This is a genomic window from Xanthomonas sp. JAI131, from assembly GCF_013410075.1.
Classification (GTDB): Bacteria; Pseudomonadota; Gammaproteobacteria; order Xanthomonadales; family Xanthomonadaceae; genus Xanthomonas_A; species Xanthomonas_A bonasiae.
The window spans coordinates 1-110,397 of sequence record NZ_JACCCN010000005.1; the positions used below are offsets into that span (position 1 = coordinate 1).

Below are 110,397 nucleotides of genomic sequence, written 5' to 3' on the forward strand. Positions count from 1 at the left end.
AAGTACGACTTCCCGGGCGACGACACCCCGATCATCCACGGTTCGGCGCGTCTGGCGCTGGAAGGCGACCAGAGCGAGATCGGCGTGCCGTCGATCCTGAAGCTGGTGGAAGCGCTGGATTCGTTCATCCCGGAGCCGCAGCGCGACGTGGACAAGCCGTTCCTGATGCCGGTGGAAGACGTGTTCTCGATCTCGGGCCGCGGCACCGTGGTGACCGGCCGTATCGAGCGCGGCGTGATCAAGGTGGGCGACGAAATCGAAATCGTCGGCATCCGCGCCACGCAGAAGACCACGGTCACCGGTGTGGAAATGTTCCGCAAGCTGCTTGACCAGGGCCAGGCGGGCGACAATGCCGGTCTGCTGCTGCGCGGCACCAAGCGTGACGACGTGGAGCGCGGCCAGGTGCTGTGCAAGCCGGGTTCGATCAAGCCGCACACCGAGTTCGAGGCCGAAGTCTACGTGCTGTCGAAGGACGAAGGCGGCCGTCACACCCCGTTCTTCAAGGGTTACCGTCCGCAGTTCTACTTCCGCACCACCGACATCACCGGCGCCTGCGAGCTGCCGGAAGGCGTGGAGATGGTGATGCCGGGCGACAACGTGAAGATGGTGGTCACGCTGATCAACCCGGTGGCGATGGACGAAGGCCTGCGTTTCGCGATCCGCGAAGGCGGCCGTACCGTCGGCGCCGGCGTGGTGGCCAAGATCATCAAGTAATGCCCGCCCATGTCGGCGGCCCTTTCAGGGGCTGTCCGACCGGTGGCGACCGCGGCTTCGGCTGGCGGTTCAACGAAGGGTCGGCGCAAGCCGGCCCTTCGTCGTTTTGTGGGAGGGAAGGGCGCCATGAAATTCTTGCCGCGACATGTTGCGGGCGGGTGAAACAGTCGCTATAATGCGCGGCTCGGCATTCCTGGGTAGGGTGCCGGATACACCGCGAAAAGAGAGGCAGGATGCCCCTCGTGTTCGCCAGACCGGGAAGGTCGCGCTGCATGAAGCAATCAACGGCCTTGCGCTGTTGACGTTGTTTTATCTGCGCATTATACTTTTCCGTCTGGGCAGGCCGGGTAACTGGTCTGCCTCAGTTTTTGGGCGGAGGAATGGCCCTCGCCAGCTGGATGCTCGGCGGTATACGACGTCAGGAAATAATCGGGGCAGGTATCCCAGAGGCCTTGCCCGTCGCTCTTTTAACGAAGGAACCCACCGCCATGGCGGAGCAAAAGACCGGTCAGAAAGCGGATCAGAAGATCCGGATTCGGCTGAAGGCGTTCGATCATCGTCTGATCGACCGTTCGGCCAGCGAGATCGTTGAGACGGCCAAGCGGACCGGCGCGCAAGTGCGCGGCCCGATCCCGCTGCCGACCAAGATCGAACGCTACACCATTCTCGTTTCTCCGCACGTCGACAAGGACGCGCGCGACCAGTACGAGACCCGCACGCACAAGCGCGTGCTCGACATCATCGGCCCTAACGACAAGACCGTGGACGCGCTGATGAAGCTCGAGCTCGCGGCGGGCGTCGATGTCCAGATCAAGTTGACCTGAGGACTACGACCATGACGAAGAAATATTCGTTGGGCTTCGTGGGCCGCAAGGCCGGCATGAGCCGCGTCTTCACCGAAGACGGCCGCTCCATCCCGGTCACCCTGATCGAAGCGACCCCGAACCGCATCACCCAGCTCAAGACCGTCGAAAGCGACGGCTACAGCGCCGTGCAGATCACCGTGGGCGCCCGTCGCGCCGCGCTGGTCAACAAGCCTGCCTCCGGCCACTACGCCAAGGCGAAGGTCGAAGCCGGTCGCGGCCTGTGGGAGTTCCGCGTTGAAGACGCGCAGCTGGGCGATTACGCCATCGGCGGCGAGATCAAGGCGGACATCTTCGAGGTCGGCCAGAAGGTCGACGTCCAGGGCGTCACCAAGGGCAAGGGTTTCCAGGGCACCATCAAGCGGTACAACTTCCGCATGGGCGATGCCACCCACGGTAACTCGCTGTCGCATCGCGCGCCGGGTTCGCTGGGTCAGCGCCAGACCCCGGGTCGCGTTTTCCCGGGCAAGAAGATGTCCGGCCACATGGGCGCGGTGCAGCAGAGCACGCAGAATCTGGAAGTGGTCAAGGTCGACGTCGAGCGTGGCCTCATCGCCATTCGCGGCGCTGTGCCTGGCGCTGCCGGTGGCGACGTGATCGTGCGTCCGGCTAGCAAGGCATAAGGAGAGATGACGATGGAACTCGTTATCACGGGTAGCAACAACAAGGTCTCGGTCTCCGACGCCGTGTTCGGTCGCGATTTCAGCGAGGATCTGGTTCACCAGGTCGTCGTCGCCTATCGCAACGCCGGCCGCGCCGGCACCAAGGCGCAGAAGACGCGTTCGGAAGTCAACGGTACCACCAAGAAGTCGAAGAAGCAGAAGGGCGGTGGCGCACGCCACGGCGCGCTGACCGCTCCGATCTTCGTTGGCGGCGGCGTGACCTTCGCGGCCAAGCCGCGCAGCTTCGAGCAGAAGGTGAACCGCAAGATGTATCGCGCCGCGATCTGCGCGATCCTTTCGGAGCTCAACCGCCAGGGTCGCTTGATGGTCGTCGACGCGTTCGACGTCGAGGCCAGCAAGACCAAGGATCTGATCGAGAAGCTGAAGGGTCTGGAAGTGGGCAAGCGCCCGCTGATCGTGACCGAAGAGGCGTCCGAGCATCTGTACCTGTCGGCGCGCAACCTTCCCTACGTGGAAGTGCGTGACGTGCAGGGCCTGGATCCGGTGTCGCTGGTCGGGGCCGATACGGTCGTGATCACCGCCGATGCGGTCAAGAAGGTCGAGGAGTGGCTGGCATGAGCAGCAACGAAAAAATCTTCAGCGTGCTGCGTGCCCCGCGTGTCTCCGAAAAGACCGCGCGCCTGCAGGAACTCTCCAATCAGTACGTCTTCGAGATCTCGAGCGAAGCCACCAAGGCCGATGTCAAGGCCGCGGTCGAGCAGCTGTTCGACGTCAAGGTCGAGTCGGTCAACGTGTTGAACGTCAAGGGCAAGAACAAGTCCTTCCGTTCGCGCAGCGGTCGTCGCGGCGATTGGCGCAAGGCGTACGTGCGTCTGGCCGAAGGCCAGTCCATCGACGTAACGGCCAAGGCCTGAGGTCCATCCCATGCCATTGATGAAATTCAAACCCACTTCTCCCGGCCGTCGTTCGGCCGTGCGCGTGGTCACGCCCGATCTGCACAAGGGCGCGCCGCATGCCGCGCTGCTGGAGCCGCAGAGCAAGTCCGGTGGTCGTAACCACCATGGCCGCATCACCACCCGTCACGTCGGCGGTGGCCACAAGCAGCACTACCGCCTGATCGACTTCAAGCGCAACAAGGAAGGCATTCCGGCGCGCGTGGAGCGGATCGAATACGATCCGAACCGCACCGCCCATATCGCCCTGCTGTGCTACGCCGACGGCGAGCGCCGCTACATCATTGCGCCGAAGGGCCTGAAGGCCGGCGACCAGGTGATCGCGGGTTCGGATGCGCCGATCAAGACCGGCAACACCCTGCCGCTGCGCAACATCCCGGTCGGTACGACGGTGCACGGCATCGAGCTGAAGCCGGGCAAGGGCGCGCAGATCGCGCGCGCTGCCGGCGCCGCGGTGCAGCTGGTCGCGCGTGAAGGCATCTACGCCACCCTGCGTCTTCGCTCCGGCGAAATGCGCAAGGTGCCGGTCGAGTGCCGCGCCACCATCGGCGAAGTCGGCAACGACGAGCACAACCTCGAGAAGCTGGGCAAGGCGGGCGCCAAGCGCTGGCGCGGCGTGCGTCCGACCGTTCGCGGTGCGGCCATGAACCCCGTCGATCACCCGCACGGTGGTGGTGAGGCAAAGGCCGGTCAGGGTAATCCGCATCCGGTCACCCCGTGGGGTGTGCCGACCAAGGGTTACAAGACGCGCCATAACAAGCGCACCGAACAATTCATCGTCCGCGATCGTAGGGGCTAATCGACCATGGCACGTTCACTCAAGAAAGGCCCGTTCGTCGATCACCACCTCGTCAAGAAGGTGGAGGCCGCGGCCGGCAGCAAGCGTCCGATCAAGACCTGGTCGCGTCGCTCGATGATCCTGCCGGAGATGGTGGGTTTCACCATCGCCGTGCATAACGGCAAGAACCACGTTCCGGTGCTGGTCAACGAGAACATGGTCGGCCACAAGCTCGGCGAATTTGCCGTCACCCGGACCTTCAAGGGTCACGGTGGCGACAAGAAGTCGAGCCGGTAAGGAGAGATGACGATGGAAGCGAAAGCAATCCTGCGCACTGCGCGCATCTCCCCGCAGAAGGCCCGCCTGGTCGCCGACCAGGTGCGCGGTCTTTCCGCCGAGCGGGCGGTCAACCTGCTGAAGTTCTCGGATAAGAAGGCTGCCCACCTGATCAAGAAGGTGGTGGAGTCGGCGATCGCCAATGCCGAGAACAACCAGGGCGCGGATGTCGACGAGCTGAAGGTCAAGACCATCATGGTTGATGAAGGTCCGACCCTGAAGCGTTTCATGGCGCGGGCGAAAGGCCGCGGTACCCGCATCCTCAAGCGCACCAGCCACATCACTGTGGTTGTGGGCGCCGCCAAGTAAGCGGAAAGGAAAAGACGATGGGTCATAAAGTTCATCCGATTGGAATCCGCCTGGGTGTCTCCAAGGACTGGAATTCCAAGTGGTACGCCAACAAGGGCGAGTTCGCCGGTTACCTGGCAGCCGACCTCAAGGTTCGCGAAATGCTGCGCAAGAAGTTGGCGCAGGCGGGCATCAGCAAGATCCTGATCGAGCGTCCGGCCAAGACCGCGCGCGTGACGATCCACACCGCCCGTCCGGGCGTGGTGATCGGCAAGCGCGGTGAGGACATCGAGAAGCTGCGCAAGGAAGTGAGCGAGATGATGGGCGTCCCCGCCCACATCAACGTCACCGAAGTGCGCAAGCCGGAGCTGGATGCGCAGCTGGTCGCCGAGTCGATCGCGCAGCAGCTGGAGCGTCGCATCATGTTCCGCCGCGCGATGAAGCGCTCGGTCGGCAACGCGATGCGCCTGGGTGCCCTGGGCATCAAGGTCAACGTCGCCGGCCGCTTGAACGGTGCGGAAATCGCCCGTTCCGAGTGGTACCGCGAGGGCCGCGTGCCGCTGCATACGCTGCGTGCCGACATCGACTATGGCTTCGCCGAAGCCAAGACGACCTACGGCATCATCGGCATCAAGGTGTGGATCTACAAGGGCGAGATCTTCGATTTCTCCCAGGTTGGCCAGGAAAAGCAGGACGATTCCCCGCGCAACGATCGTAACGATCGCGGCGACCGTGGTGACCGTCCGTCGCGTCCGGCTCGTGAAGCGAGGTAACGGCAATGTTGCAACCCAAGCGAACCAAATACCGCAAGATGCACAAGGGCCGTAACGACGGCCTGGCATGGAGCGGCAACGCCGTCAGCTTCGGCGAGTACGGGCTGAAGGCCACTGCGCACGGTCAGCTGACCGCGCGCCAGATCGAAGCGGCGCGCCGCTCGATCAGCCGCTACGTCAAGCGCGGCGGCAAGATGTGGATCCGCGTGTTCCCGGACAAGCCGATCACCAAGAAGCCGATCGAAGTGCGAATGGGCTCCGGTAAGGGTAACGTCGAGTACTGGGTCGCCCAGATCCAGCCCGGTCGCATGATCTATGAAATCGAAGGCGTCGGCGAAGATGTCGCGCGCGAGGCGTTCCGCCTGGCCGCTGCCAAGCTTTCGGTGACCACCACCTTCGTGACCCGGACGGTACGCTGATGGACATCAAACAACTCCGCGAGAAGTCGGCTGACGATCTGAAGGCCCACCTGACCGATCTGCGCAAGGAGCAGTTCGCCCTGCGCATGCAGCAGGTCACCGGGCAGCTGCCGAAGACCCACGAAACCCGCCGGGTGCGCCGCGAGATTGCTCGCGTGAAGTACTTGATCGGCAGCACGAAGTAAGGATGGCCGCCATGAGCGACACTAACGAAAGCAAGACGCTGCGCACGGTCGAAGGCCGCGTCGTCAGCAACAAGATGGACAAGACCGTCACCGTGCTGGTGGAGCGTCAGGTCAAGCATGCGTTGTACGGCAAGTACATCAAGCGCTCGACCAAGCTCCATGCACACGACGCCGACAACGCCTGCAACGAAGGTGATGTCGTGCGCGTGACCGAGATTGCGCCGATGTCCAAGACCAAGAACTGGCGGGTGGTGGAAATCGTCACCCGTTCGGCCGAATAAGGGAGATCTGAATCATGATCCAGATGCAGAGCTACCTCGACGTCGCCGACAACTCCGGTGCCAAGGAAGTGATGTGCATCAAGGTGCTCGGCGGCTCCAAGCGCCGCTACGCGCACATTGGCGACATCATCAAGGTCACCGTCAAGGACGCGATCCCGCGCGGCAAGGTCAAGAAGGGCGAAGTCTACGACGCCGTCGTGGTGCGTACCCGCAAGGGTGTGCGTCGTCCCGACGGTTCGCTGATCCGCTTCGACGGCAACGCTGCGGTGTTGCTCAACAACAAGCAGGAGCCGATCGGCACGCGCATCTTCGGGCCTGTTACCCGCGAGCTGCGTTCCGAGAAGTTCATGAAGATCGTCTCGCTCGCTCCTGAAGTGCTGTGAGCGGAGGACATACACATGGCTAACCGTATCAAGAAGGGCGACCAGGTTGTCGTCACTACCGGCAAGGACAAGGGCAAGCAGGGCGAAATCGTCCGCGTCGACGGCGATCGGGTGATCGTCTCCAACGCGAACATCGTCAAGCGCCACACCAAGCCGAACCCGCAGGCAGGCGTTGCCGGCGGCGTGGTCGAGCGTGAAGCGTCGATCCATATCTCCAACGTGGCGATCGTCAACCCGGCAACGGGCAAGGGCGAGCGCGTTGGCTTCAAGGTGCTGGAGGATGGACGCAAACTGCGTGTGTTCCGCTCCAGCGGTGAGGCGCTCGACGCCTGAGGAATGACACAATGAATTCCCGTCTCGAAAAGATCTACAAGGAAGAAGTGGTACCGGCTCTGATGAAGAAGTTCGGTTACACCAATCCGATGCAAGTGCCGAAGCTGGTCAAGGTCACCCTGAACATGGGCGTGGGCGAGGCGGCGACGAACAAGAAGATCCTGGAAAACGCCGTGGCCGACATGGCCAAGGTCTCCGGCCAGAAGCCGGTCGTCACCAAGTCGCGTATCTCGGTGGCGTCGTTCAAGATCCGCGATGGCTGGCCGATCGGCTGCAAGACCACGCTGCGTCGCGCCAAGATGTACGAGTTCCTGGATCGCCTGATCAACATCTCGCTGCCGCGCGTGCGCGACTTCCGCGGTGTTTCGGGCCGTTCGTTCGACGGTCGCGGCAACTTCAATATGGGCGTGAAGGAGCAGATCATCTTCCCGGAAATCGACTTCGACGCCGTCGATGCGATCCGCGGCATGGATATCGCCATCACCACCACCGCCAAGACCGACGCCGAAGCGAAGGCGCTGCTCGAAGCTTTCAAGTTCCCGTTCCGTAACTGATTGACAGCCGGGATTCGTGATTCGGATCCGGGATGGGAAGGGCGCTGCGCCCGCCACATCCCGGGTTCCGCAAATCTCCAATCCCCAATCTCGAATCCCGAGGATTTACAGATGGCAAAGACCTCCATGGTCAACCGCGACATCAAGCGGAAGAAGCTGGCGAAGAAGTTCGCCGACAAGCGCGACGCGCTGAAGAAGATCATCGCCGCCGACAGCTCGTCCTACGACGAGAAGGCCGACGCGGTGGTCAAGCTGCAGAAGCTGCCGCGCGATTCGTCGCCGAGCCGCCAGCGCACCCGTTGCGAGCTGTCCGGTCGTCCGCGCGCCGTGTACCGCAAGTTCGGCCTCGGCCGCAACATGCTGCGCAAGGCGACGATGAACGGCGACGTGCCGGGCCTGCGCAAGGCCAGCTGGTAACAACCGGCGGTCCCGGCTCCGTTCGCGGAGCCCGGGGCAGGGCGGTCGCCCGCCCGCTTGCTGTTCCGTCAACGAGTCCGACGCAAGTCGGACTTTTTGTCGTATAATCCCGCTCCTTGCCTGCGCCTGGCAGGGCGGGTTGCGGTAGGCCCTGGCCTTCTCCAGGACGTTTCACGCTGCATATCACTGCTTCATTCCACAGCTTCACATCACAAGATTTTCGCGAAAGCGGATATCGGTGCACTCAAAGGTAGACACCATGAGCATGACTGATCCCATCGCCGACCTGCTGGTCCGCATCAAGAATGCGGCCGCGGTTGGCAAGCCGACGGTGAAAATGCCGTCCTCCAAGATCAAGGTAGCGATCGCAGAAGTGCTGAAGGCCGAAGGCTATATCGGCGACCTGCGCGTCAACCCGATCGAGAACAACAAGTCCGAGCTGGAAATCGTGCTGAAGTACTTCGAGGGCCGTCCGGTCATCGATACGCTCAAGCGCGTGTCCCGTTCGGGTCTGCGTCAGTATCGCGGTAAGGCCGAACTGCCGAAGGTTCTCGGCGGCCTGGGCGTTGCCATCATTTCCACGTCCAAGGGCATCATGACCGATGCGCAGGCCCGTCAGGCCGGCGTCGGTGGCGAAGTCCTGTGCTTCGTGGCCTAAGGGAAGGAGCAAGTAAATGTCCCGCGTAGCCAAGAAGCCGATTTCCCTCCCGAAGGGCGTCGAACTGAATGTCCAGTCCGAGCTGGTGAGCGTCAAGGGCCCGAAGGGCACCCTGTCGCTGCCGAAGCCGGCTGGCGTCGAAATCAAGCAGGAAAACGGTGTCGCCACGCTGTCGGCGAACGACCCGTCGCAGATCGCCATCACCGGTACCGTCCGCGCGATCCTGGCGAACATGGTGCACGGCGTGTCCGAAGGCTTCGAGCGCAAGCTCGAGCTGGTCGGCGTCGGTTACCGCGCCACGATGCAGGGCAAGGACCTGAGCCTGGCGCTCGGTTTCTCGCACCCGGTCGTGTTCAAGGCGCCGGAAGGCATCACCCTGACCGCCCCGACTCAGACCGAGATCGTGGTGCAGGGCGCCGACAAGCAGCGCGTCGGCGAAGTCGCCGCCAAGATCCGCGGTTTCCGTCCGCCGGAGCCCTACAAGGGCAAGGGTGTGAAGTACGCCGGTGAAGCCATCATTCGCAAGGAAGCCAAGAAGGCGTAATCCAGGCCGCTTTGCTGGGAGCCCGGCCATCCATGGCCGGACCTCCCGGACGAAACGCCCGGATTCCTTCAGCTTCCGTAGGACACAGACATGACCATCAACAAGAACATCGCCCGCCTGCGTCGCGCCAAGTCGACCCGTGCGCACATCCGCGAACTCGGCGTCGCGCGCCTGTCGGTGCTGCGCACCGGCCAGCACCTGTACGCGCAGGTCTTCACTGCCGACGGCTCCAAGGTGATCGCTGCGGCGAACACCCTGCAGGCCGACGTCAAGGACGGCCTGAAGAGCGGCAAGAACAGCGAAGCGGCCGTCAAGGTCGGCAAGCTGATCGCCGAGCGCGCCAAGGCCGCGGGCATCGAGAAGGTCGCCTTCGACCGCTCGGGCTACCGCTACCACGGCCGCATCAAGGCGCTGGCCGACGCCGCGCGCGAAGGCGGCCTGCAGTTCTGATCCTTGCGGGCGCGGCGTCCACGCCGCGCCCGACCTGCCGATGCGGGCTGCATCGGACCCTGGCGCGCCTTGTGTGCGCGTCCGGGGAACACGGTTCCAGTCAACAACTACAAGCGGCATGCAAGCCGTAAATCTTTCAACTACCAAGGAATACACAATGGCTGAAGAACAGCGTGCACCGCGGGGTCGTGATCGCGACCGCAACCGCGAAGAGAAAGTCGACGACGGCATGATCGAGAAGCTGGTCGCGGTCAACCGCGTCAGCAAGACGGTCAAGGGCGGTCGCCAGTTCACCTTCACCGCGCTGACCGTGGTCGGCGACGGCAACGGCAAGATCGGTTTCGGTTACGGCAAGGCGCGCGAAGTGCCGGTCGCGATCCAGAAGTCGATGGAATATGCGCGCAAGGGGATGCTCAACATCGATCTGAACAACGGCACCCTGTGGCACCCGGTGAAGTCCGGCCACGGCGCGGCGCGCGTGTTCATGATGCCCGCCTCGGAAGGTACCGGCGTCATCGCCGGCGGCGCGATGCGCGCCGTGCTGGAAGCGGTCGGCGTCAAGAACGTGCTGGCCAAGGCGGTCGGTTCGCGCAACCCGATCAACCTGGTGCGCGCCACGCTGCGCGGCCTGGAAGACATGCAGTCGCCGTCGCGCATTGCGGCCAAGCGCGGCAAGAAGGTGGAGGAACTCAACCATGGCTAATGAGTCCAACAAGACGGTGAAGGTGCGCCTGGTGCGCGGCCTTCGTGGTACCCAGTCGCGTCACCGCCTGTCGGTGCGTGCGCTGGGCCTGAACAAGCTCAACGATGTGCGTGAACTGAAGGACAGCCCGCAGGTACGCGGCCTGATCAACAAGGTTCAGTACCTCGTCCAGGTTGAGGAGTAAGCGACCATGACTTTGCATCTGAATGATCTGAAGCCCGCCGAAGGCGCGCGCACCGAGCGCACCCGCGTCGGTCGCGGTATCGGTTCGGGCCTGGGCAAGACCTGCGGCCGCGGCCACAAGGGTTCGTTCGCGCGTAAGGGCGGCGGCAAGATCAAGGCCGGCTTCGAAGGCGGCCAGACCCCCATGCAGCGCCGTCTGCCGAAGATCGGCTTCCGTTCCAAGATGGCCAAGGACACCGCCGAAGTGCTGTCCTACCAGCTCGACAACCTGCCGGAAGGCGAGATCGATTTCGCCGCGCTGCGCGCTGCGAAGCTGGTCCCGAGCACTGCGAAGAAGGCCAAGGTCGTCCTCAAGGGCGAGCTGAGCAAGAAGTTCGTGCTCAAGGGCATCGCCGCGACCGCCGGTGCCAAGGCGGCAATCGAAGCTGCCGGCGGCAGCGTGCAGGAGTAACACGCAGATGGCGCAGGCTGGCATGGGTAACCTCGGCGGCGGGCTTGGCAAGTTCACGGAACTTCGCCAGCGCCTGTTGTTCGTTCTCGGCGCATTGATCGTCTACCGCATCGGCTGCTATGTGCCGGTGCCGGGCGTCAATCCCGAAGCCATGCTTGCGCTGATGCAGGCGCAGGGCGGCGGCATCGTGGACATGTTCAACATGTTCTCGGGCGGCGCCCTGCACCGTTTCAGCATTTTCGCGCTGAACGTGATGCCGTACATCTCGGCATCGATCGTGATCCAGTTGGCCACGCACATCTTCCCGTCGCTGAAGGCGATGCAGAAGGAAGGCGAATCGGGCCGACGCAAGATCACCCAGTATTCGCGCATCGGCGCGGTGCTTCTGGCGGTGGTGCAGGGCGGCAGTATCGCGCTGGCGCTGCAGAACCAGACCGCACCGGGCGGTGCGCCGGTGGTGTACGCGCCGGGCATGGGCTTCGTTCTCACCGCGGTGATCGCGCTGACTGCCGGCACCATCTTCCTGATGTGGGTCGGCGAGCAGGTCACCGAGCGCGGCATCGGCAATGGCGTGTCGCTGATCATCTTCGCCGGCATCGTCGCTGGCCTGCCGGCGGCGTCGATCCAGACCGTGGAAGCCTACCGCGACGGCAACATGAGCTTCATCTCGCTGTTGCTGATCGTGCTGACCATCCTCGCCTTCACCCTGTTCGTGGTGTTCGTCGAGCGCGGGCAGCGGCGGATCACGGTGAACTACGCGCGCCGCCAGGGCGGCCGCAACGCGTACATGAACCAGACCTCGTTCCTGCCGCTGAAGCTGAACATGGCCGGCGTGATTCCGCCGATCTTCGCCTCGAGCATCCTCGCCTTCCCGGCGACGCTGTCGATGTGGTCGGGCCAGGCCGCGTCCAACAGCACCTTCGGCAGCTGGCTGCAGCGCATCGCCAATGCGCTGGGCCCGGGCGAGCCGGTGCACATGATCGTGTTCGCCGCGCTGATCATCGGTTTCGCGTTCTTCTATACCGCGCTGGTGTTCAACTCGCAGGAAACCGCGGACAACCTGAAGAAGTCCGGCGCGCTGATCCCGGGTATCCGTCCGGGCAAGGCCACCGCCGACTACGTCGACGGCGTGTTGACCCGCTTGACCGCCGCCGGTTCGCTGTACCTGGTGATCGTGTGCCTGCTGCCGGAAATCATGCGCGCGCAGCTCGGCACCTCGTTCCACTTCGGCGGCACCTCGCTGCTGATCGCGGTCGTGGTGGTGATGGACTTCATCGCGCAGATCCAGGCGCACCTGATGTCGCACCAGTACGAAAGCCTGTTGAAGAAGGCCAACCTCAAGGGTGGCTCGCGCGGCGGCGGTTTCGCCCGCGGTTGATTGCTATAATTTGACTTCCTTCGGTGAAGACGCCCCGGTTCCCGGGCGCAGTCTTCCCACTTGAAGGGCGGCCCATGCAGCGGTCTCGTGCGTGGGTGAGACGTGGTGGTCCTGCGCTGGAGTAGCGCGGGCGGCCGAGGTGGATCCTCACCCTGGCCAACGACGTCCGGCGCCGGAGCATGGGCACACTCCCCATGCCGGGCTTGCGGAACCGAAAGGTTCCACGGGCTTCCATGTAACCCGAGACCTTGCTAGACTTACAAGTTCACTTTTTGATCCATCCTGCCGGATGGCGCCACAGTGCGCCGTCGGGCCATCACTCAGTTGGAGAACCGCGTCATGGCGCGTATTGCAGGCGTCAACCTGCCAGCCCAGAAGCACGTCTGGGTCGGGTTGCAAAGCATTTTCGGCATCGGCCGTACCCGTTCGAAGAAGGTCTGCGAAGCCGCAGGCGTGACCTCGACCACCAAGATCCGTGACCTGTCCGAGCCGGAAATCGAGCGCCTGCGCCTCGAAGTCGGCAAGTACATCGTCGAAGGCGACCTGCGTCGCGAAGTGGGCATCGCCATCAAGCGTCTGATGGACCTGGGCTGCTACCGCGGCCTGCGTCATCGTCGTGGCCTGCCGCTGCGTGGTCAGCGCACCCGCACCAACGCCCGCACCCGCAAGGGCCCGCGCAAGGCGATCAGGAAGTAAGGGACAGACATGGCTAAGCCCGCAGCATCAAAAACCAAGAAGAAGATCAAGCGCGTCGTCACCGACGGCGTCGCCCACGTCCACGCTTCGTTCAACAACACCATCGTGACCATCACCGACCGTCAGGGCAATGCATTGTCCTGGGCGACCTCCGGTGGCGCTGGTTTCCGCGGTTCGCGCAAGTCCACGCCGTTCGCGGCGCAGGTTGCCGCCGAGAAGGCCGGGCGCGCTGCGCTCGACTACGGCGTGAAGTCGCTGGAAGTGCGCATCAAGGGCCCGGGTCCGGGTCGCGAGTCCGCCGTCCGTTCGTTGAACAACGTCGGATACAAGATCACCAACATCATCGACGTGACGCCTATCCCGCACAACGGGTGCCGTCCGCCGAAGAAGCGTCGCGTCTAAAGGAGCGATAAGAAATGGCTCGTTATATCGGTCCTACCTGTAAGCTCGCGCGCCGTGAAGGCGCCGATCTTTCCCTCAAGAGCCCGGCGCGTGCGCTGGACTCCAAGTGCAAGCTGGAGCAGAAGCCCGGCCAGCACGGCGCGACCGCCCGCAAGGGCAAGCTGTCCGACTACGCCACCCAGCTGCGCGAAAAGCAGAAGGTCAAGCGTATCTACGGTCTGCTGGAGCGTCAGTTCCGCAACTACTACAAGAAGGCCTCGACCAAGAAGGGCAACACCGGCGAGAACCTGCTGCAGCTGCTGGAAACCCGCCTGGACAACGTCGTCTACCGCATGGGCTTCGCCGTCACCCGCCCGGCCGCGCGCCAGCTGGTGTCGCACCGTGGCGTGCTGGTCAACGGCAAGTCGGTGAACCTGGCCTCGTACCAGGTCAAGGCCGGCGACGCGATCGCCCTGTCGGAAAAGGCGCAGAAGCAGCTCCGCGTGCAGGAAGCGCTGACGGTTGCCGAAACGCACGACCTGAACCCGTCCTGGGTCGAGGTCGATTCGAAGAAGTTCAGCGGCATCTTCAAGGCCGTGCCGGATCGTGCGGACCTGCCTGCTGACATCAACGAAGCGCTGATCGTCGAGTTGTATTCGAAGTAATCACATTGGAGAGCCTCCGGCAACGGAGGCTCGTCAGGAGAACCCGCAACATGACGGTTACCGCCAACCAGGTTCTGCGCCCCCGTGGGCCGCAGATCGAACGCCTTACCGACAACCGCGCCAAGGTCGTAATCGAGCCCTTGGAGCGCGGGTATGGGCACACGCTGGGCAATGCCCTGCGTCGCGTGCTGTTGTCCTCGATCCCCGGCTTCGCGATCACCGAAGTCGAGATCGACGGCGTGCTGCACGAGTACACCACGGTCGAAGGGCTGCAGGAGGACGTGCTGGATGTCCTGCTCAACCTCAAGGACGTGGCCATCCGCATACACACCGGCGACAGCGCCACGCTGTCGCTGTCCAAGCAGGGTCCGGGCACGGTCACTGCCGCCGACATCAAGACCGACCACAACGTCGAGATCCTCAACAACGACCACGTTATCTGCCACCTGACCAAGGACATGGCGATCAACATGCGTCTGAAGATCGAGCGTGGCTTCGGCTACCAGCCGGCCGCCGCGCGTCGCCGTCCGGACGAGGAAACCCGCACCATCGGTCGCCTGATCCTGGATGCGTCGTTCTCGCCGGTGCGCCGCGTCGCCTACGCGGTCGAATCCGCGCGCGTCGAGCAGCGTACCGACCTGGACAAGCTGGTCCTGGACATCGAGACCAACGGCACGATCGATGCCGAGGAGGCCGTGCGCACCGCCGCCGACATCCTCAGCGATCAGCTGTCGGTGTTCGGCGACTTCACCCATCGCGACCGTGGCGCGGCCAAGCCGGCCAGCAACGGCGTGGATCCGGTGCTGCTGCGTCCGATCGACGATCTGGAGCTGACCGTGCGTTCGGCCAACTGCCTGAAGGCCGAGAGCATCTACTACATCGGCGATCTGATCCAGAAGACCGAAGTGGAACTGCTCAAGACCCCGAACCTCGGCAAGAAGTCGCTGACCGAGATCAAGGAAGTGCTGGCCCAGCGTGGCCTGTCGCTCGGCATGAAGCTGGAGAACTGGCCGCCGGCCGGCGTCGCCCAGCACGGCATGCTCGGCTAAGCAGCCGCACCTGGCCGATGCCGCACCGGCATCGGCCACGGACGCTGCAGTCCGGTCATGGATGGCCGGGCAGGGCTCCACGGAGCCCGGGTAAGACCGCCAGGGATGGAAGCAGGGGCGCCTTCGCGGCGCCTCGCGCCGCATCAGTTGCACAACTACGCCGACGGGTCTTCAAGCCCGCGGCGTTGTCCGGTCAGGGACGGCCGGCTCGGACCATCCGCAGTCCATTGTTCAACGCCAGGACGGCGACAGCGATCTCCAGCAGTTTCAACTTTCCATAGGAACCAAGACCATGCGTCACCAGAAATCCGGCCGCAAGTTCAACCGCACCAGCGCCCATCGCCAGGCGATGTTCTCCAACATGGCGGCCTCGCTGTTCAAGCACGAGCTGATCAAGACCACCCTGCCGAAGGCCAAGGAGCTGCGTCGCGTCGCCGAGCCGCTGATCACCATCGCCAAGGTCGATGGCGTCGCCAATCGCCGTCTGGCCTTCTCGCGCCTGCGCGACAAGGAAGCGGTGGGCAAGCTGTTCGTCGAGCTGGGCCCGCGTTACCAGTCGCGTCCGGGCGGCTACCTGCGCATCCTGAAGTGCGGCTTCCGCGCCGGCGACAACGCGCCGATGGCGTACGTCGAGCTGGTCGATCGCCCGACCGCGATCGCCGAGGAAGTGGCCGAGTAAATCCGGCCCGCACCGCGTCAGCAAGAAGCCCGGCATGTCCGGGCTTTTTTGCGTCTGGACGGCGGCGGTTTGCGCCGCGCAGGCGCTGTCGCGTTCGCCGCGCCCAGGGACGCACGGCACATGGTGGCGAGGCGGGTGATGGCGGATAATGCGCTAACTGTTCATGTGAGCCCGACCCGATGAACCCGTTACGCTGGAGTTTCCGCGCGCAGTTCCTGTTCGGCTTTCTGATCTGTGCCGGGTTGCTGGGCTATGCGATCTACGTGCAGGTGCAGCTCGGCATCGAGCCCTGTCCGCTGTGCATCTTCCAGCGCATCGCGTTCGCCGCGCTGGGCCTGCTGTTCCTGCTCGGCGCCTTGCACGGGCCGGCCCGCAGCGGCGGACGCAAGGTCTATGGCGTGCTGGCGTTCCTGGCCGCGGCCATCGGCGCCGGCATTTCCACCAAGCACGTGTCGGTGCAGCTGTTTCCCGATCCGATGGCCTCCTGCGGGCCGCCGCTGAGCTTCCTGCGCGAGACGATGGGGCCGTTCGAGGTGCTGCGCCGGGTGCTGACCGGGACTGGCGACTGCGGCAACATCGATTGGCGCTTCCTCGGCCTGTCGATGCCGATGTGGTGCCTGATCTGTTTCGTGGCGCTGGCGCTGTTCGCGCTGTATGCCGGGTTCAAGGCCCGGCGGCGCTCGCTGCACTGAGGTTTCCGCGTGCTGCGTCTTGTCGTGGGCTGAGAGGCGGCGCACCTGTAGGAGCGGCTTCAGTCGCGACAGGTACTATCGGTAAGCCTCTGTCGCGGCTGAAGCCGCTCCTACACGGTGCTGCAGACGGTAAACGGATGACGTGAATCCGCGGGCAGCAGCGGCGCGGCCGCTGCGAACGATCGCGGCGCCGCACCCATCCATGCATCCAGGCCGGCCCGTCCTGCGGGCTCGGCCTGGCTGCGCACTTGCCTCAGAAATCCTGCTGCAGGCTCAGGTAGACGCCGCGGCGCGGCGCCCATTGCGGGGCGAACACGCCGATGCCGCCGCCGTCGCGCAGCTGGTAGGCGCGATCGAGCACGTTGAGCACCGCCACTTGCGCGTGCAGCGGATGCGCGCTGAGCGCGAAGTCGTGGCCGGCGCTGAGGTTCAGCTGGAAGTACGACGGCAGCTCGCCGCCGTTGGGCACGGTGTCGGTATCGGTGCGCAGGCCGCTGCCGAACAGATAGTTGGCGCCGATCCGGCTGGCGTCGTCGAGCGCGTAGCTGATGCCGCCGGACGAGGTGAACTTCTGGTCGTGGTCCAGGTGGATCCAGTTGTCGTAGACGTAGGCCAGCGCGTCCGGATCGAAGTTGTACAGGCTGGTCATGACCCGCTTGCCCATCGCCTTGCTGTAGGCGACGTTGAAGTAGGCGGTGACCGGCCCGTTGCTGTAGTCGGCGCTGAACTCCGCGCCGCGGATGCGGCCGTAGCGGTAGTTGAACGTGGAATACACGTAGGCGGCGCCGAACTGGCCTTCGTCCTGCAGGCGGTCGGCCTTGCGGTAGTAGGTGTCCAGGCCCAGGGTCAGGTGCTCGTTGACCACCTGCGAGATGCCCAGGTCGTAATAGTCGCTGCGCTCGCTCAGCGGCGTGGTCGCGCCGCCGGCGGTGGACTGCTGGTTGGTGGTGCCGTCGTACAGGGCGATGTCGCTGGTGGAGATCAGTTCGCTGGCCGGCGGGGTGAAGTAGCGCGCATAGCCGGCGTGCACGGTGGTGTCGGCGCTGGCCTGCCAGACCACGCCCAGGCGCGGGCTGAGCTGGCCTTCGGTGGTGCCGAACGCCTTGTAGCGGTCGCCGCGCACGCCGTAGTTCACGGTCCAGTCGTCGCCGATCTTCCATTCGTCCTGCAGGTACAGCGCGTAGGTGCTGGCGTGGAAGCGGCTGGCGTCGGGGATGAAGACCGGCGTGTTGCTGGTCTGGTTGCCGTCGGCGTCGGCCGGGAACACATAGGAATTGTTGCTGGCGACGGCATGCTCGAAGTTGCCGTACACGCCGTAGCGCAGCGTGTGCGCGTCGCCGAGCGGGGTGGAGAAGTCCGCCTGCACCGTGTTGGCGCGGTTGCTGCGGTCCACCTGCGAGGCGACGCCGTTGAAGATCAGGTCGCCGGCGACGTCGGGCGAGAACGCGACGCTGCTGTAGCGCTGTCCGGCCGACAGCTGGTAGCTGGTGGCGCCGAGCGAGCCCTGCAGCACCAGGGTGCCGAAGCGGGTGTTCTCGCGCTGGTTCTCGTCGAGCTTGGACGAGTCGAAGTCGGTGGTGCCCAGGTAGTCGTAGGCAGGGGTCTGCCCTGGATTGTTCGGGATCTGGAAGCGGTTGTTGGCGTAGCCGACCAGCAGGCTGAGCCGGGTGTTCTCGTCGATCAGGTAGCTGAGGTCGGCGAAGCCTTTGCCCTGATGGGTCTTGTCGTGCTCGGGGTCGCGGCTGTTGACCGGATTCTCCAGGCCGAGCTTGTTCTGCTCGTAGTCGCCGGTGACGAACCAGCTCCAGCGGCCGCTGCTGCCCCACCAGGAGGCGTTCGGGTTGAGCGTGCCGTAGGAGCCGCCGGTGATGCCGACGCTGCCGCCGTTGCCCAGTTCCACGCCGCTCTTGGTGGTGATGTCCACCACTGCCGCGGTGCGGTCGCCGAACTGCGCCGGCAGCGCGCCATCGAGCAGCTTGATGCTCTTGATCGTGCGCGGGTCCAGGCTCTGGCCGAAGCCGGAGATGGACTCGGGGATCAGCACGCCATTGATGCGGTACTGCAGATTGGCGTGGTCGCCACGCACGTGGATGCCGCCATAGGAGTCCTGGACCACGCCCGGGGCCTGCAGCAGCACCTGGTTGAGCGGGGTGGAGGCGCCCAGCGGCAGCCGCTCGATGTCCTCGGCGGTGATCGCGTACTGGCTGCTGCCGATGTCCGGCGACAGCGCGTTGCGCGCCGCTTCCAGCTTGGCGGTGACGGTGACCGCATCCAGGTCGGTGGTGCGTTCGGGACCAGTGTCGGCGCTAGCCGCATCGGCGGCGAAGGCGAGGCCGGGCGCGGCCAGCAGGACGAGGGCGATGGCGGCGGAGAGGGGGCGGGGCGTCATGGCGTAGGCGAGACCTGGGGAGGGGAAGGAAAAGATTTGTTATGTAATAACATTCTGCTTTCGCAGTGGCGTTGGCGTAGGCCGGAAGTCATGCCTGGCATGTGCGCTTTGCCTGCCGTTCATGTGCTTCACGCTGCTGCGGCCACGGCTGCGCAACCGCGTCACGCAGTGCTTTGCGTCGCGGCCTGGCTCTGCGAACATCGCAGGTTGCCAAGGAGTCCTTTCATGAACCTGTCCGTCCCCGCCGCCCCGCCCGAATCCGCTTCGCCGTCCTGGGCGCCCGCAAGCTGGCGCGGCAAACCCGCGCTGCAGATGCCGGTGTATCCGGACGCGCAGGCGCTGGAGGCGACGCTGGGCGAATTGCGCCATCTGCCGCCGCTGGTCACCTCGTGGGAGATCTTCGCGCTGAAGAAGCAGCTGGCCGAAGCGCAGGAAGGCAAGCGGTTCCTGCTGCAGGGCGGCGATTGCGCGGAGAACTTCAGCGATTGCGAGTCCGGCACGATCTCCAACCGGCTCAAGGTGCTGCTGCAGATGAGCCTGGTGCTGGTGCACGGCTTGCGCCTGCCGGTGGTGCGGGTCGGCCGCTATGCCGGCCAGTACGCCAAGCCGCGCTCGGCCGATACCGAGACCCGCGACGGCGTGACCCTGCCCAGCTACCGCGGCGACGTGGTCAACGGCCCGGAGTTCACCGCGCAGGCGCGCGTGCCCGATCCGCGGCGGATGATCACCGCGCACTCGCGTTCGGCGATGACGATGAACTTCGTGCGCGCGCTGATCGACGGCGGCTTCGCCGATTTGCACCATCCCGAGTACTGGAACCTGAGCTGGGTCGGCTACTCGCCGCTGGCCGAGGACTACCAGAAGATGGTGGCCTCGATCGGCGACGCGGTGCGCTTCATGGAGACGCTGTCCGGCGCGCAGCTGTACAACCTCAACCGGGTCGATTTCTACACCTCGCACGAAGCGCTGCTGCTACCGTACGAGGAGGCGCTGACCCGCGAAGTGCCGCGGCAGTGGGGCTGGTTCAACCTGAGCACGCATTACCCGTGGATCGGCATGCGCACCGCCGCGCTGGACGGCGCGCACGTGGAATATTTCCGCGGCATCCGCAACCCGATCGCGATCAAGGTCGGGCCGTCGGCGCAGCCGGACCAGTTGCTGCGCCTGATCGACGTGCTCAACCCCGAAGACGAACCGGGCCGGTTGACCTTCATCCACCGCATGGGCGCGGCACAGATCGCGCAGAAACTGCCGCCGCTGCTGGATGCGGTGAAGCGCGACGGCCGCCGCGTGCTGTGGGTGTGCGATGCGATGCACGGCAATACCGAGAGCACCAGCAACGGCTACAAGACGCGGCGCTACGACAACGTGCTGGGCGAGGTGGAGCAGTCGTTCGACATCCACGCTGCGGCCGGCACGCGGTTGGGCGGCGTGCACCTGGAGCTGACCGGCGAAGACGTCACCGAATGCACCGGCGGCGCGCGCGAGCTGACCGAGCGCGACCTGGAGCGGGCGTACCGCTCCAGCGTGGATCCGCGCCTGAACTACGAGCAGTCGCTGGAGATCGCGCTGGCGATCGTGCGCAAGCAGAACGGGCGCAGCGTGCCGCTGAGCACGGACTGACCGCGCGCTCCCTGGGTCACCGCAGCGGGCTTGCTGGTGCGCTGCGTGCGCCAGGTGCCGATGTCGTGGCGATGGCGCTCGTCGGCGCGCTTGAAGTCGTCGATATCCGACACCGCGAATGCAGCTGCAGCGCGCGTGTCGCGGCCTGCGATGGGGGGCTGGTTGGCGATGTCGGCGCCTCGGGGTCTTGGCAGGCGCCGCGGCTGCCGCATCCAGCTTCGGACGTAACTGAGGACGCACCATCTGCAGCGGCGGCTGCGGGCCGTTGGCGAGTTGCTTGTCGCCGCTCAGGAAGCACGCACGCTGCGATCGCGCACATCGGTCGTGGACTGCGCCAGGAACGGGGCGCCGCTCGCCCGCGATGCGCGTGTCGCGGATGTGCGCCGTGCGCACGCCTGGCGATGGTGCCGCGATTCGTGCCGCGGCACAGCGCTCGACACTGCGCTCATGCCTGCTTTGCCACACTGTCGCGACTCCTCCCCCCTTCAAGGAGCGCATCTTGAATCTGGATCTCGACTGGATCCCGTGGCGCGCTTACACGCTGCCGATCGGCGCCGCGGTAGTGCTCGGCTTCCTCGCCTGGTGGCTGTTGTTGCGCATCGCGCAGCGCATGCGCGGGCGCGACTACCGGCGCGCGCGCATCATCCGCGTGGTCAGCGTGCCGATGGCCTTCCTGCTGCCGATGCTGATGCTCAGCTTCGCACTGGAATCCACGCCGCTGGACGAGCGCGCGTTGACCGACCTGCAGCACCTGCTGCATATCGGCATGATCGGTTGCGTGACCTGGCTGCTGGTGCGCGGCGCCGCCGCGCTGGAAAAGGCCATCCTGCGCAGCTATCCGATCGAAGTGGCCGACAATCTGACCGCGCGGCGCATCCAGACCCAGACCCGGGTGCTGGCACGCGTGGCGATGGGCACGATCATCCTGCTCGGCACCTCGGTGGTGCTGCTGACCTTCCCGGCTGTGCGGCAGATCGGCACTACGCTATTGGCCTCGGCCGGCATCATCGGCCTGGTCGCCGGTATCGCCGCCAAGCCGGTGTTCGGCAACCTGATCGCGGGCCTGCAGATCGCCCTGACCCAGCCGATCCGGCTCGACGACGTGGTCATCGTCGAAGGCGAGTGGGGCCGCATCGAGGAGATCGGCAGTTCCTACGTGGTGGTGCGGATCTGGGACGAGCGGCGCATGGTGGTGCCGTTGACCTGGTTCATCGAAAATCCGTTCCAGAACTGGACGCGCAGCAGCGCCGACCTGCTCGGTACCGCGTTCTTGTGGCTGGATTACCGCACGCCGATGCCGCAGCTGCGCGCCGAGCTGGAGCGGATCTGCAAGAGCGAGCCGCTGTGGGATGGCCGCGTCTGCGTGACCCAGGTGACCGAGACCAGCGAGAGCACGATCCAGGTGCGCCTGCTGGTCAGCGCGCGCAATTCCGGCGATGCGTTCGACCTGCGCTGCATCGTGCGCGAACGGATGATCGATTTCCTGACCCGCGAACATCCGTATGCCTTGCCGAAGCTGCGCGCGGAGATCTCCTCGGACGCCGCGCGCGCGGCACCGCGGCCGCCATCGACGGCCAGCGACTCGGCGGCGATGCGCTCGCCCGGCGCCGAGGATGGCGCGCCGGCGGCGACAGCGGTGCAGGATCCGGGCGCGCCGAGGCCGGATACGGCATAGCGTTGCGGTGTGCGGGGTCGTCGTTGCGACAGGCGCCTGCAGCCTCCACGCGTTGTTGGTAACGCATGGATTTTCAGTTGCCCGCAGGCAATGAAACAGGCAATAGAACCTGTAGGAGCGGCTTCAGCCGCGACCGGGGCTTTCCTGGTAACGCCCGGTCGCGGCTGAAGCCGCTCCTACCGAGCTCTTCTTCGCCAGCCGCCTGTCGATGTGCTGCCGCCTTGGCGTCATTGTGGCGCTAACCGCTTTACTGCGGCAGCGTCGGCAGGAAGGTCGGTGCCGTGCGTGCGTGGCTGCGCTGTTCGTAGGCGTAGCCCAGTTCGATCAGGCGCGGTTCGCTCCAGGCGCCGCCGATGAACACCAAGCCCAGCGGCAGGCCGTCGCTGGCGCCCATCGGCACGGTCAGGCTGGGATAGCCGGCCACCGCCGCCGCGCCGTAGCTGGCGCCGGGAAAGTCGTCGCCGTGGAGCGGGTCGGTCTTCCAGGCGCGGCCGGTGGTCGGCGCGATCAGCGCATCCAGCCGCTGCGCGCGCAGGGCCGCGTCGATGCCGTCCGGACCGGCCAGGCGCCTGGCTTTCGCCCGTGCTTCCAGGTAGGCCGGGTCGTCCAGGCCGCGGGTGGCCTGCGCCTGTTCGAACAGCGCCTGGTCGAAGTGCGCCAGCTCGCGCTCGGCATGCGCGCGGTTGAACGCGATCAGTTGCGCCAAGGTGCGCAGCGGCGCCTGGCGCGTGTCGAGGTAGCGTTCCAGCCCGGCCTTGAACTCGGTCAGCAAGACGGTCAGTTCGGCGTCGTCCCATTGCCCGGCGGTGGGGATCCGCGCAGCGACCACGGTGGCGCCGGCCGCACGCAACGCGGCGACCGCGCGCGCCTGCGCCGCGGCGATGTCCGGGGCCTGGGTCAGCGGTGAGGGCAGCAGGCCGATGCGCGCGCCGCGCAGCGCGTCGCGGCGCAGGTGCGCGGCGTAGTCGTAGCCGGGCGGACGCGGTGCCGCGGCGGTGGCCGGGTCGGCAGGATCGGGCGCGGCCAGTACGCTCAGCAGCGTCGCCGCGTCGGCGACGCTGCGGGTCATCGGTCCGGCCGTGTCCTGGCTGGCGGAGATCGGGAGGATGCCGTCGCGGCTGACCAGGCCGACGGTCGGTTTCAGTCCGACCAGGCCGTTCACCGCGGCCGGGCAGACGATGCTGCCGTCGGTCTCGGTGCCGATGCCGGCCACCGCCAGATTGGCCGACACGGCTACGCCGGTGCCGGCGCTGGAGCCGCAGGGATTGCGATCGAGCACGTACGGATTGCGGGTCTGTCCGCCGCGCGCGCTCCAGCCGGAACTGGACTTGCTGGAGCGGAAGTTGGCCCACTCGCTGAGGTTGCTCTTGCCCAGGATCACCGCGCCGGCCTGGCGCAGGCGCTGCACCAGGAAGGCATCGTGCGGCGGGTGGAAGTCGGCCAGCGCCAGCGAGCCGGCCGAGGTGGCCATCGGCCGCGCATCGATGTTGTCCTTCAACACCAGCGGGATGCCGTGCAGCGGGCCACGCAGATGCCCGGCGCGGCGTTCGGCGTCCCGCTGCCGCGCTTCGTCCAGGGCGCGCGGATTGCGTTCGATGATCGCGTGCAGCGCAGGCCCTTGCCGGTCCAGCGCATCGATCCGTTGCAGGTAGGCCGCGGTCAGGCCGGCGCTGTCGAGCGTGCCGCGTGCCATCTGCGCCTGCAGCGTGGCGATGTCGGTTTCGGCATGGGCGAACGCGTCTGGGGCTTGTGGCGGCGCGGCACCGGCGGTGTCGGGCACGACGGGATGCCGGCAGCCGGCGAGGGCGCCGCACAGCAACAGGGCGGGCAGCAGGCGCATCGGCAGGTTCCCGGGGAGTCGTTCTCCAGGAGGCTACGCAGCGCTATGAGGATTGGCAAACCGGTGCGGGCGCCTGCCCGCATGCGCTCAGTGCGCGGGACGCCGCCGGCGCCGGATCAGGTCGCGGGCCAGGATGCCGACCACGGCCAGGTTGATCGCCAGCACCGCCCACGCGGCCCAGCCGGGATGGCGCACGATTGCGTAGATGTCGAACGGCAGGTAGATGGCCGCGGAGACGCAGCCCAGCATCGACGCCCAGGCCTTGGCGCGCCACAGGCCCCAGGCTTCGACGATGTGCAGCACGCCGTAGGCGAGCATGCCGGCGGCGGCAAGATGTACCGCGCCGGGATTGATCATGGTGAGCAGCGACGGCAGCGCGCCGTGCTCCGGGTCCAGGCTGAAACGCACGATCAGCCGGCCCACCGCCGCGCGCAGCGGCAGCGGGCCCATCAGTTCCAGACCCGTGGCCGCGAGCACCGCGAGCAGGCCTTTGCCGGCCTCCAGCAGTGCGATCAGGTGCAGGCCCGGATGCGCGTGCGGATCCGGGTTGTACGCCTTCTTGCTGGCCACGGGAACTCGGCGATCAGCCGCCGCGACCGGCGCGCTTGCGATCGCTTTCGGTCAGGAACTTCTTGCGCAGGCGGATTTCCTTCGGGGTGACTTCGACCAGCTCGTCGTCCTCGATGAAGTCCAGTGCCTGTTCCAGCGTGTACTTGATCGCCGGGGTCAGCTTGATCGCATCGTCCTTGCCCGACGCGCGCATGTTGGTCAGCGGCTTGGTCTTGATCGCGTTGACGGTCAGGTCGTTGTCCTTGGAATGGATACCGATCAGCTGGCCTTCGTACACGTTGTCGCCTTCGGCGGCGAACAGGCGGCCACGCTCTTCCAGCGGCCCCAGCGAGTAGGCGGGGGTGGCACCGGCGGCGTTGGCGATCATCACGCCGTTCTGGCGCTTGGCGATGGCGCCCTGTTCCTTCGGGCCGTAATGGTCGAACACGTGGAACAGCAGGCCCGAGCCCTGGGTCAGGGTGCGGAACTCGTTCTGGAAGCCGATCAGGCCGCGCGCCGGGATCATGTAGTCAAGGCGCACGCGGCCCTTGCCGTCCGGCTCCATGTTCTTCAGCTGGCCCTTGCGGATGCCCAGCTTCTCCATCACGCCGCCCTGGTGCTGCTCTTCGATGTCCACCACCAGCTGCTCGACCGGCTCCATCAGCTTGCCGTCGATCTCCTTGACGATGACTTCCGGGCGCGACACCGCCAGCTCGAAGCCTTCGCGGCGCATGTTCTCGATCAGCACCGACAGGTGCAGTTCGCCGCGGCCGGAGACCAGGAACTTGTCCGGGTCCGACCCTTCCTCGACCTTCAGCGCGACGTTGTGCAGCGTCTCGCGCTCCAGGCGCTCGCGGATCTGGCGGCTGGTGATGAACTTGCCGCCGCTGTGTTCCTTGCTGCCGGCGAACGGCGAGTTGTTGACCTGGAAGGTCATCGAGATGGTCGGCTCGTCCACGGTCAGCGCCGGCAGCGCTTCCGGGGTGTCGAGCGCGCAGATGGTGTCGGAGATGCTCATGTCGGCGACGCCGGAGATGGCGACGATGTCGCCGGCCTCGGCCTCTTCCACTTCCACCCGCTCCAGGCCCATGAAGCCCAGCACCTGCAGGATCTTGCCCTGGCGCTTCTTGCCTTCGCGGTCGACGATGCTGACCGGCATGTTCTTCTTGACCTTGCCGCGCTGGATGCGGCCGATGCCGATCAGGCCGACGAAGTTGTTGTAGTCCAGCTGGCTGATGCGCATCTGGAACGGGCCGTCCGGATCCACCTGCGGCGGCGCCACGTGCTTCATGATCGCTTCGTACAGCGGGGTCATGTCGCCTTCGCGGGCGCTGTCGTCCAGGCTCGCGTAGCCGTGCAGCGCCGAGGCGTAGACGATCGGGAAGTCGAGCTGTTCGTTGGTCGCGCCGAGCTTGTCGAACAGGTCGAACACCTGGTCGATCACCCAGTCCGGACGCGCGCCCGGGCGGTCGATCTTGTTGACCACCACGATCGGCTTGAAGCCCATCGCGAAGGCCTTCTGGGTCACGAAGCGGGTCTGCGGCATCGGCCCGTCCATCGCGTCGACCAGGATCAGCACCGAGTCCACCATCGACAGCACGCGCTCCACTTCGCCGCCGAAGTCGGCGTGTCCGGGGGTGTCGACGATGTTGATGCGGTTGCCCTGCCAGGTGATGGCCGTGTTCTTGGCCAGGATCGTGATGCCACGTTCCTTTTCCTGATCGTTGCTGTCCATCACGCGCTCGGCCAGCACCGTGCGCTCGGAGAGGGTGCCGGACTGCTTCAGCAGGCAGTCGACGAGGGTGGTCTTGCCATGATCGACGTGGGCGACGATGGCGATATTGCGAAGATTTTCGATGGACATGCGAAAGGGGGCCAACCGGCGCCAGAAAGGAAGGAGAGTAAGCCCCCTATTATACCTGCATCCCGGCGCGCCTGCCGGTTCAGGATTCAGGCGGCGGCGGTGGCGCTGCCGGCGGCACCGGAGGCGGGCCAAACAGGCCGGCGTGTATCCTATGCGCCCCAAATGACGCCCCCGTTTCCAAGGAATCCCATGTCCCTGATCGCCCATTTCGACACCGCCCGCGGCCCGATCACCATCGAGCTGTATCCCGACAAGGCGCCGCTGACCGTGGCCAACTTCGTGAACCTGGCCAAGCGCGGCTTCTACGACGGGCTGAGCTTCCACCGCGTGATCGCCGACTTCATGATCCAGGGCGGCTGCCCGGAAGGCTCCGGCCGCGGCGGCCCAGGCTACCGTTTCGAGGACGAGACCAACAACGGCGTGCGCCACGAGCGCGGCGTGCTGTCGATGGCCAACGCCGGTCCCAGCACCAACGGCAGCCAGTTCTTCATCACCCACACCGCCACCCCGTGGCTGGACGGCAAGCACACCGTGTTCGGCAAGGTGACCCAGGGCCTGGACGTGGTCGACAGCGTCGCCCAGGGCGATGCGATCAACAAGATCACCATCGAAGGCGATACCGATGCGGTGCTGGCGGCCAAGGCCGACCGCGTCGCCGAGTGGAACCGCCTGCTCGACGCCTGAGTGCCGCCGCGACCGGCCCTGGCGGCCGGTCGCCGATGGCCTGCGTGCTAACATTTCCCGGTTGATTGCCGCGCCCGACCCTCGATGACGATGCGTCCCCTTTTGCTGTGCATGGTGCTGCTCGGAATCGGCGGCGGCGTGCACGCGTGGTGGCGCAGTTCGGAGGCCGCATCGGCGCCGGCAACGCTGGCGGCCGGCGATCCGCGGCGGCTCACCGGCGAAGACGGCATCGTCATGCTGGCCGCCGACTGGTGCGGCTACTGCCGCCGGCAACAGGCCGATTTCGAACGCGCCCAGGTCCGCTACCGCGTGCTCGACGTGGAGCAGGAGGAAGGCCGCCTGGCCGCGGCCGCGCTGGGCCGCGAAGGCGTGCCGATCACGGTGATCGGCCAGCACGTGATCGACGGCTACGACACCGCCGCCCTGGACGCGCATCTGCAGCCGCTCGGCTACCGCGTCTACTGACCCCCCTTATCCCTTTTTTAGCAGAGGAACCCCCCATGAAGACACCCGTACGTGTTGCTGTGACCGGCGCTGCCGGCCAGATCGGCTATGCCCTGCTGTTCCGTATCGCCTCCGGCGAAATGCTGGGCAAGGACCAGCCGGTGATCCTGCAGCTGCTCGAGCTGCCGATGGAGAAGGCCCAGGCCGCGCTGAAGGGCGTGATGATGGAACTGGAAGACTGCGCGTTCCCGCTGCTGGCCGGCATGGTCGGCACCGACGACGCCGAAGTGGCGTTCAAGGACGCCGACGTGGCCCTGCTGGTCGGCGCGCGTCCGCGCGGCCCGGGCATGGAGCGCAAGGACCTGCTGCTGGAGAACGCCAAGATATTCACCGCGCAGGGCGCGGCGCTGAACAAGGTCGCCAGCCGCAACGTCAAGGTGCTGGTGGTCGGCAACCCGGCCAACACCAACGCCTACATCGCGATGAAGTCGGCGCCGGACCTGAACCCGAAGAACTTCACCGCCATGCTGCGCCTGGACCACAACCGCGCGCTGAGCCAGCTGGCCGGCAAGCTCGGCAAGCCGGTCGGCGGCATCGAGAAGCTGGTGGTGTGGGGCAACCACAGCCCGACCATGTATCCGGACTACCGCTTCGCCACCGTCGAGGGCGCGTCCATCGCCGAGGCGATCAACGACCAGGAGTGGAACGCCGGCACCTTCATCCCCACCGTGGGCAAGCGCGGCGCGGCGATCATCGAGGCGCGCGGCTCGTCCTCGGCCGCCTCGGCCGCCAACGCCGCCATCGACCACGTGCGCGACTGGGTGCTGGGCAGCAACGGCAAGTGGGTGACCATGGGCGTGCCGTCCGACGGTTCCTATGGCATCCCGGAAGGCGTGATGTTCGGCTTCGCGGTGACCACCGAGAACGGCGAGTACACCCTGGTCAAGGACCTGCCGATCGACGACTTCAGCCAGAAGTACATCGACAAGACCCTGGCCGAGCTGGAAGAAGAGCGCAGCGGCGTGGCGCACCTGCTGGGCTGATCGCTGCGATCGAGGTGCGGAAGACGCCGGGCTCGCCCGGCGTTTTTCTTTTGCGGGTACGCGCGCGCGACTACAGCGCTAGACTGCGCGGCCTGGAACGAGCATGGAGCGCACGATGCATCAACGGATATGGGGCTTGCTGCTGTTGTTGGCGGCTGGAGTGGCGTGGTCCGGCTCGGCCAAGGCCTGGCAGTCCTGCCAGGACGTGGTTGTCGGCATGTACAACAACCAGCCGGTGATGCAGAGCCAGTGCACCTGGCTGGCCGGCGCGGTCGCGCTGGATCCGGCGACCCGCGCGATGGGCTCGGTATGGAATTACAGCGATGCCGACCAAGCCAAGGCCGCCGCCGCGCGCGACTGCGGTCCGTCATGCCTGGTGGTGAGCTTCTACGACGACTACTTCTATTTTGCTGCCTCGGACGAAGATGTCATCGGTTACGCCTCGACGGCGGAAGCGGCGCTGCGGCAATGCGAGCTCGCCAAGCCGGGCGTCCACTGCGACGTGGTCGTCTCGGCCGGCAGCGGCGGCCGCGCCGTGTATTGGCAATTCAATGCACTGGGCTACAACGGTACCCAGCAGAAAGCCTATGCGGTCAGCGGCGGCGTGCGTCGCGGCGATGCCCGCCAGGCCGTGCTGCAGGCCTGCGGTGGCGAGGCGGCATGCTTCGCCTACGTGCATCAGCAGCCGCATGCGGCGATGGCGCTGGGCGACGACGGCAAGCTGTACGCAGCCGAGGGCAATAGCGCCTGGCAGGCGCGGCGTGCGGCAAAAAAGTACTGCTCTGGCGAGCAGGGCAAGAAGGCCAAGTGCGAGATCGTGGCCGAGACCAGCAAGGCCGCTTCCTAGCGTTCGGGCCGGCCCGCGCCGGACAAGCGGCTGGCGCGCCCCCAGCTAGGTCGGGGGCGCCACGCTCGCGCGGCGGCGATGGTCGCCGCTGCATCGCCATTCCACGACTGCGCGCGACAGCCAGCCTCTGCGGTATGTCTTCGCTGTTCGGCCGGCCATGACGTTGCGCCCGCGCGCGCCGGTTTGCGGGTGTGCTAGGTTTCCTCGGCCATTCATTTGGGGACATAGCATGACGCGCGCTCCGTACCGCTGGATCGGAGGGCTGGCGCTGGCCAGCCTGTTGCCGCTCGCCGCCAACGCCGCGGACAGCGGCTATCGGCAACCGCCGGAGCCGCTGCTGGGGGTGATGCGCGCGCCGCTGAATCCGTCGCCGCGGCTGGATCCCACCGGCAAGACCCTGCTGCTGGTGCAGCGCACCCAGTATCCGCCGATCGCGCGCGTGGCCGAGCCGTACCTGAAGCTGGCCGGGGTGCGCGTGGAGCCGCGCAGCCACAGCCGCCACGACATGTCCAACGGCTACGGCATCCGCGCCTGCCTGGAAGGTTTCAGCCTGGTCGACGTGGCCAGCGGCAAGCAGACCGCGGTGACCCTGCCGGCCGGCGTCTGCCCGGCGCTGCCGGTGTGGTCGCCGGACGGGCGCCGTTTCGCCTTCAACAACACCGCCGCCGACCGCGTCGAGCTGTGGCTGGGCGACGTCGCCACCGGCAACGTGCGCCGCATCGACGGCGTGCAGCTCAACCCGGTGCTGGGCGGCGAGATCCAGTGGCTGGGCGGCAGCGACACGCTGCTGCTGAAGACCGTGCCGCAGGACCTGGGCGCGGCGCCGCGCAAGGCGGCGGTGCCGCCCGGCCCGGAGGTCAAGGAAACCATCCAGGGCAAGGGCGAGAGCAGCACCTACGAGGCGCGCGACACGCTGTCCAGCCCCGAGGACGAGGCGCTGTTCACCTACTACGCCACCTCGCAGTTGCTCACCGTCGATGCCGCCAGCGGCAAGCAGACCAAGGTCGGCGCGCCGGCGGTCTATACCGCGGTGGACGGCGCGCCCGACGGCCGCCATGTGCGCGTGGAGCGGCTCAAGCGGCCGTATTCCTACGTCACCACCTATGCGCGTTTCGCCCACGATGTGGCGGTGCTCGATCTGTCCACTGGCGGCGAGCGCGTGCTGGCCGATCTGCCGGTCGCCGACCGGGTGCCGGTGCAGGGCGTGCCGACCGGCCCGCGTGCGTATTCCTGGCGGGCCAACCAGCCGGCCACGCTGGTCTGGGCCGAGGCGCTGGACGGCGGCGACTGGAAGGCCACCGTGCCCGCACGCGACAAGCTGCTGACCCTGGCGGCGCCGTTCACCGCCAAGCCGCGCGAACTGGCGCGGGTGACCCAGCGCTACGCCGGACTGTCCTGGTTCGCCGACGGCGGCCGGACGCTGCTGGACGAATACGACGAGAACCGCCACTGGCGCCGCACCTCATTGCTGGACGCCGACCGCCCCGGCACGCCGGCCCGGGTGCTGTTCGACCTGTCCACCGACGATCTGTACGCCGATCCCGGCACCCCGGAACTGCGCGTGCTGGCCAATGGCGAAGCGGTGCTGCACGAGGACCGCGGCGCGCTGTTCCTGAGCGGGCAGGGCGCCACGCCGGCCGGCGACCGCGCGTTCCTGGACCGCTACGAACTGGCCAGCGGCAAGACCGAGCGCCTGTTCCGCAGCGATGCCAGCGTCGACGAGGTGTTCGCCGGGTTCGCCGGCGACGATACGACCAAGCTGCTGACCTGGCGCCAGTCGCCGACCGATCCGCCCAACGTGTACCTGCGCGCGCTGGGCCAGGCGCAGACGGATGCGGCGGCTGGCGAAGCGGTCTACGCCTCGAGCATCGCGCCGGTCACCCGCTTCCCCGATCCGACGCCGCTGGTGCGGCAGATCAAGAAGCGCCTGGTGATCTACAAGCGCAAGGACGGGGTGGAGCTGTCGTTCACCCTGTACACGCCGCCCGGCTACAAGGAAGGCACGCGGGTGCCGGCGATCCTGTACGCCTATCCGCTGGACTATGCCGACCCGTCCAAGGCCGGCCAGGTCAGCGGCGCCAACGAGCGCGATTTCACCCGGCTGAGTTCCTACCAGCTGCTGTTGCTGGCCGGCTACGCGATCATCGACGACACCGCCTTCCCGATCGTCGGCGATCCCAAGACCGCCTACGACACCTATCTGCAGCAACTGGTGGACAACGCCACCGCCGCGGTGGACAAGGCGGTGGAACTGGGTGTGGTCGACCGGCAGCGGATCGGCGTCACCGGCCACAGCCACGGCGCGCTGATGGCGGCCAACCTGCTGGCGCATACCGACCTGTTCCGCGCCGGTGTGGCGACCAGCGGCAGCTACAACAAGACCCTGACCCCGTTCGGCTTCCAGAACGAGCGGCGCTCGTTCTGGGCCGCGCCGGAGGTCTACGCGCAGGCCTCGCCGTTCTTCCATGCCGACAAGATCAACGAGCCGTTGCTGATCGTGCACGGCATGGACGACGCCAATCCCGGCACCGAAACCACCCAGGCGCCGCGCCTGTTCCAGGCGATCCGCGGCAATGGCGGCACCGCGCGGCTGGTGCTGCTGCCGTTCGAACCGCACTGGTACACCGCGCGCGAGTCCAACGAGGACGTGGTGGCGGAGATGCTGGAGTGGTTCGACCGCTACGTGAAGAATGCGCCGCCGCGTGCGGCGGCGAACGAGGCAGCGAAGAAGCACTAGCTGACTGGGCGGGAGACAACGATGCGACTGACCTTCCTTTGTGCACCGCTACTGCTGGCGCTCACGTCCTGCGGTGCGGTCGATTCGATGAAGAATGCGTATGCGCATTCGCAGGAAGTGGCCGCCGACCTGCAGAAATCGGTCGGCAGCAAGCCGATGGTCGGCTTCAACTGGGCCAACGGCACTCTCGTCCAGGTCACGGTCAACTTCCAGGGCGTGCCGCGCAAGCCGCTGGAGCAGATCGTGCAACTCAGCAAGGGTTCGGTGGCTACGCGCTTCAAGCAAGCGCCGGGGAACGTGGTGGTGACATTTACGGTGCCGGGTAAGTAGTGCCATCCAGCGCTTCTTGACTCAGCGTGAGGGTCAATGACAGTTTTGGTATAGCACGTAGCCTTCAATGGTCAGCCTCCAGCCATGGAGGGTTTGGTGTGCACTGGCTTCATACAGCATTTCTACGAAGATTTCGCGCAGTCAGATCTGGCATTTATTATTTTTTGTGCTTCGGTGAAGCGTGGTATCGAATTTACTTCGAAGCAGTCACTGTATTTTTGCGGAAAAGTGAGCCTCCTGGTAATCCAGCCAACTCAACACTGTCGCACGGACTACTACTCAATGACCTGTCGGAGATGCCTGGAGTGGTAGGTTATCGGCTCTCCAGCATTGCATGCTCGGGCACGGCGCGCGGAGATGTAGAAGTGCTCCTCGCTTTTGCCCATGGGACTTCGACCCCGCTCAGCTACGACCCCGATGCCGGGGTTGCGCGAATTTACGCAAGTAGATCTTTGGGGGCGACGCCGTTTCATCGAGTGGTTCAATATGAGCGTTAGCGCGAGCTCTATTTCCTGTACGAGGGTTGCCAGGCTCACGCTGCTATTGGCCATACTGGGTGGAGTTTCGTTCGGAACCGGTCCCGTTCTTGATCGCGTCATAGTGCGTCTTGAACAAACGCATCCCCAGCTTGGTCAGCTCATGCTTCGGCCGGCCATCGGCGGTGTAGTGACGTTGCACGGGCGCCCTGTTGAAAGTGTGAGGGTTTTCTTCAGCAGGAACCACGAGAATACAGATTGGTGCGAGCAGTTGGGCGCTTCTGCTTCCACTGATAGGCAAGGACGTTTCTATATCCCGGAGCTCCGAGGAGGCAGGTCTCAGCTCACTGCGAAAGAGTCACGTTATGGATTGATAGGAAATGAACTCTGCGTCCAGTTCGGGGGCAAGCTTTTGCCGCAAGGGCTCATCCTCAGCGATCCGACCGTTGACGAATCACTTTACTTCCACTGTCGCTTTCCGGCGCCACCGGTTGATAATTACGATTCGAGAGCGTGCATGTGATCCCTGATCGTTCTCCCGAAGATGCCGTTTCCCGGCGCTGCCTGATTTCGTACTTCCGGTTGCATTCTTCGACCAAGGTCTGAACGACGCCCGCCCCGCCGAAGGACTATGCTCTAAACCGGTGCACCGGCCTTGGGAGGGGTGGCATGGACTACGCGACGCTGTACCGGCGCTCGATCGAGCAGCCGAAGGAATTCTGGGCGGAGCAGGCCAAGGCGATCCACTGGCAGCGGCCGCCGCAGGCGATCCTGGAATACGACCACCCGCCGTTCCGGCGCTGGTTCGGCGGCGGCCTGACCAACCTGTGCCACAACGCGGTCGACCGGCACCTGCCCGAGCGCGCCGCGCAGCTGGCGCTGGTAGCGGTGTCCAGCGAGACCGGGCAGACCCGCGAATTCACCTATGCGCAGCTGCACGCCGAGGTCAATGCCTTCGCCGCGGTGCTGCTGCGTCTGGACGTGCAGCGCGGCGACCGCGTGGTCATCTACATGCCGAACATGGCTGAGGCGGTGTTCGCGATGCTGGCCTGCGCGCGCATCGGCGCGGTGCACTCGGTGGTGTTCGGCGGTTTCGCCGCGCACAACCTGGCGTTGCGCATCGACGATGCGGCGCCGAAGCTGCTGATCGCCGCCGATGCCGGCAGCCGCGGCGGCAAGATCATTCCCTACAAGCCGCTGGTCGATGCCGCCTGCGCGGAAGCCAGCGCGCCGCCGCCGAAGGTGCTGATCGTCTCGCGCGGGCTGGATCCGGCGCAGCCGCGCAGCGACGGACGCGACGTGGACTACGCCGAGTTGCGCGCGCAGGTCGGCGACACGCAGGTGCCGGTGACCTGGCTGGAATCCAACGAACCCAGCTATCTGCTGTACACCTCCGGCACCACCGGCAAGCCCAAGGGCGTACAGCGCGACGTCGGCGGCTACGCGGTGGCGCTGGCGCTGTCGATGCGCACGGTGTTCGATTGCGCGCCGGGCCAGGTGATGTTCTCCACGTCCGATGTCGGCTGGGCGGTCGGCCATTCGTACAACGTGTACGGTCCGCTGATCGCCGGCTGCACCTCGCTGCTGTACGAGGGCTTGCCGGTCAATCCGGATCCCGGCGTGTGGTGGGCGCTGTGCGAGAAATACCGGGTGCGCACGATGTTCTCCTCGCCGACCGCGATCCGCGTGCTGAAGAAGCACCCGGTGCGCCACATCCGCGACCACGACCTGAGCGCGTTGCAGTACCTGTTCCTGGCCGGCGAGCCGCTGGACGAGCCGACCGCGTTGTGGATCGGCGAGGCGCTGGGCAAGCCGATCATCGACAACTACTGGCAGACCGAGACCGGCTGGCCGGCGCTGACCTTGCTGCCGGGACTGGAAATGCGGCCGGTCAAGCCGGGTTCGCCGGGCTTTCCCAATCTCGGCTACAAGATGAAGATCGTCGACCCGCAGGGCATCGAAGTGCCGGCCGGGCGCAAGGGCGTGCTGGTGATCGAGCCGCCGCTGCCGCCGGGCTGCATGACCACGGTGTGGAACGACGACGCGCGCTTCCTGCGCAGCTATTTCAGCCATTTCGACGAGCTGCTGTACAGCTCGCTGGACTGGGCGATTCGCGACGACGACGGCTATACCTTCATCCTCGGCCGCACCGACGACGTGATCAACGTCGCCGGCCATCGCCTCGGCACGCGCGAGATCGAAGAAGCCATCGCCGGCCATGCGGACGTGGCCGAGGTGGCGGTGATCGGCATGCACGACGAACTGAAGGGGCAGGTGCCGGTGGTCTTCGCGACGCTGAAACAACAGGCATCGCCCGATGCCGCCGCCGCCATTGCCGAACAACTGCGGCAATGCGTGGTGGAGCGGCTCGGTGCGGTGGCGCGGCCGGCGCAGGTGTATCTGGTGCAGGCATTGCCGAAGACGCGCTCGGGCAAACTGCTGCGGCGTTCGCTGCAGGCGCTGGCCGAGCAGCGCGATCCCGGCGACCTGTCGACGCTGGACGATCCGGGCGCGCTCGACGAGATTCGCCGCGCGTTGGCGCGCTGAGGCGCCACTGCATTGCGCAACAAGCGCGCCGGCTGCCGCTGACGCGCAATCACAGGGGAGGGTGGCGAATGAGCGAGCGCTATGCCAAGACCGACGCCGGACGGCAGGAGATCGCGGACCGCGCACGCCGGTTGCCGGCGCAGTTGCGCTCGATCCTGCTGGTGGTGGATGGGCACAAGGACGACAGCGCGCTGCAGCAGATCGTCGCCGGCCTGCATGCGCCGGAAGACGCCTTGGCGCAGCTGCAGCAGATGGGCCTGATCGCCCGCGGCGGCGATGCGTCGGCCTCGCCTGCGCCTGCAACATCGTCATCGATATCGCCATCGGGCACGCCGCCGGCAGCGGCGACGTCGGCCGGCGCCATCGATCCGCTGGCCAGTCCGGGCGATGCGCCGGTATCGCACGAAGCGGCGCAACGCTATTCGCGCCTTTACGACGCGATGAGCGAAGCGGTGCGCAAGTATCTGGGGCTGAAGGGCTATTTCATGCAGTTGCGGATCGAGCGCTGCAGCGACGCCGCCGCACTCGAAGCGCTGCTGCCGGAGTTCACCGCCGCGCTCGGCAAGGCCAAGTCGCCAGCGCTGGCTGCGCGTTGGCTGCAGGACACGCTTGACGACGAGCGGCGGTAGCTGCGATCGAGCGCCAATGGCGTGCGCACGCAAACGCCGGCATGTGATGGCGAGGAAGCAATGTCCGCTGTTGTAGGAGCGGCTTCAGCCGCGACAGGATGTCCCGGTGGCGCCTGTCGCGGCTGAAGCCGCTCCTGCAGGTTCCGTCTGTCTGCAGACAGATCAGGATGCGCTCTGACTGCGCTTGCTCAATTCAAGCCTTCGGCCTGCAGCGCCGCCTGCACCTGCGGATCGGCCGCCATGCGCGCGAAGAAGTCCTGCAGGTTGGCGCCGAGTTCGATCTTCAGCGCCTGCGCCCACCGCAGGGTGACGAACAGATACGCATCGGCGATCGAACGCTGCGTGCCGGCGAGCCATTGCTGCGTCGCCAGCTGCTCCTCCACGCGCGCGTACAGCGTACGCAGGCGTTCGCGCGCATGTTCCTGGATGCGCGCGATCACCGCCGCGTCCTCGAGGTAGCGCGTGCTGCCGAACAACGGATGGAAGGCCGGATGCAGGTCGGCGTTGAGGAAGGCGAGCCAGCGCTGCACTTCGGCGCGACTGCGCGCGCTGCCGTCGCCGGCCAGCTGTGCCGCGGGCGCGCTATCGGCGATGTAGTTGAGGATCGCCGAGTTCTGGGTCAGTACCCACTCGTCCACCTGCAGCGCGGGCACCGCGCCGGCGGGATTGAGCGCGAGATAGGCCGGTGCCTTCATCGATGCGGCGTCGAGCATTTCCAGTTCGAACGGCAATTCCGCCCAGCGCAGCGCGATGTGGTCGGCCAGCGAGCAGGCGCCGGGCTTGGCATAAAGTTTCATTGCAGACTCCGCACGAACAAAGGGCCGGGAAGCGTACCCGGCCCTGCGTGCGGTTGGCGATAGCGCCGCGCTGGCCGGTCAGGACGCGTTGCGCGGCCGCAGCTTCTGCACGCGGTAGAACGTGTGGTCGCCGATCGTCGCCACCTGGTAGGCGTTGCGCCAGCTCGGGCTGGCGATCGCATGTGCGGCGAAGTGGCTGGCGCCGGGCACGATCTCCTTGCGCTGGCCCTGCGGCAGCGCCCAGTTGCGCTCGGCGGCGAAGGCGACGTTGACCGCATCGGCCCAGGCGTCGTCGTTCTTCAGTTCGGTGCCGGGTTTCACCAGGCCCGGCGCGAACTGTTTGCGCGCGGTGACCACCTGGCACATCGAGTTGCCCCACAGGCCGCTGTCCAGGCGCCGCAGCGCCACTTCGGCGACCGCCTGCTGGCCGCGCAGCGTCTGGTCGCGCGCTTCCAGATAGACGGTGGTGCTCAGACACAGCGAATCGGCGGCGGGTTGCGGCAACAGTTGCGACAGCCAGAGTATCCAGGCCAGTTTCATATAACTCCTTGCTCCGTATGGGCCGTCATCGGGGCTGCACCGGGTGGCGCGGCAAGGCGATGCGGCTTGGCGTCATGGGGAGGCGGCCTGTCACGGGTCGCCCGGGTGCCGGCGCAATCTGGAGGCCGGCGGATCCACCAAGATGGGCGGATCGGAAGTGGCGCGCACAATAGGCGCCGCTTCCCCAATCGCAACTGAACCCCGGTTGTTGACAGGGTTCACTATCCGTGTGGCGCGCGCGGCGCGTGACGCCGCGCGCGGAGGTATCGAAGCGTGGTGTATCCGCTGCAACCAGGGTCAGGGAAACTGGCCGCGTTGCATCAGCATCGCGTAGACCTTCACCACCGGATCGCGATGCTCGGCCAATTGCGCGAGCCGTTGCGCGTGGTCGGGCCAGCGCTGCATCTGCCCGGCGACTACGCGCAGATCGCCGAACCAGGTGTCGTGGTCCTGCGCGTAGTAGGGGCCGGACAGCAACGACGCCATCAGCGCGACGCCGCGATCGCGCGACGCGCCGCTCGGCGCATATTCCAGATAGCGCAGCAGTTCGCGCAGCCGTGCACGCTGCACGCGGCCGCTGCCATCGCCTGCCGCGGTCTGCTGCAGAACGCCATGGTCGAGCTGGTCGAGGAATTCGGCGGAGGCTTTTTCCAGCGCCGGGTCGGCGGCGGAGGCGTCGGGCAGCAGCAGTTGCGTGCGCACGTTGTAGCCGGCCTCGCGGATCAGCGAAACCGCCTCGTCGTCGATCGATTCCTCCACCACCGGCGGCGCCGGCGGAATGCGTTCGTTCGGCAGTTCGGCGACGAAACGCTGCTCGAGCAGCCAGTGGTTGCCGAGCAGGCTCGCCGGGCAACGCGCCTGCGCCAGGTGCGCCGCGACATAGGTGCGGTACGCCGCATGCAGCCGCTCGCGCAGTGCCGCGTCCTGCAGCAATTGCAGCAGCAGCGGCATGTCCGCGGCGACGCTCAGCTCGGTGGCGGTGAAGCCCGGATCGTTGCCGCGGATGCGCGCGAACATGCGCACCAGGCTGTCGGCGACCTGGGCCTGGCCGTTGCGCTCCAGCGCCGTGCTGGCGAGCACCATCTTCAGCGCCGGCGCCACGTCGGTTTCCTGTTGCGCCTTGTCCACGCGCTCGGCGAGCGCCGCCGCCTGCGGCGCGGCCTGGGCCGGCTGCAGTGCGGTCGCCAACGCGTAGGTGGGGCTGGGATCGTCGATCAGCTCGGCATCGCAGTCGGCGGCCTGCGGCGTCGGCAGCGCTGCGAACAGCGCGGGCGCCTGTGCGGGAGACGTCGCCAGGATGCGCGCAGCGCGCGTTTGCAGCGACAGCCGGTCCAGGCCGGCGGTGCGGGTGTCGCGCAATTCGTCGCCGTGCTCTTCGCTGACATAGCCGGCGCTGGCCAGGCCGGGCATGCGCCGCATCGCGCGTTCCGCCAGGACCGACGCCTGTTGCGCCAGGCGCAGCGCGGCGTCGCGGCGATCGCCACCGGCCGTCGACGGCAGGTCTTTGGCGTCGGCGATGCGCAGCAGCGCGTCGGCCTGAAAATCGGCCGGTAGCGCCTGCGCCGCGGCGATGACCTCTCGCGCCGATGGGCCGGGCACGGTGTCGGTGGAAGAAGGTGATGCGGACGGCATGTCGGTCGCGGCGACAGCGCGATGCGCGGATGCCGGCGCGGCGGCTGGCGCCGTGGCGGCGCGTGCGCCTTCCGCGGTCGCTGCGCGTTGCAACAGGAGCCAACTCACGCCGGCGACGAGAAGCAGGACAAGCAGGTGACGGGGACGTGGACGGGGAACGGGACGCATAGCGGATGCTTCCTGGGTGGAGAGTGCAGCGGGAAGCCGGGGAGCGAACTCCCCGGCCGGATCATGCCGCGATCACTCGTAGCGCGAGGTATTCCGGAAAATGCGCGAACGGGTAATGCTGAGCGGGTCGTCGCTGATGATGCTGGTGAAGCCGGCCAACGCCTGCACGCCGAAGTCGGAGCGGTCGTCGGCGACTTCGTTGCCGAAGTACTTGGTGCGCGTCAGGTAGTCGCTCAGCGCCGCGCAGCAGGTCCCGTTGCTGCGCACGAAATGCTGGCCGTCGTGGCTGCCGAGGCGGTACTCGGGCACCGGCGAGAACGCACCGAGCGCGCGGTGATTGGCCTGCTCGCCGGCCAGCAGTTCGCCGGTCGGATCGCTGCGGCGCGGTTGTTTGTTGCCGATTTCCAGCCAGGCGAAGCCTTTCTCGCCGCGGGCCTGTTCGATCCACGCATTGACGCGGCAGAACGGCGTGTTGGGGCTGATCGTTCCGCACAGGCCGGTATAGCCGCCATCGGCGAGCCGGTCCATGTCGCCAGCGTAGACGGTCGGTGCGAACGCGACGCCCTTGGTGTAACGGGTGATGTCGCTTGGCGTGCGCGGCAGCAGCGAGGCGCTGAACTTCAGTACCACCTGGTTCTGCATGCCCAGGTAGAGGGCCAGGTCGGCGGCGCGCGACACCGCGTCCAGGGTCTTCAGGTCCAGCACCACGACCATGTGATTGGCGTTGCGGTGCACGGCATCCAACGCGTTGGCCAGCGGCACCGGGCGGTAGTTGGTCTTGGCGAAGTTCTTGTCGCGCAGGAACGAATTGACCAACTCGTGGCTGGTCATGGTGCGGATGTCCGGATTCCAGCCGGACGGATTGTTGGCCGGCTGGAAGATGTTGAAGTCCGGCGAATGGGCGATCACGCGGCCGGCGTTCTGGTCGTGGAACAACCACGGCTGCCCGTCGGAGGACTGCTTGACGTCCAGTTCGATCGCTTCGATGTTGTTGTTGTAGGTGTTGAGGATGGAGCAGGTGGAATTTTCCGGGCAGCCGTTGCCGACCAGGCCGCGATGCGCGATCACCGCGACGCTGGCGCGGCTGCCCTGGTAGGGGCTTTTCATGGCGTTGAGGATGTGCTGCGGATTCCAGTTGTTGGCCGCCGAGGCGAGGCCGGACAACACGGTCAGCGAGGCGCAGGCCAGTACCAGCGATAGGCGTTTGAAGCGTTTCTTGGACGAGTTCATGTGCTCTCCTGTTGGGAGTGGATGGATGGACGTGACACAGACGCAATGACGCCGATGGCGGCCGACCGTGTTGGCTCGACCGTCGCGGCGAATCGCTCGGAACGACGGCTGCGCCATCCATGGGCGCGATCTGGCTCCATGCCGACCGTCTGGGGCTTGGCTCCCCGCGACACGTCGCGACTGTTGCCGCGTCGCGAGGATTGAGATCGACGACGGCTACCGGTGCATGTCCGATGCGCGCAAATAGCGTTGCAGTGCCGCTGGTTCGTCGGTCTGGATCATGCTCACCCCATGCGCGCGCAGCGCGCCCCAGACGCTGGCCGGATCGCGCAGCGCGCGCTGGTCGGTGTAGTCCGCCGACAGCCGCATCGGCCGGCCGCTGGCGATGTCGTTGGTCATCGTGTTGACGAACAGGCGCGTGCGTGGCGCCAGTTCGCGTTGGGCGATATCCAGCACCGCCGGGTCGTCGAACATCACCTGCACCACCGCCGGACGCAACGCGGCGGCGCGGCGCAGCGCCTGTTGCGGCGAAAGCGCGGTGTCGCGTTGCAGGTACAGCACCTGCAGCGCGATGCCGGCCGCGTGCGCGCGCTGCAGCGCCGCCTGCGGCACGTCCAGCGGGACGTTCAACAGCACGTCGCGTTGCGCACCGGCCGCCTCGACCACGTCCATGATCTGGTCCAGCGCGGCGGCCTTTACGTCCAGATTCACCAGCACCCGGCCGCGCGCCGCGGCCAGCGCCTGCGCCAGCGTCGGCGGGTGGCGCTCGGTCAGGGTGCTTGTGCGGCCGCCGCCGCGGCTGCGCACGCGCAACGCGGCGATCTGCGCCGCGTCCAGGTCGGCTACCGCGCCATGTCCGTCGGTGGTGCGGTCCACGGTCTCGTCGTGCATCAACACCAGCGTCCCGTCGCGCGTGGTGCGCACATCCACTTCGACCATGTCCACGCCGTGCGCGATGCACGCGGCGATGCCGTCGAGGGTGTTCTCCGAGGCGAACTTCCAGCATGCACGGTGCGACACCACCAGCGCATCGCCGTGCGGATCGCGCAGGCGCTTCGGCAAGTCCGTCGCCGTCGCCGTCATCAGCGGCAGCCAGATCGCCGCGCCCATCAGCAGTTTGCGGCAGCGCATGCTCACCACCGCCAGGTCAGCGATGCGTTGTAGTTGCGGCCGAAGATCGGACGCGCGTAGATCGCCTCGGCGGTGCCTTGCCCGGACAGCGTATCCACCCGCGCGTTGCCTTCGGTCAGGCCGATGCTGTTGTCGACGTTGGCCGCATGCAGCTGCAGTTCCAGGTTGTCGCTGAGGTGGGCGAACAGGCCCAGGTCGTAGGTGGTGTAGGCGGGCAGCGCGGTGGCGTTGGTGTAGTCGACGTAGCGCTGGCCCATGCGGTAGGCGGTGGCCGACAGTTCGAGCGGACGCCCGGCGATGTCGAAGTACAGGGTCGGGCTGAGCGAGGCGATGAACTTGGGGATGCGCGAGATCTGCTTGCCGTCCAGGTCGCCGTAGCTGGCGCCGGTGGTGGCGTTGCTCAGGCTGCGCGTCTGCGGATCCTGCAGCGTCGCCGAGCCGGTCACACCGAAGTACGCCGACGGGCGCCAGGTGAACTCCGACTCCAGGCCGAAGGTCTGGGTCTGGCCGACCAGGGCCAGGGTCTGCACCGCACCGGTCGCGTCGAGCACGATCGCGCTGATCGACAGATCGTTGAAGCGGCTCCAGAAACCGACGGTGGAGAACGAGAAGGTATCGCCGAAGGCGCCGCGCAGGCCGGCCTCGGCCTGGTCGATGTCGGTGACTGCCGCGTTCTGCGTCTGGTAGACGTTCTGCAGCCGCGGCAGGCGCTGCGAGGTGGTGTAGCGGGCGAAGGTCTGCAACTGCGGGGTCAGCGCGAACTCGGCGCCGAGCGTCCACTGCGTGGCATGGCGACGATCCTCGCGCGCGCTGAACGCGCCGCTGAGGCCGCCGGCGTTGTCGTCGGCCAGGGTGGTGGAATCGCCGAGGTTGCGCGTGGTGTTGGCGTACACGCCGCCGTCGGCGCTGTAGCGGGTGTAGCGCACGCCGGCATCCACGCCGAAGCGGCCGAAGCGCACCGAGTCCCACAGGTACGGCGACAGGTAGGTACCGTTGGCGAAGCCGCGGGTGACGCCGTTGCCGTAGCGCACGAAGCCGTTCTGGGTGACCGCGCCGACCACGTTGCCGGCCGCGTCGTAGGCCAGCACGTCCAGGCGCTGCGCATTGTTCTGCAGCGTGGTCAGCACGGTGTTCTGCAGGCGGTCCTGGGCGTATTCGAAGTGCTGCACGTTCACGCCGGCGGTGAGCGTGTGCTGGCCGAGCGCCGATTCGCCGAATGCCTTGCTCAGGCGCAGATCGTCGGACAGCGTGCGCAGGTGGGTGCGTGCGTTCCACAGGCCGCTTTCCAGCACCAGGCCATCGGCACCGGCCGGGTCGTAGACGGCGCCGTCGCCGCTGCTGACGTAGCCGACGCGGGCCACGCGGTTGCCGAAGCCGGTGCGCGCGCGGCCGAGCTGGGTGGACAGATAGGCGGCGGCGTCGGATGGCGCGGCGCCGGAGAACAGCGCGGTGTAGTCCACCTCGGCATCGACGAAGCGCATGCGATTGTTCAGAGTCAGGCCGTCGTCCAGGTTCCACTCCAGGTGGGTGCCGAGTTGCTTGACCTTGTTGTGGATGCCGTCGGCCAGGTCCAGGTTGCGGGACACGAGGCGGTTGCCGTCGAAGGTCGGCACCGTGGTGTGGCGCAGGTCGTTGGACAGCAGGGTGCCGTCCAGCGGGTCGAGCAGCGCCGACAGCGACTGCGAGGGGGTGCGCGGATCGTCCAGCGGGATCGGGTTGTAGAACGCGGTGCGGTCGTCGAGGTACTTGGCGTCCACGTCGAGGATCGCATCGCCCATCAGGAAGGTCAGGTTGCCGCGCAACTGGCCGCCCTTGTCGGCGGTGTAGCCGGTCTCGCGCAGGCCGTCGTCGCTGCGGTGGTAGCCGCCGATGCTGTACAGCACGTTCTCGCTCAGCGGACCGGAGCTGTAGGCGTCCTCGCGGCGCAGGCCGTCGCTGCCGACGGTCATGCGCACCGCGCCCTCGGGCGTGGCGGTGCCGTGGCGGGTGATGGCGTTGACCGTGCCGCCCGGCGCGTTGGTCGCGAACAGCGGCGAGGTGCCGCCGCGCACCACTTCCAGGCGCTCGGTCATCATGTCCAGCGAAAACAGCGTATCGACGTTGAAGAAGCTTTCCTGCGGTTCGTCGAACAGGGTCATGCCGTCTTCCTGGTACTGCACGTAGTACCAGCCGCCGGCGGGCAGGCCGCGCACGTACAGGTTCTGGCCGCCGCCCTGGCCGCCGGAGGGCTCGGCCGAGAAACCGGGCACGGCGCGCAGCATGTCGACGCTGCTGCTCGGCGCCGCGCGATCCAGGCGTTGCTTCGACACCACGCTGATCGCGAACGGCGCGTCCTTCTGCGACTGGCCCTGCGGGGTGCCGGTGACGACGATCTGATCCAGGGTGGTGGTGGCGTCGGCAGCGGGCGCCTGCGGCGGCTCCTCGGCATGGGCGCCGGCGGCGAGAACGGAAGCCAGCGCCAGCGCGAGCAGGCTCAGGTGTGGATGGTTGGTGCGCATGTGGAACTCCCCCATTAAAAGTATGTGGGGATAATAGTATTTATCATGTATGAAACTTTCGTGTCCACATGCTAGCGTTGCCGCACATCCACTGCGGGTCCGCGTCGTCCCATGCTCCATGCCGATTTCCCGCCGCGCGTCAGCGCCGGCGGCCGCCAGTTGCTCGACCGTGTGTTCAAGGCAGGGGTGCAGACCCAGGCAGCGCTGAGCCGCGACCTGGGCCTGTCGCAGCCCACGGTTGCACGCCTGCTGCAGGGCTTCGTCCAGGACAGGATGGTGCAGCTCGGCGCGCGCGCCGCCGAAGGCCGCGGCAACCCCAGCGTCGATGTGCGTCTGGCCCCGGACTACGCCTACGCGTTCGGCATCGGCCTGATGGGCGACGTAGTGGCGCTGGCCCTGGTCGATTTCGCCGGCGCGGTGCGCGGCCAGCGTCGCATCGGCCTGGCCGACATGCGGCGCGCCCCGGTGCTGGCGCAGCTGCTGCGGTTCCGCGAGGAACTGTTCGCCGAAACCGGTGTGGATCCGGCGCGGGTGGTCGGCACGGGCATGGCGGTCTCGGCCTTCTTCACCGGACAGGGCCAGCAGATGGCGGGGCCACCGGCGCTGGAGGACTGGACCCAGGTCGAGCTGGGGCCGATCCTGGAAGACGCGCTGGGCTGCGCGGTCACGGTGGAGAACGACGGCGCGGCGGCGGCGGTGGCCGAGAGCCTGTACGGGGTCGGCCGCGACTGTCGCGACTTCGCCTACCTGCACCTGACCAACGGCTTCGGCGGCGGCATCATCGCCGACGGCCGTCTGTTCCGCGGCCATCGCGGCAACGCCGGCGAGTTCGGCGGCATCTGGACCGTCGGCGGCATGGCCTACCCGAACCTGGATGCATTGCTAGCGCTGGCGCGCGCGGCCGGGCAGGACTACGCCGGCGTGGAGCAGATGCTGGGCGACATCGGCCCGCACAGCCCGGGCGTGGACGCCTGGCTGGCGCTGGCCGAAGCGCCGTTCTCGCAGCTGTGCGCGTATCTGGCCTACACCCTGGATCCGCAGGCGATCGTCATCGGCGGGCGCCTGCCGGCGCCGATCGGCGAGCGCCTCATCGAACGCATCCGTATTCCTCGTGCGCCCAACCGGCATGGGCTGGCGCCGCCGCTGCCGGAACTGCGCATCGCGCGTACCGCTGGCGACGCGGTGACCCTGGGCGCGGCGCTCATGCCATTGCAGCGAGCCTTCTTCGCCTGAGCGGGCGACGCCCCGACAGCAGCGCCAACAGCAGGCACAGCGCGCCGCAGGCCAGCGGACCGGCGGCCATCGCCCAGCGCAACAGCAGGCAATGGCTCTCGCGGTAGTCCACCGCGCCCAGCAGCAGTCCGATCACGGCGATGCCGGCGGCCAGCGCAACCTGCGCGCTGGCGACCAGTGCGGCGAAGCACAGCGCGTGCTGGGCAACCGCGCGCTTGGCGGTCAATTGCGCATGCCACGCCCAGACCAATTGGCCGCTGCTGCCGCCGATCGCGCCGATGCATGCGGCCGCCAGCAGGCTCAGCTGCGGCTGCGCCGGCAGCGCCAGCGCGAACAGTGGCGCGCTCAGCAGCAGCGCCACGCCGAGCCAGGCCAGCCGTTGCCGCGGCGGATGGTGCCGGCCCAGCCGAGCGGCCAGCGGCTGCACCAGCACCGATCCCAGCGCATAGGCGATCAGCACCGCGCTGCCCCAGCCTGGCGAGAGCAGGCCGTAGGCGGCCACGTACGGCGCCAGTTTGGTGAAGGCGGGCAGGGTCAGCGAGATCGCGACGATCAGCAGCAGGGGCTGCCAGGGAATCGCGCGCCAGCACGGCGCCGGCTCGGTGCGCGTCGGTGCGTCGGCGATGGCGCCCGCGAGCGATGCGCCCTCACGCAGTAGCGTGCGCCGCAGATGCCAGGCGCACAACGCCGCCACCGCGGCCAACAGGGCGCTGGCCTGCAGTGCGAAGGCCGCGCCCTCGGCGCCGCGCGCCAGCATCGCGCCAACGATCACGCTGATCAGCAGCGCCGCGATGCCGCTGCCGGCCAGGCGCAATGCGCTGGCGCCATCGTGGCCGCGCCACGGCCAACGCACCAGGCTCAGCAATGTGTTCTGCGCCACGTCGCAGACCGCGTAGGCGATGCGGAACAGCAGGCTGAGCACCAGCACGTAGCCAAGCCGCAGCGGCGCCGGCAGCAGCGGCGCGGCGAACACCAGCAGCAGCGCCAGCGCCGCCGCGCTCAGGCCCAGCCATTGCAGGCGCCCGATGCTTGCCACCCCACGCAGCTGCCGGCGCAGGCTCCAGCCGGCGCCGAGGCCGATCGCCGCGCTGACCAGCAGGCCCAGCGCCAATACCAGCCCGGCGGCGGTTGCCTCCAGTCCGGCGTGTTCGGTCAGCGAATAGATCAGCAGCAGTTCGCCGGCGTACCACAGCAGGCTCTTGCCGAAATGCGCGCAGGCATACGCCGCCAGCGCCGCGTGCGGCAGCGAGGGCAGTGCGGGCGAGGTGCGATGCATCTGCGCGTTATAGCGGCGCGATGCGACAGCACCGAGTCCGGGCCAGCAGATCGTTGCCTGCTAGGATCGGCGGCATCGGCCCGAGCGATCCGAGGAGGTGTCCATGTCCCTGCGCATCCCGTTCCTGTTCGCGCTTTGCGTGTCGGCTTGCGGCGCGACGCCTGTGCTGGCAGCGCCCGCGCAGACATCGAACGCCGATGTCTATCAACTATCCGGGACGCACTTGCTGCAACTGCTCAAGGGCGATCCGGATGGCGTTGCCGGGCTGGAACCGCACCTGGCCGAACGCCATCGCCAGCAGGCCAGCGAAGCGGCGAAGTTCTACATCGCCGGCGTCGCCGACGGCGCCGAAGGCGTGCAGTGGTGCGCCGGTGCCGGCGTGCTGCGGCACGAACTGACCGATCGCGTGTACACCGCGCTGAGCGCGTTGCCGCCGGCCCAGTTGCAGCAGCGCGCCTCGATCGCGGTGATCCAGGCGTTGCGCGCGTCGTTTCCCTGCTCCAGGTAAGCGCGCCTACAACTGCGCCGCCAGGCGGCTGCCCTGGGCGATGGCGCGCTTGGCATCCAGTTCCGCGGCGACGTCGGCGCCGCCGATCAGGTGCGGCTTGCGACCGGCCGCCAGCAGCGCATCGTGCAGGTCGCGGCGCGGCTCCTGGCCGGCGCAGACCACCACGGTGCCGACCGGCAGCACCTGCTCGGTGCCGTCCACGCGGATGCGCAGGCCGGTGTCGTCCATGCCCAGGTACTCGACCCCGCCGAGCATGGTCACGCCCTTGGCCTTCAGCGTGGCGCGGTGGATCCAGCCGGTGGTCTTGCCCAGGCGCGCGCCGGGACGGCCGGCGCTGCGCTGCAGCAGCCACACCTTGCGCGCCGGCGCTTCCGGCTGCGGCTTGCGCAACGCGCCGCGCGCCTCGAACTGCGGATCCACGCCCCATTCGGCCATCCAGCGCGCCGGGTCCAGCGCGGTCGATACGCCGGCGTGCACCAGGAACTCGCCGACGTCGAACCCGATGCCGCCGGCACCGATGATCGCGACCTTGTCCGCCGCTCGCACCCGGCCCTGCAGCACGTCGAGATAGCTGACCACGTTGGGATGATCGGCGCCGGGGAAATCCACCGCGCGCGGCAGAATGCCGGTGGCCAGCACCACGTCGTCGAAATCGGCCAGCAGCGCCGCATCGGCGGTGGTGTGCAGGCGCACGTCCACGCCGGTGGCCTCGAGCTGGTGGCGGAAATAGCGCAGCGTCTCGTGGAACTCCTCCTTGCCGGGAATGCGCTTGGCCACGTTGAACTGGCCGCCGATCTCCGCGGCGCTGTCGAACAGGGTGACGCGGTGGCCGCGTTCGGCCGCCACCGTGGCGCAGGCCAGTCCGGCCGGGCCGGCACCGACCACGGCCACGCGCCGGGGCGCCGTCGTGGGCAGGTAGTTCAGTTCGGTCTCGGCCGCGGCGCGCGGATTGACCAGGCAACTGGCGGTCTTGTTCTCGAACACATGGTCCAGGCACGCCTGGTTGCAGGCGATGCAGGTGTTGATCGCCTGCGCCTGGCCGCGCCGCGCCTTGTTCGGCCATTGCGGATCGGCCAGCAGCGGCCGCGCCAGCGACACCATGTCGGCACCGCCGCCGGCGAGGATGCGCTCGGCCACGTCGGGCATGTTGATGCGGTTGGTGGCGATCAGCGGCACCCGCACGTGCGGCTTGAGCTTGGCGGTGACGCCGGCGAACGCGGCGCGCGGCACCGAGGTGGCGATGGTCGGCACGCGCGCCTCGTGCCAGCCGATGCCGGAGTTGATCAGCGTCGCGCCGGCCGCCTCGATCGCCTGCGCCTGCGCCACGATCTCCTGCCAGTCGCTGCCGTCCTCGACCAGGTCCACCAGCGACAGCCGGTAGATGATGATGAAGTCCGGCCCGCAGGCCTCGCGGATCTGGCGCACGATCTCCACCGCGAAGCGCATGCGCCTGGTCGCGTCGCCGCCCCAGGCGTCGTCGCGGCGATTGCTGCGCGGGGCCACGAACTCGTTGATCAGATAGCCTTCCGAACCCATCACTTCCACGCCGTCGTAGCCGGCCTCGCGCGCCAGCCGCGCGGCGCGCGCATAGGCGCCGATCTGGCGCTCGACCCCGCGGGCGGACAAGGCGCGCGGCGTGAACGGATTGATCGGCGCCTTCAGCTTCGACGGCGCCACCGACAGCGGGTGGTAGGCATAGCGCCCGGCATGCAGCAACTGCAGGCAGATCTTGGCGCCGTGGTCGTGCACCGCGCGCGTCACCTGCCGGTGCGGGCGCACTTCCCACGGCCACGACAGCTTGCCGCCGAACGGCTTCAGCCAGCCGACCACGTTCGGCGCGAAGCCGCCGGTGACGATCAGCCCGGCGCCGCCGGCGGCGCGCTCGGCGAAATACGCGGCCAGCTTGGGGAAGTCGCGCGCGCGATCCTCCAGGCCGGTGTGCATCGAGCCCATCAGCACCCGGTTGCGCAGCTGGGTGAAGCCCAGGTCGAGCGGGGCGAACAGGTGCGGATAGGCGGCGGAGGACGGGTCGGGCTGGCCGGAGGCGGGCGACATGGCTTTGGATACGCTGGCGTACGGAAGCGCGCAGGTTGCCCCGAATCCCGCGCTACGGCAAGAGGCGCGCGCGGACCGGCCGCCGACCGAGCGGCGCACCCGCGCGCGGCGCGGACGCCGGGCAGCAAGACCGCAATCCCAGAAACGGGTTTTGTCCAGCTGCGTCGGAGGGGGGAATCCATCGCCGTTCGTCATCGTCGGTGGTCCGGATGCGGCAGGACCCCGGACCGTCGCCAACCTGTCCCCTAAAAGGAGTTTCCCATGCGCCATCCGATCCGAAACATGGGCTTTGCGCTGTGCATGGCCGCAGCCGCGGCCGCACCCTCCCAGGTCTTCGCACAGTCGTGCAGCACGTCCACCGCTTATTACGGGGAACTGATTCAGGCCGCCGACCTGGACGGCAACGGCAGTCTGGAAGCGGTCTGCAACGGCTACAGCGAAATCAATGTCGTCAGCGGCAGCGCCGCCACCCGCTATCCGCTGAGCAACACCCCCTGGACGCTGGCCTCGGTCATCGACGTGGACGGATCGCCCGGCGCGGAGGTGGTGCTCAAGCAGGGCAACCAGCTCACCATCGTCAAGCACTACGCGCGCACCACGGCCGCCATCTATATCGGCACCACCAGTTGGGACATCGGCGCATTCGCCGACGTGGACGCCATCGCCGGCAACGAGATCGCGATCACCACGCCGACCTTGCTGCGCATCGTCTATCCCAGGAACGGCAGCATCACCGACCACTACATCGGCACCGCCTCGCGCGTCGTCGCCGGCGCCGTCGCCGACATGGACGGCCTGCCCGGCGCCGAAATTCCGCTGGAAGCCGGCAGCAACTTGGTGGTCTACGGCCGCAATACAGGGCTGCGCACGACCTGGGTCACCAACGGCACCAACTGGAAGATCTGCGCCGACATCGCCAACTGCGCCAGCGACATGAATGGCGTCGCCGGTGCCGAACTGCTGCTCGCGTTGCCCAGCGAAGTGAAGATCTACTCGCTGAAGTCGGGCGCATTGAACAGCTACTGGATCGGCAGCCAGTACGCGACCCTGGACAACGGCGTGCGCGACCTGGACGGCGTGGCCGGCAACGACGTCGCGATGGCGCAGGGCGGCAACGGCAACCTGCTGATCCTGCGCCCGGCCAGCGGCACCCTGCAGACCATCAACGGCGCCGGCAGCTTCGGCAGTTCGTGGACGCTGGTCGGTTATGCCAATCTCGACGGCGTGGCCGGGGACGAGATCCGGGTCCGCTCCAACAGCAACAACCGCATCTACCGTGTCTACCCGCGCTCGGGCACCGTGTCGGTCGAATGAGCGCGGACCCCGGCGCGGACGCGGTCCGCGGCCGCGCCCAGGGGGCAGCGACGGCGCACGGACGCCGGCGGCGATGCGATCGCCGCCGGCGACCTGCGCAGGCAGATCCACCGTCGATCCTTCTACGGCTGGCGCGGACGCCGTTCCGACGCCAGCCATCGCCGCCGCGACGCTCGCGGCGGCGCAGTTCAGCCCCAGCCGGCCAGCGCCAGCTTGCCGATGGTGCTGCCCGACTCCAGCCGCCTGTGCGCTTCGCGCAGATTGGCCGCATCGATCGGCGCCAGCGTCTCGGTCAGCGTGGTGCGCAACGCACCGGCATCGATCAGGCTGGCGGTGCGCGCCAGGATCCGGTGCTGCTCGATCATGTCGGCGGTCTTGAAGCGCGCCCGCGCGAACATCATTTCCCAGTGGATGCCGATGCACTTGGCCTTGTACGGATCGCCGATGCGCAGCGCGCCGGCGGGTTCCACGATCAGGCCGACATGGCCCTGCGGCGCGACCAGTTCGCCGAGCGCGTCCCAGTAACGATCGGTGTCGGCCAGGTTCAGCGCCGCATCCACCTGTTCGATGCCCAGCGCCTGCAGCTGCGGCGCCAACGGCTGGCGGTGGTCGATCACGTGCTGCGCGCCCAGTTGCAGGCACCAGTCGCGGGTCTGCTGACGCGAGGCGGTGGCGATGACCTCGAAGCCGGCGTGCCGCGCCAGCTGGATCGCGATCGAGCCGACGCCGCCGGCGCCGCCGATCACCAGCAGGCGGCGGCCGCGGTTGCGCTCGTCGTCGAAGTCGAACGGCATGCGCTGGAACAGCAGTTCCCAGGCGGTCAGCGTGGTCAGCGGCAGCGCCGCGGCCTGCGCGAAGTCCAGCGTCGCCGGCTTGCGCGCGACGATGCGCGCGTCGACCAACTGGTATTGCGCATTGCTGCCGGAGCGGGTGATGTCGCCGGCGTAGTAGACCTCGTCGCCGGGTTCGAAACCCTCGACATCGGCACCGACCGCCTCGACCACGCCGGCAGCGTCGTAGCCCAGCACCTTGGGCTGCGCTTCCACCTGCGGCTTGGGTGCGCGCACCTTGGTGTCGACCGGGTTGACCGACACCGCTTCGACCCGCACCAGCAGGTCGAAGCCGGTGGGAGCGGGCGGGGTGGGCAGGTCTGTATCGAACAGCGACTGCGGATCGTCGATCGGCAGGTAACGGGTCAGGGCGACGGCTTTCATGGTGTCTCCAGGAGTGGGGAGGCGGTTGTTTCGGCGCGCGACATATTCGACTCAGACCGGTCGCGGATTGCGCTCGGCGAAGCCGCGCTGATGCCAGTACGGATACGGCGGCACCACCGCGCTGGCCGCGTCCAGCCGTTGCACCTGCGCGGCGTCGAGATTCCAGCCGACCGCGCCCAGGTTCTGCCGCAACTGCTCCTCGTTGCGCGCGCCGATGATGACGCTGCTCACCGTGGGCCGCTGCAGCAGCCAGTTCAGCGCGATCTGCGGCACGCTCTTGCCGGTCTCGGCGGCGATCGCGTCGAGCGCGTCGACCACCCGGTACAGGCGTTCGTCCTCGACCGGCGGGCCGGCTTCGGTGACCTTCTTGTCGTGCAGGCGGCTGCTTTCCGGCAGCGGCTGGCCGCGGCGGATCTTGCCGGTCAGCCGGCCCCAGCCCAGCGGGCTCCACACCACCGCGCCGACGCCCTGGTCCAGCCCCAGCGGCATCAGTTCTTCCTCGTAGTCGCGGCCGATCAGCGAGTAGTAGGTCTGATTGGCGACGTAGCGCGACCAGCCATGGCGGTCGGCCACCGCCAGCGACTTCATCAGGTGCCAGCCGGAGAAATTGGACACGCCCAGATAGCGGATCTTGCCGGCACGGACCAGGTCGTCGAGCGTGGACAGGGTTTCTTCCACCGGCGTCTTCGCATCGAAGCCGTGCAACTGGAACAGGTCGATGTAGTCGGTGTCCAGGCGCTTGAGCGCGGCATCGACCGCGCGCAGCAGGTGGAAGCGCGAGGAGCCGACGCTGTTCGGATCGTCGGGGTCGAAGCGGAAGGTGGCCTTGGTCGAGATCAGCACCTGGTCGCGGCGGCCCTTGATCGCCGCGCCCAGCACCGATTCGGCGGCACCGCCGGAATAGATGTCGGCGCTGTCGAACAGGTTGACCCCGGCCTCCAGGCAGATGTCGATCAGGCGTCGCGCCTGGTCCACGTCCGAATTGCCCCAGGCGGCGAAGAAATCGTTCGAGCCGGCGAAGGTGCCGGTGCCGAAGCTGAGGACGGGGACCTTGAAGCCGGAGGCGCCGAGATGACGGTATTCCATGGTGAGGATTCCTTTGCGGGGGGACGGAAGGGAGGTGCGATCAGCGTGGCTTAGCAGCGGCGGGGGGCGTGTCGGCCGTCTCGCCGAGCACGCGCGCGGCGGCCTCGGCCATGGCGGCATAGCCGGCATCGCCGGGGTGCAGGTGGTCGCCGGAATCGAACGCGGGCAGCATGCGGGTGGGGTGCGCGGGGTCGCGGAGCAGGGCGTCGAAATCGATGATCGCATCGAAACCGTTGCCATCGCGTATCCACGCATTGACCTGCTGGCGCACGCGCTCCTTGTCCGCGCTGTAGTAGCCGCGGATCGGGGTGTCCGGCAACGCGCCCTCGAACGGGGTCAGCGTGGCGCCGATCACGCGCAGGCCGCGCGCCTGCGCACGCTGCAGCAGTTGTCGGTAGCCGGCGATCAGCTCCTGCGCGGCGACCGGCGCATCGTCCGGCGCGAACGGCGTGGCGTACCAGCTGATGTCGTTGATGCCGATCAGCAAGACCAGCGTGCGCACCCCGGGTTGCGCCAGCACGTCGCGGTCCAGCCGCGCCAGCGCATTGCTGCCCATGCGGTCGCGCAGCACGCGGCCGCCGGAGATCCCGGCGTTGAGCACCGCCACGCGCTGCGCCGCCAGCCGCGTGGCCAGCTGGTCCGGCCAGCGCCGGTCGCTGCCCGGGGTGGACGCGGCGCCGTCGGTGATCGAATCGCCCAGCGCCACCACCGCGCCGGCGGCGTCGGCGCGGCGCACCTGGATGCCGCTGACGAACAGTCGCACCGGCAGCGCCGTGGCGTCGTCCAGCGCCGCATCCGCGGTGCGCTCGCCGGCGGCCAGCCAGGCGCTCTGCAAGCCCTCCCAGTGGAAGGTGGACGGCGCGGTCGGCTGCGGCAGGTACAGGCTGACGCTGAGCCGGGCCAGGTCCGGCACGCTCAGTGCGACCGGATCGCTGAGCACCGGTGCGCCGGGCGGAATGGTCACCGCGCGCTGTCCGCCGAAGCGCAACTCGCGGTCCGAGCCGGGCACGATCGCCGCGCCGTCGCCGGCCAGCGCCAGGTGCGCGGCGCCGATCTGCAACGGCGCGCGGCCGTAGGCGTTGGACAGTTCCACCCGCACCGTCTCGCCGCCCAGGCTGACCCGCGCCACCTGGCGCACGGTCTGCCGCCACAGGTTGAACGGGGTCTGGGTCGGGAACGGGAAGTCGGCGGCCCACAGCGGCTGCGGACTCGCCTGCCAGGTCGCGACCCAGTCGCGCTCGGCGGCGCCGGCCGGTAACGCAACAGCGCCGAGCAAGGCCGTGGCCAGCGCGGCCTGGTGCAGGCGCCGGCTCATGCCGCACCGCCTGCGGCGCAGGCCGTCGCCGGCGCAGGTTCGGATGCGGGCGACAGCCGCAACGCCAGCAGCGCCACCGCCAGGCCGGACGCAGTGACCAGCGCCGCCGCCCAGGGCAAGTGCGCCAGACTGCCGCCGTGGCCGATCACCAGTCCGCCGAGCCAGGCGCCCAGCGCATTGCCCAGGTTGAACGCGCCGATGTTCAGGCTCGACGCCAGATGCCGTCCGGCGTCGCCAGCCTTGCCCAGCACCCACAGCTGCAGCGGCGCCACCGTGGCGAACGCCGCCACCCCGAGCAGGCCGACCAACAGCACCATCGCCGGCGCCGAGCGCAGCGCGAATGCCAGCGCCGCCAGCACCAGCGCCAGCAGGCCCAGGGTCAGCGGCAAGGCCTGCCGCGGATGGCGGTCGGCCAGGCGCCCGCCGAGCACGTTGCCGACGATCATGCCCACCCCGAACACCAGCAGCAGCGGCGACACCGCGCCGTCGGCCAGGCCGGTGACCCGGGTCAGGATCGGCTGGATGTAGGTGTAGACGGTGAACACGCCGGCATAGCCGAGCACCGTCGTCGCCAACCCGAGCAGCACCGGCGCGCGACCGACTGCGTGCAGTTCGGCGCGCAGCGGCGGCGCGGGCGTGGCGTCGTCGCTGGCCGGGACCAGCGCGGCGATCACCACGGTGGCCAGCAGGCCGATCGCGGCCACCGCCCAGAACGTCGCGCGCCAGCCGAACTGCAGGCCCAGCCAGGCGCCGGCCGGCACCCCCAGCAGGGTGGCGACGGTGAGTCCGGTGAACATGGTGGCGATCGCCGAGGCCTTGCGCTGCGGCGCCACCAGGCCGGTGGCGACCACCGCGCCGACGCCGAAGAAGGTGCCGTGCGCCAGCGAGGTGACCACCCGCGCCGCCATCAGCGTGGCGTAGTCCGGTGCCAGCGCGCAGGCCAGGTTGCCGGCGGTGAACACCAGCATCAGCGCCACCAGCACGCGCTTGCGCGGCCAGCGCCGGCTGGCCACGGTCAGCAACGGCGCACCGACGAACACGCCCAGCGCATAGCCGGAAATCAGCAGCCCGGCCGCGGGCACGCTGACCTGCAGGTCGGCCGCGACCTGCAGCAGCAGGCCCATGATCACGAACTCGGTGGTGCCGATGCCGAACGCGCCGGCGGTCAGCGCGAACAAGGCGAGCGGCAGCCGCGGCGGCGGCGTGGCGGCAGGCGAAGGGGAGGGGGGCATGGTGGTTCCGGAAGGCGGGAGGACCACAGCCTATGATCGCGCTTTATCAGCACAAACTGGCAATATGTTGAGTGACTTTCAACGGAATCGAGAGAATGGACCGGATCGGCGATATCGCGCTGTTCCTGCGCGTGCTCGACCTGGGGTCGATCAGCGCCGCCGCACGCAGCCTGGACCTGTCGGTGGCGGTCGCCAGCCAGCGGCTGAAGCGGCTCGAGCGCGATCTCGGCGTGCGCCTGCTGCACCGGACCACACGGCGCCTGCATCCCACGCCCGAAGGCCTGCAGCTGGCCGAACAGGGCCGTGCGCTGGTCGAGGACCTGGAGTCCTTGGCCGGTGGCCTGCGCGAAGCCGGCCGCAGCGCCGCCGGCACCTTGCGGGTGACCATGTCGGCCTCGTTCGGGCGCCAGTACGTGTCGCCGCTGCTGCCGCAGTTCATGGCCCTGTATCCGCACATCCGGCTGAGCGTGCACCTGAGCGACAACGTGGTGGATCTGGTCAGCGAGGGCTTCGACCTGGCGATCCGGATCGGCGCGCTGCGCGATTCCAGCCTGGTGGCGCGGCGCCTGGCCGGCAACCGCCGGGTGTTGTGCGCCGCTCCCGACTACCTGCGCCGCCACGGCGAACCGGCCACCCCGGCGGACCTGGCCGCGCACGCCTGCCTGCTGCTGACCGGCGCCGAAGGCCGCCAGGACACCTGGCACCTGCACGGCGCCGAGGGCGAGGTGGCGGTCAAGGTCGGTGGGCCGCTGGAATCCAACTTCGGCGAAGTGCTGCGCGATGCGGTGCTGAATGGCCAGGGGATCGCCCTGCATTCGGTCTGGCATGTGGCGGAGGATCTGCGGCACGGGCGCCTGCGCCAGGTCCTGCCGCAGTACACGATCGCCGAGACCGGCATCTACGCGGTGATGCCGCAGCGCCGGCTGGTGCCGCCGCGGGTGCGCGCCTTCGTCGAGTTCATGCAGGTTCAGCTGGCCGATCCGCCGCCCTGGGAGCGCCTGGAGTGAGACGGACGTGCAAGACCGGCACACTGTCTACAAGCGCCGGCAGGGCCCCGAGCACCGCATTGCATCATTTCATGAAGCTGTATACGGTGTATCCACGAGCGCCGAGGGTCTGGCCGTGGGTTTCACATGTTACGTGCCTGTTAACGCGGTCTTCACCATGCCGAGCATAATGTGCGCGGCGATGGCGTGCGGAACGGCCGTCTGGATGTGACGAGACATCTGTACTGAACCATGCCCTATCGGTTTCTATATCCCCGAAACAAGGAGCTGTATTAATGAACAAGAAAATTCTCACCGCCGCATTGCTGGGCGGTCTGGCCGTCGCCCAGGCAGCGTCCGCACAGGAATTCGACGACCGCTGGTACCTGACCGGTTCGGCCGGTTTCAACTTCCAGGACAACGACCGTCTGACCAACGACGCCCCGTTCGTCACCCTGGGTCTGGGCAAGTTCGTCAGCCCGAACTGGTCGATCGACGGTGAACTGAACTATCAGAACCCGAACTTCGACGCCAACCAGGACCTGAACTGGAGCCAGTACGGCATCTCGTTCGACCTGCGTCGCCACTTCATCCAGGAAGGCCGTGGCTGGAACCCGTACCTGCTGTTCGGTCTGGGCTACCAGCGTTCGGAAGAAGAGTTCGACACCGGCGGCGCCGTGTCCCCGGGCCAGCGCAAGGACGGCAACTTTGCCGCCAAGGCCGGCGTCGGTCTGCAGACCACCTTCGACAAGCGCGTTGCCGTGCGTGCCGAAGTGGCCTACCGCGCTGACTTCGACGACCAGAGCGTTGCCGCTCCGTCCGAGAACTGGTTCGGCGACGTGCTGGCTTCGGTCGGCGTCGTGATCCCGCTCGGCCCGCCGCCGTCGGCTCCGGTTGCCGCTCCGGCTCCGACCGCTGCCCCGAGCTGCGCGGACCTGGACGACGACGGTGACGGCGTCAACAACTGCGACGACAAGTGCCCGACCTCCCAGCCTGGCCAGACCATCGGTCCGGACGGTTGCCCGGTGCCGGTCTCGATCGACCTGAAGGGCGTCAACTTCGACTTCAACAAGTCGACCCTGCGTCCGGACGCGATCGCGATCCTGAGCGAAGCCACCGAGATCCTGAAGCGTTACCCCGACCTGAAGGTCGAGGTCGCCGGTCACACCGACTCGAAGGGTACCGACGCTTACAACCAGAAGCTGTCCGAGCGTCGTGCGACCACCGTGTATGACTACCTGACCAAGAACGGCGTGGACGCTTCGCGTCTGGTCGGTCCGATCGGCTACGGCGAGAGCCGCCCGATTGCGCCGAACACCAACCCGGATGGTTCGGACAACCCGGAAGGCCGTGCGAAGAACCGTCGTACCGAGCTGAACGTCCAGAACTAATCGGACGCTTCATGCTTCAAGCAAAGCCCGGCCTCGCGCCGGGCTTTGTTTTTGTGCGCCCGGAAACCATCGCGCGCTTCTGTAGGAGCGGCTTCAGCCGCGACATTTGCCTTGCCGGAGAGGACATGTCGCGGCTGAAGCCGCTCCTACAAAGGCGGCAAAAAGCTCTCTGCCAAGCTGAACTTTTTCAGCCTTCCCAATTATTTAGCGCATGCAGTGCCGGTATCGGTTGAAACTGCGCCTGGCCCTGCCTACACTCGCGGCGTCGTCTCGCCTGAATGGAAAAAAACCGATGCTGCGTATCGTTACGGCCGGCCTGCTTGGTCTTGCCTTGATTCCTGCCGCTCACGCCGCACCGGATTGTTCCGGCGACGTGCTGCCCAAGCCGCTGCCGCTGCCGGCCACGGTCGGTGCGCCGATCGCCTCGGAGCTGTACACGCGCAACCTGCAGCTGGGCATGCCCAGCGGCGTGCTGGCGCAGTCCTACAGCAGCGACCAGTCGCTGGACCGGGTGCTGCTGCGGCTGCGCGCCGAGGGCTGCCAGAGCCTGGCCAACGCGATGCCGGCCGGCGGCGCGGTGAAGCCGAACGATCCGGCCGCCTACAAGCCGACCACCGCGTTCGACAACACCCCGTGGCGCTTCGACATGAGCCAGAACGGCAAGCGCATGACCGCCGAAGAGTTCGACGCCTGGATGAAGGCGCGCGGCGTGCGCGTGGTCAAGGCGCGTCCGGCGCCAGCCGCAGTGCCCGCCGCCGCACCGGCGCCCGACGCGGCCGCGCCGGTCGACAAGCAGTAAGCGCGGCGCGCGGTCGCCGACCGCGCCTGCGTACGAAGCGCGCGCGGTGAAGCCTCCTTCGCGTTCCCGCCGCCCCGCGCCGCGCACCGCGGTGCCGGCGGCCAGCGTCCCGCGGTCGCCGCGCGCGGCTGCGGCCGGCGAAGCCCGCCACGGCCTGGCGCGCACGCTGTCCAAGCTCGGCCTGTGCTCGCGCACCGAAGCCGCGCGCTGGATCGCCGCCGGCCGCGTCGCGGTCGACGGCCGCACCGTCACCGATCCCGAATTCCCGATCCTGCGCGGCCGCCACCGGCTGGCGCTCGATGGCGAGCCGCTGGCTGCCACGCAGCGCCTGTACCTGATGCTCAACAAGCCGCGCGGCCTGGTCACCACCGCGCAGGACGAGCGCGGCCGCGATACCGTCTACCGCTGTTTCGACGGCGCCGGATTGCCCTGGCTGGCGCCGGTCGGGCGCCTGGACAAGGCCAGCGAGGGCCTGTTGCTGTTCTGCAACGATCCGCAGTGGGCGGCGCGGGTCGCCGATCCGGCCAGCGGCCCGGACAAGACCTATCACGTGCAGGTCGATGCGCTGCCCGATGCGGCATTGCTGGCGCGCATGTGCGCCGGCGTGGTCGCCGACGGCGAGCCGCTGCGCGCCAAGCAGGTGCGGCTGCTGCGGCAAGGCGACAAGCACGCCTGGCTCGAAGTGGTACTGGACGAGGGCCGCAACCGGCAGATCCGGCGCCTGCTGGCCGAACTCGATCTGGGCGTGCTGCGTCTGGTGCGGGTGGCGATCGGCGGGCTGGCGCTGGGCGAACTGGGCAAGGGCGCCTGGCGCGAACTCAGTGCCGCCGAGGTCAGGGCGCTGGCGCCGACAGCGGACGCCAGCGCGCCAGCCGCGCGCTGAGCAGGGCGGCGACCACCGCGTAGGCGCGCGCATCCTGCGGGCCGCGCGCATCGTGATGGCGGCCCTTGGTGTGGTTGCAGCTGGCGCAGGCCAGCGCCAGATTGCGCGCATCGTTCGGGTCGCCGCCGACCAGGGCGCACAGCGGCGCTGCCGCGCGGCGGCCGAACCAGGCCTGCGGCACCACGTGCTCCAGCGTGCTGTGCCCGAGCGGTTCGCCGTCGGCGCGCAGGCGCAAGCGCCGGCGGCAATGCAGGCAGCGCGTCTCCCAGCCGTCCTCCAGCGCTTGCGCGTGTACATCGGTCCGCGCCGCCAGCAACAGCCGTTGGCGCAGGACCGTGCGCATGCTCAGGCGGGGATGACGTTCAACTCGCGGCCGATGCGGACGAAGGCGTCGATCGCCCGGTCCAGCTGCGCGCGCGTGTGCGCGGCGCTGATCTGGGTGCGGATCCGCGCCTGCCCCTTGGGCACCACCGGGAAGAAGAAGCCGATCGCATAGATGCCTTCCTCCAGCAGCCGCTCGGCGAAGCGTTGCGCCAGCGGCGCGTCGTACAGCATCACCGGGCAGATCGGGTGGGTGCCGGGCTTGATGTCGAAGCCGGCCGCGGCCATGCGCTCGCGGAAGTGGCGGGTGTTCTCGACCAGTTGCGCGCGCAGGTCGGCGGCCGCGTCCAGCATCGCGAAGGCCTTGATCCCGGCGGCGACCACGTGCGGCGGCAGCGAGTTGGAGAACAGGTAAGGGCGCGAGCGCTGGCGCAGCAGTTCGATCACCTCGCGCCGGCCGGTGGTGAAGCCGCCCAGCGCGCCGCCCATGGCCTTGCCCAGGGTGCCGGTGAAGATGTCGATCCGGTCCATCACGCCCTTGACCTCGGCCGAGCCGCGGCCGGTCGCGCCGAGGAAGCCGGTGGCGTGGCACTCGTCGATATGCACCAGCGCGCCGTACTGCTTCGCCAGCGCGGTGATCTCGTCCAGCGGGGCGATGAAGCCGTCCATCGAGAACACGCCGTCGCTGGTGATCAGCTTGGTCTTGCAGCCGGCCGCGTCGGCGGCCTGCAGCTGCGCTTCCAGGTCGGCCATGTCGCAGTTGGCGTAGCGGAAGCGCTTGGCCTTGCACAGGCGCACGCCGTCGATGATCGAGGCATGGTTGAGCGCGTCGGAAATGATCGCATCGGCCTCGCCGAGCAGCGGCTCGAACAGGCCGCCGTTGGCGTCGAAGCAGGCGGCGTAGAGGATGGTGTCCTCGGTGCCGAAGAACTCGGCGATGCGCGCTTCCAGTTGCTTGTGCAGGTCCTGGGTGCCGCAGATGAAGCGCACCGAGGCCATGCCGAAGCCGTGGGTGTCCAGCGCGTCCTTGGCCGCGGCGATCAGCGCCGGGTGGTCGGCCAGGCCCAGGTAGTTGTTGGCGCAGAAGTTCAGCACGCGGCGGCCGTCGGCCAGCACGATCTCGGCCGACTGCGGGCCGACGATGATGCGTTCGGACTTGAACAGGCCCTGCGCGCGGATCGCGTCCAGTTCGTCGGCGTAGTGCTGGGTGAGGCGGGAATCGGTCATGACGGGCACGCGCAGGCGGGAGAGGTGGAGATTTTAACGCGGCGTGTGCGAAGGTCGGCGGGCGTCATGCAAAAATGGCATAAGCATCGACGGCGAAGTCATTTCACCGGACCAATGCGGCTGCGCAGCATGGCGCACTGGCCGTGGTCGCATGGCCGGACCGCCCGTGCCCCCTGACCCTCTTCCGGAGATCCGTCCATGCCCAGCCTCCTGCCGCGCCGATTCAGCCCGCTGCTCGCGCTCGCGCTGTGCGCGTTCGCCGGCACCGCCGCCGCGCGCGACGTGCAGCTGCTCAACGTGTCCTACGATCCCACGCGCGAGCTGTACCGCGACTACAACGCCGCCTTCGCCAAGCACTGGGAGCAGACCCACAGCGGCGACAAGGTGACGGTGGAAACCTCGCATGGCGGTTCCGGCAAGCAGGCGCGCTCGGTCATCGACGGGGTCGAGGCCGATGTGGTGACGCTGGCGCTGGCCTACGACGTGGACGCGATCGCCGACAAGGGCAAGCTGATCGATCCGGGCTGGGCCAAGCGCCTGCCCGACAACAGCGCGCCGTACACCTCCACCATCGTGTTCCTGGTGCGCAAGGGCAACCCGAAGAAGATCAAGGACTGGCCGGACCTGCTGCGCACCGGCGTGTCGGTGATCACCCCGAATCCGAAGACCTCCGGCGGCGCGCGCTGGAACTACTTGGCGGCCTGGGCCTACGCCGACCACATCTTCAAGGGCGACCGCGAGCGCATCCTAGGCTACATGCGCGCGCTGTTCCGCAACGTGCCGGTGCTGGACACCGGCGCGCGCGGCGCCACCACCACCTTCGTCCAGCGCGGCATCGGCGACGTGCTGCTGGCCTGGGAGAACGAGGCGTTCCTGGCGCAGGAGGAACTGGGCAAGGACAAGTTCGAGATCGTGGTGCCGAAGCTGTCGATCCTGGCCGAGCCGTCGGTGGCGGTGGTCGACAAGAACGTGGACAAGCACGGTACCCGCGACGTCGCCGAGGAATACCTGAAATACCTGTATTCGCCGGAAGGGCAGAAGATCGCGGCCAAGCACTACTACCGCCCGCGCCATCCCGAATACGCCGACCGCGCCGACATCGCGCGCCTGCCGAAGGTGCAGCTGGTGACCATCGACCAGGCGTTCGGCTCCTGGGCCAAGGCCCAGGCCGAGCACTTCAACGACGGCGGCCTGTTCGACCAGATCCAGGCGAGCAAGTGACGCGATGGGAGTGAATGCCGCCGCGGCCACGCGCGCTCCGTCGCGGCGCAGGGTGATTCCCGGGCTCGGCCTGAGCCTGGGCATCACCCTGACCTGGCTGGGACTGGTGGTGCTGATCCCGTTGCTGGGCGTGGTGCTCAAGACCAGCGGCCTGGGCTGGCACGGCGTATGGCAGGTGTGGAGCGAACCGCGGGTGCTGTCGGCGCTGCGGGTCAGCTTCGGCACCGCCTTCGTCGCCGCCGCGTTCAATGCGGTGATGGGCACCTGGGTGGCCTGGGTGTTCGTGCGCTACCGCTTCCCCGGCAAGCGCCTGTTCGACGCGATGATCGACCTGCCGTTCGCGCTGCCGACCGCGGTGGCCGGCATCGCGCTGACCGCGCTGTACGGCGGCAACGGCTGGGTCGGCCGCTGGCTGGAACCGTTGGGGCTGAAGATCGCCTACACCCAGCTCGGCATCGTGGTGGCGCTGGTGTTCGTGGGGCTGCCGTTCGTGGTGCGGATCGTGCAGCCGGTGCTGGCCGAGGCCGAGCGCGACGTGGAAGAGGCCGCGGCCACGCTCGGCGCCGGCCGCTGGCAGACCATCCGCCGCGTGGTGCTGCCGGCGCTGTGGCCGGCGGTGCTGACCGGATTCGCGCTGGCCTTCGCGCGCGGCATCGGCGAGTACGGCTCGGTGATCTTCATCGCCGGCAACCTGCCCAACGCGACCGAGATCGCGCCGCTGCTGATCACCATCCGCCTGGAGGAATTCGACTACGCCGGCGCGACCGCGATCGCCGCGGCGATGCTGCTGCTGTCGTTGCTGATGCTGCTGGTGGTCAACGGCGTGCAGGCGCGCTTCGCGCGGCGCGGTCTGGCGGCGCATTGAGATGAGCGATACCGTGTCCAGCTTGACCATCCCGTTCTCGGAGACTGCGTTGAGCGCATCGCCGCCTGCTGCCCGCCGTCGCGTCGCTTCGGTCACCACCGAGCCGTGGTGGGTGCAGGTGCTGCTGATCCTCGGCGCGCTGGGCTTCCTGCTGTCGTTCCTGTTCCTGCCGCTGCTGCTGGTGTTCGTCGAGGCGCTGCGCGGCGGTATCGGCGTGTTCTGGCGGGCGATCTCCGATCCCGATGCGCTCGCGGCGATCCGCCTGACCCTGCTGGTGACCGCGATCGTGGTGCCGTTGAACCTGGTGTTCGGCGTGGCCGCGGCGTGGGCGGTGAGCAAGCACTCCTTCCCCGGCAAGCGCCTGCTGGTGAGCCTGATCGACCTGCCGTTCTCGGTGTCGCCGGTGGTCGCCGGCCTGGTCTTCATCCTGATCTTCGGCCGCAGCGGCTGGGCCTGGCCGCTGATCGACGAAGGCTGGCGGCTGCACCTGCCGGTGTTCGGCGAGGTGCTGCTGCAGCTGCCGCGGATCGTGTTCGCGCTGCCCGGCATCGTGCTGGCGACGACCTTCGTCACCTTCCCGTTCATCGCCCGCGAGCTGATGCCGCTGATGGAGCAGCAGGGCAGCGACGAGGAACTGGCGGCGTTGAGCCTGGGCGCCAACGGTTGGCAGATGTTCTGGCGGGTGACCATGCCCAACATCCGCTGGGGCCTGCTGTACGGCGTGCTGCTGTGCAGTGCGCGGGCGATGGGCGAGTTCGGCGCGGTGTCGGTGGTGTCCGGGCACATCCGCGGGCGCACCAACACGCTGCCGCTGCACGTGGAGATCCTCTACAACGAGTACGCCTACAGCGCCGCGTTCGCCTGCGCCAGCCTGCTGGCGCTGACCGCGCTGCTGACCCTGGCGCTGAAGTCCTACCTGGAATGGCGCCACGGCGAATCGCTGGCCGCCAATCACCGACACTGAGGTTGCGATGACCATCCGCGTACAGCATCTGGGCAAGCGTTTCGACGAGTTCGTCGCGCTCGACGACGTCAGCCTGGACATCCGCCAGGGCGAGTTGCTGGCATTGCTGGGGCCGTCCGGCTCGGGCAAGACCACCTTGCTGCGGGTGATCGCCGGGCTGGAGCATGCCGACGCCGGACGCGTGCTGATAGACGGCGAGGACGCGACCGGTCTGCCGGTGCAGTCGCGCCGGGTCGGCTTCGTGTTCCAGCACTACGCGTTGTTCCGGCACATGACCGTGCGCGACAACATCGCCTTCGGCCTGCGCGTGCGCCGCGGCGCCGAGCGCCTGGCCGAATCGGCGATCCGGGCGCGGGTGACCGAACTGCTCGCGCTGGTGCAACTGGACGGACTGGAGTCGCGTTACCCGACCCAGCTGTCCGGCGGCCAGCGCCAGCGCGTGGCGCTGGCGCGCGCGCTGGCGATCGAGCCGCGCGTTCTGCTGCTGGACGAACCGTTCGGCGCGCTCGACGCGCAGGTGCGGCGCGACCTGCGGCGCTGGCTGCGCGAGCTGCACGACCGCACCGGGCTGACCACGGTGTTCGTCACCCACGACCAGGAAGAAGCGCTGGAACTGGCCGACCGCGTGGCGATCCTCAACCGTGGGCGCATCGAACAGCTCGGCAGCCCGGCCGACGTCTACGACCGCCCGGTGTCGCCGTTCGTGTACGGCTTCGTCGGCGCGGTCAACCGGCTGCCGGCACAGCTGCACGACGGCCAGCTGCAGGTCGCCGGTCTGGCGCTGCCGGCACCGGACACGCCGCTGTCCAGCGGCCCGGTCGACCTGTACGTGCGCCCGGAAGACCTGGCGCCCAGCGACAGCGGCTGGGCGGCGACGGTGCTGTCCTCGCAGCGCAGCGGCTCGCGCCTGCGCCTGCGCGCGCAGTTGGCGCATGGCCAGGACGAAGTGGAAGTGGAACTGCCGGCGGGCGAGGGCGCGACGCGCTATGCGCCCGGCCAGGTGCTGCAGCTGAGCGCACGCCGCTTCGGCCTGTTCGCGCAGCAGCGCGGGTAGGGGATTCGGGATACGGCGCGCAACGGCGCTCGCGCGTTTCGCTCGTCGTCTTTGTGCGGAAGCGACTTCTGTGGGAGCGACTTCAGTCGCGACGCCCGTTACCTGGGAAGCCCGTCGCGACTGAAGTCGCTCCCACAGTGTTTGCGGCCGGCAATCAGAACGAGAAGCGGGCCGGCCCGCTGGCGCGGCGCAGACCGCGGGCGCATGGCGTAGACAAGGTTTGACCCGAAGGACGCAGCCGCAAGGCCTGCGATGACTTGGTTTGTCTTGAAAGTGTTGCACTGCAAGAAAAAACCGGTTAAAAAAGTGTGAAGCCAGCATGGCAGTGCGCGCTGGAACCACCCCCTCGTCAACCCGCAGGAGAATTACCGGTGAACAAGATCAAGCTTGGTGTCGCCCTGGCCGTGGCGCTGGCCGCCTCCCCGCTGAGTGCGTTGGCCCAGGACGAGGCTGCTGCCTCGCCGATTACCGGCTCCTATGGCGTGGTCAGCGACTACGTGTTCCGCGGCGTCTCGCAGACCAACGAAGGCCCTGCGTTCCAGGCCGGCCTCACCTACACCTCGCCGTTCGGCCTGTATGTCGGCACCTGGGGTTCCAACGTCGATTTCGGCGCCGGCGACCCGGATTGGGAAGTGGACGGCTTCATCGGCTACAACGTCGATTTCTCCGAGAACTGGAACTTCGACGTGATGGTCAACCGCTACGGCTACCCGGGCTCCGGCAAGTCGAACTACAACGAACTGATCACCAAGACCAAGTTCCTCAAGACCTACTCCTTGACCGTGGCGTATACCGACGACGTCTACAACCTGGACGAGGACAGCTTCTACTACGCGCTGGACGGGAACTGGAGCCTGCCGAACGACTTCAGCATCGGCGCGCACGTCGGCCGCACCACCTATGCCAGCGCGCTGGCGCAGTACCAGGACTACACCGACTACAGCGTCAGCGTCGGCAAGATGGTCGGTCCGCTGGCGTTGAGCGTGGGCTACTACGACACCGACGACAAGGGCAACCAGAACTTCACCAAGAAGCTGGCCGACCACCGCTTCGCGGTCTCGGGAACGATTGCGTTCTGATCCGCGCAACATCGTCGCGAACGAAGAAGGGCGCCTTGCGGCGCCCTTCTTCTTTGTGCGATCGCCAGGCCGACGACGCACGTCCTGGCGGCGCAGCGCGGCATCGCCGCCGCCGCGCCGGACCTCACCAGCTCAACACCACCTTGCCGGCCTTGCCTTCTTCCATCAGGTCGAAGCCCTTCTGGAACTCGTCGATGGTCAGCTGGTGGGTCAGCACCTTGCCGAGCGGGAAACCGGACAGCACCAGCTGGGTCATCTTGTACCAGGTCTCGTACATCTTGCGGCCGTAGATGCCCTGCACGGTCAGGCCCTTGAAGATGATCTTGTCCCAGTCGCAGCCGGCGCCGCGCGGCATGATGCCGAGCATCGCGATCTTGCCGCCGTGGTACATGCAGTCGAGCATGTCGTTGAACGCGCGCGGGTTGCCGCTCATCTCCAGGCCCACGTCGAAGCCTTCCATGTGCAGGTCGGCCATCACCTCCTTCAGCGAGGTGTTGGCGACGTTGACCACGCGCGTGGCGCCCATGTCGGCGGCGAGCTTGAGGCGGAAATCGTTGACGTCGGTGACCACCACGTTGCGCGCGCCGATGTGCTTGCAGATGCCGGCGGCGATGATGCCGATCGGGCCGGCGCCGGTGATCAGCACGTCCTCGCCGATCACGTCGAACTCCAGCGCGCAGTGCGCGGCGTTGCCGTACGGATCGAAGAACGCGGCCAGCTCGGACGGGATCTGGTCCGGGATCGGCCACAGGTTGGAGGCCGGCATCACCATGTATTCGGCGAAGGCGCCGTTGACGTTGACGCCGATGCCGACGGTGTTCGGGCACAGGTGCGGGCGCCCGCCACGACAGTTGCGGCAATGGCCGCAGACGATGTGGCCTTCGGCCGAGACGCGCTGGCCGACCTGGTAGCCGCTGACCGCCGAGCCGAGTTCGGCGATGCGGCCGACGAACTCGTGGCCGATGGTCAGGCCGGGCTTGATCGTGCGCTGGCTCCATTCGTCCCACAGATAGATGTGCAGGTCGGTACCGCAGATTGCGGTCTTCTCCAGCTTGATCAGCACTTCGTTGGGGCCGGGCACCGGCACCGGCACCTGTTCCAGCCAGATGCCCTTGGCTGCGTCGCGCTTGACCAGCGCCTTCATTGTTTGCGCCATGGCGGTGCAAGACTCGGGTTGAGAGGGCGCGAAGTATAAGCCGCCCGCCGATCCGGCCATGTTGCGGCGCGTGCGGGGTGCCGTTGGTCATGCTCGTGGCGGCGGTTGCATTCGTTACAATCTAACGTCTGTCTAACGTTAGTCGCGAAGGAATCCATTCGATGCGCTCGAATCTGCTGGCTGTCGCCGTCGTCGCCACCCTGGCCTGTGCCCCGGCCGCCCGTGCCGGCGAAGGCATGTGGGTGCCGCAGCAATTGCCGGATATCGCCGGCCAACTGCAGCAGGCCGGGTTGAAGCTGTCGCCGCAGCAACTGGCCGACCTGACCGGCGATCCGATGGGCGCGGTGGTGTCGCTGGGCGGCTGCACCGCCAGCTTCGTGTCGCCGCAGGGCCTGGTGGTGACCAACCATCATTGCGCCTACGGCGCGATCCAGCTCAATTCCACGCCGCAGAAGAACCTGATCCGCGACGGTTTCAGCGCGGCCAGCAACGGCGCCGAGCTCAGCGCCGGGCCCAACGCGCGCATCTACGTGCTCGACCGCATCAGCGACGTCACCGAGCAGGCCAAGGCCGCGATGGCCGCCGCCGGCAGCGACGCGCTCAAGCGCACCCAGGCGCTGGAGGCGTTCGACAAGGCGCAGGTCGCGGCCTGCGAAGCCGAGGCCGGCTACCGCTGCGAGCTGTACAGCTTTTCCGGCGGCAATACCTACCGGCTGTTCCGCACCCTGGAGATCCGCGACGTGCGCCTGGCGTACGCGCCGCCGTCGGGCATCGGCAAGTTCGGCGGCGACGTCGACAACTGGATGTGGCCGCGCCACACCGGTGATTTCTCGTTCTACCGCGCCTATGTCGGCAAGGACGGCAAGCCGGCGGCCTATGCCAAGGACAACGTGCCGTACCAGCCCAGGCACTTCCTGAAGTTTGCCGATCAGCCGCTGGGCGCCGGCGATTTCGTGATGGTGGCCGGCTATCCGGGCCGCACCAACCGCTACGCGCTGGCCTCCGAATTCGACGCCACCGCCAGTTGGGCCTATCCCACCGCCGCGCGCCAGTACCGCGACCTGATCGCGCTGGTCGAGCAGGCCGGCAAGCAGGATCCGGACATCCAGGTGAAGTACGCGGCGACGATGGCCAGTTGGAACAACGTGGCCAAGAACTACGAAGGGCAGCTGGAAGGCTTCAAGCGCATCGACGCGGCCGCGCAGAAGCAGGCCGAGGAACGCGCGGTGCTGGCCTGGCTCAAGCGCCAGGGCCGCGACGGCCGCGCCGCGCTGCAGGCGCATGCGCAGCTGCTGGCGCTGGACGAGCAGGCCAAGGCCACCCGCGACCGCGACCTGATCCTGCGCCAGATGCGCCGCACCGGCGTGCTCGGCAGCGCGCTGTCGCTGTACCGCCTGTCGATCGAGCGGGCCAAGCCCGATGCCGAGCGCGAACCCGGCTACCAGGAACGCGACCTGCCGGAGATCGAGGGCGCGCAGAAGCAGATGGAACGCCGTTATGTCGCGTCGATGGACGGCCAACTGCAGCGCTACTGGTTCGACCAGTACCTGAAGCTGCCGAAGGCGCAGCGGTTGCCGGCGCTGGACCAGTGGCTGGCCGGCGCCGATGCGCAGGCCGCCGCCGCGCGGCTGGCCGGCACCAAGCTGGGCAGCACCGAGGAACGCCTGAAGTGGCTGCGCGCCGACCGTGCCGCGTTCGAATCCAGCGACGATCCGGCGCTGCGCTATGCGGTGGCGCTGATGCCGGCGCTGCTGCAGATCGAGCACGAGGAGAAGCGCCGCGAAGGCGAGGAACTGCTGGCGCGTCCGCGTTACCTGCAGGCCTTGGCCGACTACAAGAAGAGCCAGGGCGAATCGGTCTACCCCGACGCCAACTCCTCGTTGCGCATCACCTTCGGCAACGTCAAGGGCTATGCGCCGAAGGATGGCGTGGCCTACACCCCGTTCACCACGCTGGAAGGCGTGCTGGCCAAGGACACCGGCGCCGATCCGTTCGATTCGCCCAAGGCCCTGCTCGACGCGGCCAAGGCCAAGCGCTACGGCGGGCTGGAGGACAAGCGGCTGGGTTCGGTGCCGGTCGATTTCCTGTCCGACCTGGACATCACCGGCGGCAACTCCGGCTCGCCGGTGCTCGATGCGCAGGGCAAGCTGGTCGGGCTGGCGTTCGACGGCAACTGGGAGTCGGTGAGCTCCAACTGGGTGTTCGACCCGGCCATGACCCGGATGATCGCGGTGGATTCGCGCTACCTGCACTGGATCATGCAGGAAGTGGCGCCGGCGCCGCGGCTGCTGAAGGAACTGAACCTGGCGCAGTAACCGCGCCTGGCGCGGTGGCGGCCTGTGCCGCCATGCGCGGCCTGCCGGGCGTTAAACGCCCGGCGTGGCGGCCGCGGAGCGGGATGCGGTTCGGGGGTTTCCGGCGGCGGAGCAGGTATCATGCCGCTCCGTTTTCGCTCGCGAGACGGCAACCTCTCCCCCAACGGAATTCCAGCGCATGCGCATCCTGCTCGCTCGTCACGGCGAAACCCCGTGGAACGCCGAAGGCCGCTACCAGGGCCAGATCGACATCGCGTTGTCCCCGGTCGGCGAGGCGCAGGCACAGGCGCTAGGCGCGCGCCTGCGCGAAGTGCCGCTGACCCGCGCGGTGGCCTCGCCGCTGTCGCGCGCGCAGAGCACGGCCCGCTACGCGCTCGGCGCGCAGCGCGAGGCGATGCTGCTGACCGATCCGGACCTCCAGGAGATCGCGCACGGCGAATGGGAAGGCCTGCTCGCCAGCGAGATCAACGACAAGGATCCGGCACGCCTGCGCGCCTGGCGCGAGGAGCCGGACACGGTGCTGATGCCGGGCGGCGAATCGCTGCGCCAGGTGCTGGACCGTTCCTGGCGCGGCCTGACCCGCGCCGCCGAGGGCCTGGGCGAGTACGACACCTTGCTGGTGGTGGCGCACGATGCGGTCAACCGGGTGATCCTGTGCCGGGTGCTGGGCCTGCCGATCGCCAAGCTGTGGAGCTTCCGCCAGGCGCCGACCACGCTGAACCTGCTCGAAGGCCCGGACGTCGAGCATCTGGAAGTGGTGCGGCTGAACGATTGTGCGCACCACACGCCGTTCTTCGGCGAGGCCAAGCATCGGGCGCTGTAGGCGGCGAAATCCGCAAATTTGGAGTAGCGGCTCCGATTCCTGACCGAGTGCACGTTTTTGCTTTTGCTTCGCTTTTCGGGTCCCGTGAGACGCGGCACGTGGCATGGGCGAATACCCCGAAGGGGCGGCGCGCACGATGCGCGCCGTTTTTCGTAGGCACATGGATGTGCCTTCGAAAAATGCCCATGCCACGTGCGCACCCGGAGCGCGAAGCGCGGAGGGCGCGTCGCCCGGGTGTGCTTTCTTTTGGTTACTTTTCTTTGCACAAGCAAAGAAAAGTGACTCGCGCGTCAGCGCGAAAGCTGTTGCTTCCAAGAGGTGTGCGGGTGATCGAACGCGCCTCGTCGAAAGGCTGAAAATACACAGATGAAAACCTTCCCCGAATGGCTCGCCTACATCGAGCAGCAACACCCGCAGGACATCGCGATGGGCCTGGAGCGCGTGCGCGCGGTGGCCGCGCGCATGGGCCTGGACCGGCCGGCGAAGAAGGTCGTCACCGTCGGCGGCACCAACGGCAAGGGCTCGACCGTGGCCTTCGTCGAGGCGATCGCGCGTGCCGGCGGCTGGACCGTCGGCAGCTACACCTCGCCGCACCTGCTGCGCTACAACGAGCGCGTCCGCATCGGCGGGCAAGAGGCCAGCGACGCGCAGCTGGTGGCCGGCTTCGAGGCGGTGGACGCCGCGCGCGGCGACACCCCGCTGACCTATTTCGAATACGGCACCTTGGCCGCGCTGTGGCTGTTCCAGCAGGCCGAGCTGGACCTGGCGGTGCTGGAAGTGGGCCTGGGCGGACGCCTGGATGCGGTCAACCTGGTCGATGCCGACGTGGCGGTGATCACCACCGTCGATATCGACCACACCGACTGGCTGGGGGCGGATCGCGAGTCGATCGGCGCGGAGAAGGCCGGCATCGCGCGGCCGTGGAAACCGCTGGTGCTGGGCGAGATCGATCCGCCGTCGAGCGTACTGCGCCGCGCCTATGCGATCGGCGCCAACGCGATCCGCGCCGGCAGCGATTTCTTCCATGAGCCGATCGATGCCGACCAGTGGCGCTGGCGCGACGTCGGCACCGAGCTGGAGTTGCCGTCGCCGCAGCTGCGCGCGCCGGTGCAGCGCGCCAACGCCGCCACCGCCATCGCCGCCTTGCGCGCGCTTCGCAGGGCCTTGCCGCGCACCGCCTACGCCGAGGGCATCGCCGCGGCGCAGTTGCGCGGACGGCTGCAGCCGTTCGTGCGCGACGGCGTCGAGGTGCTGGTCGATGTCGGCCACAACCCGCAGGCCGCGCGCGAGCTGGCCGCGGCGCTGCAGGCGCAGCCCTGTGCTGGCGCCACCCGCGCGGTGTTCGCTGCCCTGGCCGACAAGGACGCGGCCGGTGTGGTGCAGGCGCTGGCCGGGCAGGTCGCTGCCTGGCATCTGGCCGGGCTGTCCGGCGCGCGCGGCCAGAGCGGCGCGCAGTTGCGAGCGCGCCTGGCCGGTACCGACGCGGCCGCAGGCGTGGTCGCCGATAACGTGGAGCAGGCGCTGCAGCAGGCCCTGGCGCAGGCGCGGCCGGGCGACCGGGTGCTGGTGTTCGGCTCGTTCCATACGGCGGCCGACGCCTTGCACTGGCTGCATTCAGCCGGCTGACCGCGCCGGCAGCCGGCCGACCTTATAATCGCTGCGGCACTCCGCCATGCCGCCCCCTCAAGCTTTCCGTGGATACCGTCCTGAAACAGCGACTGATTGGCGCCCTTGTCCTGGTGGCGCTCGCCGTGATCTTCCTGCCGATGCTGGTCAAGGGCCCCGCGCCCGACAGCGGCGTCGCCAATGTTCCGCTGAAGGCTCCGGACGCTCCGGCCAACGGCCAGTTCCAGACCCGCGAGTTGCCGCTGGTGACGCCGGGCGACGCGCCCAGCGGCGGTGCCGTGGGCATGGCCAGCGCGCCGGCCGCGGCGCCGGCGCCGGTGCAGGACAACCCCGACGCCGCCGACCTGGCCACGCCGGCCGCGGCCGGCAGCGCCGCGCAGCCGTTGCCGCCGACCGTGGCCGCCGGCAACTACGCGGTCAATTTCGGCGCCTATTCCACCCAGGCCGACGCCGATGCGGTGATCGCGCGGCTCAAGCAGGCGCAGCTGCCGGGCTTCCGCGAAGCGGCCACGATCGGCGGGCGCCAGGCCTGGCGCGTGCGGATCGGCCCGTATGCCGACCGCGCCCAGGCCGAGTCGGTACGCCTGCAGGCGGTGAAGGTGCGCAACGACGTCAATGCGCAGGTGGTGACCCTGGACGCGCCGAGCGCATCCTCGGTGGCCGCCGCCGCGACGCCGGCAGCGACCGCGGCGCCGGCCAAGACCGAAACCCTGCCGCCGGAGCCGGCCAAGCCGGTGGCCGCGGCCAAGCCGCCGGTCGCCGCGGCGCCCAAGCCTGACCAGCCCAAGCCCGAGCCGGCCAAGCCGGCCGCGACGCCGGCGCCGGTCGCCGCGGCCAAGCCCGCCCCGAGCGTGCCGAGCGTGCCGGCCGCGTCCGGCACCGGCTTCGCCGTGCAACTGGGCGCCTTCGCCAAGGCCGAGGACGCCAACGCGTTGCGCGACAAGGTTCGCGCCGCCGGATTCAGCGCCTTCGTCGAACAGGTGCGTACCGACAAGGGCGCCTTGAACCGGGTGCGGGTCGGCCCGGTCGCCAATCGCGCCGATGCCGAACAGCTGCGCGCGCAGGTCGCCTCCAAGGTCGGCATCAGCGGTATGGTACGTCCACACCCTTGAACCGGGCTTCGGCCCGCGGAGTCGCAAGCATGTACCAGGGAAGGGAACCGCGGCGCGCTGCCGCCGCCATGGTGCGGCCCGGCCGCAGGAGGCGCGCATGATCGATATGGTGTTGCTGGCGGTGATCCTGGTCTCGGCGCTGCTCGGCGCGCTGCGCGGCTTCGTCGGCATCGTGGTCGGCACGCTGTCGTGGCTGCTGTCCGGCTGGGCCACCTTCCAGTTCGGCGGCAGCGCCGGCCGCTGGCTGGCCGACGGCGCGCATCCGAGCATGACCTACTATCTGGGCGGCTACGCGCTGACCTTCGTGGTGACGATGGCGGTGGTGGGCATCACCGGCATGGTGATCCGCAGCGCGGTCCGCGCCACCGCGCTGTCCGGCACCGACCGCGCGCTCGGCTTCGGCCTGGGCACGCTGCGCGGCGGGTTCTTCGCCGCGGTGCTGGTGCTGCTGATGAGCTTCACCCCGCTGACCCGCGAGCAGGCCTGGCGCCAGTCGGTGGTGCTGCCGGTGCTCAGCCCCGGCGTGCACTGGATGCGCGCGCAGCTGCCGGACTGGCGCATGCCGCAGATGCCGCAACTGGACATGTCGCAGATGAACCTGCAACAGATGAACATGCAGCAGATGGATTTGGGCAAGTTGCCCCTGGCAGGCGATAATGCCGCCCTGGGCAACGCCCTGTCGGCCAGTGGCCTGCAGGACGTGATGTCCAAGGCCCTGGGGCGTCCGGGTGCCCAATCCGCGCAGCCCGGCGGCGACCCGACCCAGGTCCTGCCTGCGAATATCGATCCGGCGCAGGCGCGTCCGGCAGCAAACGACCCGGCACGGGTCGAATCCAACGGCCAGGCACGGCCACCTTCCCAATAGCGGCGCATTCGCCGCGGAGAGCGTTCAAATGTGTGGCATCGTCGGAATCGTCGGCAATCAGAATGTCGCAGCGCAACTGTATGACGGCCTGGCCGTGCTGCAGCACCGCGGGCAGGATGCCGCGGGCATCGCCACCGCCGATGGCACCCGCCTGCGCGTGCAGAAGGCCAATGGCCTGGTCCGCGACGTCTTCGACGAGAAGCGCATGGCGGTGCTGGAAGGCCGGGTGGGCATCGCCCATTGCCGCTATCCCACCGCCGGCTCGGAAGGCATGGACGAGGCGCAGCCGTTCTACGTCAATTCGCCCTACGGCATCGCGCTGGCGCACAACGGCAACCTGATCAACACCGAGGCGCTGCGCCAGCAGGTGTTCGAGGCCGACCGGCGCAACATCAACACCGATTCGGACAGCGAAGTGCTGCTGAACGTGTTCGCCTACGAGCTGGACGCGCAGCGCATGCTGACTCCGGAAGCGGCGATCCGCGCGGTGGCCGGCGTGCACCGCCGCTGCAAGGGCGGCTATGCGGTGGTCAGCGTGGTGCTGGGCCTGGGCCTGGTGGCGTTCCGCGACCCGCACGGCATCCGTCCGCTGGTGCTGGGCAAGCGCGAGGGCGTGGAAGGCGACGAATACATCGTCGCTTCCGAGTCCTCGGCGCTGGACATCCTCGGCTTCACCCGCCTGCGCGACGTGCGCCCCGGCGAGGCGCTGGTGATCACCGGCCGCGGCGAGCTGTTCTCCGAGGTCTGCGCCTCGCCGACCGACCACACCCCGTGCATCTTCGAGTACGTGTACTTCGCGCGCCCGGACTCGATGATCGACAACGTCTCGGTGCACAAGGCGCGCATGCGCATGGGCATGAAGCTGGGCGAGAAGATCCTGCGGCTGCGCCCGGACCACGACATCGACACCATCATCCCGATTCCGGACACCTCGCGCGACGCCGCGCTGGAGATGTCCAACGTGCTCGGGGTGAAGTACCGCGAGGGCTTCGTCAAGAACCGCTATGTCGGCCGCACCTTCATCATGCCGGGGCAGGTCGAGCGGGTGAAGTCGGTGCGCCGCAAGCTCAATCCGATCCACCTGGAATTCCGCAACCGCGTGGTGCTGCTGGTCGACGATTCGATCGTGCGCGGCACCACCAGCCGGCAGATCGTGCAGATGGCGCGCGAGGCCGGCGCGCGCAAGGTATACCTGGCCAGCGCCGCGCCGCCGGTGCGCTACCCGAACATCTACGGCATCGACATGCCGGCCGCCGACGAGCTGATCGCGCATGGCCGCAGCGAGCAGGAGATCCAGGAATTCCTCGGCTGCGACTGGCTGATCTACCAGGACCTGGAAGACCTGGAGACCGCGGTGCGCGAGGGCAACCCGGAACTGAAGACCTTCGATTCCTCGTGCTTCAACGGCGAGTACACCACCGGCATCGAGCCGGGCTACTTCGAGCGCATCATGCAGCTGCGTTCGGACGAAGCGAAGAAGAAGCGCCGCGCCTGACGCGGTGTTGCGTGGCGCACCGATGCACGACGCGCACGCCGGCGGGGATCTGCTGCAAGCGGCGCGGCTGTGCCTGGCTGCCAGCGCGCCCGAGGACAAGGTCGCACTGACCCAGCGCTACGCCGCCGCGTTCGCTGCCGGCGCGCTGCGCGTGCCGGCGGATGCCGCCGAGCCCGAACCGATCCGCATGCCGGGGCGTCCGCCGCGGCCGTTGCTGGTGCATCCGCGCGACCTGCCGCGGCGCGGATTGGGCAGCGCCGAGGGCCGCGCCGCCTTCATCCATGCGATCGCGCACATCGAGCTCAACGCGATCGATCTGGCCTGGGACGCGGTGTACCGCTTCCGCGGCTTGCCCGACGCGTTCTACGCCGACTGGGTAGCGGTGGCCGCCGACGAATCGCGCCATTTCGCGCTGCTGCGCGACCGGCTGCGTGCGCTGGGCCACGACTACGGCGATTTCGCCGCGCACAACGGGCTGTGGGAGATGTGCGAGAAGACCGCGCACGACGGCCTGGCGCGCATGGCGCTGGTGCCGCGCGTGCTGGAGGCGCGCGGGCTGGACGTGACCCCGGGCATGATCGTGAAGCTGCGCGCGCTCGGCGACGCCGCCACGGTCGAGATCCTGGAACTGATCCTGCGCGAGGAAGTGGCGCATGTCGCCGCCGGCTCGCGCTGGTACCGCTGGTATTGCGCGCGCGCCGGCATCGAGCCGCGCGCGCGGTTCGCCGAGCTGCTGCGCGAATACGCCGGCGGCTACCTGCACGGCCCGTTCAACCTGCCGGCGCGGCTGCTGGCCGGTTTCGACGAGGACGAACTGCTCGCCTTGCAGCGCCAGGCCGGCTGAGGCGGCGCGCTGCCGCGCGGCGAAGCGGCCGGCGTTACCCGGCAGGCCGGCCGCGACGGTTCCCGAACGATCGCCGTTTGGCGTGCGCCGCTGTCCTGCCCATGGCGATGGCCGCGTGCTGTGAGGGCAGCGCATGGATGCCGATCACGGCGCTAACTGGAATGGCCATCTCTGAGTGGATACGCGATCGACTTTGTTGCTTGCGCTGAACGTTGGCTGAGCGGCTAATCGGAATCCCCCGTGCGCTGTGCCCGACGCCTTCTGCGCGAGGGACGACGCTCCGTCTCTTCTCACCACCCCTGGGAGTACGACATGAAGTCGATGTGCTGCCTTACCGCGATGCTTGCCCTGTGTGTCGCCGGTTCCGCTTCCGCGGCCGGAAAACCCCTGTTCCAGAGCAGCCAGTACATTTCCAAGGCCATCCCCGGCGAGCCCGCATTGAGCCGGGTGCTGGCCAATCCGTCCACCGGCGCGGTGCAGAGCGTGCGCGTGGACGCCGCCGCGGTGGACGCCACGCAGGCGCAGCTGGAGCTGGACCTGCTGGGCCAGCGCGTCACCGCCACGCAGACCAGGACCGAACAATTGGAAGGCGGCAACAGCATCTGGTACGGCAACCTCGGCAACGCCGCCGCGGCCAAGGCGCGCGCGCGCTCCGGCCTGGATCCGCTGAACTCGGCGATCCTGGTGCGCAGCGGCGACACGGTCACCGGCAGCATCCGCAGCAATGGCACGCTGTTCCACCTGCGCCCGATCGCCGGCGGCGGCCACGTGCTGGTCGAGGTCGACGAGAGCCGCATGCCGGCCGAGCATCCGGCCGAGTACGCGCTGCTGCCGACCATCCAGATGCCGCAGGCCGTGGTCGACGACCGCGTCACCGCCGCCGCCGCTTCGTCCGGCTCGCCGGCGACCATCCGCGTGCTGGTGGTGGCCACCAACCAGGCGGTGACCAGCTACGGCGGCAACATGCAGTCGCTGGTGCAGCTGGCGGTCGCCGAGTCCAACCAGGGCTACACCAACAGCAACGTCGGCATCACCATGCAACTGGCCGGCTACCAGACCACCAGCTACACCGAGTCCGGCGACTTCACCACCGACCTGAGCCGCTTCCGCGGCACCAGCGACGGCTACATGGACAGCATCCACACCACGCGCAACAGCGTGGCCGCCGACGTCGGTGTGCTGATCATCGACAACAGCAGCTACTGCGGCCTGGCCTCGGGGATCGGTTCGACCGCCGCCACCGCGTTCGCCGCGGTGTACTGGGATTGCGCCACCGGCTACTACAGCTTCGCGCACGAAATCGGCCATCTGCAGAGCGCGCGCCACGACGTCGCCACCGATTCGAGCACCTCGCCGTACGCCTACGGCCATGGCTATCGCTACGGCAACAGCTGGCGCACGATCATGGCCTACAACTGCCCGGTCAGCTGCCCGCGGCTGAACTACTGGTCCAATCCGAACATTTCCTACGGCGGCGTGCCGATGGGCAATGCCAGCACTGCGGACAACCAGCGCGTGCTGGTCAATACCAAGGCGGCGGTCGCCGCGTTCCGCTGATGTAGCGTTCAAGGGGCGCTCCGGTGCAGGCCGCCAGGCCTGCGCCGGGGCGTTCCGCTTGCCGATCCAGCAGGCCGGCCGGACGCCGTGGCGTCCGGCTTCGGCTATGCTGAGCGACGACGTGTCCGGCAGCGCCGGGCGCGCACCGCTCATTACTCCTGGAATCGGCGATGGTGTTGAAGAGCATTGGCCTGCCGGCGGCCTTGGCGCTGGCGATGTTGAGCATGGGCTGCGGCCCGGCGGCGGATCCAGCGGCCGCACCGCCGCAGGCACCGGCGACCGCTGCGGCCCCCGCGACCGCACCCGCCACGGGCGATGCGCCTGCGGCGGCGTTCGACGAAACCCGCGCGTTGGACATGCTGGAGACGCGTCTGGCGGCCGACCATGTCTATGCCGATGCGCAGTGCCTGCAATACGCCGCCGAGACCGACGCCGAACCCGCAGCCGCCGACGCCGCTGCCTCGCCGTCGGCGACCACCGAACCCGCCGCCAGCGCCTCCGCCGCGATCGACTTTGCGGTGCGCGAGAAGCACGGCGACGGCTGTCCGGGCGATCCGCAGACCGCACCGGTACGGGACCGCTACCGGGTCGAACGCTCCGGCGCGATCCTGTGGTACGACGTGGCCGAGGGCGATTTCGTCGGCTATGCGCAACGTGCGCGCGACAACGCCGGCGGCATGCTGTAACCGTCGCGGGTTCCGCGCGCGCGTTTCCCGCCGCTGCCGATTACAGCTGCTGCAGCCGGCAGCCCTGCGCATCCACGCGCAGCACCGAGCCCTGTTCGTACCAGTCGCCGAGCACGATGCGGGTGCAGCTGCGGCCGTTGGCGTCCAGCGCGTGCACGGCGGGGCGGTGGGTATGGCCATGGATCATCCGCGCCACGCCGTAACGCGCGAAGCTGGCCACGACCTCGTCCGGCGCCACGTCGGTGACGGTTTCGAACTGGGCGCGGTCGCCTTGCTTCATTTCCGCCTGCCGCGCCTGGCTGGCGGCGCGCGCCTGCTGCGCATAGGCGATGCGCGCGGCCAGCGGCTGCGCCAGGAACTGCTGCTGGAACGCCGGGTCGCGGGTCTGCGCGCGAAACGCCTGGTAGGCGGTGTCGTCGGTGCACAGCAGGTCGCCGTGCAGCAGCAGCGTCGGCTCGGCGTACAGATCGATCACGCACGGATCCGGCAGCAGGCGCATGCCGGCGCGGCGCGCATAGTCGGCGCCGAGCAGGAAATCGCGGTTGCCGTGCATGAAGAACACCGGCACCCCGGCGTCGCTCAGCGCGCGCAGCTCCAGCGCCACCGCGTCGGCCGTTTCCGACGGCGTGTCGTCGCCGATCCAGGCCTCGAACAGGTCGCCGAGGATGTACAGCGCCTCGGCACCGCGCGCTTCGCCGCGCAGGAAGTCCAGAAACAGCGCGGTGATCGCCGGCCGGGCCGGATCCAGATGCAGGTCGGAAATGAACAGCGTGGTCATTGCCGCATTGTAATGGAGCCGGGATTGGAGATTGGGGATTCGGGATTGGCAACGTCCGTCGTGCCGGCGTCAGCTCCCGCTGCTACGAATCCCCAATCCCGAATTCCCAATCCCCGCTACAGAACCACCCACAGCGACACCCCGGCCAGCAGCGCGCCGATCGCGGTGGCGGCGAGCACGTCGCTGGGATAGTGCAGGCCCAGCACCACCCGCGACAGCGCCACGCAGGCGATGAAGGGGATCAGCAGCGGCGCCAGCCACGGGTAGTAGGCCAGGGCGACGATGCCGAACGACACCGCATGCAGGGTGTGCCCGGACGGGAAGCTGAACTCGTCCAGCGGCGCCACCCAGGCGCGGATGCGCAGGTCGGCCGCGTACGGGCGCGGGCGCCGGGTCCAGCGCTTCAGGCCCTTGTACAGGCTCAGCGCGACCACGCCGGTGGCGGCCATGTGCGCGGAGGCGAACACGCCGCCCATGCCGTCGCAGACCACCAGCAAGGTCATCAGCGCATACCAGAACACGCCGTCGCCGAGGCGGCTGATCAGCGCGAAGAAGCGCCGCACCGAGCGCCGCCGGCACCAGTGGTTGGCTTGCCGGCACCAGCGGGTTTCGTGCCCGCGCAGAATCTCAAGCCGCGTCGACATGGGTCCTCCTGCTGTAAGCCAGTTCGCCGAGAAGCGCCTCGAAATCGGCCACGACCTGTTCCGGGCGCAGCTGCTGCATCGCCGCGCAGGCGGCCTCGCCCAGTTGCCGGCGCAGGGCGTCGTCGCCGGCCAGGCGTACCGCCGCGGCGACGAAGCCGTCGTCGTCGGCCACCGCCGCACCGTTGATGCCGTCGCGCAGGTATTCGCGCGCCGCGCCGTAGTCGAAGGCGACCGTGGCCACGCCGCTGGCCATCGCTTCCAGGGTCACGTTGCCGAAGGTCTCGCTGCGGCTGGGGAACAGGAACAGGTCGCCGCTGGCGAAGTGCCGCGCCAGCGCGTCGCCGCGCTGCACGCCGCAGAAGATGAAGTCGGGGTTTTCCTGCGCCAGGCGCTCGCGCATCGGGCCGTCGCCGACCCAGACGAAGCGCGCCTCCGGCCGCACCCGCTGCAGTTGGCGGAACGCGCGCACCGCCAGCGGCAGGTTCTTTTCCGAAGCGATGCGGCCGACGTACAGCGCCGCGCAACCGTCCGCCTCCAGGCCCCACTCGCGGCGCAGTTCCGCGTCGCGGCGCTGCGGTTCGAACTGGCGGTTGTCCACCGCGCGCGCCAGCAGGCGTGCGCGCTCGAAGCCTTGCCCGGCGAGGAAGCCGAGCAGCTCGCGGGTCGGCACCAGGGTGGCGTCGGCCTGGTTGTGGAAGCGCCGCATCCAGCGCAGCGCGGTCGACTGCAGCCAGGCGGCGCCGTACTGGGGCAGGTATTCGTCGAAGCGGGTGTGCAGGCCGGTGGCGATCGGGATGCCCAGGCGCCGCGCGGTGCGCAGCGCCGACCAGCCGAGCGGGCCTTCGGTGGCGATGTAGACCGCGTCCGGCGGCGTGGCCTGCCACAGCCGGGACAGGCGCCGCGGCGCGGGCAGGCCGAACTTCAGGCCGGGGTAGCGCGGCAGCGCCGCGCCGCGCACCAGCAGCGCATCGTCGTCGTGGTCGCCCACCTGGCGCGGCCGCACTACGTCGACCTGATGGCCGAGCGCACGCAATCCCAGTTCCAGCCCCTGCACGGTCAGCGCGACGCCGTTGACCTCAGGGGGGTACGTCTCGGTGACGATCGCGTAGCGCATGCTTCAGGCTCCGGTTTGCCAAAGCTTCGCGCGAGGCGGTGAAGCGAACATGTCCGCCGCATGTAGGAATGATGACGCCGGCCCAAGGCGTTTAGCCGCGCTTTCACCAGCGGCCCCCGATAAGGGCAATGCGGCTCGCAAAAAGCGCTCCAGCAGCCCAGCTTTTACGAATCCCGATTCCCGATTCCCCAATCCCGGCTTTCAGGCCACAAACGGCCGGAAATTGATCCCCAATCCCGCCATGCCCTCGACCTCGCCGATCAGGTCGGCGCGCTGCAGCGGCCGCGATTCGATCCACGGCTGCGACAGGATCAGGTGCAGGTCGTCGCCGCTGGCCTTCAGGTCCAGCGACGGGATCGGCTCGGATTCGTGGGCGCGATGCAGCAGCACCGCCAGCCGCAGCAGCGCGGCTTTGCGCTTGGCGCTGAGCAGCAGGCGGTCGGGCAGGGCGTCGAATGCGGTCTTGGGCACGTTGCGGCGATGGGTGCGCACCAGCGTCGCCAGCACCTGCTGCTCCTGCCGCGAGAAGCCGGCGATGTCGGAGTGCTCGAGCACGTAGGCGCCGTGCACGTGGTACTGGCTGTGCGCGATGGCCTGGCCCAACTCGTGCAGGCGTGCGGCCCAACCGAGCATGCGTTCGTCGTCGGCATCCAGCGCCCAATCGGTGGCGACCTGCGCGAACAGCGCCATCGCGGTGGCCTCCACGCGCGCGGCCTGCGCCTCGTCGATGCCGTAGCGCTGGGTGAGCGCGGCGATCGCGGTCTCGCGCGGATCGTTCTCGCCGCCGCGGCCGAGCATGTCGTACAGGATGCCTTCGCGCATGGCCGCCTTGCTGACCATCAGGCGCTGCAGGCCCAGGGCCTGGAACGCGGCTTCCAGCACCAGCACGCCGCCGGCGATGATCGGCCGGCGGTCGGCGGACAGGCCGGGCAGGTCGATGTCCTCGATGCGCTTGGCCAGCAGCAGGCGTTCGCGCAGCAGCGGCAGCGCCTCGGCGGTGATCGCGCCCTTGGTCAGCTTCATCGCCGCGCAGATCTCGCCGATCGCCTTGTGCGTGCCCGAGGAACCCAGCGCCTCGTCCCAGCCCAGCGTGCGGTACAGCCCGGCGAACTGCTGGAACTCGGCGCCGATCTCGGTCAGCGCGTCCTTCCATTTCTTCTTCGACAGCTTGCCGCCGGGGAAGAAGCGCCGCGTGCTGGCGATGCAGCCGGCCTGCAGGCTTTCGCGCTCCAGGGTCTGGAAACCGCGACCGATGATGAATTCGGTGGAGCCGCCGCCGATGTCGATCACCAGCCGGCGCTGGTCCGGCTTGGGCGGCTGCGCATGCGCCACGCCCAGGTAGATCAGGCGCGCTTCCTCGCGGCCGCTGACCACTTCGATCGGATGGCCGAGCGCGGTTTCGCCGGGGATCAGGAACGCCTGCGGCGAGCGCAGCTGGCGCACGGTGTTGGTGGCAAGCGCACGCACGTGCAGCGACGGCACGTCGCGGATGCGTTGGCCGAAGCGCGCCAGGCATTCCAGCGCGCGCTGCCGCGCTTCGGCCGACAGCCCGCCCTTGTTGTCCAGTCCATCGGCCATGCGCACGGTCTCGCGCAGGCGGTCCACCACCCGCAGCTGCCCGAGCTGATACCGCGCCACGACCATGTGGAAACTGTTGGAACCCAGGTCGATGGCGGCCAGCAGGTCGCCATCGCGCAACGGCGTGTACGGGGAGATGGAAGGCATGGGCGGAATGGTAGCCGATGCACGGCGGCTGCCGTCCATCGGCGCGCAGGTGGCGTGGTTCAGAGCCCGTCGAGCAGCGTCAGCTGCGCCGAATGCGGCGGCTGGTCCTGGCCCGGCGCCAGCTTGCGATAGGCGCCGCTGGCGTCCAGTTCCCACGCATTGAGATTGTCGGCCAGATAGTTCTGCAACACCTCGCGATGGATGCGCTTGACCAGATCCGGATCCAGGATCGGGAAGCAGGTCTCCACGCGCCGCAGCAGGTTGCGCTCCAGCCAGTCGGCGCTGGCGCAGAACAGCTCCGGCGCGCCGTCGTTGCCGAACCAGTAGATGCGGCTGTGCTCGAGGAAGCGGCCGACGATCGAACGCACCCGGATGTTGTCCGACACCCCCGGCACGCCGGGACGCAGCGTGCACGCGCCGCGGATGATCAGGTCGATCTTCACCCCGGCTTGCGAGGCCGCGTACAGCGCGCGGATCACCTGCGGCTCGTTGAGCGCGTTCATCTTGGCGATGATGCGGCCCGGGCGCCCGGCCAGGGCCAGCTTGGTCTCGCGCTCGATCCGGTGCAGCACGCCCGGGTGCAGAGTGAACGGCGACTGCAGCAGGCGCTTGAGGCGGATCTTCGGCGCCAGCCCGGACAGCTGCTGGAACAGCAGGTGCACGTCGTTGCAGATGTCCGCGTCGGCGGTGATCAGGCTCAGGTCGGTGTAGGCGCGCGCGGTGCCGCTGTGGTAGTTACCGGTGCCCAGGTGCACGTAGCGGCGCAGCTTGCGGCCCTCGCGGCGCACGATCAGCAGCATCTTGGCGTGGGTCTTGTAGCCGACCACCCCGTACACCACCTGCACGCCGGCTTCCTGCAGGCGATCGGCCAAGCCCAGGTTGGCTTCCTCGTCGAAGCGCGCGCGCAGCTCGACCACCACGGTCACGTCCTTGCCGTTGCGCGCGGCCAGCACCAGCGCATCGACGATGCCCGAGTCCTTGCCGGTGCGGTACAGGGTCTGCTTGATCGCCAGCACCTGCGGGTCCACCGCGGCCTGCTTGATCAGGTCCAGCACCGCGGTGAACGCATCGAACGGGTGGTGCAGCAGCACGTCGTCGGCGGCGACGATGGCGAAGATGCCGTCGCTGTCGCGCAGCGTGCGCGGATTCATCGGCGGGTACTTCAGCTCCGGGCGCTGCACCAGGTCGTAGACCTGGTTGACCCGACTCAGGTTGACCGGGCCGTTGATGCGGTAGACCGCGTTTTCCGGCAACTCGAAGTTCTGCAGCAGGGTGCGCACGATCGACTTCGGGCAGTCTTCGGCGATCTCCAGGCGCACCGCCGGCCGGTAGCCGCGGTTGACCAGTTCGTCGCGCAGCGCCAGCGCCAAGTTCTCCACTTCCTCCTCGTCCACCACCAGCTCGGAATTGCGGGTCACGCGGAACTGGTAGGAGCCCATCACCTCCATGCCCGGGAACAGTTCGTCGACGAAGGTGGACAGCACCGAGGACAGGAATACGAAGCTCTGTCCGCCTTCGGACAGGCTTTCCGGCAGCTGGATGATGCGCGGCAGCGAGCGCGGCGCGCGCACGATCGCCAGGTGGCCGACGCGGCCGAACGCGTCGGTGCCCTTCAGCACCACCACGATGTTCAGCGACTTGTTGAGGATCTTCGGGAACGGATGCGCCGGGTCCAGGCCCAGCGGCGACAGCACCGGCATGATCTCGTTGCGGAAATAGGCGCGCAGCCAGCGCTTCTGCCGCGCATTCCAGCTGTTGCGGCCGAGCACGCCGATGCCGGCGTCCTTCAGCGCCGGCCGCAGCACTTCGTTCCAGCAGCGGTACTGATGGTCGACCAGCTGCGCGGCACGGTCGTGGATGGTGTTGAGGATCGCGCTCGAACTCAGCCCGTCGGGTGCTGGCGGCAAGCCGAATTCCAGCGCGTGGCGCACGGTGGCGGCGCGGATCTCGAAGAACTCGTCGAGGTTGGTGCAGGAGATGCACAGGAAACGCAGCCGCTCCAGCAGCGGCACGCTCGGATCCTGCGCCTGCGCCAGCACGCGGAAATTGAAATCCAGTTGCGACAGTTCGCGGTTGAGATACAGCGACGGGTCGCGCAGCGGGTCGCTGGGAACGTCCGGTGGTGGCGTGGGCGGCAAAGCGGCGGCGCGTGGCATGGCGGTACTCGTTAGGCGGAGGTCAGGGTGGCATGGTCGTGCCGCGGATGCACGCGCCCGGCGCCGAAGTGGCAGGAAAACGTGCTGCCCTTGCCGACTTCGCTTTCGATGTCCAGCCGCGCCTGGTGCAGGCCCAGCACATGCTTGACGATCGACAGCCCCAGCCCGGTGCCGCCGCTTTCGCGCGAACGGCTGCTGGACACGCGGTAGAAGCGCTCGGTGATGCGCGGCAGGTGGTGCGACGGGATGCCGTAGCCGCTGTCGCGCACCGACAGCACCGCGCCGTCGCCTTCGCGGGCGAAGGTGATGCTGACCGAGCCGCCGGCAGGGGTGTAGCGCACTGCGTTGGTGACCAGGTTGGAGAACGCGCTGTGCAATTCCTTGTTGGATCCGACCAGGTCCAGGTCGGCCTCGTCGTGCACCTCGATGCGGTGCCGGCCCTGGCTATGCGCTTCGGCCTCGCGGCGCAGCGTGGCCAGCATCGGCGCCATCGCGATGCTCTCTTCGTTGGCGTGTTCCTGCGATTCCAGCCGCGACAGGGTCAGCAGGTCTTCGACCAGTTGGGTCATGCGCTGCGACTGCTTGCGCATCTCGGCGATCATCGGCCCGGAATCGGGGAAATCCTCCGGGTCGAGCATGTCCAGGTAACCGTGCACCACGGTCAGCGGCGTGCGCAGTTCGTGCGAGACGTTGGCGACGAAGTCGCGGCGCACCTGCTCCAGCTGCAGCAGCTTGCTGACGTCGCGCGCGACCAGCAGCCAGTAGTCGTCGGAGTAGGGGATCAGGCGCAGGTTCAGGCGCAGCCGGTCGTCGATCGGCGAGGGCGTGTCGAGCATCGGCTCGGCGTTGCGGCCGCCGGCCAGCCAGTGCGCCAGCGGCATCGGCTGCAGGCGTTCCACCACCGGCACGTTGAGGTCGCCGGGATGGCGCAGGCCGAGCAGGGTGCCGGCGGCTTCGTTGAACCACTGGATGCGCTGGCTGTTGCGGTCCACCACCACCACCGCGTCGGGCAGCGCGGCGGCGGCGGCGCGGTAGGCGCGCAGCATGTCCAGCAGGCGCCGCTTGCGCGTGCGCATTTCCGCCTGGCTGCGGTACAGCAGCCGGTCCAGTTCGTTCCACACGCCGGTGCCGGCCGGCGGTTCCCAGCGCTGGCGCGCGGTCAGCCGGCGCAACACGCGGCGCAGGCGCCAGTAGTGCCAGCCCATCACCGTCAGCGAGGTCAGGGTCAGGGCCATCCACACATGGCCGCCGACCCAGCCGACCAGCACCGCCAGCAACAGCAGTGCGGCGAGGGTGCCGAGGGTCTTGAGCCAGGCGTAACGCATGTGGCGGGGCATCGGGAGCGCGCTCTGTCGCGATGGATCGTATTCGTCGTCCGCCGTTTATAGCAGGCGACGGCGACAGTCAGATGGACGAGGAGAAGCGGTAGCCGGAGCCGCGCACCGTCTGCACCATGTTCTCCACCGCGAACGGCTCCAGGGTCTTGCGCAGCCGGCGGATGTGCACGTCGATGGTGCGCTCCTCGACGTAGACGCTGCCGCCCCACACGTGGTCGAGCAGTTGCGCGCGGCTGTAGACGCGCTCGGGGTGGGTCATGAAGAAGTGCAGCAGGCGGTATTCGGTGGGGCCGATCGGCACCGGCGCATCGCCGGCGAACACCCGGTGCGCGGCGCCATCGATGCGCAGGCTGCCGACCGAGACGCTGCCGTCCTCGTCGTCGTCGCGGGTCCGCCGCATCACCGCACGGATCCGCGCCAGCAGCTCGCGGGCGGAGAACGGCTTGACCACGTAGTCGTCGACGCCGGCTTCCAGGCCGCCGACGCGGTCGTTTTCCTCGCCGCGCGCGGTGAGCATGATGATCGGCACCTCGCGGGTCATCGCATCCTTGCGCCAGCGCCGGGCCAGTTCCAGGCCGCTGGTGCCGGGCAGCATCCAGTCCAGCAGGATCAGGTCGGGGACGCGGTCGGCGATGGAGGTCTGCGCTTCCCGCGCGTCGCCGGCGTGGACCGGTTCGAAGTCGCCCTTGCGCAGGGCGAACGCCACCATGTCGCGGATGGCGGGTTCGTCGTCGACGATCAGGATGCGTTTCTGCACGACGGCACCGTGGGACTGGGAGGAGAGGTCGCCAGTAGACTACGGTTTTATTACTATTCGATGACCGCCGCCACACTGCGTTTCAGCGCTGTTTCACGTCTGGATCCTGGACGCCCTGGCGGCGCAGTTCCAGCACCGTGGGCGTGATCGCGGCAATCCGCGCATCGATGCGTGCGCGCGCCACGTAGTCGAGGTCGTCGCGCTTCTTCAGATTGTTGAGCTGGATCAGCGCCTGCTCGGGGCGTCCGTTCAGGTAGGCGGCCTCGGCGTAGGCTTCGCCGGCGCGGTTGCCGTCGCCGGCCAGTTCGCAGGCGCGGGCGAAGGTGCGCTGGAACACCGGGTCGTCGGCGGCCGCGGCCAGCAGCGGGCGCAGCACCGCCTGCGCGCGCTGCCCGGCGGCACGGCCGCCTTGCTCGTTCAGCGCCGTGGCATAGGTCAGCGCCACCGCGCGGTTGCTCGGCAGGCGCTTGAGCAGGGCGTCGAAGCGCTGGTTGGCCTGCTGGCTGCGGCCGTTGCGCGATTCGGCCTCGGCCACCGCCAGGCTCAGCCACCAGCTGTCCGGATGCGCCTTCAGCAGGTCTTCCAGGGTCTGCATGCCGTCCTGCGGGCTGCCGCCGCCGCGCAGCCGGGCCAGCGCCAGGCCGTAGCGCTGGGCGTCGCTGAGGCCCTGCTTGCTGCCCTGGCGCAGGCCCTCGTATTCGCGCACCGCATCGGCCGGGGTATTGGCGCTGAGCACGCGCAGGCGTTCGCGGGCCCACTCGAACTGGCCGCTGGCGCCGCGCGAATAGGTCTCGAACGGCAACTGCAGGCGCCCGGGCAGCAATGGGTTGCTGGGCGCGCCCAGCGGCTGGCTCAGCGACACGTCGTTGGGATCGACCCGCTCCTGCAGGGTGCCGCCGGGCACGCTGGTGGTCAGGGTCACCGTGTTCTTCTTCATCTGTTCGGCGCGCTGCCGCGCCTCGCTGATGCGGGTGGTGGTGACCGGGTGGGTCATCAGGTAGTCGGGGGTGCTGTAGCCGCCCTGGTTGCCGCGCATCGCCAGCGACATGCGCTCGAAGAAGCCGGCCATCGCGTCCACGTCGTAACCGCTGCGCGCCAGGGTGCGGATGCCCAGGCGGTCGGCTTCCGATTCGTTGGAACGGGTGTAGTCGATCTGGCGCTGCTGCATCAGCCCCAGGCCGCTGGCGATCGCCGCCTGGGTGGCGTCGCCGCTGGAGCGGCCGCCGGCCTGCTGCGCGGCGACCACCGCGGCGAGCATGCCGAGCAGGATCGGCACCTGGTCGCGCTGCGCCCGCTCTACCCCGCGCAGCACGTGCTGCTGGGTGATGTGCGCGATCTCGTGCGACAGCACCGCGGCGACCTCGTCCTCGCGCTCGGCGGTCAGCACCAGCCCGGCGTTGACCGCGACATAGCCGCCCAGGGTGGCGAAGGCGTTGATCTGGCGGTCGCGCAGCATGAAGAACGTGTACTTCTGCTGCGGCTGGTCGCTGTTGGCGCCGAGCCGGGTGCCCATGGTCTGCAGCCAGTCGTCGATCAGCGGATCTTCGAGCACGTAGTCGTAGTTGCGCAGCTCGGCCAGCATCATCTTGCCGTACTCGGCCTGGCGCGCCGGGGTCAGCAGCTCGCCGGCCGAGGAGCCGATGTCCGGCAGCTTGTTCTCCTGCGCCGGCGCGATGGCGGCGGCGGTAGCCAGGGTGATCGCGAAGGCAAGCGGCAGCGGGCGCAAGTGAGGCTCCAGGGCAGGGCGGGGTGCCGCGGCGGCGGCGGGTGAATCCAGGGTGGTTGAACCGGGGTGATCTGCAGTGTTGCGGCAGCGGACTCGAAAATCCACCTGGCCGCTACCATAGTGGCTTGGACCCCATTTCTTGCCCGGAGTTTCCCGTGGACACCCAAGCTACCGATGACGGCCAGGCCGGCGGCCCGCCGATCACCCTGTATTCCACCGCGATCTGCCCGTACTGCGTGGCGGCCAAGAACTTCCTGAAGAGCAAGGGCCGCAGCTGGACCGAGGTGCGCATCGACCTGGACCCGGCCGAGCGCGAGAAGATGGTGGCCCTGGCGCGCCGCACCAGCGTGCCGCAGATCTTCGTCGGCGACACTCATGTCGGCGGCTACGACGACATGATGGCGCTGCACCGCGCCGGCAAGCTGCAGCCGCTGCTCGATGGCCAGGCGCCCGAGGCGCAGGCATGAGCGCAGCGCAGGCGGACGGCGAGGGCGGTGATGGCCAGGACCGGGTGCGCGCGTTCACCGAGTTCCGCCAGCGCATGAACCAGCGCATCCTGGCCGAGCCGAACCAGGTGGTGCGGCGCTTCTTCGCGCTCGATACCCAGACCTACCAGGCCGGCGCGCTGGACGTGAAGACCAAGGAACTGCTCGGCCTGGTCGCCTCGCTGGTGCTGCGCTGCGACGACTGCATCAGCTACCACGTGGCCCAGTGCAAGGAGGCCGGCGTGCAGCGCGACGAGTTCTTCGAGACCTTCTCGGTGGGTCTGGTGGTCGGCGGCTCGATCGTGATTCCGCACCTGCGCCGGGCAGTGGATTTCCTCGACAAGCTCGAGGAGGGCGCCGCCGCCGCGCCGGCGGAGCACGCGCACGGCTGAGTGGCGCCGGATCCGCCCGGTACGCGCCGCCTGCGGGCGGCGCGCTGCGTTTTGCGCCTGCGCGGTTTGGGAGCCTTCACCGGCTTCGGGCATAATTACCGGTGAAACCTCCTTGCGCCTGCAGCCCGGGCTTCCGGTCGGCGCGTTCCCCCTCTGTACGGAAACCCCAATCCTATGACGCAGACAATCACGGTCATTCGTGGCGATGGCATCGGCCCCGAGATCATGGACGCCACGCTGTTCGTGCTCGACGCGCTGAACGCCGGCCTCACCTACGAATACGCCGACGCCGGCCTGGTCGCCCTGGAAAAGCACGGCGATCTGCTGCCGGCCGCCACCCTCGACTCGATCCGCAAGAACAAGATCGCGCTGAAGAGCCCGCTGACCACGCCGGTCGGCGAGGGCTTCAGCTCGATCAACGTGGCCATGCGCCGCCAGTTCGACCTGTACGCCAACGTGCGTCCGGCCAAGTCGTTCCCGAACACCAAGTCGCGCTTCGGCGCCGGCGTGGACCTGATCACCGTGCGCGAGAACACCGAAGGCGCCTACCTGAGCGAAGGCCAGGAAGTGTCGGCCGACGGCGAGACCGCGGTGTCGATGGCCAAGGTGACCCGCAAGGGTTCCGAGCGCATCGTCCGCTACGCCTTCGACCTGGCGCGGGCGACCGGCCGCAAGAAGGTCACCGCGGTGCACAAGGCCAACATCATCAAGTCCACCTCGGGCCTGTTCCTGAAGGTGGCGCGCGAAGTGGCGGCGAACTATCCGGAGATCGAGTTCCAGGAAATGATCGTCGACAACGCCTGCATGCAGCTGGTGATGCGTCCGGAGCAGTTCGACGTCATCGTCACCACCAACCTGTTCGGCGACATCCTGTCGGACCTGTGCGCCGGCCTGGTCGGCGGCCTGGGTCTGGCGCCGGGCGCCAACATCGGCGTCGACGCGGCGATCTTCGAGGCCGTGCACGGCTCGGCCCCGGACATCGCCGGGCAGGGCAAGGCCAACCCGTGCGCGTTGCTGCTGGGCGCGGCGCAGTTGCTGGACCATGTCGGCCAGCCGCAGAACGCCGAGCGCCTGCGCAGCGCCATCGTCGCCACGCTGGAAGCCAAGGACGGGCTGACCCCGGACCTGGGCGGCAGCGGCAACACCATGGGCTTCGCCAAGGCCATCGCCAGCCGTCTCTGAGCGCGCCGGAAGATCGCAAAAAAGATAAGGGCGCCTCCAGGCGCCCTTTCTTTTGTTCGGAAGTTCGTCTGAAGCCACTTCCGCGCATCGATCACAGGGAGCCGCTCTTGCGATTCCCCAATCCCGATTCCCGACTCCCGGCTTAATTCCGCGACTGCAACTTCGACAGCAACCGCAGGAACTCGATGTACAGCCACACCAGGGTGACCATCAGCCCGAACGCGCCGTACCACTCCATGTACTTGGGCGCGCCCTGTTCCACGCCGCTCTCGATGAAGTCGAAATCCAGCACCAGGTTCAGCGCCGCCACCACCACCACGAACAGGCTGAAGGCGATGCCCAGTCCGCTGGATTCGTGAATGACCGGGACGTTGATGTTGAAGAAGCCGAGCACGATCGAGGCCAGGTACACCAGCGCGATGCCGCCGGTGGCAGCGACCACGCCCAGCTTGAAGTTCTCGGTGGCCTTGATCAGTCCGCTGCGGTAGGCGAACAGCAGCGCGAACAGGGTGCCGAAGGTCAGCAGCACCGCCTGCATCACCACGCCATGGAAGCGGTGTTCGTAGAGCGCCGAGATCGAACCCAGGAAAAAGCCTTCCACCAGCGCGTACAGCGGTGCGGTGATCGGCGCCCAGGTCTTCTTGAAGGTGGTGATCAGCGCCAGGATGAAGCCGCCGATGGCGCCGCCCAGCACGTAGCCGATGATGCCCGGCGCGATCACTTCGTTGCCGGCGCCATCGACCGAAATCGACTGGCTCCAGGCGAACGCCGCCGTCAGCACGGTCAGCAGCAACAGCGCGCCGGTCTTGTGGATGGTGCCGTTCAGGGTCATCGCCTCGCCGTCGCGCGAAACGACCGCGCCGCTGCCGAGGTCGAGGAAGGTGGATTCCTTCAAGGCGGGGTTGCCGCTGCGGATCATGCTGTTTCTCCCTGTAATCAAGACGATTGGCCCGTATCGGCCGCAAGTGGCGAGCATAGCGCAGGCGCCGGTCACGCGATGTGCCGTTGACACCGGGCCGCGAGCTTCCCACAATAGCCGACCTTTCCGGCCTCGGCCGCGAGGGATGTTCCGCCGGGGTATAGCGCAGTCTGGTAGCGCGCCTGCTTTGGGAGCAGGATGTCGGGGGTTCGAATCCCTCTACCCCGACCAATCCGATGTCCAAACGGCGGAGAGGAATGCGACAATCCGGCCCGGGCGCCCGTAGCTCAACCGGATAGAGCACCGGCCTTCTAAGCCGGCGGTTACAGGTTCGATTCCTGTCGGGCGCGCCACTCCGGCGCCGGACAGGGTGTTGCAAGAGTTCAATGGTGGCTGTAGCTCAGCTGGTTAGAGTACTGGATTGTGATTCCAGATGTCGGGGGTTCGAGTCCCCTCAGCCACCCCATTGATCGCGTGACCCGCTGCTTCGCGGGGTGTTGCAACGAAGCAAAAAAGCGCATAAGATGCGCGACTCAGTTTCAGGGCCGTTAGCTCAGTTGGTAGAGCAGTTGACTCTTAATCAATAGGTCCAAGGTTCGAATCCTTGACGGCCCACCAAATCAAGCAGCCACTTAGCGCAAGCCAAGTGGCTGTTTTTTTATGCGCCGATCATGCGCGAGCGCATGCCGGCCATGGCACCGCTGCCGCGCGACGCGGTCAGCGTTGCGCGGCCGCGATCTCCAGCGCCGCGTCCACCATCGCGTCGGGGTGCAGCGGATCGTCGTCGATGCGGATGTCCGGCGTCAGCCACCGCGGCGTGGCTGCGCCCGATGGCCGCACCAGCAGCAGGCGCGGCGCCCACAGGACCAGTCCGGTCTGCGGCAGCGCGATTTTCTGCACGCCGCCGGTCTGCGTGCTCCTGACGCTGGCGCCTTCTCCGATCAGCGTCCCGGCATGGAAATCCTGCATCGCGTTGGCGAACAGCACCGCCGAGGAATAAGTGCCGGGGCCGATCAGGACGTAGACCTTGCCGTCGAAGTGCAGGGGATCGTCGGTGCGCGGAGCGCTCCACGTCTCCACGGTTCCGCTCAGCACGTCGCCCGCCCGTTCGTGTTTCGCAGGGTCGTCGCGAAGCGCTTTCTTGGTGTAGCGCGATGCCCAGCGATAGGGGTGGTCGGCGAGGTAGGGCAGCAGCCCCTGCAGCCACAGCGCATCGTCGCCGCCGCCGTTCTGCCGCACGTCGATGACGAGCGTGCGCGTGCCGCTCGCCTGCATCTGCTGGAACGCGCGATGCGCGAACCCCACGAATGCGGCCGGTTCGGGCCAGGAGAAGGTGCGGATGGTCATGACCGCGGAGGCGTCCGGGCGCAGTCCGAACGCGAACTGCCGGTCGAAATCGTCCTCGCCGACCATGATCGCAGGACGCGCGTGGCTTGCAGGTCGGCGCAGCCGCGCCTGCGGCGACCCGGCGAACGTCAGTTCGAACGTCGCGGGCGCGCCATACACCTTCCAGTAGAAGAACCACCAGCGCCGCGACAACAGGTCGGCGCGGAAGCGCGCGCTGTCGCCGTGCACGTGCGCGAGCAGTGCGCGGGCGACAGCGCCTGCGGGAACGCCATTGATGGTCGCGACCGGGCTGCCGGAAAGCGCCGTCGCGGTGCCGCCCAGCTCGGAGAGGATCCGCACCCGCGCTTGCGCATCGACCGTGACCTCGAAGGGAAACAGGACGCCGCCGCCGCCCAGGTGCTGTTCCGTCTCTTCGCGCCAGTCGGCGTAGCCGACGAAAAAATGGCCATCGGCAAGCAGCGGGTTGAGCGTGGAGAAGTCCCGCCAGGCCGCATCGCGGTCCAGCCCGGTCGAGGCCCGCTGCCGCAAGGCAGCGATGGCAAGCTGGAGCTGTGCCGGATCGACCGAATGCGACGGATCCGGGTGGGTCGCTGCGATCCCGGCCTGCAGCGCGTCGAGGTCGGCATGGATCTGCTGCGTGCTGTAGCGCTCGGCCGCCTTGGCCGTTGGCGCCAGTGCCGACGCCACGGCAAGGAAGAAAAGGAATGCCTGGAGCGGTTGCGGCCTTCGCATTGAAGAGTCCCCGGAAATGTTTTGAAAAAATACCATATAATTTCAACATGACGAAAAGCGCCAAGCAGCCGTTCGACGCCACCGCGATCCGGGATCCGTCGCATATCCGTCTGTTGGCGTCCCCGGTGCGCCAGGAACTCGTGGACACGCTGGCGTCGTTGGGGGGAATGGCGACCGTCGCCGAGTTGTCCGAGCAATTGGGGCGGCCGGCGGACGGGCTCTACTACCATCTGCAGCTCCTCGCGGAGGGCGGCCTCGTGCAGGAAGGCGAGGGCGCCGCAGGGGAGCGGGTCTTCCGCTTGGCCGGCGCTGCAGGCGTGCCGCTGCGCCTGTCCTACGACCTGGCCAGCGACGAGGCGTCCGCGGCCCTGGCCGCCTACGCCAAGGGGCTGGCGCAGGTCGCCGAGCGCGATTTCCAGGCCGCCTTGAAACAGCGCAATGTCGAGGTCGACGGCCCCGGCCGGCAACTGTGGGCGGCGCGCAACAAGGGCTGGCTCAACCAGGCAGAACTGGCCGAGGCCAATGCGCTGCTGGAGCGGCTATGCGACCTGCTGAGCCGCCCGCGCGATCCGTCGCGCGATCGGCCGATGTCGCTGGCGTTCGTGCTGGCGCCAGCGGCGGTGCGGGGGCGGCGCAGAGCGCCCAAGGGCGGCCGGGGCTGAAACAGGCTGCGCTTTGCGTCGTCAGCAGGGGGATGGTAGAAGCCGGGGTGGCGCTCTGCGCATGGCGGGTCATTGGCGGCTCCGACCCGCGAATTTGCTTCATAAGTCATTGATCGCCCGCGCGGGCGGCATCGGTTTTCGATCGCTGCGCGCGAGCGTCGGCTCCTCGGCGGTGGATCGAGCGGAGCGGCATCGGCTCCGACGGACGCCTTTTTCTTTGCCGGCAGGCCTGCAACAATGCGCGGGCGAGCGCTTCCGGCGTCGCAGCGCGAAAGTGGCGGAATTGGTAGACGCCCTGGTTTTAGGTACCAGTGCCGCAAGGCGTAGGGGTTCGAGTCCCCTCTTTCGCACCATCCCGGCGCCGCTTGCGCGGCCCGCCGCGCCCCCTGCTCCCCGTCCGCACCCCCGCCGCGCCAGGCCTGCAGCGGCGCCGGCCGACCGGGTGCGCTGGCAGGCACCGCGGGAATAGGCGAAACTATCCGGCTGCGGCGGCCGTCCCGTGCCCGCGTCAACCCGTATTTTTCTACATCGTGCCGAGAGCCGTGGGCTCCCGGTGGCAGGAGTCCACATGCAAGCTTCGATCGAAACCACCGGTACCTTGGAACGGCGTCTGACCTTCACCCTGCCGGAGGAGCGCCTGGAGACCCATATCGGCGGCCGCCTGCGCGAAGTCGCGCGCACCGCGCGGATCAAGGGCTTCCGTCCCGGCAAGATCCCGCCGAAGGTGATCGAGCAGCGCTTCGGGCCGCAGATCCGCGCCGAGGCGCTGGACGGCCTGCTGCGCGAGACCTTCGACTCGGCGGTGCGCGAGCACGAACTGCGCCTGGCCGGCAACCCGCGTATCGACCGCGCCGGCGACAACGAACTGCAGTTCGTGGCCACCTTCGAAGTGGTGCCGGAGTTCGGCGACATCGACGTGGCCAAGCTGGAAGTGATCCGCCACACCGCCGAGGTCACCGACGCCGACATCGAGCAGATGATCGAGAACCTGCGCCTGCAGCGCCGCACCTGGCAGCCCGCCGGGCGCGCCGCGCAGGACGGCGACCTGGTGACCCTGGAAACCTGGTCGCAGGCCGGTGACGAGCGCCTGCCCGCCGAGGGCGTGGAGAAGGGCAGCAGCGTGATCGGCTCGGGCGTCATGTTCCCGGCGATCGAGCAGGGCCTGGTCGGCCTGTCCAAGGACGAGGAAAAGACCCTGACGGTCGATTTCCCGGCCGACTGGCGCGTGCCGCAATTCGCCGGCAAGCAGGTCCAGGTGCACGTGAAGGCGGTCGAAGTCGCCGCGCCGGTGCTGCCGGAGGTGGACAAGGAGTTCATCAAGAGCTTCGGCGTGAAGAGCGGCGATGCCGAGCAGTTCCGCAAGGACATCCGCATCAACCTGGAGCGCGAGCTCAAGGGCGCGCTGATGAACCGGCTGCGCCGCGAGGTCGGCGAGCAGCTGATCGCCGCCTACGCGTCGGTGGAAATGCCGCCGCGGCTGGTCGAGAACGAGGCGCGTTCGATGCTGGCGCAGCAGGTGGAACAGATGCGCCGCTCCGGCCGCGACCCGGGCCAGGTGCCGGACGACGCCCACCAGGGCTTCGTGGACGCGGCGCGCAAGCGCGTGCTGGTCGGCCTGCTGGTCGGCGAGGTCGCCCGCCGCAACGAGCTGCGCCTGGACCCCAAGCGGGTCTCGGAAACCCTGCGCCTGATCGCCTCGACCTACGAAGAGCCGGAACAGGTCATTGAGATGTACCGCAACGATCCCCAATTGATGGGGGGACTGCAGAGCCGTGTGATGGAAGAGCAGGTGATCGACTGGATCGCCGAGCGCGCCAAGCACACCGAGCAGGCGATGACGTTCCAGGAAGCGATCCGCCAGTAAGGCGCCGCTTCGCGGCGGCCCGCATATTGCATGCGGGTTGGAGACGCAATCCAAGCCCTCGCAGCCGTGGGGGCGCGACAAGATGCGAAGCCCTGCACATCCCCGTGCAGGGACGACACAGAGCAGGAGTTCCCGCGTGGACAATGTGACCAAGGCCTTGAATCTGGTTCCGATGGTGGTCGAGCAGACCAGTCGCGGCGAGCGTGCCTACGACATCTATTCGCGCCTGCTGAAGGAGCGGCTGATCTTCCTGGTCGGTCCGATCGACGACCACATGGCCAACGTGATCGTGGCGCAGATGCTGTTCCTGGAAGCGGACAACCCGGAAAAGGACATCAGCATCTACATCAACTCGCCGGGCGGCGTGGTCACCGCCGGCATGGCGATCTACGACACCATGCAGTACATCAAGCCGGACGTGAGCACCATCTGCGTCGGCCAGGCCGCCTCGATGGGCGCGCTGCTGCTGGCGTCGGGCGCGGCCGGCAAGCGCTATGCGCTGCCGAACTCGCGGGTGATGATCCACCAGCCGCTGGGCGGCTTCCAGGGCCAGGCCACCGATATCGACATCCATGCGCGCGAGATCCTGACCCTGCGCTCGCGGCTGAACGAAATCCTGGCCAAGCACACCGGCCAGTCGCTGGAAACCATCGCCCGCGATACCGAGCGCGACAACTTCAAGAGCGCCGTCGACGCGCAGACCTACGGGCTGGTCGACCAGGTGCTGGAGCGCCGTCCGGAAGAGTCGATCCAGCCGGCATAAGGCTTGCATGTACTGCAAAACGCAGCGTATTCCGCAGGGCCGGGGCCGGGCTAGCGTCCTCCCGGCCCTGTGTTATTCTCGAAATCGAACCCCCGTTCATCGGGTGGGGTAACTGGGTAAGCGAAGCAATGAGCGAAGACCGGCAAGGCCGTTCCGGCGACAGCAACAAGATTCTGTACTGCTCGTTCTGCGGCAAGAGTCAACACGAGGTCCGTAAGCTGATCGCCGGGCCGAGCGTGTTCATCTGCGACGAATGCGTCGAGCTGTGCAACGACATCATCCGCGAGGAGCTCGAGGAGAAGGCGCAGTCCGCACGCAGCAGCCTGCCCAAGCCCAAGGAAATCCTCGAGGTGCTGGACCAGTACGTGATCGGGCAGCTGCGCGCCAAGCGCACGCTCGCCGTGGCCGTGTACAACCACTACAAGCGCATCGAGAGCCGGCAGAAGAACGACGAAGTCGAGCTGGCGAAGTCCAACATCCTGCTGGTCGGTCCGACCGGTTCGGGCAAGACGCTGCTGGCCGAAACGCTGGCGCGCCTGCTCAACGTGCCGTTCACGATCGCCGATGCGACCACGCTGACCGAAGCCGGCTATGTCGGCGAGGACGTGGAGAACATCATCCAGAAGCTGCTGCAGAAGTGCGACTACGACGTCGACAAGGCGCAGCAGGGCATCGTCTACATCGACGAAATCGACAAGATCTCGCGCAAGAGCGAGAACCCGTCGATCACCCGCGACGTGTCCGGCGAAGGCGTGCAGCAGGCGCTGCTGAAGCTGATCGAAGGCACCGTGGCGTCGGTGCCGCCGCAGGGCGGGCGCAAGCATCCGCAGCAGGAATTCCTGCAGGTGGACACCAAGAACATCCTGTTCATCTGCGGCGGCGCGTTCGCCGGCCTGGACAAGGTGATCCAGCAGCGCTCCAACGACGTCGGCGGCATCGGTTTCGGCGCCAAGGTGAAGAGTTCCGAGCGCAAGCGCGAAGTCGGCAAGATCCTGGCCGAAGTGGAGCCGGAAGACCTGATCAAGTTCGGCCTGATCCCCGAATTCGTCGGCCGCCTGCCGGTGGTCGCCACGCTCGAGGAACTGGACGAGCCGGCGCTGATCCGGATCCTGACCGAGCCGAAGAACGCGATCACCAAGCAGTTCAAGAAGCTGTTCGAGATGGAAGGCGTGGAGCTGGAATTCCGGCCCGACGCGCTGCTGGCCATCGCCAAGAAGGCGCTCAAGCGCAAGACCGGCGCGCGCGGTCTGCGCACCATCGTCGAGTCGGTGCTGCTGGATACGATGTACGAGCTGCCGTCGCAGGAAAACGTCAGCAAGGTGGTGGTGGACGAGTCGGTGATCGAGCACAAGTCCGAGCCGTACCTGATCTACCAGACCCCGCCGCCGGCGCCGAAGGTGGCCTCGGCCGAGTGAGTGCCGGGTGAAGCCGCGGCGCTGTCCTGCCGCGGCCGTCGCGACTGGCTAAACGCTTGAAAGAAAAGGGTCTTTTTCGCTGCCCTTGCATCATCCAGCCGATGGCCCCATAACGGGGCCATCGGCATTTTTATGCCCGCCTTTCCGCATTCCCGCACCCCACATCGGAACCCTCATGGCCCAGTCCAAATCCGAAGTCCTCGACCTGCCGGTCCTGCCGTTGCGCGACGTCGTGGTCTTCCCGCACATGGTCATCCCGCTGTTCGTCGGCCGCGACAAATCCATGCGCGCGCTCGAGCACGCGATGGAGGCCGACAAGCGCATCCTGCTGGTCGCGCAGAAGTCCGCCGAGACCGACGATCCGGTGGCGGCCGACCTGTACAACGTCGGCACCCTGGCGCAGGTGCTGCAATTGCTGAAGCTGCCCGACGGCACCATCAAGGTGCTGGTTGAGGGGCTGTCGCGGGTCAGCGTCGACAAGGTGGTCGAGCGCGACGGCGCGCTGCAGGGCGAAGGCAGCGAGATCGATGCCGCCGAGTCGCGCGAGGAGCGCGAGGTCGAGGCGATCGCGCGTTCGCTGATGTCGCTGTTCGAGCAGTACGTCAAGACCAACCGCAAGCTGCCGCCGGAGCTGCTGCAGACGCTGTCGGGCATCGACGAGCCGGGCCGCCTGGCCGATACCATCGCCGCGCACATCGGCGTGCGCCTGGCCGACAAGCAGCGCCTGCTGGAAACCCTGGAAGTGGGCGAGCGGCTGGAGATGCTGGTCGGTCTGGTCGACGGCGAGATCGACGTGCAGCAGCTGGAGAAGCGCATCCGCGGCCGGGTCAAGTCGCAGATGGAGAAGAGCCAGCGCGAGTACTACCTCAACGAGCAGATGAAGGCGATCCAGAAGGAGCTGGGCGATCTGGACGACGCGCCCGGCGAACTGGAAGAACTGGCGCGCAAGATCGCCGAGGCGGGCATGCCCAAGCCGGTGGAAACCAAGGCCAAGGCCGAGCTCAACAAGCTCAAGCAGATGTCGCCGATGTCGGCCGAGGCCGCGGTCGTGCGCAACTATCTCGACTGGCTGCTGGGCGTGCCGTGGAAGAAGCGCAGCAAGGTGCGCAAGGACCTGAAGGTCGCGCAGGAAACGCTGGACGCCGACCACTACGGCCTGGAGAAGGTCAAGGACCGCATCCTGGAATATCTGGCGGTGCAGTCGCGGGTGAAGCAGATGAAGGGCCCGATCCTGTGCCTGGTCGGCCCGCCCGGCGTCGGCAAGACCTCGCTCGGCCAGTCCATCGCCAAGGCGACCAACCGCAAGTTCGTGCGCATGTCGCTCGGCGGCGTGCGCGACGAGGCGGAGATCCGCGGGCATCGGCGCACCTACGTCGGCTCGATGCCGGGCCGCATCGTGCAGAACCTCAACAAGGTCAGCAGCAAGAACCCGCTGTTCGTGCTCGACGAGATCGACAAGATGTCGATGGACTTCCGCGGCGATCCGTCCTCGGCGCTGCTGGAAGTGCTCGATCCCGAGCAGAACAACGCCTTCAACGACCACTACCTGGAAGTGGACCTGGACCTGTCCGAAGTGATGTTCGTGGCGACCTCCAACTCGCTGAACATCCCCGGTCCGCTGCTCGACCGCATGGAGGTGATCCGCATCCCCGGCTACACCGAGGACGAGAAGCTCGCCATCGCCATGCGCTACCTGGTGCCCAAGCAGCTGAAGGCCAACGGCCTGAAGGGCGACGAGCTGGAGATCGCCGCCGACGCGATCCGCGACATCGTGCGCTACTACACGCGCGAATCCGGCGTGCGCAACCTCGAGCGCGAAGTCGCCAAGATCTGCCGCAAGGTGGTCAAGGAAATCGCGCTGGCCGGTCCGCAGCCGGCGGTGGCCAAGAAGGCGCCGGCGAAGAAGGGCGCGGCGGTGCGCAAGGACAAGGCGCGGGTCAGCGTCGGTTCCAAGAACCTGGACAAGTACCTGGGCGTGCGCCGCTTCGATTTCGGCCGCGCCGAGGAGCAAAACGAAGTCGGCCTGGTCACCGGCCTGGCCTGGACCGAAGTCGGCGGCGACCTGCTGCAGATCGAATCGACCCTGGTCCCGGGCAAGGGCGCGGTGATCCTGACCGGCCAGCTCGGCGACGTGATGAAGGAATCGGCCTCGGCGGCGCTGTCGGTGGTGCGTTCGCGCGCCGAGCGGCTCGGCATCGAGGTCGACTTCCTGCAGAAGCACGACGTGCATCTGCACGTGCCCGATGGCGCCACGCCGAAGGACGGCCCCAGCGCCGGCATCGCGATGGTGACCTCGCTGGTGTCGATGCTGACCAAGGTGCCGGTCAAGGCCGATGTGGCGATGACCGGCGAGATCACCTTGCGCGGCCGCGTCTCGGCGATCGGCGGACTCAAGGAGAAGCTGCTGGCGGCGCTGCGCGGCGGCATCCACACGGTGATCATCCCGGAGGAGAACCGCAAGGACCTGGCCGACATTCCGGAGAACGTCACCCGCGACCTGAAGATCGTGCCGGTCAAGTGGATCGACGAAGTGCTCGACCTGGCGCTGGAGACGCCGCTGAAGCCGAAGGTCGCGGCCGCCGCCGAGGGCGAGCCGGTGCGGCGCAAGCCCAAGCCGAAAGCATCCTCGAACGCGCGCGTCAAGCACTGAAGGGCGCTGAACCGCGCCCGCCCAAGTGGCTCAAACCCGCGCCGTTGCTGGCTTTTCGGCTTGCGCGGGTGGGAGGCCGCTGGTATAAATGCACGACTTGCGAGCACTGCGAACGCGCGTGCTTGGTAGTGAAAAAATCAATCGGGGCCTCGTCGCAGACGAGGCAGGCCACGCCGACACCCGATCCTCAATTCCGCGGTTTTCTGCCGCACATGGAGTCATCAAGAAATGAATAAAGCCGAACTGAACGACGCTATCGCCGCCGCTGCGGATATCTCCAAGGCCGAAGCCGGTCGCGCCGTCGACGCCTTCGTGTCCGAAGTCACCAAGGCGCTCAAGAAGGGCGACAGCGTGACCCTCGTTGGCTTCGGCACCTTCCAGGTGCGCGACCGTGCCGAGCGCACCGGCCGCAACCCGAAGACCGGCGACTCGATCAAGATCGCCGCGTCGAAGAATCCGACCTTCAAGGCTGGCAAAGCGCTGAAGGATGCCGTAAACTAATCGACTCGCTAGGGTGCTTAGCTCAGCGGTAGAGCGTCTCCTTTACACGGAGAGGGTCGGGGGTTCGAAACCCTCAGCACCCACCAGAGCACCGAGCGACAAGTTTCAAAAGCGGAGTGGTAGTTCAGTCGGTTAGAATGCTGGCCTGTCACGCCGGAGGTCGCGGGTTCGAGTCCCGTCCACTCCGCCAGTTGCACCGAAGCCCCTGAGAAATCGGGGGTTTCGTTTCTCGAAGCATCCGCCGCGCCCTGCGCTGCGCAGATGCCACAGAGATTGCGGGCCTCGTGCCTGCCTCCGTTCAAAAAGCGGAGTGGTAGTTCAGTCGGTTAGAATGCTGGCCTGTCACGCCGGAGGTCGCGGGTTCGAGTCCCGTCCACTCCGCCAGTTTTGTACGCGAAACCCCCGAGCGATCGGGGGTTTCTTTTTTTCCGGAGTGCGTTGCCGGCGCCCCCCAAGCGGGTCGCGGATTCCATGCGGGCGCAGGCCGCGCGGCACGCCCTTCCGCCGCAGGGCGTGAAGCGGGTTAAACTGCGCGGCTCGCCAACAGGCCTCGGTTCCCAACCAATGCTGCAGAAACTCCGCGAAAAGACCTCGGGCTGGATCGCCACCGCGATCATCGGCCTGTTGATGATTCCGTTCCTGTTCGTCATCGACAGCAGTTATCTCGGTGGCGTCGGTGCCAACAACGTCGCCAAGATCCAGGCGCCGCCGTCGTGGTGGTCGTCGGCACCGTCGTGGTGGCCGGCCTCGCTGCTGTGGCGTCACCACGAGGTGAGCACCGAACAGTTCCGTGCGCGCTTCGAGGAAGCGCGGCAGCGGGAGCGCGAGCAGCAGGGCGAGAACTTCGATCCGCGCGAGTTCGAAAGCGCCGACAACAAGCGCAAGGTGCTCGACCAGTTGATCGACGAGCAGGTGGTGAAGCTGGCCGCCGAGCAGGCGCACGTGGTGGTCGGCGATGCCGCGGTTCGCGACTACATCGCCACCATTCCGGCGTTCCAGAACGACGGCAAGTTCGATCCGGAGCGCTACCGCCTGGCGCTGGCCTCGGGCACCCCGCCGCGCACGCCGGCGATGTTCGACCAGTTGGTGCGCGATGGCCTGCAGCAGTCGTTGATCCCGTCCGCGCTGATGGAATCGGCGTTCGCGACCAAGCAGGAAACCGAGCGCCTGCTGAAGATGCTCGGCGAGACCCGCGACGTCGACCTGGCGCTGTTGCCGGAACAGCCGGCCGACACCACCCCGGTCAGCGACGCGCAGGTGCAGCAGTGGTACGACGCGCACCAGGCCGATTTCAAGCAGCCGGAGCGGGTGTCGATCGAATACGTCGAGCTGGACGCGAGCAAGCTGCCGCCGGCCAAGCCGGCCGACGAGGCGGCGCTGCGCAAGCGCTACGAGGACGAGAAGGCCCGCTTCGTCGAACCCGACCAGCGCCTGACCTCGCACATCCTGATCAGCGCCGGCAAGGATCCCGCGTCGCAGAAGGCCGCCGAGGCCAAGGCCGCCAAGCTCGCGGCCGAAGCCAAGCAGCCCGGCGCCGATTTCGCCGCGCTGGCCCGCTCCAATTCCGAGGACCCGGGTTCCAAGAACGCCGGCGGCGACCTGGGCTGGGTCGAGCGGGGCGTGATGATCAAGCCGTTCGAGGACGCCCTGTTCGCGATGAAGGCCGGCGAGATCGTCGGCCCGGTGAAGAGCGAGTTCGGCTACCACGTGATCCAGCTGCGCGAGATCAAGGGCGGCCAGGGCAAGAGTTTCGAGCAGGTGCGCGACCAGCTGGCCGGCGAGCAGCTGCAGGCCGACAACGAGAAGGTCTACAGCGATCTGAGCGGCAAGCTGGTCGATCTGGTGCTGAAGAACCCGACCGCGCTGGCGCCGGCGGCCAAGGACGTCGGCTTGCCGGTGCAGACCCTGGGGCCGTTCTCGCGCGCCGACGCCAGCGGCGTCGCCGCGCAGCCGGCGGTGCTGCGCGCGGCGTTCTCCGACACGCTGGTGCAGGACGGCACGGTCAGCGATCCGATCAACCTGGGCCCGAACCACAGCGTGCTGATCCGCGTCACCCAGCACCTGCCCGAGCAGACCCAGCCGCTGGCCAAGGTGCGCGAGCAGGTGGTGGCCGCGGTGCATGCCGATCGCACCGCCAAGGCGGCTGCGGCGAAGGCCGACGCGCTGCTGGAGAAGCTGCGCAAGGGCGAAACGCTGCAGGCGCTGGCCGGCCCGGAGAAGCTGCAGATCAACCCGATGCCGGGGCTGCCGCGCACCGTGCCGATGCCGAGCCCGGAAGCCAACCGCGCGATCTTCAGCGCGCCGCTGCCGGCCGCGGGCAAGCCGTCGGTGGGCAAGGTCGAGCTGTCGGCGAACGGCGTGCCGGGCGGTGCCAAGCGCTACGCGCTGTTCGTGCTCAACAAGGTGAACCCGGGCGACCTGAGCAAGGTGCCGGCGGAGCAGCAGGCGACGTTGAAGCAGCAGTTGGGCCAGATCGAAGGCGCCGCCGCGGCGAAGGCTTACATCGACGCGATGCGCAAGCGCTACAAGGTCAGCGTGCAGGAAGCGGATCTGTAACTGCCGCTGGCCAATGCATGATGCGAACAAGCCCGGCACTGCCGGGCTTGTTCGTTTCTGGATCCTGCGCTCCGGGCGCCAGGGTAGTCGGATGCGCACTGGTGCCGTGCGCGATCAGCTGCGGCGTCGGCCAATGTAGGAGCGCTTGAGACCTCCAGCTTTTCTCCCGGTAGTTCGCAATGCTGTAGGAGCGACTTCAGTCGCGACAGGCTTTACCGATGAAGCCCGTCGCGACTGAAGTCGCTCCCACAAGTCGCCATCTTGAGCTGGCCGACATCGACATCGACAGCGCTGCCGGTGCCGTTGTCGCGATCTCGCCGCGCCCCGCCGCAGCGGGAGGCCGGCTATTCCTCGTAGCTCAGCACCATGCCCGGGCGCAGCACGCTGCGCGCGGACAGGCCGTTCTTCGCCAATAGCGTCTGCACGGTGATGCCGTAGCGCTTGGCGATGGTCCAGGCGGTGTCGCCGTCGCGGACCGTGTGGGTGCGGCGCGCCGATGGCGTGCGCGAACGAATGCGCGGCGGCGTGGGCTCGGCGATGCTGGCGACGGCGCGCGTCGCCGGCGCTTCGGCCTGCTGCGGTTGCGCCGCCGCCGCCATGGCATCGGCAGCGGCCGTGGCGGCGCTGCCGCCGCTGCCGACCGGCGCCAGCACCGGCAGCGCGCGCTTTTTGTTGCGCACGCTGCCCAGCGCCGGATTCAGTCGCGCGACCTGGTTGCCCTGCAGCGCCTGCTGCCGCGCCCACTCGTCCAGCGCCATGCCGGCGGGCAGGGTGCGCGCCTGCAGGATCGGCACCTCGCGGTCCAGCGAGGCCATCCATTCGTCGCGGGTCTGCGCCTGCTCCAGCACGCAAGCCAGCGCGTGCAGCTTCTCGACGTAGGCATAGGTGATCGGCGACAGCCCCGGCAACTTGGCCGGCTGCGCGTTCTGCGCGTTCATGCCGGCGCGGCGCATCGACTGCAGCACGCGGTATTCGCCGGCGTTGTAGGCCATGATCGCCAGGCGCCAGTCGCCGCCGAACATGCCGTGCAAGGTCTTCAGGTAGCGCACCGCGGCGCGGGTGGAATCCACCGCGGACAGGCGGCCGTCGTAGCCGCCTTCGACCGGCACGTCGTGGTTGCGGGCGGTATCGGCGATGAACTGCCACAGGCCGGCCGGGCCGCCGCTGTTGCGCGCGGCGGGGCGGTAGCCGCTCTCCACGAACGGGATCAGCGCGAATTCGGTCGGCAGGTCGGCGGCGCGCAATTCGTCCACCACGTAGCCGAACAGCGGCAGCACGTCCTCGTCCTCGTTGGCCAGCCGCGCCGGCGCGCGCGCGAACTGCTGCTTCCAGCGCGCATCGGTGGCGCCGCCGTCGCATTGCGCGTCGGCCAGGCCGTCGCGGAAGCTGGCGAGGATGGTGTGGCCGTTACGCGTGGTCGCCGGCGGCAGCGCCGCGGCGTCCATCGGCAACACGTTCAGTCCGGCGACGGTCTGCTCCAGCGCCGCACCGATGGGGGCCGCCGCGCTCGCGGAGGGGGCTGTCGAGGCGATCGCCAACATCAGCGCCGCCGTCAAAAGCAGCGACCTCATGCGCGGAAATCGTCTTTCCAGCGCCTCAATTCGGCGAATACTTCCACTTCGTCCTGGGCGTCGCGGCCGAGCCGGGCGCCGACCGCCTGCTGGATCGCCGCCGAGGCGGTGCGCAGGAACGGATTGGTCGCCACTTCGCTGGCGAGACTGACGGGAACAGTGGGACGGGCAGCATGACGCATGGCCTGGGCTTCCTGATGGCGCTGCCGCAAGGCAGCGTTGGTGGGATCGACCGTGACGGCGAATGCCGCATTGGCCAGGGTGTATTCGTGTCCGCAACACAGCAGCGTGGCGCCGGGGAGGGCGGCCAGCCGTTGCAGCGAACCCAACATCTGGGAGGGCGTACCTTCGAACATGCGTCCACAGCCCAGGCTGAACAGCGTATCGCCGCTGAACAGATGGCCGTGGCCGACATAGGCCACGTGCGAGCGGGTATGCCCCGGCACGAAAAGCGTCTGGAACTCCCATTGCAGCACCTGGACCCCATCGCCGTCGCCGACGCGCTGGCTGGCGAACGGGATCCGCGGCTCATCCGCCGGGGCATACACCGGCAGGTCCGGCCAGCGCTCGCGCAGGGCCGCCACGCCGCCGATGTGGTCGTCGTGATGGTGGGTCAGCAGCACCGCGGCCGGTTGCAGCCCTTGCGCGGCGGCGTCGAACACCGGCTCGGCCTGGCCCGGGTCGACCAGCACGGCGCGGCCATCCGCGGCGGCGATCGCCCAGATGTAGTTGTCCTGGAATGCGGGCAGGGCGATCAGTCGCATAGAATTGGCACCATGCCTGCCACCCCGTTCCCCCGTCAAGCCGCCGTCTCATCCTGGTTTGATACGGCGGTGGCGCAAAAGCTGCTCCAGGCCGAGCAGCCGTTGATCCTCGACGCCTTGCTCGGACGCCCCGCGCAGCCTTGGTTGTGGCTGGCGCCGGTGCCGTTCGCGCCGCTGGCGCGCGAGCTGCCGGGGCGCGGCGTGCGCCTGCACCGCACCGCGCGCGGCTACGCCGGCGACCTGGTGTGCACGCTGCCGCTGCCGCTGCCTTCGGAAAGCGTCAACGCGATCGTGCTGCAGCACGTGCTCGGCGCCGACGCCGCGGCGCTGCTGGAAGAATGCGAGCGGGTGCTGCTGCCGGGCGGCCGGATCTGGCTGTTCGCGCTCAATGCGGTGAGCCCGTACCGGCTGCGCTGGCGCCGCCAGGGCCTGGTGGCGCGGCCGCCGGGCAGCTGGCGCGGGCTGCTGGAGCAGGCCGGGCTGCCGTGCACCGATCCGCTGCGCTACCTGGGCCCGGTGTGGCCGACCCGCGGCGGCGTCGGCTCGGCGACCTCCGGCGCGCCGCTGCGCGCGGTGTGCCTGCTGCAGGCGGAAAAGCGCACCGCCGCCGGCATCGGCCCCATTCCGTTGCGCGCGCCGGTACGCTGGCGCGGTTCGACCGCCTCCATTTGATTCCTGGACGTACATGAAGACTGTTGATATCCACACCGACGGCGCCTGCCTCGGCAATCCCGGCCCCGGCGGCTGGGCCGCGCTGCTGCGCTACAAGGGCCTGGAGCGCGAAGTCGCGGGCGCCGAGGCGCACACCACCAACAACCGCATGGAGCTGATGGCCGCGATCATGGCGCTGGAAACGCTCAGCGAGCCGTGCCAGATCGTGCTGCATACCGATTCGCAGTACGTGCGCCAGGGCATCACCGAATGGATGCCGGGCTGGGTGCGGCGGCAGTGGAAGACCGCCGGCGGCGACCCGGTCAAGAACCGCGACCTGTGGGAGCGGCTGCATGCCGCCGCGCAGCGGCACGCCATCGATTGGCGCTGGGTCAAGGGCCACAGCGGCGATCCGGACAACGAGCGGGTGGACGTGCTGGCGCGCAACCAGGCGTTGCGGGTGCGCGCCGGCGGCGCCGCGGTCGCGTCCTGATCCTTTCCACGCCTCATCCTGCAGCGAGCCCCATGCGTCAGATCATCCTCGATACCGAAACCACCGGCCTGGAATGGAAGAAGGGCAACCGCGTCGTCGAAATCGGCGCGGTGGAACTGCTCGAACGCCGCCCCAGCGGGCGCAACTTCCACCGCTATCTGCGCCCGGACTGCGACTTCGAACCCGGCGCGCAGGAAGTCACCGGCCTGACCTTGGAGTTCCTCGCCGACAAGCCGGAATTCCACGAGGTGGTGGACGAGTTCCTGGCGTTCATCGACGGCGCCGAGCTGATCATCCACAACGCCTCGTTCGATCTGGGCTTCCTCGACTACGAGCTGTCGCGGCTGGGCGACTCTTACGGGCGCATCCTCGACCGCGCCACGGTCATCGACACGCTGCTGCTGGCGCGCGAGCGCTTCCCGGGCCAGCGCAATTCGCTGGACGCGCTGTGCAAGCGCTTGGGCGTGGACAACTCGCACCGGCAACTGCACGGCGCGCTGCTCGATGCGCAGATCCTCAGCGACGTCTATATCGCGCTGACCTCGGGGCAGGAGGAGATCGGCTTCGCCCTGGCCGACGAGCGCGGCAACCACGCCGACGGTCAACGCGCGGTGTTCGACATGGCGACGTTGCTGCCGCGGCCGCGGGTGCTGCCGACCGCGTCGGAGCTGGAGGCGCACCAGGCGCGGCTGGAAAAGATGCGCAAGAAGGCCGGGCGCGCGCTGTGGGACGCCGCCGAGCCGGCGCTGGCCGAGGCTGTCGCTGGCTGAATCGCCGCGGCGCCGGGTGCTGGCGTTTGTCGGCGTGCGCCGGCGAGGTTCGCCACGTCGGTGCCGGAGCCGGTCCGTGCGGCAATGACCCGGGACGCCGCACGGCCATCTCGGCATGTCGGTGCAGCGGGGACATGACCCGGTAGGAGCGCGCGCGCGTACTGACGCAGCGGCGGCGCGCGGCTACTTGTGATGGCACGCGCTGCGGCATCGATGCCGCCGCCGGCCTGCCGCTACCGCGCTCGCGCCCGGCGCCGGTCGCGCCGCCTGCCTGCGCTCAGTGGCAGCGCACCAGGATCGCGGTGATGTTGTCCGAGCCGCCGCCGTCCAGCGCGGCCGCCACCAGCGTGTCCACGCATTCCTGCGCGCTGCAGTCGTCGTGGCCGAGCGTGGCGGCGATGCCCGGGTCGTCCACTTCCTCGGTCAGCCCGTCGCTGCACAGCAACAACTGCATGCCCGGGCGCAGTTCGCCGGTCATCGTGGCCACGTTGAGGTGCAGCGGATCGGTCACGCCCAGCGCCTGGGTGACCACGTTGCGGTGGGGATGCGCGCGCGCCTGCTCGGCGGTCAGCGCGCCCTGCGCGATCAGTTCCTGCACGTAGCTGTGGTCCTGGCTGAGCTGGGCCAGCTTGCCGTCGCGCCACAGGTAGGCGCGGCTGTCGCCGACCCAGGCCACCTCGAAGCGGTTGCCCTGCACGCGCGCGGCGACCACGGTGGTGCCCATCGGCAAGGTGTCGTTGCGCCGGCGCGAGGCGCGGATGATCTCTTCGTCGGCGATGCGGATCGCCTGCGCCAGCGGCGTGCCGCCGCGCACCTCGCGGACGATGGCCTCGCGCGCCAGCGCGCTGGCGACCTCGCCGCAGGCATGGCCGCCCATGCCGTCGGCGACCAGCCACAGGCCGAGCTCGTTGTCGCCGTAATAGGTGTCCTCGTTGAGTTCGCGGCGCAGGCCGACGTGGGTGAGGTGTCCGAATTCGATCATTACGTGCCCGCGGCTGGCCCGGCTTCCTGTCATTCAAACGGCATCATCGCGGCCAAGCGGACATCAGGCAATCGCCGGCCGCGCCGCGGGGCAGGCGGGGTTCATGGCGGTATGGGGGTGGGGACCAGGCCGCCTTGCGACGCGGCGCTTGTCCGCGCGCGGCGGGAACCGTATGATGCACGCCCCCGGTCCGCCGGGGACCACCCGGGAAGGTGGCAGAGCGGTTGAATGTACCTGACTCGAAATCAGGCAGGCGTTTATAGCGCCTCGGGGGTTCGAATCCCCCCCTTCCCGCCAGTTTTGCAGAAGGCCCCGTCAGGGGCCTTTTGTTTTTTGACGGCTGCGGCTGCGGCCGCGCCGACATGGCTTTAAGGCCTGCTCGTTACACTTCCTCTCAACTCTCGCCTGGGTGTGCCCATGTCCGAAATCCTCGTCCCCGTGTCCTTCGGCGAACTGCTCGACAAGATCGCCATCCTGCAGATCAAGTCCGAGCGCATCGGCGATGCGGCCAAGCTGGCCAACGTGCGCGCGGAGCTGTCGGCGCTGGAAAAGACCTGGATGGCGCATCCGGCCGCCAGCGGCGACGTCGCCCGCCTGCGCCTGGAGCTGAAGGCGGTCAACGAGCGCCTGTGGGTGATCGAGGACGAGATCCGGATCAAGGAGAAGGCGCAGGCCTTCGACGAGGAATTCATCAAGCTCGCCCGCAGCGTGTACTACGAGAACGACGAGCGCGCGCGGATCAAGAAGGAGATCAACCTGGCGCTGGGCTCCAGCTACGTCGAAGAGAAGTCCTACCAGGACTACCGCGGCGCGGCGTCCTGAGCGAAGCATCCGTGAGGCGTCGCCGCCTCCCGGTG

107 protein-coding genes and 9 tRNA genes are annotated in these 110,397 nt (G+C 68.0%); 84 read left to right on the forward strand and 32 right to left on the reverse strand.

The features are described 5' to 3' along the window. The 29 genes from HDC36_RS19500 to HDC36_RS19640 form a co-directional block, all read left to right on the forward strand. Nucleotides 1–714 (forward strand): EF-Tu/IF-2/RF-3 family GTPase (locus HDC36_RS19500; RefSeq protein ID WP_179570571.1); only part of this gene is annotated, 714 nt, incomplete at its 5' end. A gap of 488 nt (nt 715–1,202) precedes the next feature. Continuing rightward, nucleotides 1,203–1,538, forward strand: coding sequence for a 30S ribosomal protein S10 (rpsJ, locus tag HDC36_RS19505; protein WP_003470680.1), 336 nt, complete (start codon nt 1,203–1,205; stop codon nt 1,536–1,538). A gap of 11 nt (nt 1,539–1,549) precedes the next feature. After that, nucleotides 1,550–2,200, forward strand: coding sequence for a 50S ribosomal protein L3 (gene rplC, locus HDC36_RS19510; protein WP_046979794.1), 651 nt, complete (start codon nt 1,550–1,552; stop codon nt 2,198–2,200). A gap of 12 nt (nt 2,201–2,212) precedes the next feature. Continuing rightward, nucleotides 2,213–2,818: a 50S ribosomal protein L4 gene (gene rplD, locus HDC36_RS19515; RefSeq protein WP_047325541.1), complete on the forward strand. Its 606-nt coding sequence runs from the start codon at nt 2,213–2,215 to the stop codon at nt 2,816–2,818. Further along, nucleotides 2,815–3,114, forward strand: a complete 300-nt coding sequence (gene rplW / locus HDC36_RS19520) for a 50S ribosomal protein L23 (protein WP_003470672.1) — start codon at nt 2,815–2,817, stop codon at nt 3,112–3,114. Before rplD ends, rplW begins: the two co-directional genes overlap by 4 nt. 10 nt (nt 3,115–3,124) lie before the next feature. After that, nucleotides 3,125–3,952, forward strand: a complete 828-nt coding sequence (gene rplB / locus HDC36_RS19525; RefSeq protein ID WP_046979791.1) for a 50S ribosomal protein L2 — start codon at nt 3,125–3,127, stop codon at nt 3,950–3,952. Between the two features lie 6 nt (nt 3,953–3,958). Then, nucleotides 3,959–4,228 carry a 30S ribosomal protein S19 gene (rpsS, locus tag HDC36_RS19530; RefSeq protein ID WP_003470666.1) on the forward strand — a complete coding sequence of 90 codons (270 nt, stop codon included), beginning with the start codon at nt 3,959–3,961 and terminating at the stop codon, nt 4,226–4,228. Between the two features lie 12 nt (nt 4,229–4,240). Further along, nucleotides 4,241–4,576: a 50S ribosomal protein L22 gene (gene rplV, locus HDC36_RS19535; RefSeq protein ID WP_003470663.1), complete on the forward strand. Its 336-nt coding sequence runs from the start codon at nt 4,241–4,243 to the stop codon at nt 4,574–4,576. Between the two features lie 17 nt (nt 4,577–4,593). Next, nucleotides 4,594–5,328: a 30S ribosomal protein S3 gene (rpsC, locus tag HDC36_RS19540; protein WP_003470660.1), complete on the forward strand. Its 735-nt coding sequence runs from the start codon at nt 4,594–4,596 to the stop codon at nt 5,326–5,328. Nucleotides 5,329–5,333: 5 nt separating this feature from the next. Next, nucleotides 5,334–5,747: a 50S ribosomal protein L16 gene (gene rplP, locus HDC36_RS19545; RefSeq protein ID WP_003470657.1), complete on the forward strand. Its 414-nt coding sequence runs from the start codon at nt 5,334–5,336 to the stop codon at nt 5,745–5,747. Further along, a complete protein-coding gene (gene rpmC, locus HDC36_RS19550; protein WP_039007513.1) occupies nt 5,747–5,932 on the forward strand; it encodes a 50S ribosomal protein L29 in 186 nt (61 codons plus the stop codon). The genes rplP and rpmC overlap by 1 nt, the downstream gene beginning before the upstream one ends. Before the next feature lie 11 nt (nt 5,933–5,943). Next, nucleotides 5,944–6,213, forward strand: coding sequence for a 30S ribosomal protein S17 (gene rpsQ / locus HDC36_RS19555; RefSeq protein ID WP_179570572.1), 270 nt, complete (start codon nt 5,944–5,946; stop codon nt 6,211–6,213). A gap of 14 nt (nt 6,214–6,227) precedes the next feature. Further along, nucleotides 6,228–6,596, forward strand: a complete 369-nt coding sequence (gene rplN, locus HDC36_RS19560; RefSeq protein WP_003486699.1) for a 50S ribosomal protein L14 — start codon at nt 6,228–6,230, stop codon at nt 6,594–6,596. A gap of 15 nt (nt 6,597–6,611) precedes the next feature. Further along, a complete protein-coding gene (gene rplX, locus HDC36_RS19565) occupies nt 6,612–6,929 on the forward strand; it encodes a 50S ribosomal protein L24 (RefSeq protein ID WP_009607346.1) in 318 nt (105 codons plus the stop codon). Nucleotides 6,930–6,940: 11 nt separating this feature from the next. After that, nucleotides 6,941–7,483 (forward strand): 50S ribosomal protein L5, encoded by a 543-nt coding sequence (gene rplE, locus HDC36_RS19570; RefSeq protein WP_145701692.1) that lies wholly within the window; start codon nt 6,941–6,943, stop codon nt 7,481–7,483. Between the two features lie 111 nt (nt 7,484–7,594). Continuing rightward, nucleotides 7,595–7,900: a 30S ribosomal protein S14 gene (rpsN, locus tag HDC36_RS19575; protein ID WP_179570573.1), complete on the forward strand. Its 306-nt coding sequence runs from the start codon at nt 7,595–7,597 to the stop codon at nt 7,898–7,900. A gap of 259 nt (nt 7,901–8,159) precedes the next feature. Continuing rightward, nucleotides 8,160–8,558 carry a 30S ribosomal protein S8 gene (gene rpsH, locus HDC36_RS19580; RefSeq protein WP_003470646.1) on the forward strand — a complete coding sequence of 133 codons (399 nt, stop codon included), beginning with the start codon at nt 8,160–8,162 and terminating at the stop codon, nt 8,556–8,558. 16 nt (nt 8,559–8,574) lie between these two features. Further along, complete coding sequence (rplF, locus tag HDC36_RS19585) at nt 8,575–9,102, forward strand: 50S ribosomal protein L6 (protein WP_179570574.1); 528 nt, start codon at nt 8,575–8,577, stop codon at nt 9,100–9,102. A gap of 90 nt (nt 9,103–9,192) precedes the next feature. Further along, nucleotides 9,193–9,552 (forward strand): 50S ribosomal protein L18, encoded by a 360-nt coding sequence (rplR, locus tag HDC36_RS19590; protein WP_003470642.1) that lies wholly within the window; start codon nt 9,193–9,195, stop codon nt 9,550–9,552. Nucleotides 9,553–9,709: 157 nt separating this feature from the next. Next, complete coding sequence (gene rpsE / locus HDC36_RS19595; RefSeq protein ID WP_104557639.1) at nt 9,710–10,255, forward strand: 30S ribosomal protein S5; 546 nt, start codon at nt 9,710–9,712, stop codon at nt 10,253–10,255. Continuing rightward, nucleotides 10,248–10,439 carry a 50S ribosomal protein L30 gene (gene rpmD / locus HDC36_RS19600; RefSeq protein ID WP_005408214.1) on the forward strand — a complete coding sequence of 64 codons (192 nt, stop codon included), beginning with the start codon at nt 10,248–10,250 and terminating at the stop codon, nt 10,437–10,439. Before rpsE ends, rpmD begins: the two co-directional genes overlap by 8 nt. Before the next feature lie 6 nt (nt 10,440–10,445). Next, the gene (gene rplO, locus HDC36_RS19605) at nt 10,446–10,889 is read left to right on the forward strand and encodes a 50S ribosomal protein L15 (RefSeq protein ID WP_003470637.1); all 444 of its coding nucleotides are present in this window, start codon (nt 10,446–10,448) and stop codon (nt 10,887–10,889) included. A gap of 7 nt (nt 10,890–10,896) precedes the next feature. Continuing rightward, nucleotides 10,897–12,267: a preprotein translocase subunit SecY gene (secY, locus tag HDC36_RS19610; protein WP_179570575.1), complete on the forward strand. Its 1,371-nt coding sequence runs from the start codon at nt 10,897–10,899 to the stop codon at nt 12,265–12,267. Between the two features lie 339 nt (nt 12,268–12,606). Then, entirely contained in the window at nt 12,607–12,963 is a 357-nt protein-coding gene (gene rpsM / locus HDC36_RS19615) for a 30S ribosomal protein S13 (RefSeq protein WP_145701687.1), read from the forward strand. A gap of 9 nt (nt 12,964–12,972) precedes the next feature. Then, the gene (gene rpsK / locus HDC36_RS19620) at nt 12,973–13,365 is read left to right on the forward strand and encodes a 30S ribosomal protein S11 (protein WP_179570576.1); all 393 of its coding nucleotides are present in this window, start codon (nt 12,973–12,975) and stop codon (nt 13,363–13,365) included. 14 nt (nt 13,366–13,379) lie between these two features. After that, a complete protein-coding gene (rpsD, locus tag HDC36_RS19625) occupies nt 13,380–14,009 on the forward strand; it encodes a 30S ribosomal protein S4 (protein WP_010340454.1) in 630 nt (209 codons plus the stop codon). Between the two features lie 50 nt (nt 14,010–14,059). Beyond that, complete coding sequence (gene rpoA / locus HDC36_RS19630; RefSeq protein ID WP_003470629.1) at nt 14,060–15,058, forward strand: DNA-directed RNA polymerase subunit alpha; 999 nt, start codon at nt 14,060–14,062, stop codon at nt 15,056–15,058. 292 nt (nt 15,059–15,350) lie between these two features. After that, a complete protein-coding gene (gene rplQ / locus HDC36_RS19635; RefSeq protein WP_003470628.1) occupies nt 15,351–15,737 on the forward strand; it encodes a 50S ribosomal protein L17 in 387 nt (128 codons plus the stop codon). 179 nt (nt 15,738–15,916) lie between these two features. After that, nucleotides 15,917–16,429 (forward strand): disulfide bond formation protein B, encoded by a 513-nt coding sequence (locus HDC36_RS19640; protein WP_179570577.1) that lies wholly within the window; start codon nt 15,917–15,919, stop codon nt 16,427–16,429. A gap of 253 nt (nt 16,430–16,682) precedes the next feature. Here the strand turns inward: HDC36_RS19640 and HDC36_RS19645 are convergent, their stop codons facing one another. Next, nucleotides 16,683–18,818, reverse strand: a complete 2,136-nt coding sequence (locus HDC36_RS19645; RefSeq protein WP_179570578.1) for a TonB-dependent receptor — start codon at nt 18,816–18,818, stop codon at nt 16,683–16,685. Between the two features lie 225 nt (nt 18,819–19,043). On the opposite strand from HDC36_RS19645, the gene HDC36_RS19650 reads away from it, so the two are divergent. Beyond that, the gene (locus tag HDC36_RS19650; protein ID WP_179570579.1) at nt 19,044–20,441 is read left to right on the forward strand and encodes a 3-deoxy-7-phosphoheptulonate synthase class II; all 1,398 of its coding nucleotides are present in this window, start codon (nt 19,044–19,046) and stop codon (nt 20,439–20,441) included. 505 nt (nt 20,442–20,946) lie between these two features. Continuing rightward, nucleotides 20,947–22,116, forward strand: a complete 1,170-nt coding sequence (locus tag HDC36_RS19655) for a mechanosensitive ion channel domain-containing protein (RefSeq protein WP_179570870.1) — start codon at nt 20,947–20,949, stop codon at nt 22,114–22,116. A gap of 247 nt (nt 22,117–22,363) precedes the next feature. On the opposite strand, the gene HDC36_RS19660 is transcribed toward HDC36_RS19655, so the two are convergent. The 3 genes from HDC36_RS19660 to typA form a co-directional block, all read right to left on the reverse strand. Then, nucleotides 22,364–23,956: an amidase gene (locus tag HDC36_RS19660; protein WP_179570580.1), complete on the reverse strand. Its 1,593-nt coding sequence runs from the start codon at nt 23,954–23,956 to the stop codon at nt 22,364–22,366. An 87-nt stretch (nt 23,957–24,043) separates the two neighbouring features. After that, nucleotides 24,044–24,526: a DUF2127 domain-containing protein gene (locus HDC36_RS19665; protein WP_179570581.1), complete on the reverse strand. Its 483-nt coding sequence runs from the start codon at nt 24,524–24,526 to the stop codon at nt 24,044–24,046. Nucleotides 24,527–24,539: 13 nt separating this feature from the next. Continuing rightward, nucleotides 24,540–26,369 carry a translational GTPase TypA gene (typA, locus tag HDC36_RS19670; protein ID WP_064538334.1) on the reverse strand — a complete coding sequence of 610 codons (1,830 nt, stop codon included), beginning with the start codon at nt 26,367–26,369 and terminating at the stop codon, nt 24,540–24,542. A gap of 189 nt (nt 26,370–26,558) precedes the next feature. Between typA and HDC36_RS19675 the strand changes: the two genes are divergently transcribed. From HDC36_RS19675 to HDC36_RS19710, 8 genes are all read left to right on the forward strand, one after another. Further along, nucleotides 26,559–27,053 (forward strand): peptidylprolyl isomerase, encoded by a 495-nt coding sequence (locus HDC36_RS19675; protein ID WP_179570582.1) that lies wholly within the window; start codon nt 26,559–26,561, stop codon nt 27,051–27,053. 90 nt (nt 27,054–27,143) lie between these two features. Next, complete coding sequence (locus HDC36_RS19680) at nt 27,144–27,518, forward strand: glutaredoxin family protein (protein ID WP_255432834.1); 375 nt, start codon at nt 27,144–27,146, stop codon at nt 27,516–27,518. Nucleotides 27,519–27,553: 35 nt separating this feature from the next. Continuing rightward, a complete protein-coding gene (locus HDC36_RS19685; protein ID WP_009607498.1) occupies nt 27,554–28,540 on the forward strand; it encodes a malate dehydrogenase in 987 nt (328 codons plus the stop codon). A 115-nt stretch (nt 28,541–28,655) separates the two neighbouring features. Next, nucleotides 28,656–29,387 (forward strand): DUF4189 domain-containing protein, encoded by a 732-nt coding sequence (locus HDC36_RS19690; protein WP_179570584.1) that lies wholly within the window; start codon nt 28,656–28,658, stop codon nt 29,385–29,387. A 229-nt stretch (nt 29,388–29,616) separates the two neighbouring features. Beyond that, complete coding sequence (locus HDC36_RS19695) at nt 29,617–32,124, forward strand: prolyl oligopeptidase family serine peptidase (protein ID WP_179570585.1); 2,508 nt, start codon at nt 29,617–29,619, stop codon at nt 32,122–32,124. 21 nt (nt 32,125–32,145) lie between these two features. Beyond that, nucleotides 32,146–32,454, forward strand: a complete 309-nt coding sequence (locus HDC36_RS19700; RefSeq protein WP_179570586.1) for a hypothetical protein — start codon at nt 32,146–32,148, stop codon at nt 32,452–32,454. Nucleotides 32,455–33,599: 1,145 nt separating this feature from the next. Continuing rightward, nucleotides 33,600–35,477, forward strand: a complete 1,878-nt coding sequence (gene prpE, locus HDC36_RS19705; RefSeq protein ID WP_179570587.1) for a propionate--CoA ligase — start codon at nt 33,600–33,602, stop codon at nt 35,475–35,477. Nucleotides 35,478–35,545: 68 nt separating this feature from the next. Further along, a complete protein-coding gene (locus HDC36_RS19710; protein ID WP_179570588.1) occupies nt 35,546–36,106 on the forward strand; it encodes a hypothetical protein in 561 nt (186 codons plus the stop codon). A 188-nt stretch (nt 36,107–36,294) separates the two neighbouring features. On the opposite strand, the gene HDC36_RS19715 is transcribed toward HDC36_RS19710, so the two are convergent. The 6 genes from HDC36_RS19715 to HDC36_RS19740 form a co-directional block, all read right to left on the reverse strand. Further along, a complete protein-coding gene (locus HDC36_RS19715; protein ID WP_179570589.1) occupies nt 36,295–36,903 on the reverse strand; it encodes a glutathione binding-like protein in 609 nt (202 codons plus the stop codon). A 78-nt stretch (nt 36,904–36,981) separates the two neighbouring features. Beyond that, entirely contained in the window at nt 36,982–37,443 is a 462-nt protein-coding gene (locus tag HDC36_RS19720; protein ID WP_145701667.1) for a cell wall hydrolase, read from the reverse strand. A gap of 297 nt (nt 37,444–37,740) precedes the next feature. After that, nucleotides 37,741–39,075 carry a hypothetical protein gene (locus tag HDC36_RS19725; RefSeq protein ID WP_255432835.1) on the reverse strand — a complete coding sequence of 445 codons (1,335 nt, stop codon included), beginning with the start codon at nt 39,073–39,075 and terminating at the stop codon, nt 37,741–37,743. Nucleotides 39,076–39,315: 240 nt separating this feature from the next. Next, on the reverse strand, nt 39,316–40,473 hold the full coding sequence (locus HDC36_RS19730) for a glycerophosphodiester phosphodiesterase family protein (protein ID WP_179570591.1): 1,158 nt from the start codon (nt 40,471–40,473) through the stop codon (nt 39,316–39,318). Nucleotides 40,474–40,689: 216 nt separating this feature from the next. Then, the gene (locus HDC36_RS19735; RefSeq protein ID WP_255432836.1) at nt 40,690–41,604 is read right to left on the reverse strand and encodes a glycerophosphodiester phosphodiesterase family protein; all 915 of its coding nucleotides are present in this window, start codon (nt 41,602–41,604) and stop codon (nt 40,690–40,692) included. A 2-nt stretch (nt 41,605–41,606) separates the two neighbouring features. Beyond that, complete coding sequence (locus tag HDC36_RS19740; RefSeq protein ID WP_179570592.1) at nt 41,607–44,102, reverse strand: TonB-dependent receptor; 2,496 nt, start codon at nt 44,100–44,102, stop codon at nt 41,607–41,609. 111 nt (nt 44,103–44,213) lie between these two features. Here HDC36_RS19740 and HDC36_RS19745 point away from each other — a divergent pair, with 111 nt between their 5' ends. Beyond that, nucleotides 44,214–45,335 (forward strand): ROK family protein, encoded by a 1,122-nt coding sequence (locus HDC36_RS19745; protein WP_179570593.1) that lies wholly within the window; start codon nt 44,214–44,216, stop codon nt 45,333–45,335. On the opposite strand, the gene HDC36_RS19750 is transcribed toward HDC36_RS19745, so the two are convergent. Beyond that, on the reverse strand, nt 45,304–46,611 hold the full coding sequence (locus HDC36_RS19750) for an MFS transporter (protein WP_179570594.1): 1,308 nt from the start codon (nt 46,609–46,611) through the stop codon (nt 45,304–45,306). The two genes, HDC36_RS19745 and HDC36_RS19750, sit on opposite strands and share 32 nt — an antisense overlap. A gap of 103 nt (nt 46,612–46,714) precedes the next feature. On the opposite strand from HDC36_RS19750, the gene HDC36_RS19755 reads away from it, so the two are divergent. Then, nucleotides 46,715–47,119 (forward strand): Rap1a/Tai family immunity protein, encoded by a 405-nt coding sequence (locus HDC36_RS19755; protein WP_179570595.1) that lies wholly within the window; start codon nt 46,715–46,717, stop codon nt 47,117–47,119. 6 nt (nt 47,120–47,125) lie between these two features. On the opposite strand, the gene HDC36_RS19760 is transcribed toward HDC36_RS19755, so the two are convergent. Beyond that, nucleotides 47,126–49,174 carry an NADPH-dependent 2,4-dienoyl-CoA reductase gene (locus HDC36_RS19760; protein WP_179570596.1) on the reverse strand — a complete coding sequence of 683 codons (2,049 nt, stop codon included), beginning with the start codon at nt 49,172–49,174 and terminating at the stop codon, nt 47,126–47,128. Nucleotides 49,175–49,435: 261 nt separating this feature from the next. Here HDC36_RS19760 and HDC36_RS19765 point away from each other — a divergent pair, with 261 nt between their 5' ends. Beyond that, nucleotides 49,436–50,488 carry a hypothetical protein gene (locus tag HDC36_RS19765; RefSeq protein ID WP_179570597.1) on the forward strand — a complete coding sequence of 351 codons (1,053 nt, stop codon included), beginning with the start codon at nt 49,436–49,438 and terminating at the stop codon, nt 50,486–50,488. A 188-nt stretch (nt 50,489–50,676) separates the two neighbouring features. Here HDC36_RS19765 and HDC36_RS19770 read toward each other — a convergent pair whose 3' ends face one another. The 4 genes from HDC36_RS19770 to HDC36_RS19785 are packed head-to-tail and all read right to left on the reverse strand — an operon-like array spanning nt 50,677 to nt 55,335. Then, the gene (locus HDC36_RS19770) at nt 50,677–51,702 is read right to left on the reverse strand and encodes a zinc-binding alcohol dehydrogenase family protein (protein ID WP_179570598.1); all 1,026 of its coding nucleotides are present in this window, start codon (nt 51,700–51,702) and stop codon (nt 50,677–50,679) included. Between the two features lie 51 nt (nt 51,703–51,753). Continuing rightward, on the reverse strand, nt 51,754–52,788 hold the full coding sequence (locus HDC36_RS19775; protein WP_179570599.1) for an aldo/keto reductase: 1,035 nt from the start codon (nt 52,786–52,788) through the stop codon (nt 51,754–51,756). Between the two features lie 40 nt (nt 52,789–52,828). Then, nucleotides 52,829–54,103: an SGNH/GDSL hydrolase family protein gene (locus tag HDC36_RS19780; protein WP_179570600.1), complete on the reverse strand. Its 1,275-nt coding sequence runs from the start codon at nt 54,101–54,103 to the stop codon at nt 52,829–52,831. Further along, nucleotides 54,100–55,335, reverse strand: coding sequence for an MFS transporter (locus tag HDC36_RS19785; RefSeq protein ID WP_179570601.1), 1,236 nt, complete (start codon nt 55,333–55,335; stop codon nt 54,100–54,102). Before HDC36_RS19785 ends, HDC36_RS19780 begins: the two co-directional genes overlap by 4 nt. Nucleotides 55,336–55,430: 95 nt before the next feature. Here HDC36_RS19785 and HDC36_RS19790 point away from each other — a divergent pair, with 95 nt between their 5' ends. The 5 genes from HDC36_RS19790 (at nt 55,431) to HDC36_RS19810 (ending at nt 59,394) form a co-directional block, all read left to right on the forward strand. Continuing rightward, the gene (locus tag HDC36_RS19790) at nt 55,431–56,342 is read left to right on the forward strand and encodes a LysR family transcriptional regulator (RefSeq protein WP_179570602.1); all 912 of its coding nucleotides are present in this window, start codon (nt 55,431–55,433) and stop codon (nt 56,340–56,342) included. A gap of 275 nt (nt 56,343–56,617) precedes the next feature. Next, on the forward strand, nt 56,618–57,712 hold the full coding sequence (locus HDC36_RS19795; protein WP_145701647.1) for an OmpA family protein: 1,095 nt from the start codon (nt 56,618–56,620) through the stop codon (nt 57,710–57,712). A gap of 11 nt (nt 57,713–57,723) precedes the next feature. Continuing rightward, nucleotides 57,724–57,945, forward strand: coding sequence for a hypothetical protein (locus HDC36_RS19800; protein ID WP_179570603.1), 222 nt, complete (start codon nt 57,724–57,726; stop codon nt 57,943–57,945). 59 nt (nt 57,946–58,004) lie between these two features. Next, on the forward strand, nt 58,005–58,511 hold the full coding sequence (locus HDC36_RS19805) for a hypothetical protein (RefSeq protein ID WP_179570604.1): 507 nt from the start codon (nt 58,005–58,007) through the stop codon (nt 58,509–58,511). Nucleotides 58,512–58,602: 91 nt separating this feature from the next. After that, nucleotides 58,603–59,394, forward strand: a complete 792-nt coding sequence (locus HDC36_RS19810) for a pseudouridine synthase (RefSeq protein WP_179570872.1) — start codon at nt 58,603–58,605, stop codon at nt 59,392–59,394. Here HDC36_RS19810 and HDC36_RS19815 read toward each other — a convergent pair. Together HDC36_RS19815 and kbl are read right to left on the reverse strand one after the other, a co-directional pair. Continuing rightward, a complete protein-coding gene (locus HDC36_RS19815; protein WP_179570605.1) occupies nt 59,345–59,737 on the reverse strand; it encodes an HNH endonuclease in 393 nt (130 codons plus the stop codon). The genes HDC36_RS19810 and HDC36_RS19815 overlap by 50 nt on opposite strands. A gap of 2 nt (nt 59,738–59,739) precedes the next feature. Beyond that, nucleotides 59,740–60,942, reverse strand: a complete 1,203-nt coding sequence (gene kbl, locus HDC36_RS19820) for a glycine C-acetyltransferase (RefSeq protein WP_179570606.1) — start codon at nt 60,940–60,942, stop codon at nt 59,740–59,742. Between the two features lie 198 nt (nt 60,943–61,140). On the opposite strand from kbl, the gene HDC36_RS19825 reads away from it, so the two are divergent. The 5 genes from HDC36_RS19825 to HDC36_RS19845 all read left to right on the forward strand — a co-directional run bounded on the left by HDC36_RS19825 (nt 61,141) and on the right by HDC36_RS19845 (nt 66,125). After that, the gene (locus HDC36_RS19825) at nt 61,141–62,163 is read left to right on the forward strand and encodes a sulfate ABC transporter substrate-binding protein (RefSeq protein ID WP_225209831.1); all 1,023 of its coding nucleotides are present in this window, start codon (nt 61,141–61,143) and stop codon (nt 62,161–62,163) included. A gap of 4 nt (nt 62,164–62,167) precedes the next feature. Then, nucleotides 62,168–63,028, forward strand: a complete 861-nt coding sequence (cysT, locus tag HDC36_RS19830; protein ID WP_179570607.1) for a sulfate ABC transporter permease subunit CysT — start codon at nt 62,168–62,170, stop codon at nt 63,026–63,028. A gap of 1 nt (nt 63,029) precedes the next feature. Continuing rightward, nucleotides 63,030–63,992 (forward strand): sulfate ABC transporter permease subunit CysW, encoded by a 963-nt coding sequence (gene cysW / locus HDC36_RS19835; protein ID WP_255432837.1) that lies wholly within the window; start codon nt 63,030–63,032, stop codon nt 63,990–63,992. A 7-nt stretch (nt 63,993–63,999) separates the two neighbouring features. Then, entirely contained in the window at nt 64,000–65,046 is a 1,047-nt protein-coding gene (locus tag HDC36_RS19840) for a sulfate/molybdate ABC transporter ATP-binding protein (RefSeq protein ID WP_179570608.1), read from the forward strand. 371 nt (nt 65,047–65,417) lie between these two features. Beyond that, a complete protein-coding gene (locus tag HDC36_RS19845) occupies nt 65,418–66,125 on the forward strand; it encodes a TorF family putative porin (RefSeq protein WP_179570609.1) in 708 nt (235 codons plus the stop codon). Between the two features lie 124 nt (nt 66,126–66,249). On the opposite strand, the gene tdh is transcribed toward HDC36_RS19845, so the two are convergent. Beyond that, on the reverse strand, nt 66,250–67,281 hold the full coding sequence (gene tdh / locus HDC36_RS19850; protein WP_179570610.1) for an L-threonine 3-dehydrogenase: 1,032 nt from the start codon (nt 67,279–67,281) through the stop codon (nt 66,250–66,252). A 161-nt stretch (nt 67,282–67,442) separates the two neighbouring features. On the opposite strand from tdh, the gene HDC36_RS19855 reads away from it, so the two are divergent. The 9 genes from HDC36_RS19855 to HDC36_RS19895 all read left to right on the forward strand — a co-directional run bounded on the left by HDC36_RS19855 (nt 67,443) and on the right by HDC36_RS19895 (nt 78,604). Then, complete coding sequence (locus HDC36_RS19855; RefSeq protein WP_179570611.1) at nt 67,443–69,596, forward strand: S46 family peptidase; 2,154 nt, start codon at nt 67,443–67,445, stop codon at nt 69,594–69,596. A 178-nt stretch (nt 69,597–69,774) separates the two neighbouring features. Continuing rightward, on the forward strand, nt 69,775–70,419 hold the full coding sequence (locus tag HDC36_RS19860; protein ID WP_179570612.1) for a histidine phosphatase family protein: 645 nt from the start codon (nt 69,775–69,777) through the stop codon (nt 70,417–70,419). A gap of 366 nt (nt 70,420–70,785) precedes the next feature. Then, nucleotides 70,786–72,045 carry a bifunctional tetrahydrofolate synthase/dihydrofolate synthase gene (folC, locus tag HDC36_RS19865; protein ID WP_179570613.1) on the forward strand — a complete coding sequence of 420 codons (1,260 nt, stop codon included), beginning with the start codon at nt 70,786–70,788 and terminating at the stop codon, nt 72,043–72,045. Nucleotides 72,046–72,113: 68 nt separating this feature from the next. Continuing rightward, nucleotides 72,114–73,157 (forward strand): SPOR domain-containing protein, encoded by a 1,044-nt coding sequence (locus tag HDC36_RS19870; protein WP_179570614.1) that lies wholly within the window; start codon nt 72,114–72,116, stop codon nt 73,155–73,157. A 97-nt stretch (nt 73,158–73,254) separates the two neighbouring features. Further along, nucleotides 73,255–74,022: a CvpA family protein gene (locus HDC36_RS19875; protein ID WP_179570615.1), complete on the forward strand. Its 768-nt coding sequence runs from the start codon at nt 73,255–73,257 to the stop codon at nt 74,020–74,022. Nucleotides 74,023–74,050: 28 nt separating this feature from the next. Next, on the forward strand, nt 74,051–75,517 hold the full coding sequence (purF, locus tag HDC36_RS19880; protein ID WP_179570616.1) for an amidophosphoribosyltransferase: 1,467 nt from the start codon (nt 74,051–74,053) through the stop codon (nt 75,515–75,517). A 22-nt stretch (nt 75,518–75,539) separates the two neighbouring features. Beyond that, nucleotides 75,540–76,361 (forward strand): ferritin-like domain-containing protein, encoded by an 822-nt coding sequence (locus HDC36_RS19885; protein WP_179570617.1) that lies wholly within the window; start codon nt 75,540–75,542, stop codon nt 76,359–76,361. A 312-nt stretch (nt 76,362–76,673) separates the two neighbouring features. Beyond that, complete coding sequence (locus HDC36_RS19890) at nt 76,674–77,918, forward strand: zinc-dependent metalloprotease (RefSeq protein WP_179570618.1); 1,245 nt, start codon at nt 76,674–76,676, stop codon at nt 77,916–77,918. Nucleotides 77,919–78,088: 170 nt separating this feature from the next. After that, complete coding sequence (locus tag HDC36_RS19895; RefSeq protein WP_179570619.1) at nt 78,089–78,604, forward strand: hypothetical protein; 516 nt, start codon at nt 78,089–78,091, stop codon at nt 78,602–78,604. A gap of 40 nt (nt 78,605–78,644) precedes the next feature. On the opposite strand, the gene lpxH is transcribed toward HDC36_RS19895, so the two are convergent. The 8 genes from lpxH to HDC36_RS19935 form a co-directional block, all read right to left on the reverse strand. Beyond that, entirely contained in the window at nt 78,645–79,382 is a 738-nt protein-coding gene (gene lpxH / locus HDC36_RS19900; RefSeq protein WP_179570620.1) for a UDP-2,3-diacylglucosamine diphosphatase, read from the reverse strand. Nucleotides 79,383–79,498: 116 nt separating this feature from the next. After that, entirely contained in the window at nt 79,499–80,026 is a 528-nt protein-coding gene (locus HDC36_RS19905; RefSeq protein WP_179570621.1) for a phosphatase PAP2 family protein, read from the reverse strand. Further along, the gene (locus tag HDC36_RS19910) at nt 80,010–81,140 is read right to left on the reverse strand and encodes a glycosyltransferase family 1 protein (protein ID WP_179570622.1); all 1,131 of its coding nucleotides are present in this window, start codon (nt 81,138–81,140) and stop codon (nt 80,010–80,012) included. The genes HDC36_RS19905 and HDC36_RS19910 overlap by 17 nt, the downstream gene beginning before the upstream one ends. Before the next feature lie 201 nt (nt 81,141–81,341). Further along, nucleotides 81,342–82,865 (reverse strand): exopolyphosphatase, encoded by a 1,524-nt coding sequence (ppx, locus tag HDC36_RS19915; protein WP_179570623.1) that lies wholly within the window; start codon nt 82,863–82,865, stop codon nt 81,342–81,344. Nucleotides 82,866–82,924: 59 nt separating this feature from the next. Continuing rightward, complete coding sequence (gene ppk1 / locus HDC36_RS19920) at nt 82,925–85,021, reverse strand: polyphosphate kinase 1 (RefSeq protein WP_179570624.1); 2,097 nt, start codon at nt 85,019–85,021, stop codon at nt 82,925–82,927. A gap of 11 nt (nt 85,022–85,032) precedes the next feature. Next, nucleotides 85,033–86,358, reverse strand: a complete 1,326-nt coding sequence (phoR, locus tag HDC36_RS19925) for a phosphate regulon sensor histidine kinase PhoR (RefSeq protein WP_179570625.1) — start codon at nt 86,356–86,358, stop codon at nt 85,033–85,035. A 67-nt stretch (nt 86,359–86,425) separates the two neighbouring features. Then, on the reverse strand, nt 86,426–87,115 hold the full coding sequence (gene phoB, locus HDC36_RS19930; RefSeq protein WP_003468516.1) for a phosphate regulon transcriptional regulator PhoB: 690 nt from the start codon (nt 87,113–87,115) through the stop codon (nt 86,426–86,428). Between the two features lie 82 nt (nt 87,116–87,197). Beyond that, a complete protein-coding gene (locus HDC36_RS19935) occupies nt 87,198–88,892 on the reverse strand; it encodes a M48 family metalloprotease (RefSeq protein WP_318241257.1) in 1,695 nt (564 codons plus the stop codon). A gap of 104 nt (nt 88,893–88,996) precedes the next feature. Between HDC36_RS19935 and grxC the strand changes: the two genes are divergently transcribed. The 3 genes from grxC (at nt 88,997) to HDC36_RS19950 (ending at nt 90,900) form a co-directional block, all read left to right on the forward strand. Then, on the forward strand, nt 88,997–89,308 hold the full coding sequence (grxC, locus tag HDC36_RS19940; protein WP_179570627.1) for a glutaredoxin 3: 312 nt from the start codon (nt 88,997–88,999) through the stop codon (nt 89,306–89,308). Then, nucleotides 89,305–89,718 carry a carboxymuconolactone decarboxylase family protein gene (locus HDC36_RS19945; RefSeq protein ID WP_179570628.1) on the forward strand — a complete coding sequence of 138 codons (414 nt, stop codon included), beginning with the start codon at nt 89,305–89,307 and terminating at the stop codon, nt 89,716–89,718. Before grxC ends, HDC36_RS19945 begins: the two co-directional genes overlap by 4 nt. Before the next feature lie 174 nt (nt 89,719–89,892). Beyond that, nucleotides 89,893–90,900, forward strand: coding sequence for an isocitrate dehydrogenase (locus HDC36_RS19950; protein ID WP_179570629.1), 1,008 nt, complete (start codon nt 89,893–89,895; stop codon nt 90,898–90,900). 142 nt (nt 90,901–91,042) lie between these two features. On the opposite strand, the gene HDC36_RS19955 is transcribed toward HDC36_RS19950, so the two are convergent. Next, nucleotides 91,043–91,819, reverse strand: a complete 777-nt coding sequence (locus HDC36_RS19955; protein ID WP_218848609.1) for a Bax inhibitor-1/YccA family protein — start codon at nt 91,817–91,819, stop codon at nt 91,043–91,045. A gap of 154 nt (nt 91,820–91,973) precedes the next feature. Between HDC36_RS19955 and HDC36_RS19960 the strand changes: the two genes are divergently transcribed. From HDC36_RS19960 to HDC36_RS19975, 4 genes are all read left to right on the forward strand, one after another. Continuing rightward, a tRNA-Pro gene (locus tag HDC36_RS19960) sits at nt 91,974–92,050 on the forward strand. A 45-nt stretch (nt 92,051–92,095) separates the two neighbouring features. Beyond that, nucleotides 92,096–92,172: transfer RNA gene (locus HDC36_RS19965), tRNA-Arg, on the forward strand. A gap of 36 nt (nt 92,173–92,208) precedes the next feature. Further along, nucleotides 92,209–92,285: transfer RNA gene (locus tag HDC36_RS19970), tRNA-His, on the forward strand. A 76-nt stretch (nt 92,286–92,361) separates the two neighbouring features. After that, nucleotides 92,362–92,437: transfer RNA gene (locus HDC36_RS19975), tRNA-Lys, on the forward strand. A 99-nt stretch (nt 92,438–92,536) separates the two neighbouring features. On the opposite strand, the gene HDC36_RS19980 is transcribed toward HDC36_RS19975, so the two are convergent. Next, nucleotides 92,537–93,934: a S41 family peptidase gene (locus HDC36_RS19980; RefSeq protein ID WP_179570630.1), complete on the reverse strand. Its 1,398-nt coding sequence runs from the start codon at nt 93,932–93,934 to the stop codon at nt 92,537–92,539. Nucleotides 93,935–93,945: 11 nt separating this feature from the next. On the opposite strand from HDC36_RS19980, the gene HDC36_RS19985 reads away from it, so the two are divergent. The 11 genes from HDC36_RS19985 (at nt 93,946) to HDC36_RS20035 (ending at nt 104,309) form a co-directional block, all read left to right on the forward strand. Then, nucleotides 93,946–94,560, forward strand: coding sequence for a helix-turn-helix domain-containing protein (locus tag HDC36_RS19985; protein ID WP_179570631.1), 615 nt, complete (start codon nt 93,946–93,948; stop codon nt 94,558–94,560). Nucleotides 94,561–94,828: 268 nt separating this feature from the next. Beyond that, nucleotides 94,829–94,913 (forward strand) — tRNA-Leu (locus HDC36_RS19990). Between the two features lie 215 nt (nt 94,914–95,128). Continuing rightward, nucleotides 95,129–96,424 carry a trigger factor gene (tig, locus tag HDC36_RS19995; RefSeq protein WP_179570632.1) on the forward strand — a complete coding sequence of 432 codons (1,296 nt, stop codon included), beginning with the start codon at nt 95,129–95,131 and terminating at the stop codon, nt 96,422–96,424. Nucleotides 96,425–96,560: 136 nt separating this feature from the next. Beyond that, nucleotides 96,561–97,187, forward strand: coding sequence for an ATP-dependent Clp endopeptidase proteolytic subunit ClpP (clpP, locus tag HDC36_RS20000; RefSeq protein WP_179570633.1), 627 nt, complete (start codon nt 96,561–96,563; stop codon nt 97,185–97,187). 128 nt (nt 97,188–97,315) lie between these two features. Beyond that, entirely contained in the window at nt 97,316–98,602 is a 1,287-nt protein-coding gene (gene clpX / locus HDC36_RS20005; protein ID WP_003468538.1) for an ATP-dependent Clp protease ATP-binding subunit ClpX, read from the forward strand. Between the two features lie 175 nt (nt 98,603–98,777). Next, complete coding sequence (gene lon / locus HDC36_RS20010; protein WP_179570634.1) at nt 98,778–101,252, forward strand: endopeptidase La; 2,475 nt, start codon at nt 98,778–98,780, stop codon at nt 101,250–101,252. A gap of 183 nt (nt 101,253–101,435) precedes the next feature. Further along, on the forward strand, nt 101,436–101,753 hold the full coding sequence (locus tag HDC36_RS20015; RefSeq protein WP_228320647.1) for an HU family DNA-binding protein: 318 nt from the start codon (nt 101,436–101,438) through the stop codon (nt 101,751–101,753). An 11-nt stretch (nt 101,754–101,764) separates the two neighbouring features. Next, nucleotides 101,765–101,839 (forward strand) — tRNA-Val (locus HDC36_RS20020). A 27-nt stretch (nt 101,840–101,866) separates the two neighbouring features. Continuing rightward, nucleotides 101,867–101,943: transfer RNA gene (locus HDC36_RS20025), tRNA-Asp, on the forward strand. Between the two features lie 117 nt (nt 101,944–102,060). Then, nucleotides 102,061–102,137: transfer RNA gene (locus HDC36_RS20030), tRNA-Asp, on the forward strand. Nucleotides 102,138–102,317: 180 nt separating this feature from the next. Next, complete coding sequence (locus tag HDC36_RS20035) at nt 102,318–104,309, forward strand: peptidylprolyl isomerase (RefSeq protein ID WP_179570635.1); 1,992 nt, start codon at nt 102,318–102,320, stop codon at nt 104,307–104,309. Between the two features lie 344 nt (nt 104,310–104,653). Here HDC36_RS20035 and HDC36_RS20040 read toward each other — a convergent pair whose 3' ends face one another. Further along, nucleotides 104,654–105,880 carry a lytic transglycosylase domain-containing protein gene (locus HDC36_RS20040; protein WP_179570636.1) on the reverse strand — a complete coding sequence of 409 codons (1,227 nt, stop codon included), beginning with the start codon at nt 105,878–105,880 and terminating at the stop codon, nt 104,654–104,656. Beyond that, nucleotides 105,877–106,644, reverse strand: a complete 768-nt coding sequence (gloB, locus tag HDC36_RS20045) for a hydroxyacylglutathione hydrolase (protein WP_179570637.1) — start codon at nt 106,642–106,644, stop codon at nt 105,877–105,879. The genes HDC36_RS20040 and gloB overlap by 4 nt, the downstream gene beginning before the upstream one ends. A gap of 12 nt (nt 106,645–106,656) precedes the next feature. Here gloB and HDC36_RS20050 point away from each other — a divergent pair, with 12 nt between their 5' ends. Genes HDC36_RS20050 through dnaQ form a run of 3 tightly spaced genes read left to right on the forward strand, consistent with a single transcriptional unit; the run spans nt 106,657 to nt 108,558 of the window. Next, the gene (locus HDC36_RS20050; protein ID WP_179570638.1) at nt 106,657–107,316 is read left to right on the forward strand and encodes a hypothetical protein; all 660 of its coding nucleotides are present in this window, start codon (nt 106,657–106,659) and stop codon (nt 107,314–107,316) included. A gap of 13 nt (nt 107,317–107,329) precedes the next feature. Further along, the gene (rnhA, locus tag HDC36_RS20055) at nt 107,330–107,788 is read left to right on the forward strand and encodes a ribonuclease HI (RefSeq protein ID WP_179570639.1); all 459 of its coding nucleotides are present in this window, start codon (nt 107,330–107,332) and stop codon (nt 107,786–107,788) included. Nucleotides 107,789–107,820: 32 nt separating this feature from the next. Beyond that, nucleotides 107,821–108,558, forward strand: a complete 738-nt coding sequence (dnaQ, locus tag HDC36_RS20060) for a DNA polymerase III subunit epsilon (protein ID WP_179570640.1) — start codon at nt 107,821–107,823, stop codon at nt 108,556–108,558. A 277-nt stretch (nt 108,559–108,835) separates the two neighbouring features. Here dnaQ and HDC36_RS20065 read toward each other — a convergent pair whose 3' ends face one another. Continuing rightward, entirely contained in the window at nt 108,836–109,540 is a 705-nt protein-coding gene (locus HDC36_RS20065; protein ID WP_145701570.1) for a PP2C family serine/threonine-protein phosphatase, read from the reverse strand. A gap of 206 nt (nt 109,541–109,746) precedes the next feature. Between HDC36_RS20065 and HDC36_RS20070 the strand changes: the two genes are divergently transcribed. Both HDC36_RS20070 and HDC36_RS20075 read left to right on the forward strand, forming a co-directional pair. After that, a tRNA-Ser gene (locus HDC36_RS20070) sits at nt 109,747–109,837 on the forward strand. A 120-nt stretch (nt 109,838–109,957) separates the two neighbouring features. Continuing rightward, the gene (locus tag HDC36_RS20075) at nt 109,958–110,362 is read left to right on the forward strand and encodes a DUF6165 family protein (RefSeq protein WP_179570641.1); all 405 of its coding nucleotides are present in this window, start codon (nt 109,958–109,960) and stop codon (nt 110,360–110,362) included. The last annotated feature ends 35 nt before the right edge of the window (nt 110,363–110,397 follow it).

Excerpts from the sequence above, each read along its gene's own strand:
- rpsJ (WP_003470680.1), top strand. The coding sequence starts at position 1,203 with ATGGCGGAGCAAAAGACCGGTCAGAAAGCGGATCAGAAGATCCGGATT.
- rplC (WP_046979794.1), top strand. The coding sequence starts at position 1,550 with ATGACGAAGAAATATTCGTTGGGCTTCGTGGGCCGCAAGGCCGGCATG.
- rplD (WP_047325541.1), top strand. The coding sequence starts at position 2,213 with ATGGAACTCGTTATCACGGGTAGCAACAACAAGGTCTCGGTCTCCGAC.
- rplW (WP_003470672.1), top strand. The coding sequence starts at position 2,815 with ATGAGCAGCAACGAAAAAATCTTCAGCGTGCTGCGTGCCCCGCGTGTC.
- rplB (WP_046979791.1), top strand. The coding sequence starts at position 3,125 with ATGCCATTGATGAAATTCAAACCCACTTCTCCCGGCCGTCGTTCGGCC.
- rpsS (WP_003470666.1), top strand. The coding sequence starts at position 3,959 with ATGGCACGTTCACTCAAGAAAGGCCCGTTCGTCGATCACCACCTCGTC.
- rplV (WP_003470663.1), top strand. The coding sequence starts at position 4,241 with ATGGAAGCGAAAGCAATCCTGCGCACTGCGCGCATCTCCCCGCAGAAG.
- rpsC (WP_003470660.1), top strand. The coding sequence starts at position 4,594 with ATGGGTCATAAAGTTCATCCGATTGGAATCCGCCTGGGTGTCTCCAAG.
- rplP (WP_003470657.1), top strand. The coding sequence starts at position 5,334 with ATGTTGCAACCCAAGCGAACCAAATACCGCAAGATGCACAAGGGCCGT.
- rpmC (WP_039007513.1), top strand. The coding sequence starts at position 5,747 with ATGGACATCAAACAACTCCGCGAGAAGTCGGCTGACGATCTGAAGGCC.
- rpsQ (WP_179570572.1), top strand. The coding sequence starts at position 5,944 with ATGAGCGACACTAACGAAAGCAAGACGCTGCGCACGGTCGAAGGCCGC.
- rplN (WP_003486699.1), top strand. The coding sequence starts at position 6,228 with ATGATCCAGATGCAGAGCTACCTCGACGTCGCCGACAACTCCGGTGCC.
- rplX (WP_009607346.1), top strand. The coding sequence starts at position 6,612 with ATGGCTAACCGTATCAAGAAGGGCGACCAGGTTGTCGTCACTACCGGC.
- rplE (WP_145701692.1), top strand. The coding sequence starts at position 6,941 with ATGAATTCCCGTCTCGAAAAGATCTACAAGGAAGAAGTGGTACCGGCT.
- rpsN (WP_179570573.1), top strand. The coding sequence starts at position 7,595 with ATGGCAAAGACCTCCATGGTCAACCGCGACATCAAGCGGAAGAAGCTG.
- rpsH (WP_003470646.1), top strand. The coding sequence starts at position 8,160 with ATGAGCATGACTGATCCCATCGCCGACCTGCTGGTCCGCATCAAGAAT.
- rplF (WP_179570574.1), top strand. The coding sequence starts at position 8,575 with ATGTCCCGCGTAGCCAAGAAGCCGATTTCCCTCCCGAAGGGCGTCGAA.
- rplR (WP_003470642.1), top strand. The coding sequence starts at position 9,193 with ATGACCATCAACAAGAACATCGCCCGCCTGCGTCGCGCCAAGTCGACC.
- rpsE (WP_104557639.1), top strand. The coding sequence starts at position 9,710 with ATGGCTGAAGAACAGCGTGCACCGCGGGGTCGTGATCGCGACCGCAAC.
- rpmD (WP_005408214.1), top strand. The coding sequence starts at position 10,248 with ATGGCTAATGAGTCCAACAAGACGGTGAAGGTGCGCCTGGTGCGCGGC.
- rplO (WP_003470637.1), top strand. The coding sequence starts at position 10,446 with ATGACTTTGCATCTGAATGATCTGAAGCCCGCCGAAGGCGCGCGCACC.
- secY (WP_179570575.1), top strand. The coding sequence starts at position 10,897 with ATGGCGCAGGCTGGCATGGGTAACCTCGGCGGCGGGCTTGGCAAGTTC.
- rpsM (WP_145701687.1), top strand. The coding sequence starts at position 12,607 with ATGGCGCGTATTGCAGGCGTCAACCTGCCAGCCCAGAAGCACGTCTGG.
- rpsK (WP_179570576.1), top strand. The coding sequence starts at position 12,973 with ATGGCTAAGCCCGCAGCATCAAAAACCAAGAAGAAGATCAAGCGCGTC.
- rpsD (WP_010340454.1), top strand. The coding sequence starts at position 13,380 with ATGGCTCGTTATATCGGTCCTACCTGTAAGCTCGCGCGCCGTGAAGGC.
- rpoA (WP_003470629.1), top strand. The coding sequence starts at position 14,060 with ATGACGGTTACCGCCAACCAGGTTCTGCGCCCCCGTGGGCCGCAGATC.
- rplQ (WP_003470628.1), top strand. The coding sequence starts at position 15,351 with ATGCGTCACCAGAAATCCGGCCGCAAGTTCAACCGCACCAGCGCCCAT.
- HDC36_RS19640 (WP_179570577.1), top strand. The coding sequence starts at position 15,917 with ATGAACCCGTTACGCTGGAGTTTCCGCGCGCAGTTCCTGTTCGGCTTT.
- HDC36_RS19645 (WP_179570578.1), bottom strand. The coding sequence starts at position 18,818 with ATGACGCCCCGCCCCCTCTCCGCCGCCATCGCCCTCGTCCTGCTGGCC.
- HDC36_RS19650 (WP_179570579.1), top strand. The coding sequence starts at position 19,044 with ATGAACCTGTCCGTCCCCGCCGCCCCGCCCGAATCCGCTTCGCCGTCC.
- HDC36_RS19660 (WP_179570580.1), bottom strand. The coding sequence starts at position 23,956 with ATGCGCCTGCTGCCCGCCCTGTTGCTGTGCGGCGCCCTCGCCGGCTGC.
- typA (WP_064538334.1), bottom strand. The coding sequence starts at position 26,369 with ATGTCCATCGAAAATCTTCGCAATATCGCCATCGTCGCCCACGTCGAT.
- HDC36_RS19675 (WP_179570582.1), top strand. The coding sequence starts at position 26,559 with ATGTCCCTGATCGCCCATTTCGACACCGCCCGCGGCCCGATCACCATC.
- HDC36_RS19680 (WP_255432834.1), top strand. The coding sequence starts at position 27,144 with ATGCGTCCCCTTTTGCTGTGCATGGTGCTGCTCGGAATCGGCGGCGGC.
- HDC36_RS19685 (WP_009607498.1), top strand. The coding sequence starts at position 27,554 with ATGAAGACACCCGTACGTGTTGCTGTGACCGGCGCTGCCGGCCAGATC.
- HDC36_RS19690 (WP_179570584.1), top strand. The coding sequence starts at position 28,656 with ATGCATCAACGGATATGGGGCTTGCTGCTGTTGTTGGCGGCTGGAGTG.
- HDC36_RS19695 (WP_179570585.1), top strand. The coding sequence starts at position 29,617 with ATGACGCGCGCTCCGTACCGCTGGATCGGAGGGCTGGCGCTGGCCAGC.
- HDC36_RS19700 (WP_179570586.1), top strand. The coding sequence starts at position 32,146 with ATGCGACTGACCTTCCTTTGTGCACCGCTACTGCTGGCGCTCACGTCC.
- prpE (WP_179570587.1), top strand. The coding sequence starts at position 33,600 with ATGGACTACGCGACGCTGTACCGGCGCTCGATCGAGCAGCCGAAGGAA.
- HDC36_RS19710 (WP_179570588.1), top strand. The coding sequence starts at position 35,546 with ATGAGCGAGCGCTATGCCAAGACCGACGCCGGACGGCAGGAGATCGCG.
- HDC36_RS19715 (WP_179570589.1), bottom strand. The coding sequence starts at position 36,903 with ATGAAACTTTATGCCAAGCCCGGCGCCTGCTCGCTGGCCGACCACATC.
- HDC36_RS19720 (WP_145701667.1), bottom strand. The coding sequence starts at position 37,443 with ATGAAACTGGCCTGGATACTCTGGCTGTCGCAACTGTTGCCGCAACCC.
- HDC36_RS19725 (WP_255432835.1), bottom strand. The coding sequence starts at position 39,075 with ATGCCGTCCGCATCACCTTCTTCCACCGACACCGTGCCCGGCCCATCG.
- HDC36_RS19730 (WP_179570591.1), bottom strand. The coding sequence starts at position 40,473 with ATGAACTCGTCCAAGAAACGCTTCAAACGCCTATCGCTGGTACTGGCC.
- HDC36_RS19735 (WP_255432836.1), bottom strand. The coding sequence starts at position 41,604 with ATGCGCTGCCGCAAACTGCTGATGGGCGCGGCGATCTGGCTGCCGCTG.
- HDC36_RS19740 (WP_179570592.1), bottom strand. The coding sequence starts at position 44,102 with ATGCGCACCAACCATCCACACCTGAGCCTGCTCGCGCTGGCGCTGGCT.
- HDC36_RS19745 (WP_179570593.1), top strand. The coding sequence starts at position 44,214 with ATGCTCCATGCCGATTTCCCGCCGCGCGTCAGCGCCGGCGGCCGCCAG.
- HDC36_RS19750 (WP_179570594.1), bottom strand. The coding sequence starts at position 46,611 with ATGCATCGCACCTCGCCCGCACTGCCCTCGCTGCCGCACGCGGCGCTG.
- HDC36_RS19755 (WP_179570595.1), top strand. The coding sequence starts at position 46,715 with ATGTCCCTGCGCATCCCGTTCCTGTTCGCGCTTTGCGTGTCGGCTTGC.
- HDC36_RS19760 (WP_179570596.1), bottom strand. The coding sequence starts at position 49,174 with ATGTCGCCCGCCTCCGGCCAGCCCGACCCGTCCTCCGCCGCCTATCCG.
- HDC36_RS19765 (WP_179570597.1), top strand. The coding sequence starts at position 49,436 with ATGCGCCATCCGATCCGAAACATGGGCTTTGCGCTGTGCATGGCCGCA.
- HDC36_RS19770 (WP_179570598.1), bottom strand. The coding sequence starts at position 51,702 with ATGAAAGCCGTCGCCCTGACCCGTTACCTGCCGATCGACGATCCGCAG.
- HDC36_RS19775 (WP_179570599.1), bottom strand. The coding sequence starts at position 52,788 with ATGGAATACCGTCATCTCGGCGCCTCCGGCTTCAAGGTCCCCGTCCTC.
- HDC36_RS19780 (WP_179570600.1), bottom strand. The coding sequence starts at position 54,103 with ATGAGCCGGCGCCTGCACCAGGCCGCGCTGGCCACGGCCTTGCTCGGC.
- HDC36_RS19785 (WP_179570601.1), bottom strand. The coding sequence starts at position 55,335 with ATGCCCCCCTCCCCTTCGCCTGCCGCCACGCCGCCGCCGCGGCTGCCG.
- HDC36_RS19790 (WP_179570602.1), top strand. The coding sequence starts at position 55,431 with ATGGACCGGATCGGCGATATCGCGCTGTTCCTGCGCGTGCTCGACCTG.
- HDC36_RS19795 (WP_145701647.1), top strand. The coding sequence starts at position 56,618 with ATGAACAAGAAAATTCTCACCGCCGCATTGCTGGGCGGTCTGGCCGTC.
- HDC36_RS19800 (WP_179570603.1), top strand. The coding sequence starts at position 57,724 with ATGCTTCAAGCAAAGCCCGGCCTCGCGCCGGGCTTTGTTTTTGTGCGC.
- HDC36_RS19805 (WP_179570604.1), top strand. The coding sequence starts at position 58,005 with ATGCTGCGTATCGTTACGGCCGGCCTGCTTGGTCTTGCCTTGATTCCT.
- HDC36_RS19815 (WP_179570605.1), bottom strand. The coding sequence starts at position 59,737 with ATGCGCACGGTCCTGCGCCAACGGCTGTTGCTGGCGGCGCGGACCGAT.
- kbl (WP_179570606.1), bottom strand. The coding sequence starts at position 60,942 with ATGACCGATTCCCGCCTCACCCAGCACTACGCCGACGAACTGGACGCG.
- HDC36_RS19825 (WP_225209831.1), top strand. The coding sequence starts at position 61,141 with ATGCCCAGCCTCCTGCCGCGCCGATTCAGCCCGCTGCTCGCGCTCGCG.
- cysT (WP_179570607.1), top strand. The coding sequence starts at position 62,168 with ATGGGAGTGAATGCCGCCGCGGCCACGCGCGCTCCGTCGCGGCGCAGG.
- cysW (WP_255432837.1), top strand. The coding sequence starts at position 63,030 with ATGAGCGATACCGTGTCCAGCTTGACCATCCCGTTCTCGGAGACTGCG.
- HDC36_RS19840 (WP_179570608.1), top strand. The coding sequence starts at position 64,000 with ATGACCATCCGCGTACAGCATCTGGGCAAGCGTTTCGACGAGTTCGTC.
- tdh (WP_179570610.1), bottom strand. The coding sequence starts at position 67,281 with ATGGCGCAAACAATGAAGGCGCTGGTCAAGCGCGACGCAGCCAAGGGC.
- HDC36_RS19855 (WP_179570611.1), top strand. The coding sequence starts at position 67,443 with ATGCGCTCGAATCTGCTGGCTGTCGCCGTCGTCGCCACCCTGGCCTGT.
- HDC36_RS19860 (WP_179570612.1), top strand. The coding sequence starts at position 69,775 with ATGCGCATCCTGCTCGCTCGTCACGGCGAAACCCCGTGGAACGCCGAA.
- folC (WP_179570613.1), top strand. The coding sequence starts at position 70,786 with ATGAAAACCTTCCCCGAATGGCTCGCCTACATCGAGCAGCAACACCCG.
- HDC36_RS19875 (WP_179570615.1), top strand. The coding sequence starts at position 73,255 with ATGATCGATATGGTGTTGCTGGCGGTGATCCTGGTCTCGGCGCTGCTC.
- purF (WP_179570616.1), top strand. The coding sequence starts at position 74,051 with ATGTGTGGCATCGTCGGAATCGTCGGCAATCAGAATGTCGCAGCGCAA.
- HDC36_RS19885 (WP_179570617.1), top strand. The coding sequence starts at position 75,540 with ATGCACGACGCGCACGCCGGCGGGGATCTGCTGCAAGCGGCGCGGCTG.
- HDC36_RS19890 (WP_179570618.1), top strand. The coding sequence starts at position 76,674 with ATGAAGTCGATGTGCTGCCTTACCGCGATGCTTGCCCTGTGTGTCGCC.
- HDC36_RS19895 (WP_179570619.1), top strand. The coding sequence starts at position 78,089 with ATGGTGTTGAAGAGCATTGGCCTGCCGGCGGCCTTGGCGCTGGCGATG.
- lpxH (WP_179570620.1), bottom strand. The coding sequence starts at position 79,382 with ATGACCACGCTGTTCATTTCCGACCTGCATCTGGATCCGGCCCGGCCG.
- HDC36_RS19905 (WP_179570621.1), bottom strand. The coding sequence starts at position 80,026 with ATGTCGACGCGGCTTGAGATTCTGCGCGGGCACGAAACCCGCTGGTGC.
- HDC36_RS19910 (WP_179570622.1), bottom strand. The coding sequence starts at position 81,140 with ATGCGCTACGCGATCGTCACCGAGACGTACCCCCCTGAGGTCAACGGC.
- ppx (WP_179570623.1), bottom strand. The coding sequence starts at position 82,865 with ATGCCTTCCATCTCCCCGTACACGCCGTTGCGCGATGGCGACCTGCTG.
- ppk1 (WP_179570624.1), bottom strand. The coding sequence starts at position 85,021 with ATGCCACGCGCCGCCGCTTTGCCGCCCACGCCACCACCGGACGTTCCC.
- phoR (WP_179570625.1), bottom strand. The coding sequence starts at position 86,358 with ATGCCCCGCCACATGCGTTACGCCTGGCTCAAGACCCTCGGCACCCTC.
- HDC36_RS19945 (WP_179570628.1), top strand. The coding sequence starts at position 89,305 with ATGAGCGCAGCGCAGGCGGACGGCGAGGGCGGTGATGGCCAGGACCGG.
- HDC36_RS19950 (WP_179570629.1), top strand. The coding sequence starts at position 89,893 with ATGACGCAGACAATCACGGTCATTCGTGGCGATGGCATCGGCCCCGAG.
- HDC36_RS19955 (WP_218848609.1), bottom strand. The coding sequence starts at position 91,819 with ATGATCCGCAGCGGCAACCCCGCCTTGAAGGAATCCACCTTCCTCGAC.
- HDC36_RS19980 (WP_179570630.1), bottom strand. The coding sequence starts at position 93,934 with ATGGTATTTTTTCAAAACATTTCCGGGGACTCTTCAATGCGAAGGCCG.
- HDC36_RS19985 (WP_179570631.1), top strand. The coding sequence starts at position 93,946 with ATGACGAAAAGCGCCAAGCAGCCGTTCGACGCCACCGCGATCCGGGAT.
- tig (WP_179570632.1), top strand. The coding sequence starts at position 95,129 with ATGCAAGCTTCGATCGAAACCACCGGTACCTTGGAACGGCGTCTGACC.
- clpX (WP_003468538.1), top strand. The coding sequence starts at position 97,316 with ATGAGCGAAGACCGGCAAGGCCGTTCCGGCGACAGCAACAAGATTCTG.
- lon (WP_179570634.1), top strand. The coding sequence starts at position 98,778 with ATGGCCCAGTCCAAATCCGAAGTCCTCGACCTGCCGGTCCTGCCGTTG.
- HDC36_RS20035 (WP_179570635.1), top strand. The coding sequence starts at position 102,318 with ATGCTGCAGAAACTCCGCGAAAAGACCTCGGGCTGGATCGCCACCGCG.
- HDC36_RS20040 (WP_179570636.1), bottom strand. The coding sequence starts at position 105,880 with ATGAGGTCGCTGCTTTTGACGGCGGCGCTGATGTTGGCGATCGCCTCG.
- gloB (WP_179570637.1), bottom strand. The coding sequence starts at position 106,644 with ATGCGACTGATCGCCCTGCCCGCATTCCAGGACAACTACATCTGGGCG.
- HDC36_RS20050 (WP_179570638.1), top strand. The coding sequence starts at position 106,657 with ATGCCTGCCACCCCGTTCCCCCGTCAAGCCGCCGTCTCATCCTGGTTT.
- rnhA (WP_179570639.1), top strand. The coding sequence starts at position 107,330 with ATGAAGACTGTTGATATCCACACCGACGGCGCCTGCCTCGGCAATCCC.
- dnaQ (WP_179570640.1), top strand. The coding sequence starts at position 107,821 with ATGCGTCAGATCATCCTCGATACCGAAACCACCGGCCTGGAATGGAAG.
- HDC36_RS20065 (WP_145701570.1), bottom strand. The coding sequence starts at position 109,540 with ATGATCGAATTCGGACACCTCACCCACGTCGGCCTGCGCCGCGAACTC.
- HDC36_RS20075 (WP_179570641.1), top strand. The coding sequence starts at position 109,958 with ATGTCCGAAATCCTCGTCCCCGTGTCCTTCGGCGAACTGCTCGACAAG.